This is a genomic window from Anaerobium acetethylicum, from assembly GCF_900096945.1.
GTDB lineage: Bacteria > Bacillota > Clostridia > Lachnospirales > Lachnospiraceae > Anaerobium > Anaerobium acetethylicum.
On the sequence record NZ_FMKA01000001.1, the window covers coordinates 115,344 to 230,686 of the forward strand.

General features: G+C 44.6%; 108 protein-coding genes and 1 tRNA gene (2 of these 109 cut by a window edge). 96 read left to right on the forward strand and 13 right to left on the reverse strand.

What is annotated here, in order from left to right:
* On the forward strand, positions 1 to 788 hold the 3' portion of the coding sequence (locus BJR36_RS00480) for a family 43 glycosylhydrolase (protein ID WP_091228601.1). The gene continues 292 nt to the left of window position 1, outside the view; 788 of the gene's 1,080 nt are visible here — the last part of the coding sequence; the start codon falls outside the window, past its left edge; it ends in the stop codon at positions 786 to 788.
* A gap of 198 nt (positions 789 to 986) precedes the next feature.
* Here the strand turns inward: BJR36_RS00480 and BJR36_RS00485 are convergent, their stop codons facing one another.
* From BJR36_RS00485 to BJR36_RS00495, 3 genes are read right to left on the reverse strand one after another with little or no spacing between them, the layout of a single operon-like run.
* Entirely contained in the window at positions 987 to 1,967 is a 981-nt protein-coding gene (locus BJR36_RS00485) for an NAD(P)H-dependent flavin oxidoreductase (RefSeq protein ID WP_091228604.1), read from the reverse strand.
* Between the two features lie 32 nt (positions 1,968 to 1,999).
* Positions 2,000 to 2,875: a radical SAM protein gene (locus BJR36_RS00490; RefSeq protein ID WP_091228606.1), complete on the reverse strand. Its 876-nt coding sequence runs from the start codon at positions 2,873 to 2,875 to the stop codon at positions 2,000 to 2,002.
* Between the two features lie 17 nt (positions 2,876 to 2,892).
* Positions 2,893 to 3,843: an NAD(P)H-dependent flavin oxidoreductase gene (locus BJR36_RS00495; protein WP_091228608.1), complete on the reverse strand. Its 951-nt coding sequence runs from the start codon at positions 3,841 to 3,843 to the stop codon at positions 2,893 to 2,895.
* A gap of 168 nt (positions 3,844 to 4,011) precedes the next feature.
* On the opposite strand from BJR36_RS00495, the gene BJR36_RS00500 reads away from it, so the two are divergent.
* From BJR36_RS00500 to BJR36_RS00520, 5 genes are all read left to right on the forward strand, one after another.
* Positions 4,012 to 4,347: a winged helix-turn-helix transcriptional regulator gene (locus tag BJR36_RS00500; protein WP_091228610.1), complete on the forward strand. Its 336-nt coding sequence runs from the start codon at positions 4,012 to 4,014 to the stop codon at positions 4,345 to 4,347.
* Between the two features lie 318 nt (positions 4,348 to 4,665).
* Positions 4,666 to 5,463, forward strand: a complete 798-nt coding sequence (locus BJR36_RS00505; protein ID WP_091228612.1) for an SDR family NAD(P)-dependent oxidoreductase — start codon at positions 4,666 to 4,668, stop codon at positions 5,461 to 5,463.
* A 24-nt stretch (positions 5,464 to 5,487) separates the two neighbouring features.
* On the forward strand, positions 5,488 to 6,315 hold the full coding sequence (locus BJR36_RS00510; RefSeq protein WP_091228615.1) for an SDR family oxidoreductase: 828 nt from the start codon (positions 5,488 to 5,490) through the stop codon (positions 6,313 to 6,315).
* Between the two features lie 133 nt (positions 6,316 to 6,448).
* A complete protein-coding gene (locus tag BJR36_RS00515; protein ID WP_091228616.1) occupies positions 6,449 to 7,123 on the forward strand; it encodes a response regulator transcription factor in 675 nt (224 codons plus the stop codon).
* A complete protein-coding gene (locus BJR36_RS00520) occupies positions 7,120 to 8,196 on the forward strand; it encodes a HAMP domain-containing sensor histidine kinase (protein ID WP_091228618.1) in 1,077 nt (358 codons plus the stop codon). Before BJR36_RS00515 ends, BJR36_RS00520 begins: the two co-directional genes overlap by 4 nt.
* Positions 8,197 to 8,497: 301 nt before the next feature.
* Here the strand turns inward: BJR36_RS00520 and BJR36_RS00525 are convergent.
* Positions 8,498 to 8,569: transfer RNA gene (locus BJR36_RS00525), tRNA-Glu, on the reverse strand.
* A gap of 279 nt (positions 8,570 to 8,848) precedes the next feature.
* Between BJR36_RS00525 and BJR36_RS00530 the strand changes: the two genes are divergently transcribed.
* From BJR36_RS00530 to BJR36_RS00680, 31 genes are all read left to right on the forward strand, one after another.
* A complete protein-coding gene (locus BJR36_RS00530) occupies positions 8,849 to 9,325 on the forward strand; it encodes a methylglyoxal synthase (protein ID WP_091229843.1) in 477 nt (158 codons plus the stop codon).
* Between the two features lie 253 nt (positions 9,326 to 9,578).
* Positions 9,579 to 9,821 (forward strand): heavy-metal-associated domain-containing protein, encoded by a 243-nt coding sequence (locus BJR36_RS00535; protein WP_091228619.1) that lies wholly within the window; start codon positions 9,579 to 9,581, stop codon positions 9,819 to 9,821.
* 2 nt (positions 9,822 to 9,823) lie between these two features.
* On the forward strand, positions 9,824 to 10,087 hold the full coding sequence (locus tag BJR36_RS00540; RefSeq protein WP_091228622.1) for a metal-sensing transcriptional repressor: 264 nt from the start codon (positions 9,824 to 9,826) through the stop codon (positions 10,085 to 10,087).
* Between the two features lie 106 nt (positions 10,088 to 10,193).
* On the forward strand, positions 10,194 to 12,116 hold the full coding sequence (locus BJR36_RS00545) for a DNA gyrase/topoisomerase IV subunit B (protein WP_091228624.1): 1,923 nt from the start codon (positions 10,194 to 10,196) through the stop codon (positions 12,114 to 12,116).
* Between the two features lie 84 nt (positions 12,117 to 12,200).
* A complete protein-coding gene (locus BJR36_RS00550) occupies positions 12,201 to 14,441 on the forward strand; it encodes a DNA gyrase/topoisomerase IV subunit A (protein WP_091228627.1) in 2,241 nt (746 codons plus the stop codon).
* 196 nt (positions 14,442 to 14,637) lie between these two features.
* On the forward strand, positions 14,638 to 16,026 hold the full coding sequence (locus BJR36_RS00555; protein WP_242875414.1) for a TrkH family potassium uptake protein: 1,389 nt from the start codon (positions 14,638 to 14,640) through the stop codon (positions 16,024 to 16,026).
* A gap of 124 nt (positions 16,027 to 16,150) precedes the next feature.
* Entirely contained in the window at positions 16,151 to 16,618 is a 468-nt protein-coding gene (gene rimP / locus BJR36_RS00560; protein WP_091228632.1) for a ribosome maturation factor RimP, read from the forward strand.
* Between the two features lie 19 nt (positions 16,619 to 16,637).
* Entirely contained in the window at positions 16,638 to 17,717 is a 1,080-nt protein-coding gene (gene nusA, locus BJR36_RS00565; RefSeq protein ID WP_091228635.1) for a transcription termination factor NusA, read from the forward strand.
* An 87-nt stretch (positions 17,718 to 17,804) separates the two neighbouring features.
* A complete protein-coding gene (rnpM, locus tag BJR36_RS00570) occupies positions 17,805 to 18,059 on the forward strand; it encodes an RNase P modulator RnpM (RefSeq protein WP_091229849.1) in 255 nt (84 codons plus the stop codon).
* Positions 18,040 to 18,375, forward strand: a complete 336-nt coding sequence (locus BJR36_RS00575) for a L7Ae/L30e/S12e/Gadd45 family ribosomal protein (RefSeq protein WP_091228638.1) — start codon at positions 18,040 to 18,042, stop codon at positions 18,373 to 18,375. Before rnpM ends, BJR36_RS00575 begins: the two co-directional genes overlap by 20 nt.
* A gap of 5 nt (positions 18,376 to 18,380) precedes the next feature.
* Entirely contained in the window at positions 18,381 to 21,008 is a 2,628-nt protein-coding gene (gene infB / locus BJR36_RS00580; protein ID WP_091228642.1) for a translation initiation factor IF-2, read from the forward strand.
* 179 nt (positions 21,009 to 21,187) lie between these two features.
* Entirely contained in the window at positions 21,188 to 21,619 is a 432-nt protein-coding gene (gene rbfA, locus BJR36_RS00585) for a 30S ribosome-binding factor RbfA (protein WP_091228645.1), read from the forward strand.
* 14 nt (positions 21,620 to 21,633) lie between these two features.
* A complete protein-coding gene (locus BJR36_RS00590) occupies positions 21,634 to 22,602 on the forward strand; it encodes a DHH family phosphoesterase (RefSeq protein WP_091228648.1) in 969 nt (322 codons plus the stop codon).
* The gene (gene truB, locus BJR36_RS00595) at positions 22,595 to 23,503 is read left to right on the forward strand and encodes a tRNA pseudouridine(55) synthase TruB (protein WP_091228651.1); all 909 of its coding nucleotides are present in this window, start codon (positions 22,595 to 22,597) and stop codon (positions 23,501 to 23,503) included. The genes BJR36_RS00590 and truB overlap by 8 nt, the downstream gene beginning before the upstream one ends.
* Entirely contained in the window at positions 23,504 to 24,454 is a 951-nt protein-coding gene (locus BJR36_RS00600; RefSeq protein ID WP_091228654.1) for a bifunctional riboflavin kinase/FAD synthetase, read from the forward strand.
* Between the two features lie 111 nt (positions 24,455 to 24,565).
* Positions 24,566 to 25,618 (forward strand): C40 family peptidase, encoded by a 1,053-nt coding sequence (locus tag BJR36_RS00605; protein WP_091228657.1) that lies wholly within the window; start codon positions 24,566 to 24,568, stop codon positions 25,616 to 25,618.
* Between the two features lie 171 nt (positions 25,619 to 25,789).
* Positions 25,790 to 26,056: a 30S ribosomal protein S15 gene (gene rpsO, locus BJR36_RS00610; protein WP_091228660.1), complete on the forward strand. Its 267-nt coding sequence runs from the start codon at positions 25,790 to 25,792 to the stop codon at positions 26,054 to 26,056.
* Positions 26,057 to 26,346: 290 nt separating this feature from the next.
* Positions 26,347 to 28,434, forward strand: coding sequence for a polyribonucleotide nucleotidyltransferase (locus BJR36_RS00615; protein WP_091228663.1), 2,088 nt, complete (start codon positions 26,347 to 26,349; stop codon positions 28,432 to 28,434).
* Between the two features lie 263 nt (positions 28,435 to 28,697).
* Positions 28,698 to 30,284 carry a peptide chain release factor 3 gene (locus tag BJR36_RS00620; RefSeq protein ID WP_091228666.1) on the forward strand — a complete coding sequence of 529 codons (1,587 nt, stop codon included), beginning with the start codon at positions 28,698 to 28,700 and terminating at the stop codon, positions 30,282 to 30,284.
* A gap of 73 nt (positions 30,285 to 30,357) precedes the next feature.
* The gene (locus BJR36_RS00625; RefSeq protein ID WP_091228667.1) at positions 30,358 to 30,744 is read left to right on the forward strand and encodes an Asp23/Gls24 family envelope stress response protein; all 387 of its coding nucleotides are present in this window, start codon (positions 30,358 to 30,360) and stop codon (positions 30,742 to 30,744) included.
* A gap of 137 nt (positions 30,745 to 30,881) precedes the next feature.
* A complete protein-coding gene (nusB, locus tag BJR36_RS00630; protein WP_091228670.1) occupies positions 30,882 to 31,289 on the forward strand; it encodes a transcription antitermination factor NusB in 408 nt (135 codons plus the stop codon).
* Positions 31,290 to 31,345: 56 nt separating this feature from the next.
* Positions 31,346 to 32,563, forward strand: coding sequence for an exodeoxyribonuclease VII large subunit (gene xseA, locus BJR36_RS00635; protein ID WP_091228671.1), 1,218 nt, complete (start codon positions 31,346 to 31,348; stop codon positions 32,561 to 32,563).
* Positions 32,556 to 32,762 carry an exodeoxyribonuclease VII small subunit gene (xseB, locus tag BJR36_RS00640; protein WP_091228674.1) on the forward strand — a complete coding sequence of 69 codons (207 nt, stop codon included), beginning with the start codon at positions 32,556 to 32,558 and terminating at the stop codon, positions 32,760 to 32,762. Before xseA ends, xseB begins: the two co-directional genes overlap by 8 nt.
* Complete coding sequence (locus tag BJR36_RS00645) at positions 32,752 to 33,639, forward strand: polyprenyl synthetase family protein (protein WP_091228677.1); 888 nt, start codon at positions 32,752 to 32,754, stop codon at positions 33,637 to 33,639. The genes xseB and BJR36_RS00645 overlap by 11 nt, the downstream gene beginning before the upstream one ends.
* Positions 33,640 to 33,704: 65 nt before the next feature.
* Positions 33,705 to 35,582, forward strand: coding sequence for a 1-deoxy-D-xylulose-5-phosphate synthase (gene dxs / locus BJR36_RS00650; RefSeq protein WP_091228679.1), 1,878 nt, complete (start codon positions 33,705 to 33,707; stop codon positions 35,580 to 35,582).
* 71 nt (positions 35,583 to 35,653) lie between these two features.
* Positions 35,654 to 36,523 carry a TlyA family RNA methyltransferase gene (locus BJR36_RS00655; RefSeq protein WP_091228682.1) on the forward strand — a complete coding sequence of 290 codons (870 nt, stop codon included), beginning with the start codon at positions 35,654 to 35,656 and terminating at the stop codon, positions 36,521 to 36,523.
* A gap of 56 nt (positions 36,524 to 36,579) precedes the next feature.
* Positions 36,580 to 37,443 carry an NAD(+)/NADH kinase gene (locus BJR36_RS00660; RefSeq protein ID WP_091229852.1) on the forward strand — a complete coding sequence of 288 codons (864 nt, stop codon included), beginning with the start codon at positions 36,580 to 36,582 and terminating at the stop codon, positions 37,441 to 37,443.
* A gap of 9 nt (positions 37,444 to 37,452) precedes the next feature.
* Positions 37,453 to 37,911 (forward strand): arginine repressor, encoded by a 459-nt coding sequence (argR, locus tag BJR36_RS00665; RefSeq protein WP_091228685.1) that lies wholly within the window; start codon positions 37,453 to 37,455, stop codon positions 37,909 to 37,911.
* A gap of 68 nt (positions 37,912 to 37,979) precedes the next feature.
* Complete coding sequence (gene recN, locus BJR36_RS00670) at positions 37,980 to 39,674, forward strand: DNA repair protein RecN (RefSeq protein WP_091228687.1); 1,695 nt, start codon at positions 37,980 to 37,982, stop codon at positions 39,672 to 39,674.
* Between the two features lie 49 nt (positions 39,675 to 39,723).
* Positions 39,724 to 41,160, forward strand: coding sequence for a glycogen synthase GlgA (gene glgA / locus BJR36_RS00675; RefSeq protein WP_091228690.1), 1,437 nt, complete (start codon positions 39,724 to 39,726; stop codon positions 41,158 to 41,160).
* Positions 41,161 to 41,678: 518 nt separating this feature from the next.
* Positions 41,679 to 43,478 carry a methyl-accepting chemotaxis protein gene (locus BJR36_RS00680; protein ID WP_091228692.1) on the forward strand — a complete coding sequence of 600 codons (1,800 nt, stop codon included), beginning with the start codon at positions 41,679 to 41,681 and terminating at the stop codon, positions 43,476 to 43,478.
* A gap of 136 nt (positions 43,479 to 43,614) precedes the next feature.
* Here the strand turns inward: BJR36_RS00680 and BJR36_RS00685 are convergent, their stop codons facing one another.
* Positions 43,615 to 45,348, reverse strand: coding sequence for an Rqc2 family fibronectin-binding protein (locus BJR36_RS00685; protein ID WP_091228695.1), 1,734 nt, complete (start codon positions 45,346 to 45,348; stop codon positions 43,615 to 43,617).
* Positions 45,349 to 45,607: 259 nt separating this feature from the next.
* Here BJR36_RS00685 and BJR36_RS00690 point away from each other — a divergent pair, with 259 nt between their 5' ends.
* The 4 genes from BJR36_RS00690 (at position 45,608) to rpoZ (ending at position 47,773) form a co-directional block, all read left to right on the forward strand.
* Positions 45,608 to 46,486: a YicC/YloC family endoribonuclease gene (locus tag BJR36_RS00690; RefSeq protein WP_091228697.1), complete on the forward strand. Its 879-nt coding sequence runs from the start codon at positions 45,608 to 45,610 to the stop codon at positions 46,484 to 46,486.
* Between the two features lie 90 nt (positions 46,487 to 46,576).
* The gene (locus BJR36_RS00695) at positions 46,577 to 46,849 is read left to right on the forward strand and encodes a DUF370 domain-containing protein (RefSeq protein WP_091228699.1); all 273 of its coding nucleotides are present in this window, start codon (positions 46,577 to 46,579) and stop codon (positions 46,847 to 46,849) included.
* Positions 46,842 to 47,474, forward strand: coding sequence for a guanylate kinase (gmk, locus tag BJR36_RS00700; RefSeq protein WP_091229855.1), 633 nt, complete (start codon positions 46,842 to 46,844; stop codon positions 47,472 to 47,474). The genes BJR36_RS00695 and gmk overlap by 8 nt, the downstream gene beginning before the upstream one ends.
* A 2-nt stretch (positions 47,475 to 47,476) precedes the next feature.
* A complete protein-coding gene (gene rpoZ, locus BJR36_RS00705; protein ID WP_091228702.1) occupies positions 47,477 to 47,773 on the forward strand; it encodes a DNA-directed RNA polymerase subunit omega in 297 nt (98 codons plus the stop codon).
* A 94-nt stretch (positions 47,774 to 47,867) separates the two neighbouring features.
* Here rpoZ and BJR36_RS00710 read toward each other — a convergent pair whose 3' ends face one another.
* A complete protein-coding gene (locus tag BJR36_RS00710; protein WP_091228705.1) occupies positions 47,868 to 49,424 on the reverse strand; it encodes an ABC-F family ATP-binding cassette domain-containing protein in 1,557 nt (518 codons plus the stop codon).
* Between the two features lie 268 nt (positions 49,425 to 49,692).
* Between BJR36_RS00710 and rimO the strand changes: the two genes are divergently transcribed.
* The 17 genes from rimO to BJR36_RS00795 all read left to right on the forward strand — a co-directional run bounded on the left by rimO (position 49,693) and on the right by BJR36_RS00795 (position 71,588).
* Positions 49,693 to 51,030, forward strand: a complete 1,338-nt coding sequence (gene rimO / locus BJR36_RS00715) for a 30S ribosomal protein S12 methylthiotransferase RimO (protein ID WP_091228707.1) — start codon at positions 49,693 to 49,695, stop codon at positions 51,028 to 51,030.
* Positions 51,014 to 51,559: a CDP-diacylglycerol--glycerol-3-phosphate 3-phosphatidyltransferase gene (gene pgsA, locus BJR36_RS00720; protein ID WP_091228709.1), complete on the forward strand. Its 546-nt coding sequence runs from the start codon at positions 51,014 to 51,016 to the stop codon at positions 51,557 to 51,559. The genes rimO and pgsA overlap by 17 nt, the downstream gene beginning before the upstream one ends.
* Positions 51,560 to 52,807, forward strand: a complete 1,248-nt coding sequence (locus tag BJR36_RS00725) for a competence/damage-inducible protein A (protein WP_091228713.1) — start codon at positions 51,560 to 51,562, stop codon at positions 52,805 to 52,807.
* A 236-nt stretch (positions 52,808 to 53,043) separates the two neighbouring features.
* The gene (locus tag BJR36_RS00730; RefSeq protein ID WP_091228717.1) at positions 53,044 to 53,973 is read left to right on the forward strand and encodes a CFI-box-CTERM domain-containing protein; all 930 of its coding nucleotides are present in this window, start codon (positions 53,044 to 53,046) and stop codon (positions 53,971 to 53,973) included.
* Between the two features lie 174 nt (positions 53,974 to 54,147).
* On the forward strand, positions 54,148 to 55,431 hold the full coding sequence (locus tag BJR36_RS00735) for an O-acetylhomoserine aminocarboxypropyltransferase/cysteine synthase family protein (RefSeq protein WP_091229858.1): 1,284 nt from the start codon (positions 54,148 to 54,150) through the stop codon (positions 55,429 to 55,431).
* Positions 55,432 to 55,730: 299 nt separating this feature from the next.
* Positions 55,731 to 58,433, forward strand: a complete 2,703-nt coding sequence (locus BJR36_RS00740; RefSeq protein WP_242875416.1) for an FtsK/SpoIIIE family DNA translocase — start codon at positions 55,731 to 55,733, stop codon at positions 58,431 to 58,433.
* Positions 58,434 to 58,549: 116 nt separating this feature from the next.
* Positions 58,550 to 60,220: a formate--tetrahydrofolate ligase gene (locus BJR36_RS00745; RefSeq protein WP_091228720.1), complete on the forward strand. Its 1,671-nt coding sequence runs from the start codon at positions 58,550 to 58,552 to the stop codon at positions 60,218 to 60,220.
* A gap of 67 nt (positions 60,221 to 60,287) precedes the next feature.
* Entirely contained in the window at positions 60,288 to 61,127 is an 840-nt protein-coding gene (gene folD / locus BJR36_RS00750; protein ID WP_091228722.1) for a bifunctional methylenetetrahydrofolate dehydrogenase/methenyltetrahydrofolate cyclohydrolase FolD, read from the forward strand.
* Positions 61,128 to 61,144: 17 nt separating this feature from the next.
* On the forward strand, positions 61,145 to 62,311 hold the full coding sequence (locus tag BJR36_RS00755) for a chitobiase/beta-hexosaminidase C-terminal domain-containing protein (RefSeq protein WP_091228725.1): 1,167 nt from the start codon (positions 61,145 to 61,147) through the stop codon (positions 62,309 to 62,311).
* A 168-nt stretch (positions 62,312 to 62,479) separates the two neighbouring features.
* Positions 62,480 to 63,628 carry a BMP family ABC transporter substrate-binding protein gene (locus tag BJR36_RS00760; RefSeq protein ID WP_091228728.1) on the forward strand — a complete coding sequence of 383 codons (1,149 nt, stop codon included), beginning with the start codon at positions 62,480 to 62,482 and terminating at the stop codon, positions 63,626 to 63,628.
* A 141-nt stretch (positions 63,629 to 63,769) separates the two neighbouring features.
* Positions 63,770 to 65,308, forward strand: coding sequence for an ABC transporter ATP-binding protein (locus BJR36_RS00765; RefSeq protein ID WP_091228730.1), 1,539 nt, complete (start codon positions 63,770 to 63,772; stop codon positions 65,306 to 65,308).
* Positions 65,301 to 66,407 (forward strand): ABC transporter permease, encoded by a 1,107-nt coding sequence (locus tag BJR36_RS00770; protein WP_091228732.1) that lies wholly within the window; start codon positions 65,301 to 65,303, stop codon positions 66,405 to 66,407. The genes BJR36_RS00765 and BJR36_RS00770 overlap by 8 nt, the downstream gene beginning before the upstream one ends.
* Complete coding sequence (locus BJR36_RS00775) at positions 66,397 to 67,347, forward strand: ABC transporter permease (RefSeq protein WP_091228735.1); 951 nt, start codon at positions 66,397 to 66,399, stop codon at positions 67,345 to 67,347. The genes BJR36_RS00770 and BJR36_RS00775 overlap by 11 nt, the downstream gene beginning before the upstream one ends.
* Before the next feature lie 627 nt (positions 67,348 to 67,974).
* On the forward strand, positions 67,975 to 68,865 hold the full coding sequence (locus BJR36_RS00780; protein WP_091228737.1) for a sulfide/dihydroorotate dehydrogenase-like FAD/NAD-binding protein: 891 nt from the start codon (positions 67,975 to 67,977) through the stop codon (positions 68,863 to 68,865).
* Positions 68,865 to 70,247, forward strand: coding sequence for an NADPH-dependent glutamate synthase (gene gltA / locus BJR36_RS00785; protein ID WP_207648799.1), 1,383 nt, complete (start codon positions 68,865 to 68,867; stop codon positions 70,245 to 70,247). The genes BJR36_RS00780 and gltA overlap by 1 nt, the downstream gene beginning before the upstream one ends.
* Before the next feature lie 164 nt (positions 70,248 to 70,411).
* Positions 70,412 to 70,711 (forward strand): Dabb family protein, encoded by a 300-nt coding sequence (locus tag BJR36_RS00790; RefSeq protein ID WP_091228742.1) that lies wholly within the window; start codon positions 70,412 to 70,414, stop codon positions 70,709 to 70,711.
* A gap of 70 nt (positions 70,712 to 70,781) precedes the next feature.
* A complete protein-coding gene (locus BJR36_RS00795; RefSeq protein ID WP_091228744.1) occupies positions 70,782 to 71,588 on the forward strand; it encodes an HAD family hydrolase in 807 nt (268 codons plus the stop codon).
* A 102-nt stretch (positions 71,589 to 71,690) separates the two neighbouring features.
* On the opposite strand, the gene BJR36_RS00800 is transcribed toward BJR36_RS00795, so the two are convergent.
* Positions 71,691 to 72,542 (reverse strand): hypothetical protein, encoded by an 852-nt coding sequence (locus tag BJR36_RS00800; RefSeq protein ID WP_091228747.1) that lies wholly within the window; start codon positions 72,540 to 72,542, stop codon positions 71,691 to 71,693.
* Between the two features lie 255 nt (positions 72,543 to 72,797).
* Between BJR36_RS00800 and rlmH the strand changes: the two genes are divergently transcribed.
* Both rlmH and BJR36_RS00810 read left to right on the forward strand, forming a co-directional pair.
* Positions 72,798 to 73,277 carry a 23S rRNA (pseudouridine(1915)-N(3))-methyltransferase RlmH gene (rlmH, locus tag BJR36_RS00805; protein ID WP_091228750.1) on the forward strand — a complete coding sequence of 160 codons (480 nt, stop codon included), beginning with the start codon at positions 72,798 to 72,800 and terminating at the stop codon, positions 73,275 to 73,277.
* Positions 73,278 to 73,307: 30 nt separating this feature from the next.
* Positions 73,308 to 74,258 carry an alpha/beta fold hydrolase gene (locus BJR36_RS00810; RefSeq protein ID WP_091228753.1) on the forward strand — a complete coding sequence of 317 codons (951 nt, stop codon included), beginning with the start codon at positions 73,308 to 73,310 and terminating at the stop codon, positions 74,256 to 74,258.
* Between the two features lie 14 nt (positions 74,259 to 74,272).
* Here the strand turns inward: BJR36_RS00810 and BJR36_RS00815 are convergent, their stop codons facing one another.
* Both BJR36_RS00815 and BJR36_RS00820 read right to left on the reverse strand, forming a co-directional pair.
* On the reverse strand, positions 74,273 to 75,538 hold the full coding sequence (locus BJR36_RS00815; RefSeq protein WP_242875417.1) for an MDR family MFS transporter: 1,266 nt from the start codon (positions 75,536 to 75,538) through the stop codon (positions 74,273 to 74,275).
* Positions 75,539 to 75,619: 81 nt separating this feature from the next.
* Positions 75,620 to 76,189 (reverse strand): TetR/AcrR family transcriptional regulator, encoded by a 570-nt coding sequence (locus BJR36_RS00820; protein ID WP_091228755.1) that lies wholly within the window; start codon positions 76,187 to 76,189, stop codon positions 75,620 to 75,622.
* A gap of 166 nt (positions 76,190 to 76,355) precedes the next feature.
* On the opposite strand from BJR36_RS00820, the gene BJR36_RS00825 reads away from it, so the two are divergent.
* From BJR36_RS00825 to BJR36_RS00855, 7 genes are all read left to right on the forward strand, one after another.
* The gene (locus BJR36_RS00825; RefSeq protein WP_091228757.1) at positions 76,356 to 78,224 is read left to right on the forward strand and encodes a heavy metal translocating P-type ATPase; all 1,869 of its coding nucleotides are present in this window, start codon (positions 76,356 to 76,358) and stop codon (positions 78,222 to 78,224) included.
* A 154-nt stretch (positions 78,225 to 78,378) separates the two neighbouring features.
* Positions 78,379 to 78,582, forward strand: coding sequence for a dodecin family protein (locus BJR36_RS00830; protein ID WP_091228760.1), 204 nt, complete (start codon positions 78,379 to 78,381; stop codon positions 78,580 to 78,582).
* A 312-nt stretch (positions 78,583 to 78,894) separates the two neighbouring features.
* Positions 78,895 to 79,098, forward strand: a complete 204-nt coding sequence (locus tag BJR36_RS00835; protein WP_091228763.1) for a cold-shock protein — start codon at positions 78,895 to 78,897, stop codon at positions 79,096 to 79,098.
* Between the two features lie 264 nt (positions 79,099 to 79,362).
* A complete protein-coding gene (locus tag BJR36_RS00840; protein WP_091228764.1) occupies positions 79,363 to 80,304 on the forward strand; it encodes a tRNA dihydrouridine synthase in 942 nt (313 codons plus the stop codon).
* A gap of 57 nt (positions 80,305 to 80,361) precedes the next feature.
* Complete coding sequence (locus tag BJR36_RS00845; RefSeq protein ID WP_091228767.1) at positions 80,362 to 80,748, forward strand: diacylglycerol kinase family protein; 387 nt, start codon at positions 80,362 to 80,364, stop codon at positions 80,746 to 80,748.
* 194 nt (positions 80,749 to 80,942) lie between these two features.
* On the forward strand, positions 80,943 to 82,703 hold the full coding sequence (locus tag BJR36_RS00850) for a glycoside hydrolase family 3 protein (RefSeq protein ID WP_091228770.1): 1,761 nt from the start codon (positions 80,943 to 80,945) through the stop codon (positions 82,701 to 82,703).
* 19 nt (positions 82,704 to 82,722) lie between these two features.
* Positions 82,723 to 83,568, forward strand: a complete 846-nt coding sequence (locus BJR36_RS00855; RefSeq protein WP_091228772.1) for an HAD family hydrolase — start codon at positions 82,723 to 82,725, stop codon at positions 83,566 to 83,568.
* A 90-nt stretch (positions 83,569 to 83,658) separates the two neighbouring features.
* On the opposite strand, the gene BJR36_RS00860 is transcribed toward BJR36_RS00855, so the two are convergent.
* Entirely contained in the window at positions 83,659 to 83,988 is a 330-nt protein-coding gene (locus BJR36_RS00860) for a Rieske (2Fe-2S) protein (RefSeq protein WP_169823552.1), read from the reverse strand.
* Between the two features lie 218 nt (positions 83,989 to 84,206).
* On the opposite strand from BJR36_RS00860, the gene BJR36_RS00865 reads away from it, so the two are divergent.
* Positions 84,207 to 86,210, forward strand: a complete 2,004-nt coding sequence (locus tag BJR36_RS00865) for a fructose-1,6-bisphosphatase (RefSeq protein WP_091228777.1) — start codon at positions 84,207 to 84,209, stop codon at positions 86,208 to 86,210.
* Between the two features lie 295 nt (positions 86,211 to 86,505).
* On the forward strand, positions 86,506 to 86,835 hold the full coding sequence (locus BJR36_RS00870; protein ID WP_091228779.1) for a rubredoxin-like domain-containing protein: 330 nt from the start codon (positions 86,506 to 86,508) through the stop codon (positions 86,833 to 86,835).
* A gap of 132 nt (positions 86,836 to 86,967) precedes the next feature.
* On the opposite strand, the gene BJR36_RS00875 is transcribed toward BJR36_RS00870, so the two are convergent.
* The gene (locus BJR36_RS00875; RefSeq protein ID WP_091228782.1) at positions 86,968 to 88,554 is read right to left on the reverse strand and encodes an ABC1 kinase family protein; all 1,587 of its coding nucleotides are present in this window, start codon (positions 88,552 to 88,554) and stop codon (positions 86,968 to 86,970) included.
* A gap of 9 nt (positions 88,555 to 88,563) precedes the next feature.
* On the reverse strand, positions 88,564 to 88,860 hold the full coding sequence (locus BJR36_RS00880; RefSeq protein WP_091228785.1) for a phasin family protein: 297 nt from the start codon (positions 88,858 to 88,860) through the stop codon (positions 88,564 to 88,566).
* Between the two features lie 273 nt (positions 88,861 to 89,133).
* On the opposite strand from BJR36_RS00880, the gene BJR36_RS00885 reads away from it, so the two are divergent.
* The 4 genes from BJR36_RS00885 to dhaM all read left to right on the forward strand — a co-directional run bounded on the left by BJR36_RS00885 (position 89,134) and on the right by dhaM (position 91,578).
* Complete coding sequence (locus tag BJR36_RS00885) at positions 89,134 to 89,439, forward strand: DUF898 family protein (RefSeq protein WP_091228788.1); 306 nt, start codon at positions 89,134 to 89,136, stop codon at positions 89,437 to 89,439.
* An 88-nt stretch (positions 89,440 to 89,527) separates the two neighbouring features.
* Entirely contained in the window at positions 89,528 to 90,526 is a 999-nt protein-coding gene (dhaK, locus tag BJR36_RS00890; RefSeq protein WP_091228791.1) for a dihydroxyacetone kinase subunit DhaK, read from the forward strand.
* Positions 90,527 to 90,544: 18 nt separating this feature from the next.
* Positions 90,545 to 91,189 carry a dihydroxyacetone kinase subunit DhaL gene (dhaL, locus tag BJR36_RS00895; protein WP_091228793.1) on the forward strand — a complete coding sequence of 215 codons (645 nt, stop codon included), beginning with the start codon at positions 90,545 to 90,547 and terminating at the stop codon, positions 91,187 to 91,189.
* Positions 91,189 to 91,578, forward strand: a complete 390-nt coding sequence (gene dhaM, locus BJR36_RS00900; protein WP_091228796.1) for a dihydroxyacetone kinase phosphoryl donor subunit DhaM — start codon at positions 91,189 to 91,191, stop codon at positions 91,576 to 91,578. Before dhaL ends, dhaM begins: the two co-directional genes overlap by 1 nt.
* Before the next feature lie 6 nt (positions 91,579 to 91,584).
* Here dhaM and BJR36_RS00905 read toward each other — a convergent pair whose 3' ends face one another.
* Positions 91,585 to 92,316, reverse strand: a complete 732-nt coding sequence (locus BJR36_RS00905) for a hypothetical protein (RefSeq protein WP_139133499.1) — start codon at positions 92,314 to 92,316, stop codon at positions 91,585 to 91,587.
* A 170-nt stretch (positions 92,317 to 92,486) separates the two neighbouring features.
* On the opposite strand from BJR36_RS00905, the gene BJR36_RS00910 reads away from it, so the two are divergent.
* The 23 genes from BJR36_RS00910 to BJR36_RS01020 form a co-directional block, all read left to right on the forward strand.
* Positions 92,487 to 93,164 carry a lysophospholipid acyltransferase family protein gene (locus BJR36_RS00910; protein WP_091228801.1) on the forward strand — a complete coding sequence of 226 codons (678 nt, stop codon included), beginning with the start codon at positions 92,487 to 92,489 and terminating at the stop codon, positions 93,162 to 93,164.
* A gap of 550 nt (positions 93,165 to 93,714) precedes the next feature.
* Positions 93,715 to 94,140 (forward strand): hypothetical protein, encoded by a 426-nt coding sequence (locus BJR36_RS00915; protein WP_091228804.1) that lies wholly within the window; start codon positions 93,715 to 93,717, stop codon positions 94,138 to 94,140.
* Between the two features lie 681 nt (positions 94,141 to 94,821).
* On the forward strand, positions 94,822 to 95,403 hold the full coding sequence (locus BJR36_RS00920; protein ID WP_091228806.1) for a GNAT family N-acetyltransferase: 582 nt from the start codon (positions 94,822 to 94,824) through the stop codon (positions 95,401 to 95,403).
* 92 nt (positions 95,404 to 95,495) lie between these two features.
* On the forward strand, positions 95,496 to 96,056 hold the full coding sequence (gene rsmD / locus BJR36_RS00925; protein ID WP_091228809.1) for a 16S rRNA (guanine(966)-N(2))-methyltransferase RsmD: 561 nt from the start codon (positions 95,496 to 95,498) through the stop codon (positions 96,054 to 96,056).
* Positions 96,057 to 96,154: 98 nt separating this feature from the next.
* The gene (coaD, locus tag BJR36_RS00930) at positions 96,155 to 96,640 is read left to right on the forward strand and encodes a pantetheine-phosphate adenylyltransferase (protein WP_091229869.1); all 486 of its coding nucleotides are present in this window, start codon (positions 96,155 to 96,157) and stop codon (positions 96,638 to 96,640) included.
* Positions 96,641 to 96,663: 23 nt separating this feature from the next.
* Positions 96,664 to 97,263, forward strand: coding sequence for an ATPase (locus tag BJR36_RS00935; RefSeq protein ID WP_091228811.1), 600 nt, complete (start codon positions 96,664 to 96,666; stop codon positions 97,261 to 97,263).
* A 176-nt stretch (positions 97,264 to 97,439) separates the two neighbouring features.
* Positions 97,440 to 98,888: an aminoacyl-histidine dipeptidase gene (locus BJR36_RS00940; RefSeq protein ID WP_091229872.1), complete on the forward strand. Its 1,449-nt coding sequence runs from the start codon at positions 97,440 to 97,442 to the stop codon at positions 98,886 to 98,888.
* Between the two features lie 76 nt (positions 98,889 to 98,964).
* Positions 98,965 to 99,777 carry a GTP pyrophosphokinase gene (locus BJR36_RS00945; RefSeq protein ID WP_091228814.1) on the forward strand — a complete coding sequence of 271 codons (813 nt, stop codon included), beginning with the start codon at positions 98,965 to 98,967 and terminating at the stop codon, positions 99,775 to 99,777.
* Positions 99,778 to 99,798: 21 nt separating this feature from the next.
* Positions 99,799 to 101,265, forward strand: a complete 1,467-nt coding sequence (locus BJR36_RS00950; RefSeq protein WP_091228817.1) for an RsmF rRNA methyltransferase first C-terminal domain-containing protein — start codon at positions 99,799 to 99,801, stop codon at positions 101,263 to 101,265.
* Entirely contained in the window at positions 101,262 to 102,011 is a 750-nt protein-coding gene (locus BJR36_RS00955; protein ID WP_169823553.1) for a pseudouridine synthase, read from the forward strand. Before BJR36_RS00950 ends, BJR36_RS00955 begins: the two co-directional genes overlap by 4 nt.
* A complete protein-coding gene (locus BJR36_RS00960) occupies positions 102,005 to 102,679 on the forward strand; it encodes an HAD family hydrolase (protein ID WP_091228822.1) in 675 nt (224 codons plus the stop codon). The genes BJR36_RS00955 and BJR36_RS00960 overlap by 7 nt, the downstream gene beginning before the upstream one ends.
* Entirely contained in the window at positions 102,672 to 104,567 is a 1,896-nt protein-coding gene (locus BJR36_RS00965) for a YgiQ family radical SAM protein (protein WP_091228824.1), read from the forward strand. Before BJR36_RS00960 ends, BJR36_RS00965 begins: the two co-directional genes overlap by 8 nt.
* Positions 104,568 to 104,589: 22 nt before the next feature.
* Positions 104,590 to 105,354 (forward strand): SDR family NAD(P)-dependent oxidoreductase, encoded by a 765-nt coding sequence (locus BJR36_RS00970; RefSeq protein WP_091228826.1) that lies wholly within the window; start codon positions 104,590 to 104,592, stop codon positions 105,352 to 105,354.
* Between the two features lie 70 nt (positions 105,355 to 105,424).
* A complete protein-coding gene (locus BJR36_RS00975) occupies positions 105,425 to 106,033 on the forward strand; it encodes a hypothetical protein (RefSeq protein ID WP_091228828.1) in 609 nt (202 codons plus the stop codon).
* Positions 106,034 to 106,045: 12 nt separating this feature from the next.
* Positions 106,046 to 107,002, forward strand: a complete 957-nt coding sequence (locus BJR36_RS00980; protein ID WP_091228831.1) for an RluA family pseudouridine synthase — start codon at positions 106,046 to 106,048, stop codon at positions 107,000 to 107,002.
* 140 nt (positions 107,003 to 107,142) lie between these two features.
* Positions 107,143 to 107,676, forward strand: coding sequence for a Holliday junction resolvase RecU (locus tag BJR36_RS00985; protein ID WP_091228833.1), 534 nt, complete (start codon positions 107,143 to 107,145; stop codon positions 107,674 to 107,676).
* Between the two features lie 97 nt (positions 107,677 to 107,773).
* Positions 107,774 to 109,039: an ATP phosphoribosyltransferase regulatory subunit gene (gene hisZ / locus BJR36_RS00990; protein WP_091228836.1), complete on the forward strand. Its 1,266-nt coding sequence runs from the start codon at positions 107,774 to 107,776 to the stop codon at positions 109,037 to 109,039.
* 3 nt (positions 109,040 to 109,042) lie between these two features.
* Complete coding sequence (hisG, locus tag BJR36_RS00995; protein WP_091228838.1) at positions 109,043 to 109,678, forward strand: ATP phosphoribosyltransferase; 636 nt, start codon at positions 109,043 to 109,045, stop codon at positions 109,676 to 109,678.
* Between the two features lie 68 nt (positions 109,679 to 109,746).
* Positions 109,747 to 111,039 carry a histidinol dehydrogenase gene (gene hisD, locus BJR36_RS01000; protein WP_091228842.1) on the forward strand — a complete coding sequence of 431 codons (1,293 nt, stop codon included), beginning with the start codon at positions 109,747 to 109,749 and terminating at the stop codon, positions 111,037 to 111,039.
* Between the two features lie 78 nt (positions 111,040 to 111,117).
* Positions 111,118 to 111,708: an imidazoleglycerol-phosphate dehydratase HisB gene (gene hisB, locus BJR36_RS01005; protein WP_091228847.1), complete on the forward strand. Its 591-nt coding sequence runs from the start codon at positions 111,118 to 111,120 to the stop codon at positions 111,706 to 111,708.
* Positions 111,709 to 111,756: 48 nt separating this feature from the next.
* Entirely contained in the window at positions 111,757 to 113,043 is a 1,287-nt protein-coding gene (gene hisIE / locus BJR36_RS01010) for a bifunctional phosphoribosyl-AMP cyclohydrolase/phosphoribosyl-ATP diphosphatase HisIE (RefSeq protein WP_091228851.1), read from the forward strand.
* Between the two features lie 135 nt (positions 113,044 to 113,178).
* Positions 113,179 to 115,038 (forward strand): TIGR03960 family B12-binding radical SAM protein, encoded by a 1,860-nt coding sequence (locus BJR36_RS01015; protein ID WP_091228854.1) that lies wholly within the window; start codon positions 113,179 to 113,181, stop codon positions 115,036 to 115,038.
* Positions 115,028 to 115,343, forward strand: partial view of a TIGR03936 family radical SAM-associated protein gene (locus tag BJR36_RS01020; protein WP_091228857.1) — the 5' portion only. Its footprint extends 395 nt past the window's final position; the window shows 316 of its 711 coding nt (coding positions 1-316); the start codon lies at positions 115,028 to 115,030; its stop codon lies beyond the right edge, outside the window. Before BJR36_RS01015 ends, BJR36_RS01020 begins: the two co-directional genes overlap by 11 nt.

Genomic DNA, 115,343 nt, shown 5'->3' on the forward strand with positions numbered 1-115,343 from the left:
ACATCATTTACTGTGAGAAGACGAAGAAGTATGTAGCATGGCTTAAAATTATGGCTGGGGAAGTAAGCCAGTTCATGACAATTATGCAGGCAGACTCTTTTATGGGACCATACGAATTTGTACATAAGATTTATAAACCACTAAAAATGGATGCTGGAGATTTTGCCCTTCATGTGGATAAGGAAACGAAGAAAGCCTATATCTTTTTCGAGCGGCCGCACTTTGAACTGATTACGGCGACCTTAAGTGATGATTATACAGAAGTGAACGGCGAGTTTTCGGAGCATTATGAGAATCTGCTTCCGCCGTACACAAGAGAAGCTCCGACTTTTTTTGAACATAATGGGAGAAAATACTTATTCACTTCCGGGACCAGTGGATATTTCCCAAATCCAAGCCAGGTGGCAGTGTTCGACGAATATCACGTAGAATACACAGATCTTGGGAATCCTCATGTTGGAGATGACACGAATACCTCATTCAATTCACAGATCACTTCTGTCATCAGGATTCCGGGAAAGGAGCTATATGTAGCTTGTGCAGACCGTTGGAAACCGGGGAAAATGGTAACCAAAATGGCACCACAAATTATCAACGGAATGAAGAAGCACTTCGCAGATTACAAGCCGAACCGGGAGCCGCTGGAAGCACAGCCACTTCCAGGAACGCTGCAGAAACATTCCGAGAATACAAAGAAATCGACTTATGTATGGCTCCCGATAGAGTGGGAGGGAGACAAACCTGTCATTCGCTGGAGGGATGAATGGCGAATGGAAGAGTTTGATTAATTGTGTTTGCATGTATTTCATTTAGAATAAAAACTTTGAAAAAATATATTTTTGTTCCAAAGGAAAAAGAATTAGTCTGACAGAAAATCAGAAAAAGGAAGTTAAATAATAAGTTTTCTTGGAATAAAAAACCTCCATTTGGCATATTTTTGCCGTCTGGAGGTTTTGTTTCAACTTTTTCAGAAGCGGAAGTCTAGTTTAATAAGCAACATCTCTCATTAATTCTTCAATAATCTCTTTGCAAGAGTTTATATCTTTAATAAGTTCTATTGCATTGGAAACACTGTTTATGCCGTTGTCAAGGTTGCCTTCCAACATTCCAGCTCTAATTCCTCCTATTGACCCCATTCTTTTATTTATTTCTTCACTTGAAGCTCCGTTTTGGTCCATGTTATACAGTTCTAATGAAAGTTTATGTGGTGTGGATCTCCATGCTGGCATCGCCTTAAATTCAACAAGATCTGTGGTTTTAGCATTTAGAATATCCTGCTTACTAATATCACTAGCTGGACATTCTTTTGAGGCAACAAAACGTGTCCCAATATAAACACCTTCTGCTCCTAAAATCATTGAAGCTTTTACACCTCTATTATCAACAATTCCACCTGCAGCGAGTACAGGTATATCGATTGCATCAGCAATCAATGGGACAATTGTCATGGTTCCAATCGCATGGACAGGCAATCCACCGCCCTCATCATAGCCGGTTGCAATGATAATATCTGCGCCAGCAGCTTCAATATTCATTGCTGATTCCACAGTAGGATTTAGATCTCGATAAATAATCGTAAATCCTTCATTCTTCAAATTTCTTACTTCTTCAGCTTCATTTCCTAAACTCATACCTAGTACAAGCAAATTCTTAATACCTTCTTCTCGTATAACTTGGAGAACTCTAGATGAAAAACCCTGAGTATCGCCCGGAAATGGTATAAAATACTGTACTGCAAAAGGCTTATCAGTAAGTTCTTTCGTCTTTCTGATTTCATGTCTCATGCGTTCAGCAGTTTCAACTGAATCTATTGTTAGGGTGGTCTGTCCTGCATTTGGACCTAATATTCCCATTCCACCTGCATTGGATACAGCCGCTGCTAATTCAGCAGAGGTAATCCAACTCATCGAAGCCTGAATGACAGGATATTTAATGTTTAGAATTTCTGTTACTCTGTTTTGATTCATTTTAATTCTCCTAATGTATATTTTTGTTAGCCTTAAAGGGTTCTCTTATTGTTGCGGATACTTGCAAGTTTCTTTTCATCCAGATTATCAATACCATTCTGAAGTGATTTCAATATCTTCTCCTTGTTTTCAAGAAAATTTCCACTTAAGTTCATCGCTATTGTGTGATGGGTAATCAGTCGGGCATCACATTCAAGATTCTCGAGGAAGACCTTTAGTTCCTCCATCATTTCTTTTTCTGAAAGCGGGTCGAATTCCCCACGTTTTGCTTCTTCTCCCAGTTCAGTACCAGGGAAAAGGGTAAGACCACCCGTACCCACAACTGTAGGATGGAGCTGATTAAAGATTTTGGCTGAATTTAATGCATGTTCATGGCTATGGGATCTGCCTGCCACACCATTTAAGAAGGTGAGCCAATAATCAATACCGGCTTCATCCAGTTTTTTTACCTGTTCTACGATGTCATTCGCATGATATCCTTTCTGAATGCGATCAAGAGTCCAGTCATCACCGCTCTCTACACCGATATTCACCTCTGTAATACCCATTTTCTTCAGTTCTTTCAGCTGTTCTACCGTTTTGTTTTTTATGTTTGTAACGCGGGCAGCCATCGTCATCACTTGCACGTTAGGAAGGTATTTGTGAATCACATCGCAAATTGCTTTGAGATGTTCAAAGCTAAGAACGAACGGATCAGCACCGACTAACTGAAGTCTTGTTGTATGCAAATCGTGCTGTGCAATCTCTTGAACATCTTCCTCAATCCATTCCATTGGTGACATACGAAATGGAACATCTACATACATCGTGCAGAACTTGCACTTGTTATGCGTGCAGCCTTGCGTAATTTCAAGAAGCGGAGAGGGGGGTTCATATGGGTTTCTATATAATGTTCCTGTATAATGCATAATTTTTTCTTCCTTTCTTACACGATAAACGCAGCAGCCAGTTCCTGAACAATTTCCTCACAGGAATCAATGCTCTTAATCAGACTGGATACATTGCTGACTGTATTGACGCTTGCATCCAGATCACCCTTGAACATTCCGTAGTAGAAGCTTCCTGGTGATGGATTCAGGTCTCCGTTCTTATTGGCAGCCAGTCCGTCTTTTCCAATTTTATGTGGTGTCGTCCTCCATTTTGAATATCCATTTGACTGAGTAAAAACGATATAGTCGTCTGGATGTGTGCTCAGGATATCTTGTTTCACCACATCTGCAGCACGGCATTCCTGGGATAGAATGAATCTGGTACCGACTAAAACACCTTCTGCACCGACTACCTGTGCTGCCCTTGCCATCTTTTCATTGACGATGCCGCCGGCTGCAAGCACCGGGATACGAACCGCATCAGACAAGAGTGCAGTCGCTGCAGTTGTGCCGGTTGATAAATATGGCATGCTGCCCCCCTCATCACATCCGGTTGCAACCAGAATATCAACGCCGGCTTTTTCTGCCTCAATTGCACCGCGTACAGTCGGATTTGCTTCCCTGAAGATAATGGTAAATCCTTCACTTTTCCATTTCCGTAATTCCTCTGTATCAACTACGCCGGCCACGACCATGATCATTACATTTTCTTCTTTCATCATTTCTATGACCGAAGCGCTGAATCCATATGGATCTACAACTTGTGGAAATACATTCACGCCAAACGGCTTGTCGGTAAGTTCTCTGGTTTTGCGGATCGCACTTCTCATTGCTTCTGTTGTTTCCTCAATTCCCTGTACAATCTCATCAGAACCGGCACTTGTACCAAGTACCCCAAGACCTCCGGCGTTTGAAACTGATGCTACCAGTTCGGGTGAAGTGATCCAAGCCATTGGTCCTTGAATGACTGGATCTTTAATGTTTAGTATTTCACATACTCTATTCATTTTATTACCTTCCTTTCAGCTAATTACTGGGGATTAATAACTCCATAATTGCCTTTGTTCAATTTATTTGATATACTGATTCTAACACGAACATTAAATTGTACAAGTACTGTAATATTTAATAGATACTATATAAAAGTATACTATTGTGTAAAGGATGGGCTTTCGATGAAAAATGAAACGATAATTGATAGTGAAGTTACATGTAGTTCCTCTTGTGGAATTAGTAAGATTCAGAAGATCTTTGCAGGGAAATGGAAAATCATGATTTTATGGACTCTTCATGAAAGAACCATGAGATTCGGAGAATTAAACAGAGCATTGGGCGATATTACCCAGTCGGCTCTTACAAAGCAGTTGCGAGAACTCGAGGCAGATGGCCTCGTAAAACGATATGTATATCGAGAGGTTCCACCAAGGGTAGAATACTCTCTTACAGAAACAGGTAATAATTTCGTTCCGCTTCTGGAGCAGATTAATACGTGGAGTCTGGAAAATCTATGATAATCGTACGGATTCAAATAGATCATGGCGACCATATGATTTTTGTGCAGAATCTGGCGGCGAAAATTGCGAAAGCGGAATATGGTCATTGTAGGACTTGTGTTTTCTGTTTTATGATGGCGTGGTTTGCGGACATGTTGGGCCATCTGGAAGCCAGAAAATAAAAAAACTCCATTTTAACAAAAGTTTAACACAATATTAACACTAAGGAACATTGGCAGCGTAAGATACGGTTATGAAAACAACAACAGCAACAAGAAAAGAAGCGAAAAAGCTTCTAATCAGCCAACTTAGTCGAAATATTGGAGGAGATAATAAATGAAGGCACAGGGAAAAAATATTGTAGTAACAGGTGGAGGAAATGGCGTTGGCAGGGAGCTGGCGCTGCTGCTTCTGTCAAAAGGGGCGAACGTATTTGCGGTAGACATCAGTGAGGAGGCACTGGAGGAGACTACTGAGATAGCAGGAAACAGCAGGCGGCTGTTTACCTATGTGGTCGATATTTCAAGCAAAGAAGAAGTATTCTCATTTGCTGAAAAAGTGCAAGCGGAGCATAAAAAAATTGATGGGATCATCAACAATGCAGGAATCATCCAGCCGTTTATTCCCCTGAATGAACTGAATATGGACCGTATAGACAGGGTCATGAATATCAATTTTTACGGAACCCTCTATATGATGAAAGCATTTCTGCCGCATCTGCTGAAGCGTCCGGAAGCCCATATCGTAAATGTCTCAAGCATGGGAGGATTCCTGCCGGTACCGGGACAGAGCGTATACGGAGCCTCCAAAGCCGCGGTAAAGCTGCTCTCAGAGGGCCTGTCGTCAGAGCTGGCAGATACGAATGTAGACGTATCCGTCGTAATTCCAGGGGGTATCGCTACGGCTATCAAAAAGAATTCGAATATCGCACATAATGTATCCGACGAAAGCAGCAGATCTCAAATGATTCTGACACCTGAGAAGGCTGCTGTGCTGATCATCAATGCAATGGAGAAAAAACGGCTTCGCACCTATATTGGAAAAGACTGCAATATTATGAACGCAATATACAAACTGAATCCCTTCTTTGCAATGCGCATGATCAATAAAGTCATGGCTGTCGGCGAGCATTAATCGGAAAGGGACGGTGGACTCAATATGAAAAAAATCTGTGTGATTACAGGCGGAGGCAGCGGTATGGGGCTTGCAACCGCCAGACTGATGGGAAAAGATCATTACATTATTATCTGCGGGAGAAGCGTAAAAAAGCTGGAAAATGCAGTACGCGAACTGCAGGAGGAAGGTATTGAAGCGGAAGCCTTTCCCTGCGATGTGTCAGATCATATAAGCGTGGAACGATTAGCAGATTATGCAAAGGGAAAAGGAAATGTGGCTGCTGTCGTTCATGCGGCAGGGATGTCGCCCCACATGGGAAATGCAGAGCAGATCATGGAGGTAAATGCATTAGGAACAATCCATGTCAACAATGCATTCTACCGGGTGATGGAAGAAGGCTCCTGCATGATCGATGTCTCCTCCATGTCGGCATATCTGACACCAAAACTCATTATGCCAAAAAGTTTATACAAATACAGTGTATCGGATCCGGAACTCTTTATGAAAAAGATTATGAAGCGGGTGGGGCTGTTCCCCAAAAAAGTCAGGGCAGGTGTTTCCTATGGAATTTCCAAACATTTTGTGATCTGGTTTGCGAAGCAGGATGCAGCAAGGTTCGGGGAAAAAGGGGTCAGGATCATTTCAGTATCACCGGGCAATTTCGAAACACCCATGGGCGAGCTGGAAAAGGAAGAGGCGGACGCATATACGAAATATTGCGCAATCAAGCGATTCGGCCACGTGGATGAAATAGCCGGCCTGTTCGCCTACTGCGCCGGTCCGGGTGCCGGCTATCTGACCGGCATTGACATCCTCTGTGACGGGGGGCTTGTGGCATCCGGAATAAATCCGCTGAAAAAACAGAGATAACGATATACCCATGTAGGTGAAAGGTATGTTAAAATGTAACTGTTCAGAAGCCCTGTTTCGCGAGGTGTTTTTATGCTGAGAAGGACGCAGAACTGAATAGCTGCAATTAGAAATATTCCTGGAGGCGAAGAAAATGATTACAATACTGGTAGTTGAAGACGATGAGAAGCTGAATTATATCGTATGCTCCTTTTTAAATGACAACGGATACCGTGCAATAAGCTGCAGAAATGCCATGGTGGCTTTTGACCGGATGCTTGAGGAGCCGGTCCAGATGATTATCTCCGATATTATGATGCCGGAAATGGACGGTTTCGCATTTGCCTCCGATATCAGGAAAAGTGATAAAAATATACCGATTCTATTCATGACGGCAAGGGACGATCTGTCCGCAAAGCAGAAGGGATACAGTATCGGAATCGATGATTATATGGTAAAACCAATCGAAATGGATGAACTGATTCTTCGGGTATCAGCGCTGCTGAGAAGGGCGAATATTGCGAATGAAAGAAAACTTACAGTGGGTTCCCTGGAATTGAACAAAGAGGAGACGACTGCTTATATTGATGGAGAGGAAGTTCCGCTTACAGTCAGGGAATTCAATGTTTTGTTTAAAATGCTGTCTTATCCGAAGAGAACATTTACCAGAATGCAGCTGATGAACGAGTTCTGGGGGTACGAAAGCGAAAGCAATCCACGCACGGTTGATGTTTCTATCACCAAGTTGAGAGATAAGATATCAGAATGCCCTTATGTGGAGATTGTGACAGTCCGCGGGCTTGGATATAAGGCGGTGATCAGGCAATGAGAATCCTGCATCGGGAACCTGAAGATCAAAGGATAACCCGGAAAAAATCTTTTTTGAAAGAATATCTGATTGTCCTGAGCGTCATGCTGGTGTCCTGCACAGGCGCTGTTCTGATGTTTAATGAATTTATGATTCGGAATGCGAGCCCATGGGTCATGGCTTTATGCATCAGCAGCTACGTATTGTTTATGGGGTTCATCGTCAGCCTCGCGACAAGATATATCATGCATACAGGATTTATAAAACCTGTGTCGGAAATCGGACGCGCGGCAAGAAAGGTGGCTGGGGGTGATTTTACAGTCAGAATCCGAAGCAAGCGCAGAGACGGGAAAAAAGATGAAATGGAAGTACTGATCGATGACTTCAACAAAATGGTAGAAGAAATTGCTACCATAGAAACACTGAAGGGAGATTTCATAGCGAATGTCTCCCATGAGATTAAGACTCCGCTGGCCATCATCCAGAGTTATGCGTCTGCCCTCAGGAAGGATGAACTTTCCAGACAGGAGAAAGATGAATACATTCAGACTATTATAGATGCTTCCAAAAGACTCTCAGGGCTCGTCAGTAACGTGCTACGGCTGAACAAGCTGGACAGCCAGGAAATTATAGAGATTGAACGTTTTTCATTGGATGAGCAGCTTCGGTGCTGCATTCTTGCCCTGGAAGAAAAGTTTGATGAGAAAATGATCGAGCTGGATGCGGAACTGGATGAAGTAGAGATTGCATCTGATTACAGCTTATTGGAAATCGTATGGAACAACCTGTTGACCAATGCAATCAAGTTTACGGAGCCTGGGGGAATGATAACGGTAGGATTGAAGCAGGAAGGAAATCTGGCTATTATAAAGATCAAAGACACAGGTTGCGGAATGGATGAAAATACTGCCAGGAGAGTATTCGACCGCTTTTACCAGGGTGACACTTCTCATTCCACAGAGGGGAACGGCTTAGGGCTTTCCCTTGTAAAAAGAGTGCTGGATCTTGTTGGGGGGAAGATTTCGGTTGTGAGTGAGGTTGGGGCAGGGACTACGTTTACAATAAGAATGGGCATATTTCAAAAAATGAAATGATTATGAATATCAAAAGCGAATTCATTTGGTTCAAAGGTATTAAGAAATGATATTGATAGTAAAGTTGTGCGTGAGTTTTTTGGACACGAAACATAAATATAACTTATAACAAGTATATATATATCATTAGGGAACAGAAGATTCAGGCGGTTGAGATGCTATTATACGATAAAAGATGATGTTATCTGGTATAATCAACAAAAAAACAGCGGCAAAAAAGACAAAGAAAAAACGTCTGAAAGCCAGTGATTATAAGGCTTTCAGACGTTTTATAAAATCTTATTAAAAACAATAATTTAAACAGCTCGTAGGGGAGTCGAACCCCTGTCTCAGCACTGAGAATGCCACATCTTGACCACTTGACCAACGAGCCATATTATAATAATTTGCTGTGCCGTTTTGAGCACTTGTTTATAATATTACTTTTCGTGAAAAATTGCAAGTGTTTTTTTGAAAAAATTTAAAAATAATTTTATATATGTAAAATTTGTGTTATAAATGGGTATTTGCATTGCCTTTTCGCCTTTCAGAAGCTATAATAATATTTGTGTACGGCACTACAGAAGCGTTTGCCGGTGTGCCAGCAGCCAACATCCGAAGGGTAAAGGCAGAATGACCGGTGGATAATCATGCAGAGAGAAAGGGAAATTTTATGATACAGGACGATTTCGTAACTTTAACCATTGGAAAACAGAAAAACATAGCATTGATTGCACATGACAGCAAAAAGCCGGAATTGATTGCATGGTGTGATGAAAATAAAGAGATTTTGAAACAGCATTTCTTATGTGGCACAGGCACTACAGCAAGAATGATTACCGATAAGACAGACCTTCCGGTAAAAGGATACAACAGCGGCCCTCTCGGCGGAGACCAGCAGATTGGTGCTAAAATCGTTGAGGGCAAAGTTGACTTTGTTATCTTCTTCTCGGATCCCCTTGCTGCGCAGCCGCATGATCCAGACGTCAAGGCGCTCCTTAGAATCGCACAGGTATATGATATCCCGATGGCGAACAACAAGGCGACTGCCGATTTCATGATTACTTCGAAGTATATGACAGAAGAGTATGATCATGAGATTATCAATTTCAACAAGAATATAGCAAACCGCGCAAAGGAAATGGCATAATACGATCTGAATTAAATACTGTAAAACCAGGCTGTCCCGGTCCGAAGACCAGGGGCAGCTTTCATTTGCCTAAGTGTCAATGTGTCAGCACACTAGCACTTGTTGACAAAAGGGCATTAACAAGTTTATATTAAAGTAAATATCTCACCCTACGGGGGTAGGGTTGTGAATTTTGAATACCGCTGTTCAGGGGCTGGAGATATGACCGGCTCAGTAACTGAAAATGAATATTTAAAACCAGGAGGGAATTTATATGGATAAGATTATGAACATAAACGGAATGACTTGCGGCCACTGCCAGGCCAGAGTAGAGAACGCTTTGAATGCAATCGACGGGGTAGAGGCAAAGGTGGATCTGAAAAAGAAGATTGCGAAGGTCAAAATGGACAGGGAGATTCCTGACGAAGTTCTGAAAGCAGCAGTTGAGGAAGCCGGTTACGAAGTTGTATCGATTTCAGAAAAGAAGGGACTTTTTTCCCGGAGAGGTAACGATTAGTCATGCAGGCAGATAATGCAAAGATAAGCCGTCTCCTGAAAACGGCACGGGGACAGATGGACGGCATTCTTAAGATGGTGGAAGAGGACAGGTACTGCGTTGATATTTCTAATCAGATCATGGCTACCGAAGCCATCCTTAAGAAGGTCAATAAGGAAGTGCTTAAATCCCATGTGAACTGCTGCCTGAGGGAAGCTGCCGTTAATGGAGACATAGACGGGAAACTGGCTGAAATTGAGAAGATCATGGACAGTCTGGGAAGATGACCGAGACGAGCAGGTCTGTCACTTTTATCCAAGAGTAGACGGACCTGCTAAAGTGAAATCATAGAAAAAATGTAAAATGAAAGACTAAGACAAAAGAGGAATGAAAATGACTAAAAAAGTTACTTACGATGCGGACAGTATTTCGGTATTGGAAGGATTAGAAGCGGTCCGTAAGAGACCGGGAATGTACATAGGAAGCGTATCCACCAAGGGCCTTAATCATCTCATTTATGAAATCGTGGACAACTCGGTAGATGAACATCTTGCCGGCTTCTGCGATACGGTCAGGGTCACGCTGGAAAAGAATGGCTCGGCGACTATAGAAGACAACGGCAGGGGTATCCCGGTCGGTATGCATAAGAAAGGCGTTTCAGCTGAGAGGGTGGTCTTCACGACCCTTCATGCCGGAGGAAAATTCGACTCTTCGGTCTATAAGACAAGCGGCGGGCTCCATGGAGTAGGCTCCTCTGTCGTAAATGCCCTTTCTGCATATCTTGACATACAGATCAGCAGGGATGGTGCTATCCATCATGACAGATACGAAAAGGGAAATCCGGTGTTAAAGCTTGAAGATGGCCTTCTTCCAATACTTGGGAAGACCAGGAAGACGGGAACAAAAATCAATTTTCTGCCGGACAACACTATTTTTGAAAAAATCAGGTTCAAATCAGAGGATATCAAGAGCAGGCTTCACGAGACGGCATATTTGAATCCCGGGCTTACGATCATTTTTGAGGATTTTCGTGGTGAAGAGCCGGAGATGATCACTTATCACGAGGAAGACGGGATCATTGGATTTATAAAGGACCTCAATAAGAATAAGGATAAAATGCATGAGCCAGTCTATTTCAAAGGCGAGAGCGAGGATATAACCGTGGAGGTGGCATTCCAGTACGTGAACGAATTCCACGAGAATGTTCTTGGATTCTGCAATAATATCTATAACGGAGAGGGCGGAACCCATCTTACAGGATTCAAGACTGCGTTTACTTCGGTAATGAATCAGTACGCAAGGGAACTTGGCATCATAAAAGAGAAAGATGCTAATTTTACCGGTGCCGATATCAGGAACGGAATGAATGCAATTGTTTCCATTAAGCATCCGGCGCCGCGTTTTGAGGGACAGACAAAGACGAAACTTGATAACCAGGATGCATCAAGGGCAGTTGGAAAAATTACAAGCGAGGAAATACAGAGGTATTTCGATAAAAATCTGGACGATCTTAGAAGCGTCATCTCATGCGCCGAAAAGGCTGCAAAAATCAGAAAAACAGAAGAGAAGGCCAAGACGAACCTCCTTTCAAAACCGAAATTTTCTTTCGATTCAAACGGGAAGCTTGCCAACTGTGAAAGCAGAAAACCTGAAGCATGTGAGATTTTTATTGTCGAAGGTGATTCTGCCGGAGGTTCCGCAAAAACAGCAAGGAACAGGCATTTTCAGGCCATCCTGCCAATCAGGGGAAAAATCCTTAACGTTGAGAAAGCCAGCATCGACAAGGTCCTTGCAAATGCTGAAATCAAGACCATGATCAACACATTCGGTTGTGGATTCTCTGAAGGCTATGGCAATGACTTTGACATCACAAAGCTGAAATACCACAAGATTATCATAATGGCCGATGCCGATGTTGACGGTTCCCATATCTGCACCCTTCTGCTGACTCTTTTCTACCGTTTTATGCCGGAACTTATTTACGAAGGTCATGTTTATATCGCGATGCCGCCGCTTTACAAGGCAATGCCTTCACGTGGGGAAGAGGAATATCTCTATGATGACAAGGCGCTGGAAAAATACAGGAAGAAACATAAGGGACCTTTTACACTGCAGCGATACAAAGGACTCGGAGAAATGGATGCGCAGCAGCTGTGGGAAACCACTCTGAATCCGGAAACAAGAATTTTGAAGCTGGTGGAAATAGAAGACGCCCGGATGGCTTCAGAGGTTACAGAGATGCTGATGGGAACGGAAGTGCCTCCGAGAAGGGCATTTATCTATGATCATGCCCAGGATGCAGAACTGGATATATAAGCTGAATACGGGTTTCTATAAAAGACCAGTAATCTGGCACATGCCAGATGATATGATATAAATCGAAAGGACCAATAACAGACAATGGAAGAACAGATAATAAAAACGGAATATTCCGACGTGATGCAGAAATCCTACATTGATTATGCGATGAGCGTCATTGTTGCAAGAGCGCTTCCGGATATACGTGACGGATTGAAACCGGTTCAGAGAAGAACCCTTTATGATATGTATGAGCTTGGCATCAAATATGACAGGCCATACCGAAAATGCGCCCGTATCGTAGGCGATACGATGGGTAAATACCACCCTCACGGCGACAGCTCGATCTATGATGCCCTCGTAGTCCTTGCACAGGATTTCAAGAAAGGCAGGACCCTTGTCGATGGCCATGGCAATTTCGGCTCCATCGAAGGCGACGGGGCAGCGGCAATGCGTTATACGGAAGCGAGGCTTGAAAAGATAACTCAGGAAGTCTACCTCGCAGACCTCGACAAGGATGTTGTGGATTTTGTTCCAAACTTCGATGAAACAGAAAAAGAGCCGGAAGTATTGCCGGTAAAAATACCAAATCTTCTTGTTAATGGTGCGGAAGGCATCGCCGTAGGCATGGCTACAAGCATACCGCCCCACAACCTTGCAGAAGTTGTGGATGCCGTCAAGGCGTACATGAATAATAATGATATTTCAACTGAAGAACTGATGGAATATATGCCGGGGCCTGATTTTCCTACGGGAGGCATCGTGGCAAACAAGGATGAACTCCTTGCCATATATGAAAACGGAACAGGAAAGATAAAAGTCCGCGGGAAAGTCGCGTTTGAAAAGGGGAAAAAAGGCAAGGATGAACTTGTGATTACTGAAATCCCTTATACCATGGTAGGTGCAAACATCGGGAAATTCCTGAATGATGTAGGCAGTCTGGTAGAAACCAAAAAGACCAGCGATATCGTCGATATCTCAAACCAGTCTTCAAAAGAGGGCATCCGCATTGTTCTTGAACTAAAAAAGAATGCAGACCCTGAAAAACTTCTGAACCTTCTTTACAAAAAGACAAAACTGGAAGATACCTTCGGCGTAAACATGCTGGCGGTATCTGATGGACGTCCTGAAATCATGGGCCTCAGGGAAATAATCAGGCATCATGTCGACTTCCAGTACGTAATTGCGGGAAGAAAATACAGAACCCTTCTGAAAAAAGAACTCGATAAAAAGGAAATACAGGAAGGCCTCATCAAAGCCTGCGACGTAATAGACCTTATCATCGAAATGCTCAGAGGCAGCAAGAACATCAAGGATGCAAAAGATTGTCTCGTGAACGGCAATACCGAAAAAATCAAGTTCAAAACAAAACAGTCAGAGAAAATGGCTTCCCAGCTCAGATTCACGGAACGCCAGGCAACGGCGATCCTTGAGATGCGCCTCTACAAGCTCATCGGCCTCGAAATAGAGGCTCTCATAAAAGAGCATAGCGAGACACTGAAAAATATCGAAAAATATGAGGATATCCTCAATAACAGAGTTTCCATGTCAAAGGTTATCACCAAAGAACTGGATGCTGTAAAGAAAGAATTTGGGAAACCCAGAAAAACGGCTATTGAAAATGCCAAAGAGGCTGTATATGAGGAAAATAAAATCGTAGAACAGGAAGTCGTGTTCCTTATGGACCGCTTCGGTTATGCGAAAACCATAGACAAATCGGTTTATGACAGGAACAAGGATGCGGCCGACAGCGAGAACCGGTATGTGATCCCCTGTATGAACACAGACAGGATCTGCGTATTCACAAGCACAGGCAGGCTGCATCTGATGAAGGTTCTCGATATCCCGTTCGGTAAGCTCAGGGACAAAGGCACTCCGATCGACAACCTTGGAAATTACGACAGCCGCGAGGAGAATGTCATATATATTGATTCCCTTGAGCGGGTAAAGGAATCCAGGATCCTTTATGCAACAAGGCAGGGAATGCTTAAGCGCGTCGAAGGAAACGAATTCGATGTTGCAAAACGAACGGTAGCAGCAACGAAACTCCAGGACGGAGATTCTGTCTTATTTGTAGGAATAACACTTGAAAATGAGGATATTGTCCTGCAGACGGAGAAAGGAATATTCCTGAGATATTCCGCCGAAGAAATCCCGTTTAAGAAAAAGACTGCTGTAGGTGTCAGGGGAATCAAGCTCGATGCCCTGGATTTTGTTGAAAATATTTATCTTATGGAACAGAGAACGGAAAAGGCTGTCATGTACGGGGATAAGGAAGTACTTCTTCACAGGCTGAAAGTCGGAAAGCGTGATACAAGGGGAGTCAAAGTAAGACTAACGTAGAAATAAGATATATGTAGCCGGGCAGGATGTGGTTTACATAAAAAACATCCCAAAAAACAGCTATAAAACAGTATTGACAAGTTGAAAGAATAGGCATATATTAACCCTTGCAAGTACTGATAGGAGGCCGTACCACGTCCTCCTATCATTTATAAAATTATTATGCGAATTTTTCGCAAAAATCCGGAGGAAGAAAGTGAAAGAAAAGATTACGGGGCTTCATAAATGCCTCACTGTACCGCAGATTATTGCGCTGGGATTTTTTTGTTTTGTATTTGCAGGAGGGTTAATCCTTATGCTCCCCATATGTAGTGCGGATGGAACTTATACCAATTTTGTTGATACATTATTTACGGCTACATCCGCCGTTTGTGTTACGGGTCTTGTTACAATACCGACTTATTCTCATTGGTCCTTATTGGGGAAAATAGTAATCATGGTATTGATTCAGCTGGGCGGACTTGGCTTCATGACATGTTTTACAAGCGTCCTGATTCTGTTGGGAAAAAGAATTACTTTGAAGGAAAGGATGATTATTCAGGATTCTTTGAATGAATCCAGACTTCAAGGACTGGTCAAACTGGTAATCAGGATTATAAAAGGGACTTTCCTGGTGGAGGGAATCGGAGCATTTCTGTATTGCTTTGAATTTGTACCAGCTTATGGTTTGATTAAAGGGATAGGCGTATCGATTTTCACAGCGGTTTCAGCGTTTTGCAATGCAGGCTTCGATGTTATAGGCGATTACAGCCTGATGCCTTTTAATACTGGTTTTTTTGTAAACTATGTTACAATGGCGCTGATTATTACCGGTGGTATCGGATTTACCGTATGGTGGGACTTATTCAGGGTCGTCAGGCTTCAAAAAGAAAACCGCCTGGGATTCAAGATGAATATCAGGAAACTGACATTGCACTCAAAAATAGCCCTGTCTATTACACTTTTTCTTATTTTCGGAGGGGCATTATGCTTTTTCCTTCTTGAATACAGAAATCAAGCAACGATGGGGCAGATGAATCTTTACGAAAAAATAACGGCTTCGCTGTTTCAGTCTGTAACTACGAGAACTGCCGGCTTTTTTTCGATACCGCAGGATAAAATGTCGCTGTCATCCCAGCTTCTTACGGTTGTGCTGATGTTTATAGGTGGTTCACCGGCAGGTACAGCAGGCGGTATCAAGACAGTAACATTTGGCGTTATTATGCTTTCAATCGTTTCTGTAATAAAGGGTAAGGAGAACACTGAAATCTACAGACGTACCATACCTGCGAATACAGTAAGGAAATCGCTTGCCATCATGATGATCAGTCTTTTTACTGTTATTATGGGCACGATGTTCCTTTCTATTACAGAAAGCTCCAGTTCCCTTATGAACGTGCTCTTTGAGGTTGCCTCTGCAATGGCGACTGTGGGGCTTACGATAGGCGTGACTCCGACCCTTACAGTACCGGGAAAACTTCTGATCATCTTCCTGATGTATATGGGAAGGATAGGGGTTCTGACGATGGCACTTGTTTTCGGCTTGAAACGAAGAAAAACGAACAACAGTATCAAACTGCCGGAAGAAAATATAATGGTGGGCTAAAAGACCTTGCAATTTTTGGAAGGAAGTGCTACAATACCAATAAGGTAATATATTTGACGGAGATAAGAGTGGGCGCAAGTCCACTCTTATTACGTGTATAGACATAAAAAGGAAGGTGTTTTAAATGTCAAAAAGAGAAAATTATGAAAAAAGAACAGAAGCGATTCTTCAGCCAATCGTGGATTCCATGAATTTTGAACTTGTGGATGTGGAATATGTTAAGGAAGCGGGATACTGGTATCTCAGGGTCTATATTGATAAGGAAGGCGGTATCGCCGTTGACGATTGCGAAGCTGTCAGCAGGCAGCTTGGAGAAATCCTTGATAAGGATGATTTTATAGATGATGCATACATACTTGAGGTAAGCTCACCGGGTCTTGGAAGACCGCTAAAGAAGGAAAAGGATTTTGTAAGGAGCATGGGGGAAGAAGTCGAAGTGAGGACATACCGCGCGATCGACCGCCAGAAAGAATTTACCGGAATCCTGAAAGAGTATGACAAAGAAAGCGTTACTTTGGAATTTGAAGATGGAACCGATATGAAAATAGCAAGAACTGACATTGCTTTGATCAGACTTGCTTTCGATTTTTAAAAACAGGAGGAATATAAAAATGAGTAACGAATTATTAGAAGCGCTTAATATACTTGAGAAGGAAAAGGATATCAGCAAGGAAACGCTTTTAGAAGCAATCGAAAATTCGCTGATCACAGCATGCAAGAATCACTTTGGAAAATCTGACAACATCAAGGTCATCATTGACAAGGATACATGCGAATTCAAAGTATTTGCAGAAAAGACCGTTGTAGAAGAAGTGGAAGATGATGTTATGGAAATCAGCCTTGCAAATGCGAAACTGAAAAACTCCAAATATGAAATTGGCGATATCGTGAACGTGGAGATCAAATCGAAGGAATTCGGCCGTATTGCAACACAGAATGCTAAAAATGTTATTCTTCAGAAAATCAGAGAAGAAGAACGTAAAGTGCTTTTCAACCAGTACTACGGAAAAGAAAAGGATGTTGTGACCGGAATCGTACAGCGATATGTCGGAAAGAATGTAAGCATCAACTTGGGAAAAGTTGACGCAATGCTTAACGAAAATGAACAGGTGAAAGGTGAAATCTTTAAACCTACAGAGAGAATCAAGCTTTATATTCTTGAAGTCAAGGACAGCCCGAAGGGACCTAAGATTATGGTTTCGAGGACACATCCAGAACTTGTCAAGAGACTGTTCGAAGCTGAAGTTACAGAAGTCAGGGACGGAACTGTTGAAATCAAGAGCATCTCAAGGGAAGCTGGTTCAAGAACGAAAATAGCAGTATGGTCAAACAATCCTGATGTTGATCCTGTTGGAGCATGTGTCGGAATTAACGGCGCAAGGGTAAATGCAATCGTGAACGAGCTTCGCGGAGAAAAAATCGACATCATCAACTGGAGCGATAATCCTGCCGTATTGATTGAAAATGCACTGAGTCCTGCAAAAGTCGTATCTGTAATTGCAGATGCTTCAGAAAAGAGCGCTAAAGTAGTAGTGCCTGATTATCAGCTTTCCCTTGCTATCGGCAAAGAAGGACAGAATGCCAGACTTGCTGCCAGACTTACAGGGTATAAGATTGATATCAAAAGCGAAACACAGGCAAGAGCTTTTGGGGATGATTTTGATGCAGAAATCGGCGAGATTGAAGAATAATGAAAGACATAATCCTGAATAACTGCAAACAGTCAAAATTATAAAAAACTAGGAAGTGATAATTTGAGCGTGAATAAAAAGGTTCCGATGCGTCAGTGCATTGGATGCTGCGAAATGAAAAACAAACGAGAGATGTTGCGGATTTTAAAGACAACTGAAGGCGAAATAACAATAGATGTGACTGGCAAAAAAAATGGCAGGGGTGCGTATATATGCGCTTCAAAGGAATGCTTTGAAAAAGCTGTGAAAAACAGAGGGCTGGAACGCTCTTTTAAGATGAGTATTCCAAAAGAAGTATACGAAAACCTGGAGAAGGAGCTGAATGATATTGAAACAAAATAAAGTCCTGTCTCTGATCGGCCTGGCAACGAAAGCTGGAAAAGTTGCGAGCGGCGAGTTTTCAACGGAAAAAGAAGTAAAATCAGGTAAAGCCAAGCTTGTAATTGTAGCAGAGGATGCATCTGATAATACCAAAAAAATGTTTAATAATATGTGTACTTACTATAAAGTGCCTTTATACTTTTTTGGTGCAAAAGCAGACCTGGGTCATGCAATGGGGAAAGAAATCAGAGCCTCTTTAGCATTGCTGGATGACGGATTCGCGAAGGCCATAGAAAAGCAACTGGATAACGGAACAACAACAGAATTACGGAGGTAGTAAGTATGTCAAAAATACGAATACATGAGTTAGCGAAGCAGATAGATAAGTCCAGCAAGGACATTATAAATATATTGAAGGATTCAAATGTGGAGGTTCTGAATCACATGAGCACACTGACCGATGAGAACGTGGATCTTGTGAAAAAGGCATTTACAAAAACGGAGACAAAACCAGTTCAGAGCACGGAAAGCAATGTACCTGAAGAAAAGAAGTCAAACATTTCACAGGTTTATCATCCACAGAACAGCAGGGCTGGAGTAAGACCACAGGGCGGACAGTCTCAGGGACAAAGACCGGCACGGGGCGGACAGACCCAGGGACAGAGACCGGCTCAGGGCGGACAGACCCAGGGACAGAGACCGGCTCAGGGCGGACAGACCCAGGGACAGAGACCGGCTCAGGGCGGACAGACTCAGGGACAGAGGCCGCAGGGCGGACAGACTCAGGGACAGAGACCTCAGGGCGGACAGACTCAGGGACAGAGACCTCAGGGCGGACAGACCCAGGGACAGAGACCTCAGGGCGGACAGACCCAGGGACAGAGACCTCAGGGCGGACAGACCCAGGGACAGAGACCGCAGGGCGGACAGACCCAGGGACAGAGGCCACAGGGCGGACAGACTCAGGGACAGAGACCGCAGGGCGGACAGACCCAGGGACAGAGGCCACAGGGCGGACAGACTCAGGGACAGAGACCGCAGGGCGGACAGACTCAGGGACAGAGGCCAGCACAGGGCGGACAGGCTCAGACAGGTGGCAACCGTCCAAACAGCAATCGTCCGAACAGCAAAAGACCAAACCAGGGCAGAAACAATTACAGAGGAAACAGGAATGCACAGCCACAGCAGCAAGCAGCACCAGTTGTAAAAGAAGAGGTGGTCAAGACAATCGCATTGCCTGAAATGCTTACAATAAGGGATCTTGCTGAAGCCATGAAAATGCCTGCAGCGGTTCTTGTCAAGAAGCTTTTCCTGCAGGGAACAATGGTAACTGTCAACCAGGATATTACTTATGAAACTGCAGAAGAAATCGCACTCGAATTCAACTTTATTGTTGAACCTGAAGTAAAGATAGATGTAATAGAAGAACTCCTGAAAGAGGAAGAAGAAGATGAAAGCAAAATGGTTTCAAGACCTCCTGTAATCTGTGTAATGGGCCATGTTGACCATGGAAAGACTTCCCTTCTTGATGCAATCAGAAAGACTCACGTTACAGACAAGGAAGCCGGCGGAATCACACAGCATATTGGTGCTTATGTAGTTAGCCGCGGCGGACAGAAGATCACCTTCCTTGATACGCCGGGACATGAAGCCTTCACTTCAATGCGAATGAGAGGTGCAAACTCAACAGATATCGCAATCCTTGTAGTCGCAGCAGATGATGGTGTCATGCCGCAGACAGTTGAAGCGATTAACCATGCAAAAGCGGCAGGAATCGAGATCATTGTTGCGGTAAACAAAATCGATAAACCAAGTGCAAATATTGAAAGAGTTAAACAGGAACTTACAGAATACGAATTGATTGCTGAAGACTGGGGCGGAAGCACGATTTTTGTACCGGTATCTGCACATACAGGTGAAGGAATCGAACAGCTTCTTGAAATGATCCTTCTGACCGCAGAAATGTGTGAACTGAAGGCTAATCCTAAGAGAACAGCAAGAGGTCTTGTAATCGAAGCTGAACTTGACAAAGGAAAAGGACCTGTTGCAACCATACTTGTGCAGAAAGGTACCCTGAGAGTCGGAGATCCTATAGCTGTCGGACCATGCCACGGCAAAGTCCGCGCGATGGTTGATGACAAGGGAAGAAGAATCAAAGAAGCAGGACCTTCAACGCCAGTTGAAATTTTAGGGCTTAATGATGTGCCTAATGCAGGCGAAATATTCGTAGTAACAGAAAATGACAAAGAAGCAAGAAACTTTGCAGAGACATTTATTTCTGAAGGCAGAGAAAAACTTCTTGATGATACAAAAGCAAAACTTTCATTAGATGGCTTATTCTCACAGATCCAGGCTGGAAATGTGAAGGAATTAGGAATTATTGTTAAAGCAGACGTTCAGGGTTCGGTTGAAGCCGTAAAACAGAGTCTTGTAAAACTTTCTAATGAAGAAGTCATTGTTAAGGTAATCCACGGCGGCGTTGGCGCAATCAATGAATCAGACGTTATGCTTGCATCAGCATCTAACGCAATCATAATCGGTTTCAATGTTCGTCCGGATCCTATGGCAAAGAGCTTCGCAGACCGTGAAAAAGTTGACTTGAGGTTATACAAAGTAATCTATAACGCAATCGAAGATGTGGAATCAGCCATGAAGGGTATGCTTGAACCGATATTTGAAGAGAAAGTACTCGGACATGCAGAAATCAGACAGACATTTAAAGCTTCCGGAATTGGAACGATTGCAGGTTCTTATGTACTCGATGGCCTTTTCCAGAGAGGCTGCAGCGTAAGAGTTACCAGAGACAAGGAACTTATTTTCGAAGGACCTCTTGCTTCATTAAAGAGATTCAAGGATGACGTTAAAGAAGTAAAAGCAGGATATGAATGTGGTCTTGTATTTGAAAAATTCAATGACGTTAAAGAACTTGATATGGTGGAAGCTTATACAATGGTAGAAGTGCCAAGATAGAGGACGGGATTTTATTCTGTCGCTGACTAATCAGGTGAGGACAAGTGACGGCTAAGCCGGCATTTGTTCTCCTTTTGACAATTATTTGTGCGTATCATCCAACTATATGAAGAAAGATAAATGCTAAGGCAGGGACGAGAAACAGACGGTTCCTGACGGAAAGAAGCATGGTGGGAATAATGAGAAAAAATAGTATAAAAAATACCAGGATTAACGGAGAAGTCCAGAAGGAACTCAGCAATATCATACGCGGTGAAATCAAGGATCCGAGAATCAATCCTATGACTTCGGTGGTTGCCGTGGAAGTGGCTCCGGACCTGAAGAGCTGCAAGGCTTACATCAGTGTTCTTGGCGATACTGATTCACAGAAATCAACATTAGAAGGCTTAAGAAGTGCTGAAGGGTATATCCGATCAAAGCTGGCAAGGACGATTAATTTAAGGAATACTCCGGTTATTAAATTCATCCTTGACCAGTCTATCGAATATGGCGTCAATATGTCTAAATTAATTGATGATGTTACAAGGAAACCAGATGATTCAAAAGAAGCTGACGCAGCTGACGGCTTCGATGAATCCGTGGAATCCGAAGAAACAGAATCAGAAGACTAAAAGGATGATGAAATATGAATAAACTAGCACCGGAATTAAAGGGAGTTAAGTCTGTGGCAATAGCAGGACACATAAGGCCCGACGGCGACTGTGTCGGCTCCTGCATGGCCATATATAATTATATTTGTGATAATTTCCCAAACATTGAGGCCGATGTTTATTTAGAGGAAATCCAGAACGTATTTTCATTTATCAAAAATACGGACAACATTATTTCGGTTTTTGACAGCGATGAAGAATACGATCTCTGCATCGTGGTTGATTGCAGCGATCTGAACAGGCTTGGAGATGCGAAAAAATATTTTGAAACGGCGAAGAAAACGATCTGCATCGACCACCATATCAGCAATCAGAGTTATGCCGATATTAACTATATCATTCCAGATGCCAGTTCGACATGTGAACTTGTATATGGGCTTTTAGAGGAATCGTGTATAGACAAAGCCATCGCCGAGGCAATCTATACCGGAATGGTACATGATACGGGCGTTTTCCAGTACACGAATACATCTGAAAAAACCATGAATATAGCAGGAAAGCTTATGAGCAAGGGGATTGAGTTTTCGAAAATCATCGATGACACCTTCAATAAGAAAAGCTATGTGCAGAACCAGATTCTTGGAAGAGCGCTGCTCGAAAGCATTCTCCTCCTTGACGGGAAATGTATCGTGTCAGGGCTCACGCGGAAGGAAATGGTATTCTACGGAGTGACCCATCAGGATTTCGACGGAATCGTAAGCCAGCTCAGGGTGACCGAGGGCGTGGAATGTGCCATTTTCCTATATGAGACAGGTAACCATGAATTTAAGGTGAGCCTTAGGTCCAGCGACAAGGTGGATGTAAGCAGGATCGCCTACTATTTCGGAGGTGGAGGCCATGTAAGGGCGGCAGGGTGTACGATGGCGGGTACAATGCATGATGTCATCAACAACCTTACTTCCCAGATTGAACTTCAGCTTTTACAGGAGAAGATTTGTGATTAACGGAATAATTAACGTATACAAGGAGAAAGGCTTCACATCCCACGATGTGGTTGCAAAACTTAGAGGTATACTGAGACAGAAGAAAATCGGCCATACAGGAACACTGGATCCTGATGCAGAAGGCGTGCTTCCGGTCTGCCTTGGCAAAGGAACGAAACTCTGCGATATGCTGACTGACAAAGACAAAATCTATGAGGCGACCCTCCTGCTTGGAATTACAACAGATACCCAGGATACTTCAGGGAAAATCCTGCAGGAATCAGCGGTTTCTGTATCAGAAGACCAGGTAAGGGAAGCCATTATGGGCTTTGTCGGAGACTATGACCAGATTCCGCCGATGTATTCAGCATTAAAGGTAAATGGTAAAAAACTGTATGAGCTGGCAAGGGAAGGCGTGGAAATCGAACGCCAGCCAAGACGCCTTCATATATATGATATCACAATCGAAGAGATCAGCCTGCCGAGAGTAAGGATGAGCGTATCATGTTCAAAAGGCACCTACATCAGGACGCTCTGCCACGATATCGGGCATAAGCTTGGAACCGGCGGGTGCATGGAGAAGCTTCTCCGTACAAAAGTGGGACGTTTTTTGATAGTGGACAGCCTGAAGCTTAATGAAATTGAAGAACTGAGAGACCAGGACGGGCTGGAGGGATGCATCATACCAATTGACGAGATGTTCACGGACTATCCTGCCGTGACTGTTTCAGAGGAATTCAATAAATTGCTTTACAATGGAAATGCGTTCCTCGAGGAACATATCCTGAAAAGGGAAGGGACAGAAGGCGCGGACAGGACCATCAGGGTATACGATGAAGAAGCCAGTTTCATCGGCGTCTATAAGTTTGATGAAGAAAAGAGCCAGTACAGGCCGGTGAAGATGTTTTTTGGGAGTAATTAGATGAATTATATTGCGGACACCACGAATTTTAAAATTGAAGAAAAGACAGCAGTAACACTTGGAAAATTTGATGGGCTCCATAAGGGCCATCTGAAGCTGATCAAGAAGATTCTGACAAAACGCGAACAGATGAAGACTGTGATTTTCACGTTTTCTATCGCTCCTGCCGAACTCCTGAATCATAAGTCTGCCGAACTGCTTTTAACAAATGAGGAGCGCAGGACATTTGTGGAACAGTTAGGGCTGGATTATCTTGTCGAATATCCTTTCGACATGAAGATAGCGTCCATGGAGCCTGAAACCTTCATTAAGGAAATCCTTGTGGATAAGCTCAATGCCGGATATATTGCGGTTGGAACTGATTTCAGATTCGGCCATAAAAGAAAAGGCGACTACAGACTTCTTGAAAAACTAAGCAAAAAGTATGGATTTATTCTTGAAGTGGTCGATAAGGAGATGTTTGAAGGTGAGGAGATCAGCAGCACTCTTGTCAGGAAGGAAGTCAGCCTTGGAAATATGGAAAAGGTTAACTGCCTTCTGGGGCATCCTTTTTCCGTAATCGGAGAAGTTCTCCATGGCCGTAAAATCGGCAGGACTATTGGAATGCCGACAACAAATCTTGTTCCGCCCTGCCGCAAGCTTCTCCCGCCTAACGGTGTCTATGCGTCGAAAACAGTTATCGATGGCAGAAGCTACATCGGCGTTACGAACATAGGCCACAAACCTACCGTAGGCAGGGAAATTGAAAAAGGCGTCGAGACATATATTTTTGATTTTGAGGGAAACCTTTATGAAAAAATAATAGAGGTTCAGCTGTTCCGGTTTGAACGTCCGGAGGAAAAATTCGAATCGCTGGATGCCCTGAAAGAACAGCTGGAGCGTGATATCCAGTTCAGCAGGGACTATTTCGTTACTGCTCACAGCACGAACAGTAACCCTGTTTCCAGATAAAAAAGGTTAACATAATTATTAATGGTTGACAATAATACTCCTGATTGTTATAATAACTTGGTAATATATTTAACAATTTCGTAACATTTAAAGAACAATCAGGAGTAAAAAATGAAGAAAAGAATTATGAAAGCCTGTGGAGCATTGCTAATAGCAGGCGCTTTAACATCTGGGATGGGCATGAATGCAAAGGCAGATTTGATAGATAAACTGAGTGTTGTTCCATATGCCGGTGTGGCAGCTACGTTGAACGAATACTATGGTTCGGCAGCGCTGAAATCAGCGGTAAATCTGGATGCAGTCACTGCAGCACCTGTTATTTCAATCGTCAGCGGCTATACAAACCTTGGCGTATCCAAGGCTGATGAGGTCAACGTCAGAGAGGCGGCATCCGAAGCAGCTGCCATTGTCGGCAGACTGAGCGTGAATGACGGCTGTGAAATCCTTCAGGTAACAGGAGAATGGTCCTGGATCCAGTCTGGAAAAGTAACGGGATTTGTAAAGAATGAATTTCTGTATACCGGAGCCGAAGCCAATGTGGCAGCAGCAGGGGCGCTTGTTTCAAAAGCGACTGTAAACACCGCTACGCTTAAGGTGAGAGAGCAGGCCAACGTTGAGTCCGGCGTTCTCAGCCTTGTTGCGGCAGGCCAGGAACTGCAGGTTTTAGAAGACCAGGGCGAATGGATCAAGATTTCGATAAACGGCGGCGAAGGATATGTTTCGAAGCAATATGTGACCATGTCAAGCTCGCTATCAACAGCAGCGACTATGACCGAGCTACAGTACGGCGAAGGCGTTTCTGATGTGAGAGCATCGATGGTCGAATATGCAAAGCAGTTTCTCGGAAACAGATATGTATGGGGCGGAACAAGCCTTACAAATGGAACGGACTGTTCCGGATTCACCATGTCAATCTACAAGCATTTTGGGATTTCGATCAACAGGACATCGCGTGAGCAGGTAAAAAATGGAACGAGGATTGATGTGGCAGATGTTAAGCCGGGAGATCTTATTTTCTACGCCAGAGGCGGTACCATCGAACATGTTGTTATGTACATAGGGAATGGACAGGTAATACATGCAAGTTCTGCAAAGACAGGAATCAAGATTTCTGAAACGTATTACAGGACACCTGTAGCTGCTGTCAGAATCATTAACGATTAATAAGTATAAAATGGTGCCAGAATCATTAATGATCAAATAGGAATAAAATGGTTTACATGGCAACGCCCTTATGATATACTAATCAAGTATGAGAAATCAGCTGATATTCAGAAATTGGACACTCCGACCTTTTTCTTAGTATACGGCGGTTAAAAACAAGGAGGAAATACAATGATAGCAAAAGACAAAAAAACAGCCATTATGGCAGAATTCGCAAGAACACCTGGCGACACTGGTTCACCAGAAGTTCAGATCGCTGTTTTAACAGCAAGGATCACAGAATTAACTGAGCATTTAAAAGTGCATCAGAAAGATCATCATTCAAGAAGAGGTCTTCTCAAAATGGTAGGACAGAGAAGAGGATTACTTGCTTATTTAAAGAAAACTGATATTGAAAGATACCGTACTTTAATCGAACGTCTTGGAATCAGAAAGTAATTCTTAGCTATATGAAAGAAAGAGGCGGAGTAATCCGCCTCTTTCTCTTCATGTATCAAAGGCGTTGAAGTGGCGAATCCACTTTATTTGGCATCGATTGATTTATCTGGCAGAGGACTATTTCCGAGACCACTGAAAAGCTTATTTTACACAAAGGCCAAGTAGGCTTTTCAGTAGTTTCGGCATCTTCTGCCAGCAGATTCACTATAGGGATTGTTTCGGCAATCCGGACATTATGAACGGCGAATACCTGATGGTAAGTGCCGTGGAAAATTAAAGGAGATAAGACTATGTTTAAGAGTTTTTCAATGGATTTAGCCGGAAGACCGCTTGTTGTTGAAATCGGCAGAGTGGCAGCGCAGGCAAACGGAGCAGCATTAATGCATTATGGGGACACTGTTGTATTATCAACTGCAACTGCATCAGAAAAGCCAAGGGAAGGTATCGATTTTTTCCCATTAAGCGTTGAATACGAAGAAAAATTATATTCAGTAGGAAGAATCCCAGGAGGATTCAATAAAAGAGAAGGTAAAGCTTCCGAAAATTCTGTTCTTACATCAAGGGTTATCGACAGACCGATGAGGCCTTTATTCCCAAAAGACTACAGAAATGACGTTACATTAAACAACCTCGTAATGAGCGTTGACCAGGACTGCAGCCCTGAGCTTACAGCTATGTTAGGTTCTGCAATCGCAACCGTAGTTTCAGACATCCCATTCGACGGACCTACAGCTGCAACAATGGTAGGTATGATTGATGGAGAAATGATCTTCAACCCTACAAATGCGCAGAAGGCAGTTTCAGACCTTGCCCTTACAGTTGCATCAACAAGGGATAAAGTAATCATGATCGAAGCAGGCGCTAATGAAATTGATGAAGATAAGATGATTGAAGCTATCTTTGCTGCACATGAACTCAACCAGAAGGTTATCGCTTTCATTGACACGATCGTAGCTGAATGCGGAAAGCCAAAACATGCATATACAAGCTGTGAAGTTCCTGCAGATCTTTATGATGCCATGGTTGCATTCATCACTCCTGAAGCAATGGAAACTGCTGTTTTCACAGATGAAAAGCAGGTAAGAGAAGAAAATATCAGAGTAATCAAAAACAGCCTGGAAGAACATTTTGCAGAAGTTAATCCGGAATGGATTCCGTTTATCGAAGAAGCTGTTTATAAATTTCAGAAGAAGACTGTACGTAAAATGATCTTAAAGGATCAGAAACGTCCAGACGGAAGAGCAGTAACTGAAATCAGAAAATTAGCTGCAGAAGTGGACCTTCTTCCAAGAGTTCATGGATCAGGCATGTTCACAAGAGGACAGACTCAGGTCATGACAATCACAACACTTGGCACATTAACTGATGCACAGAGACTGGACAGTCTTGATGAAAATGAAAAGTCAAAGAGATACATGCACCATTACAACTTCCCTTCATACTCGGTAGGTGAAACAAAACCTTCAAGAGGACCGGGAAGACGTGAAATCGGACACGGAGCCTTAGCAGAAAAAGCACTCGTTCCTGTTCTTCCATCAGAAGAAGAATTCCCATATGCAATCCGTACTGTTTCGGAAATCATGGAATCAAACGGATCTACTTCACAGGGAAGCATCTGTGCATCTTCATTATCATTGATGGCTGCCGGCGTTCCAATCAAGGCTGCTGTTGCAGGTATTTCAGTAGGGCTTGTAACTGGAGATACTGATGACGATTACATCGTACTTACAGATATCCAGGGGCTTGAAGACTTCTTTGGAGACATGGACTTCAAGGTTGCCGGCACCCATAAGGGAATCACAGCAATCCAGATGGATATCAAGATCCACGGCCTTACAAGAAAGATTGTTGAAGAAGCAATCAGGAAAACCAAGACTGCAAGAACATACATCTTAGATGGAGTAATGAATCCTGTTATCGCGGAGGCAAGGCCGGAAGTTGGAACATATGCTCCGAAGATCATCCAGATTCAGGTTGATCCTGCGAAAATCAGCGAAATCATCGGACAGAAGGGCAAGACAATCAATAAGATTATTGATGAGACAGGCGTTAAGATCGACATCACTGATGACGGAAAAGTATCCGTTTGTGGCGTTGAAGCTGAAGGAATCAACAGGGCTCTTGAAATCATCAAGACAATTACCCAGGACATTGAAGAGGGACAGATATTCACGGGCAAGGTCGTAAGAATCATGCAGTTCGGCGCTTTCGTAGAACTCGCGCCAAACAAGGACGGACTTGTTCATATATCAAAGCTCGCGAAAAACAGAGTCGAAAAAGTTGAAGATGTTGTCAATATCGGCGATATTGTTACCGTAAAAGTTATTGAAGTCGACAAGATGGGCAGAATCAACTTAAGCATCAAGGACGTGGAATAGTTTTCGCTTCCATGAATGGAGACTGCTTATAAATTTCATTGCCGCCGCGGGGTGTCCTGCGGCGGTTTTTTAATCTCACAGGTAACTGCGTTACTGTTCACTCCGTGAACAGTAACGCAGTTTCGTCCTATGAGATAAAAAAATCTCCCTTCCCTTGACAATAACCATGTGGATATTATACAATTACATGGTTTGTGGCAATAGAAAGGTTCGAGATGATTTTTATTGCATTTTAGCCCTCGGGGCAATTAGGAGGATTCACTTTGTTAAAACTGAGTAAAGAAATAAAGAAAAGAAGAACGTTCGCGATTATATCCCATCCCGATGCTGGAAAGACCACGCTTACAGAGAAGTTCCTGCTTTATGGAGGAGCGATCAACATGGCCGGTTCTGTAAAAGGAAAGGCAACTGCAAAGCATGCTGTTTCCGACTGGATGGAAATTGAAAAAGAAAGAGGTATTTCCGTAACTTCTTCCGTGCTTCAGTTTAATTACGACGATTTCTGCATAAATATACTGGATACACCAGGACATGATGATTTCTCGGAAGATACATACAGGACCCTTATGGCGGCTGATTCAGCCGTAATGGTTATCGATGCATCGAAAGGTGTTGAGAAGCAGACAAGAAAGCTGTTCAAAGTATGCCTTTTAAGGAATATTCCGGTTTTTACCTTCATCAATAAAATGGACAGGGAGGCAAACGACCCGTTTGAATTGCTTGATGAAATAGAAAAGGAACTTGGTATTAAAACATGCCCTGTGAACTGGCCAATTGGCTGCGGTAAGGATTTCAAAGGGGTCTATGACAGAAAAACGAAGATAGTAACTACTTTTTCAGGTACTTCCAGAGGACAGAAAGAAGGCGCTTCCAGCGAGGTGTCAGTAAACGATCCCGATCTAATCAGAATCATCGGCCAGGACTACAGGGATGAGCTCATGGACAATATCGAACTTCTTGACGGAGCAAGTGATGAATTTGACATGGAGCTTGTCAGCAGCGGGAAACTATCACCAGTTTTCTTCGGATCTGCGCTTACAAACTTCGGTGTTGAGATATTCCTCCGAAACTTCCTCAAGATGACGAGTCCGCCACTTCCAAGGATGTCAAACAAGGGTCTGATTGATCCGGTCAACGAGAAATTTTCAGCTTTCGTATTCAAGATCCAGGCGAACATGAACAAAGCCCACAGGGACAGAATCGCATTCATGAGAATATGTTCGGGAAAATTCGAAGCAGGAATGGAAGTATACCATGTACAGGGCAACAAGAAAATCCGCCTTTCCCAGCCTCAGCAGCTCATGGCCCAGGAAAGAAAAATCATAGAAGAGGCTTACGCAGGTGATATAATTGGCGTATTCGATCCGGGTATTTTTTCTATAGGCGACACACTCTGTGTTTCTGCAGAGAAATTTGAATATGAAGGAATCCCTACCTTTGCGCCTGAACATTTCGCCCGTGTACGCCAGGTCGATACCATGAAGCGCAAGCAGTTCATCAAAGGCATCAGCCAGATTGCACAGGAAGGTGCAATCCAGATATTCCAGGAATTCAACACAGGAATGGAAGAAATCATCGTGGGTGTTGTCGGCGTCCTTCAGTTTGAAGTACTCCAGTACCGTCTTGAAAACGAGTATAACGTTGAAATCCGTATGGAAAGGCTCCCTTATGAGCATATCCGCTGGATTGAGAATAAGGATACTGATATGAACAAACTGATGGGAACTTCAGATATGAAAAAAATCAAAGATCTGAAGGGAAATCCGCTGCTTCTATTTGTAAACAGCTGGAGCATCGGCATGACAATTGACAGGAATCCAGGGCTGAAACTATCTGAATTCGGCCGCTAAAGCAAAAATTAATTGCAATAATTGCCAGCTTTGCTATAATAGTAATAGGAAACATTCTTAGGAGGTTGTGAAAATGTCAAAAGAAGAGAACAGAAACACACATATGATTCACGCAGACGGAAAAATCGGGGAAGTACAGATTGCTGATGAAGTGGTTGCTATAATTGCCGGACTTGCCGCAACAGAAGTTGAAGGTGTAGGTTCAATGGCCGGAAATATTACAAATGAGCTTGTAGCTAAGCTCGGCATGAAGAACCTTTCAAAAGGTGTCAGAGTTGAAGTCTTAGACGGCAGTGTAAATGTCGACCTTGCTCTTAACCTGGAGTATGGTTACAATATACCTGCGACATCTGCAAAAGTACAGGAGAAGGTCAAGACAGCTATAGAGAATATGACAGGACTGGAAGTTGCTGATGTGAATATCAGGGTTGCAGGCGTAAATATGGAAAAAAACAAATAATCTTTATAACTTGTCAAATTGTATTATAATGCGGGGTGTCTGACGGAAAGACATCCCTTTTCTTTAAGATTAAAAAATGCAATTTCCAGCCTGGTCGGCTGAACATTGCAAAAAATCCATTCCGGGAGGAAATAGAAATGACCAGAAGAGAATTAAGAGAAAATGTATTCAAATTATTGTTCCGATTAGAGTTTAATAGTCTGGACGAAATGCCGGAACAGGTGAAACTGTATTTTGACTGGCATGAGGAGCTTGATGAAAAAGAACATAAATATATCGAGGACAAATATAATGCAATCCTCAGCAAACTTGATGAAATAGACAAAGATATCGAGGCTGCGTCCGAAGGATGGAAATTATCCCGTATGGGAAAAGTCGATCTGACGCTTATCCGTCTTGCGGTGTATGAAATGAAATATGACCCTTCAGTGCCGACCGGCGTTGCAATCAATGAGGCGGTAGAGATTTCAAAGATTTTCGGCGGAGACGAATCGCCGGCTTTCATTAACGGAATTCTTGCCAAACTGGTGCCTGCTGAAGCATAGAAGAAGGCACTGAGGCTGAAAACTGTCGGCTTCGATAAAAACCAGGGAGGATGGACATGCAGAATATATATACAGTAGGACAGGTGAACGCCTATATCAAGAATATGTTCGCCCAGGATTTTATGCTGGGCCGTATATATATAAAAGGCGAGGTATCAAACTGTAAGTATCATACCTCCGGCCATATTTATTTCACGCTGAAAGATGAGACCGGAACCATTGCCTGCGTCATGTTTGCAGGGCAACGGAGCGGGCTTGCTTTTTCGATGAAGGAAGGGCAGAAAGTCATCGTTCTGGGGAGCGTCAGCATCTATGAAAGAGATGGCCGCTACCAGCTTTATGCGAAAGAGATTTTGTTAGAAGGTTCAGGGCTTCTCTATCAGAAGCTGGAAGAACTCAAGAAAAAGCTTGAAGAAATGGGGATGTTTTCTCAGGAATACAAACAGCCCATTCCAAGATATATAGAAAAGCTGGGAATTGTTACCGCTTCGACTGGAGCGGCAGTAAGAGACATTATAAATATTGCAAAAAGACGAAATCCCTATCTCCAGATTATCCTGTACCCTGCCCTTGTGCAGGGAGAAGGAGCCGCAGAGAGCATTGTGAAGGGAATCGAGACCCTTGACAGATATAGGGTCGATACGATCATTATTGGCCGTGGTGGAGGCTCCATAGAGGATCTTTGGGCATTTAATGAGGAAATAGTAGCAAGAGCAGTTTTTCAATGCAGTACACCCATCATTTCAGCCGTCGGACATGAGACTGATACGACCATATCGGATTATGTGGCTGATTTAAGGGCACCGACCCCTTCGGCAGCGGCAGAACTTGCAGTATTCGATTACGGAGCGCTGCAGGAAAAGCTGTGGGACTATCAGCGCAGGATGGGAAGCCTGCTAAAAAACAAACTCATCTATATAAGAAGCATCGCAGAGAACTACAGTCTGAAGCTGAATTATTTAAGTCCTGTGAGCCAGATACGGGAAAAACGCCAGTATGCGGCAGATCTTGAAAACAGGCTTCAGGAAAACATGAAAAAATTAATATTGAATAAAAGATATCAGCTTGATATTTACATAGAGAAAATGAATGGACTTTCTCCGCTTCAAAAGCTTAACCAGGGTTATTCTTTCGTGGCAGATGAGCGGGGCATGGCAGTGACTGATGTGGAGCAGGTTAAAAAAGACGACCTGCTCAGGATTCATGTTGCGAACGGCGAGATCAGTGCAAAAGTTCTTGATAAAGTGAAGATGAGGAGAAATCATAATGGATAAAGAAATGACCTTAGAGGAAGCTTTTGTAGAATTGGATGAAATGATTAAGAAACTCGAAGACAGAAGCATCACGCTTGAGGATTCTTTTCAGGAATATGACAAGGGAATGAAGCTTTTAAAATATTGCAATGATAAAATCGACAAGGTCGAAAAGAAAATACTTATCATAAATGAAGATGGTGAAACACATGAATTTTAATGAAGAAATATCAGCAAAGACTTCAGAAATCGAAACTATCATAAGGAAATATCTCCCTGCTGAGGAAGGGTATCAGAAGACGGTAATCGAGGCTATGAACTACAGCATACTGGCTGGAGGAAAAAGGCTTCGTCCGATGCTGATGCAGGAAACTTACAGGCTGTTCGGAGGCCAAAGCGAGGTCATTGAACCTTTTATGGCTGCTATGGAGATGATACACACCTATTCCCTTGTCCATGACGATCTTCCGGCAATGGATAATGACGAGTACAGAAGAGGCAGGAAGACGACCCATGTCGTATTCGGGGAAGCGATGGGAATCCTGGCGGGCGATGCCCTTCTGAACTATGCATTTGAAACGGCAGTGCTTGCATTCGACAAGGAACCGGATAACAGGAATATCGGCAAGGCCCTTGCAATCCTTGCAAAGAAGTCTGGCATATACGGCATGATAGGAGGGCAGACTGTGGATATCGAAGCAGTTGCCACATCAATCGAAAAAGATCAGCTGGATTTCATATACAAACTAAAGACCGGTGCGCTAATTGAAGCAGCCATGATGATAGGGGCTATTCTGGCCGGAGCCACTGACGAGGAAGTGGCGAAAATGGAAGGCGTGGCAGCTGATGTCGGGCTTGCGTTCCAGATACAGGATGACATTCTGGATGTAACGAGCACTGTTGAGGTGCTTGGCAAACCGATAAGAAGCGACGAAAAGAACCAGAAGACAACATATGTGACTTTGAACGGCATAGACAAAGCAAGGGACTATGTGGCTGAGATTTCCGCAAGGGCTATAGCGAGCCTGGAAGACCTGCAGCCTGAAAAAGGATTTTTATCTGAGTTAATCTTCCGGTTAATCGGCCGCGAAAAATAAAGAAATTTCTTTGCACATTTATTTGTGTCTTTTTCCAAGAGGCAGGAAAGGTCATGGTATAAAGTATGATATTGGAAAAAATAGATCAGCCCAATGACATTAAAAAACTGAATAATGAGGAACTGCACCAGCTGGCGGAAGAAATCCGCAGGTTCCTGATTGAGAAGATCAGTATAAGCGGCGGTCATCTGGCTTCCAATCTGGGCGTTGTCGAGCTTACTATGGCAATGCACCTTGCATTCAGCCTTCCTGAAGATAAAATGATCTGGGACGTGGGCCATCAGGCCTATACCCATAAGCTTCTGACTGGAAGAAAAGCAGGTTTTGACGAACTCCGGAAATTCGGTGGTATGAGCGGATTCCCTAAACGAAAGGAAAGTGATTGCGATTCTTTTGATACAGGGCATAGTTCGACTTCTATCTCTGCAGGTCTTGGGTATGTGATGGCAAGGGATATACTCGGATGTACGAATAAAGTCGTTTCTGTAATAGGCGATGGGGCCCTTACCGGAGGCATGGCTTATGAGGCGCTTAACAATGCAGGGCAGATAAAAACCAATTTTGTCATTGTTCTCAATGACAACGAGATGTCGATTTCCCAGAATGTAGGGGCAATTTCCAAGATGCTTGGCAATATCAGGACTGCATCAGCATATAACGAGCTAAAAAATGATGTCACCGCAACACTTGCAAAAATCCCAGTCTATGGAGACAGGATGATACAAAAGATCAAGCAGACCAAAAGCAGCCTGAAGCAGCTTGTGATTCCGGGCATGTTTTTCGAAAATATGGGGATCACCTATCTGGGACCTGTTGACGGCCACAATATCCAGCAGATGGTCCGGGTATTCAGGGAAGCAAAAAAAGTAAATGGCGCAGTTCTGGTACATGTACTTACTAAAAAAGGGAGAGGTTACCTCCCTGCAGAAAGGCATCCTGCAAGATTTCACGGGGCAGAACCCTTCCAGATAGAAACAGGCCTGCCCAAAAGCCGAAGGACAACACCAAATTATACGGATGTGTTCTCGACAATCATGAGAAAACTGGGCGACCGCGACGACAAGGTTGTAGCAATAACGGCTGCAATGGCTGAAGGAACGGGGCTTAAAAGATTTGCAAATATGTTCCCGGAAAGATTTTTTGATGTGGGCATAGCGGAGGAGCATGCAGTTACTTTTGCGGCGGGTATGGCAGCTGCAGGGCTGAAGCCGGTCGTGGCGGTTTATTCCTCTTTTCTGCAGAGGGCATATGACCAGGTCCTTCATGATGTGTGCATACAGAACCTGCATGTCGTGTTCGCAATCGACAGGGCAGGACTTGTGGGAAGCGACGGGGAGACCCATCAGGGGCTGTTTGATCTGTCATTCCTTACAAGTATACCGAACATGACTATCCTGGCACCAAAGAATATGTGGGAATTATCGGATATGATGAAATTTGCCGTTAACTTTGAAGGACCAATCGCAGTCAGATATCCGAGGGGCACAGCTTATCAGGGCCTCCATGACTTCAGACCTCCAGTTGAGTACGGAAAAAGTGAAATCATTTATGATGAAGACGGCATTGTCCTTCTTGCCGCAGGAAGCATGGTAAAGGTTGCCGAACAGGTCCGACAGACACTTAAGGAGATCGGGTATAACTGCAGTCTTGTAAATGCAAGATTCCTGAAGCCGATTGATGAAAAGACGATTTCGGAAATTGCGAAGGACCATAAGCTCATCGTGACGCTTGAGGAGAATGTCATCAACGGCGGTTTCGGCGAGCACGTGCTCAGATATGTAAACGAGACAGGGCTTGACGTGGCTGTACGGATCATAGCGATTCCGGATGAATACATTGAGCATGGAAATGTGGATCTGCTGAAAAAGGAAGTCGGAATCGATGCGGAATCCATTACCAAAAGAATTATAGCAGATTACATTTTGCTTGGAGAAAATACATAGGGATTTCTAAACCTGCCAAAGGCTTTCAGCGGATTTAAAACAGGGAAACTTATAGAAAAAGAGGATAGAACATGAAAGAGCGTTTGGATGTGCTCCTGGTAAACAGGCAGCTTGCAGAATCAAGAGAAAAGGCAAAGGCCATCATAATGTCAGGAAACGTATTCGTTAACGGAGAACGGGAAGACAAAGCAGGGTCTGCTTTTGACGACAAATCGGAAATTATAATAAAAGGCAATACATTGAAATATGTCAGCCGTGGAGGTCTTAAGCTTGAGAAGGCCATGGCTAATTTTGGCGTGGAAATCGAAGGAAAAGTCTGCATGGATGTAGGTTCTTCAACCGGCGGATTTACGGACTGCATGCTTCAGAACGGTGCAGTAAAGGTTTATTCCGTGGACGTAGGGCATGGTCAGCTGGCATGGAAGCTCCGTCAGGACCCAAGAGTCGTATGCATGGAAAAAACAAATATCCGCTATGTGCTGCCGGAGCATATTGAAGACAGGATCGCATTTGCTTCGATTGACGTTTCCTTTATTTCACTGACAAAAGTGCTGGGACCGGTTAAGAACCTTCTGATGCCGGATGGGCAGATTGTATGCCTGATCAAGCCGCAGTTCGAAGCGGGCAGAGAAAAGGTAGGCAAAAAAGGAGTAGTAAGAGACAAGGCGGTGCACGTAGAGGTGATCGAAAAGGTGATCGGTTTTGCGGAAAGCATTGGATTTGAAATTTTGAATCTTGATTTTTCACCAATCAAAGGACCTGAAGGAAATATTGAATATCTTCTATATCTGCAGAACCATGGTGAAAGAGAAGACGGCACTCCTGCAGTCAGCAGTTCAGAAGAAGCGGAGAACAAGGCATTCGAAGCGGACAAATCAGCCGGAATCAGGACGACAATAGACATAAAAGCAATTGCAAATAGAGCACACGAGACCCTCTGATTCTGACAGGGAGATTGTATTTCCAGCTTATGTGTGCGAAAGGACGGTATTCCGGGATGAATAAATTTTATATAATCACGAACAGCCAGAAAGACCAGAATCTTGAAACCACAAAAAAAATCCGGGATTATCTGGTGGCTCAAGGCAAGGAGTGCACCATACAGGATGATATCGGAGCCGGCGAGGTTCTTGATTACAAATATACGAATGCAGACCTTATTCCGGATGATATCGAATGCGTGCTTGTGCTCGGCGGAGACGGAACGATGATTCTGGCTGCAAGAGACATCGTTGATAAAGACATTCCCTTGCTAGGTGTAAATCTCGGGACTTTGGGATATCTTGCGGAGATCGACAAACAGGCAATTATACCTGCACTCGACAGCCTCATTAAGGATGAGTACCAGGTTGAAGAGCGCATGATGCTTGAAGGGATCGCCTACCATCATCAGAAGGTGATTATGGAGAATATTGCCCTGAACGACATCGTGATCGGCAGATATGGATCGCTCCATGTGATAAACTTCAATCTCTATGTCAATGAACAGTACCTGAATTCCTATATCGCTGATGGTATCATTATTTCGACAGCCACAGGTTCTACCGGATACAATATGTCAGCCGGAGGGCCGATCGTGGCGCCGAATGCTTCTACAATCATTATAACGCCTATCTGCCCCCACACTCTGAATACAAGAAGCATCGTATTGTCAGCAGATGACAAGGTCATAATCGAAATCGGCAAGAAGCGTAAAACCTATACAGATGAAGCGGTGGCTGTTTTTGATGGCAGCCAGTCAATCAGGCTGACATCCGGTGACAGGATAGAGATATTCAGATCGTCAAAGAAGACCAGGATATTGAAAATAAGCAAAATCAGCTTTTTAGAAAATCTTCGAAAAAAAATGGGTAATAATTAGGAGGATGCAATGAAGATAGCGAGGCATACAAAAATTGTTGAACTAATAAATAAATACCATATCGAAACGCAGGAAGAACTGGCGGATAAACTGAACGAAAGCGGCTTCAATGTTACACAGGCAACTGTTTCAAGGGATATCAGGGAACTTAAACTGACAAAGGTTGCTGTCGATGGCGGCCGGCAGAAATACGTCGTTCTTCAGGGGCAGGAAAGCTGGATGAGCGACAAATACATCCGAGTACTCAAGGATGGTTTCGTATCCATGAATATGGCGCAGAATATTCTTGTAATTAAGACGATTTCAGGAATGGCAATGGCAGTGGCTGCGGCCCTTGATGCAATGCAGTGGAGTGAAATCGTAGGGTGTATAGCAGGAGATGACACGATAATGTGCGCAATCAGAAGCGTAGAAGATACCCTTACAATAATGGACAAAATCAGTAAAATAATGGCAAACAGGCTGTAACTACCGGCTCTGAAAGAGAATATCATTGGGGAATGATTGAGAGTGCTGCATGCATAAGGAGTGGGATCATGTTATTAAATCTACATGTAAAAAATTTAGCGCTGATTGATGAGGCCGATGTATATTTCAACGAAGGGCTTAATATCCTTACAGGTGAAACAGGAGCCGGAAAATCCATCATAATCGGTTCAATTAACCTCGCTCTGGGCGGCAAGGTTTCAAAGGACATCATACGCGAATCAGCGGAATATGCTCTTGTTGAGCTTGTTTTCCAGCTGGAAGACGGCGCCCTGATTGATAAGATCAAGGCTCTGGATGTAATGGTGGAGGAAGACAGACAGATTATATTATCCAGAAAAATAATGAAGGGGAAAAGCGTCAGCAAAGTTAACGGAGAAACCGTAACGGCATCAGCGCTTAAATCGATAGGAGAACTCCTGATCGATATCCATGGACAGCATGAACACCAGTCCCTTCTGAATAAGAAAAAGCATCTGGAGATATTAGATGAATTTGCAAAAAAAGAACTCGGGCAATTAAAAGACCAGCTTTCTAAAAGCTACAGGTCTTATCTGGAGATCAGGGAAGAATACGAAAACTCAATTCTTGATGAAGACCAGAGGGCAAGAGAACTGGCTTTTGCAGAATTTGAAACAGGGGAGATAGCGGCTGCATGCCTTGTTCCCGGTGAAGATAAGGACCTCGAGGCTAAGCACAGACGGCTTCTCAATGGCAAGAAAATCATGGATGCAGTCAAAGAGGCCTACAACCTCTCTATCAACGATGAGTCCGATTCAGCCATGATCCGCATTGGCAGGTCCGTTCGTGAAATAGGAAGTGTCGTTGAATACGACAGCAGTCTTGAAGGAATACTTTCCCAGCTTGAAGAAATTGATGCCCTTCTGAATGATTTCAGCAGGGATCTGACTGATTATGCCAGCCAGATCGACGTTGACAGCGACAGCTTTTTTGAGACAGAGGAAAGGCTTAATACCATTCATCATTTGAAATCAAAGTATGGGGATACCATCGAAAAAGTACTTGCATATCAGGCTGAAAAGGAAAAACGGCTGGAGCAGCTCAGGGATTACGAAGCTTATATAGAAAAACTTTCGAACCGTCTGAAAAAGGAAGAAGAGAACCTGCTTCAGCTGTCAGACAGAATATCGGAAATCAGGAAAGGGTATGCACTGAACCTGGTTGAAAGCGTCAGGGAAGCGCTGGTTGAGCTGAATTTCCTGGAGGTCAGGTTCGAAATGAAGTTTACCAGGCTTGACCATTTTACGGCGAACGGCACGGATGAAGCCGAATTCATGATTTCTACGAATCCGGGGGAGAAGCTCAGACCACTTGGAAGTGTTGCTTCAGGCGGAGAATTATCAAGAATCATGCTTGCCGTCAAGACAGTGCTTGCAGATAAGGATGCTACTGACACCCTGATTTTCGACGAGATCGATACGGGAATCAGCGGAAGGACTGCGCAGATGGTTTCGGAGAAACTTGCAGTCATAGGGAGGGCGCACCAGGTAATCTGCATCACCCATCTTCCTCAGATTGCGGCAATGGCGGACAGCCATTATGCCATAGAGAAGAATATAAAGAATAATGGTACGATCACTTCAATCAGAAAACTGAATGATGAAGAGATTATCGCTGAACTTTCGAGAATACTTGGAGGCGCATCCATTACAGATAAAGTTACTCAAAGCGCAAGGGAAATGAAAGAACTTGCAGCACAAAAAAAGGCAGCCATGGGAATCTGATTATTACAATATATGATATGAGGTTGAATAAGTAAGGGAGGAATATTTTATGAAAAAAGTACTATTTGTAGCATCGGAGGCAGTTCCGTTTATAAAGACCGGAGGGCTTGCAGATGTTGTCGGCTCACTGCCAAAATGTTTCAATAAAGAAGAATACGATGTGAGGGTCATAATTCCAAAATACACCTGTATTTCTGAAGAATATAAGAACATGATGGAATACAAAGCGCATTTCTACATGGATCTTGCATGGAGAAGACAGTACGTGGGAATCCTTGGACTGGAATATGAAGGAATCCAGTTCTATTTTATTGATAATGAGTATTATCTGGGAGGTGTAAAACCTTACGGAAATGCTTATGAGGACATTGAAAAATTTGCTTTCTTTTCAAAAGCGGCACTTTCAGCATTGCCTGTTATTGGCTTCCAGCCGGATATTGTTCACTGCCACGACTGGCAGACAGGTCTTATTCCGGTATTCCTCAAGGACAGGTTCCACGAGGGAGAATTCTTTTCTAATATGAAATCGATCATGACCATACACAATCTGAAATTCCAGGGAAAATGGGATTATGAGACTGTAATGGATATAACAGGACTTCCTGAATATTATTTTGCGCCGGATAAGCTGGAAGCCTACGGAGATGCCAATTTCCTGAAAGGCGGCATCGTGTATGCGGATGCAGTAACGACTGTGAGCAGCAGCTATGCTGAAGAAATCAAATCTCCGTTTTATGGAGAAAGCCTTGACGGCCTCATGCGTGCGCGAAGCAATGTGCTCTCTGGAATCGTGAACGGCATCGATTATGAAGAGTATGATCCGGCGACGGATACATACATCACCCAGAATTACAATGCCATTAATTTCCGCAAGGAAAAAATCAAAAACAAGAGAGCTCTCCAGCAGGAACTTGGACTTGAAGTCAATGATAAGAAATTCATGGTAGGAATCGTTTCAAGGCTTACAGACCAGAAAGGGCTCGATCTCATCGAGTGCGTTATGGATGATCTCTGCGCTCTTGACCTTCAGCTTGTGGTTCTGGGAACGGGCGATGAAAAATACGAGAATATGTTCAGGCATTATGACTGGAAATACAATGACAAGGTATCTGCCAACATCTTTTACTCAGAGGCCATGTCACATAAAATCTATGCGTCATGTGATGCATTTCTGATGCCATCGCTGTTCGAGCCATGCGGACTCAGCCAGCTTATGAGCCTGCGTTATGGAACCGTGCCGATTGTCCGTGAAACCGGGGGACTGAAGGATACCGTTGAACCTTACGATCAGCACAATAATTCGGGAACGGGATTTTCTTTCACAAACTACAATGCTCATGAAATGCTTGATATCATAAAGTATGCACTCCATGTATATACAAACCGTAAGAGGGAATGGAATAAAATCATCGACAGAGGAATGGCAGCAGATTTCTCCTGGAATACCTCAGCTAGAAAATACGAAGAATTATATAACAGATTATAAATCAATGAAAGGCGCCCCGAATCCGCCAGGATCAGGGTGTCTTTTTTTGCTTTATATGGGTGGAGTGTCAAAAGCCCCTTTACAGAATAGAATTCGTCAATTTGCACAGTTTTCGACAATGCGGACGCGATGCAAAACATGTTCATTCGCAGCGCGCTCTCGCTTAGATGAAGACGTAGTGGTACATAGGGCCGCAGAATACGCGGCCCAAATACCAACGTCTTCATAAAGCTGCTCATTGAACCATGTTTTCCATCGCTGTGCTGCAGCTGGTGAGTGTGCAAATTGACGAAGCCGAGGTTTACGAAGGGCTTTTGACACTCTAAGCTTAATAGAAAATTTCTCGAATTTCCAATTAAGCAAATGCTCTTGGAATTGCGGTTAAGTTTTTATGGGAAATTACCGATAAGAGAATTGAAGATATTCAAATGCTCCTATTGGGGGGATTTTGAGCACTTATTTTATCGGCCATGCAGATTTCATAACAATTTGGCTAAAGAGTATGGAGGATTGACAACATGTTGGAATTACTAGGAAAAAAAATCAAAGTAAGGCTGGAGGGTTTAAAGAAAATCAAGGTACCTGGGAAATTTAATTTTCGGATCATCAGATTGTACACAAATCTGAAGATAAAAAACAAATTGCTGAGTTCATTTTTTCTTGTCACGATACTGGTGTTTGTGGCAGGCTCGTCAGGAATACAGGGAATGATGAAGATTCAAAATAATGCACGCAGGATGAACGATGAAATGCTGACTTCAATCAGCCTGTTAAAAGAAATTCAGGTTAATGAAACTATGAACAGGGCCAATTTGATTTCTGTTTCATATACAACGGCAAAACCGAAAATTGAGACCCTGGCAGAAGCACTGACCGAAAAGCAGAACTCTATAAGTGAACTTATTGCAGAATTCCAGAAAATGGACATGACAAAAAAAGAACAGGAATTGTTTGACGAATTTAAAATTTTGAACGATTCATTTGTTGAATCGACTAAAAAGGTATGCGATTTTTCTTTGAATGGCAAGAAGGACGAAGCAACAAATGAGATGTTCAATGGAAGCACGATCGTTTCAAATATGAATGGCATACTGAATCTTTTAGTTACGTATAATGAAAAGCAGGCTGTAGAGCTGAATGATGAAAATGAGGCTTTGTTTTCTTCCATTTCTTTGCGGTTATATCTGACTATGGCCTTTTCGATTCTGGTTTCCATAATACTTGCTGTAATAACGGCAAGGTATATAAGTGGAAAATTGAATAAGATACGTATTCTGGCAGATGCCATGGGAAATGGAGATCTGACACAGAAAATCGACATCCAGTCAAAGGATGAAATAGGACAGATCTGTACCTCTATGAATGCATCCATGGAAAAAATGAAAGAGACCATCATCCTCGTCATGGATGAGATTCAGACATTAAGCGCATCGGGAGAAGAACTTTCAGCTACATCTGAAGAACTGCTGGCTACCATGGAAAACATAAAAGCAAATACCGAGGAAATGGTCCTGGAGACAGATGAACTTGGAAGCGCGGCAGCAAAAATCAATTCCTCAAAAGATGAAATTACCATCACAACAGATGAGCTTTCAGAAAAAGCAATCGAGCAGGATAAATCTGCTGGCGAAATCGGTAAAAGAGCATTGGAAATCAGGGAAAACGGGGTAGAGTCAGCAAAAAGCGCAAGCGCAATGTATGAGAAAAATTCCAAAAACCTGAAGAACTCCATAAGTGCAGGAAGCGTTGTAAATGAAATTAAGGTAATGGCAGATACCATCGGGGATATCGCAAGCCAGACAAATCTGCTTTCTCTGAACGCTTCAATCGAAGCTGCGAGAGCAGGAGAAGCAGGCAGGGGATTTGCTGTGGTTGCCAATGAAATCAGAAAGCTTGCAGAGCAGAGCGGTGTCGCAGTAACCCATATCAGGAGCGTTACTGCTCAGGTGCAGGAAGCTTTTCAGGATATATCGAAGAGCTCAAATGAAGTTCTGGCATTCCTGATTGATAAGGTAAATCCTGATTATGAACAGATGGTTACAATAGGAGAGACCTATAGCTCTGATGCCCAGTTCTTTGAAAAAATGGCTGGAGAGCTGATGCAGTCAACACAGACTATGATAAAATCGGTAGCCAATGTATCCGTAGCTGTCCAGGGGGTTACAGATACCAGCCAGCAGACTGTGGAGCGGACAAATGATATCCTTTCAAGCATCACACAGGCAACTGTTGCCGTAGAAGAGGTTACAAAAACAACCCAGGAACAGGCTGAGCTGGCAGAAAGAATCAGCAGCCTTGTCCAAAAATTCAGAGTATGATCATTCAATAGAGCAAAAACATAAACAAGCGGCAAAATCCAGAGTCAGTGGATTTTGCCGCTTGTCTTATATCAGAAGGAAGCATATTGCATTTGCTGTGCACAGGAGCTGGGTTGAAGCACATCGTCCCGAATAGCTAAACCTGCTGAATGCCTGAGATATCAGGATCTATCATGAGTGAATAATTTGTATAGTAGACAACGAAGCCTGGTTTTCCGCCGCCTGGCTTCTTGACGTTTTTCTTTTCCGTATAATCGATCTCTACTTTCTGTCCGTTTCGGCCGCTTGAATAATATGCGGCGAGCCTTCCAGCTTCTTCGAAGGTTCTGTCGGGAAGCTTGTCGCCGTTTGTTTTGACAATCACATGGGAGCCGGGGATGCCCTTTGCGTGGAACCACCAGTCTTCCCCTATGGCAAACTTGAAGGTAAGTTCATCATTCTGAAAGTTATTCTTGCCGACATACATATGATATCCGTCACTTGAAATATAATGGAAAGGCTTGCTTGTTATCTTAGTCTTCTTTGCTGTGTGCTTTCTCCTGATATAGCCGTAATCCATCAGTTCTTCCTTAAGCTGGACGAGATCCTCTTCAGCCAGGGCGATATCGAGAGCCGTGCTGATAGACTCCAGATGCCTGATTTCTTCCTCTGTTTCCTGAATCAGCTTTGAAAGTGCCTCGTAGGTCCTCTTGAGCTTGTTATATCTGTCGAAATACTTTTTTGCATTTTCAAGAGGGGTCAGATCGGGATCCAAAGGGATGTTTATAGTCTCGCCGTCATAATAATTTACGGCTTCAAGAGATTTTGCGTTGTCCTGAAGGCTGTAGCCATAGGTATTTATGAGTTCGCCGTATATCCTGTATTTGTCTTTTTTTTCAGTGTCCTTCATCTGCTTCAGCTGAAGTTCGAGCTTTTTGCGGTTACGCTCCAGCGCAGTCTGTACAATCTTACGAAGGTCTACGGATTTCTGGCGTATCCTGGTCAGGGTATTCTTTTCGGAGTAGTAGGTTTCCAGAACCTCTGAAATACTGCTGAATGTCACCGTTTTCAGGTCGGCATACTGGGAAAGTCTGATGCTTGAAAACTCTACAGGATCTTTGCCGTTATAAATGATTGCCGGCTCAAATTCTCCGTTTCTGACATCGTCCATGAATCTGACAAAGGTATGGCTAAGGTGAAGCATTTCGTCAGGGGTAAGAGCCGATGCCGGAAGCCCGGAATCCAGCGAAGCACGGAAGCAGATTTCTTCAGCAGCCAAAGGGCTTATCCCGGTGTACGATGTATAGATGGCTTTTGAAAGAGGAACAGGTTTTGATAGCACGTTCTTTTCAAAATCCTCTGGACCGGCAGAAAGAGGATCCGATTTCTGCTGGGTTTCAGGGATGAAATAAGTGCGTCCAGGAAGGACCTCCCTTACCGAACTTACCTGCCCGGAAATATGTTTAATGCTGTCTATGATCATATCCTCATCATTGCAGAAGATGATGTTGCTGTGTTTGCCCATGATCTCAACGATAAGGGTCTTGCGGCAGAGGTCGCCAAGCTCATTCAGGTGTTCAATCTGGAAATTAATGATACGTTCCAGTCCTGGCTGTGTGATAGAGACAATCCTTCCGTTGCTCAGATGCTTGCGCAGAAGCATGCAGAAGTTCGGAGCCGTCATTGGGCTCGGCTTGTTTTCACTGGTGAGATAGACCAATGGAAGGCTGGCGCTCGCTGATAGCAGAAGCCTGTATTGCTCCCTGTTGTTTTTGATTGTCAGAAGCAGCTCATCGTTTTCAGGCTGCGCGATTTTGTATATTCTCCCGTTTAATAAATAATCATTGAGATCCTTAACTATATTTGCAATTACAATTCCGTCTAATGCCATGTATTATCTCCTTATAAATGAATTCAAGTGCCTGGACTATATCCTTCATAGTCACAAATGATGCACACAAACTAATCATATAGAAAAGCCAAAATATTGTCAAGGGAAGCAAAAGTCAGCTGATCGCTCAGTGCTCTGAACAAGCAGCAGGCCTGTCTGTTTGACGAAACAAAGAATTGTGTTTTCCTTGACGACAATTTTCAAATGAATTATAATGTAATATAGCTATGACCAATAACAGCAAAGAGAGTGAACTATTATGATTAGAAGTATGACCGGTTTCGGCAGGAACGAGGCCTCCGACGGTTTAAAGAAGATAACCGTGGAGATGAAGGCTGTCAACCACAGGTATTTGGACATAAACATCAAGATTCCTAAGAAACTTAGTTTTTTTGAGTCATCCATACGAAATCTGTTGAAGAAGTACCTTGAAAGAGGTAAGGTGGATATATTCATTTCTTATGAAGATCTTACCGAAAGCAAACTGTCATTAAAGTATAATTCGGGGCTTGCAAAGGAATATCTCGGTTATCTTAACCAGATGTCAGAAGAACTGGGGCTGAGAAACGATGTCAGTGTATCTGTTTTATCCCGTTATCCTGAAGTTTTCGTTATGGAAGAGCAGGAACTTGACGAGGAAGAATTCTGGAAGCTTTTAGAGAAGGCCATATCAGGGGCTGTCCAGCAGCTGGCAGGCACCAGGGAAAAAGAAGGTGAAAGCCTGAAAACAGACCTGATGAAGAAACTTGACGAGATGTCTGAACAGGTTCAGTATATTGAAGAGCGTTCGCCGGACATGCTCAAAGAGTACCGTGCAAAGCTCGAAGAAAAAGTCAGAGCCCTTCTGGAAGATACCCAGATCGACGAAAACAGGATGGCCGCTGAAGTGGTCCTCTATGCAGATAAGATATGCGTAGACGAAGAAATTGTGAGGCTCAAAAGCCATGTCGACCACATGAGGGAGACGCTCAATGAAGGCGTAAGCGTAGGAAGAAAGATGGATTTCATAGCCCAGGAAATGAACAGAGAAGCAAACACCATTCTTTCCAAGGCCAATGACCTGACGATTTCGAACAAGGCAATAGACCTTAAGACTGAAATTGAAAAAGTAAGGGAACAGATTCAGAATATCGAATAGGATGTCCCGTAAAATAAGGGCTTCAGCCATGAACAAATGCATTCTCGGCTCTGAAGCAGAACGAATAAAAAACAGCAAGGTGGGTTAAATTTGGCGAGACTGATCAATGCCGGATTCGGCAATATGGTAAACACCAGCAAGATTGTTGCTGTCGTAAGTCCCGAGTCTGCACCCGTCAAAAGGCTGGTGCAGAGTGCGAAGGATGAGGGACGCGTGGTAGATGCCACCCAGGGCAGAAGAACAAAGGCCGTCATATTCGTAGACGGCGGGCAGATTATCTTATCGGCGCTTCAGCCTGAAACCATTGCAAACCGGTTTAATCCGGGAAGAGAAACTGAGATAAAGGGTGATGGAAATGAATAAAAAAGGAATTCTGACAGTGGTTTCCGGATTTTCAGGTGCCGGAAAAGGCACTCTTATGAAGGAACTGCTGAAGAAGTATGACGGCTATATGCTGTCAATATCAGCAACCACAAGAAAACCGCGTGAGGGCGAAGTCGACGGAAGGGAATATTTTTTCAAACAGACTGAAGAATTTGAAAAGATGATTCAGGATGGGCAGTTCATAGAATATGCGAATTACGTCGGCAATTATTATGGAACGCCGAAGGCTTACGTCGATGAGCAGCTTGCAAAAGGCAAAGACGTAATTCTTGAAATTGAGATACAGGGAGCCTTGAAGGTGAAGGAAAGATTCCCAGACACGCTTCTGCTTTTTGTAACTCCTCCTGCAGCTGATGAGCTTGAGAGGAGGCTTGCAGGACGCGGAACCGAGGATGAGAAGACGATCCGGAACAGGCTCTGCAGGGCATATGAGGAAGCGGAAGGCGTCGAAGAATATGACTACCTTCTGATCAATGATAAGCTCGAGGAGTGCGTGGATATGATGCATAACATCATACAAAGCGAGCATTACAGAACATCAAGAAATATAGAACTCATAAAAAACATACGAGAAGAACTTAAATGTTTTTCGGAAGGAGAATAAATATGTTACATCCATCATACACAGATTTAATGAATGTAGTAAACAGCGAAGTGGAAATAGGAGAACAGCCTGTTGTAAACAGCAGGTATTCAATTGTCATAGCTACATCAAAACGTGCAAGACAGATTATTGGAGGCGAAGAGCCGCTGGTAAATGGTGCTGGTAAAAAGCCGCTTTCAATAGCAATCGAAGAACTTTACAAATCAAAAGTAAAGATCGTCGGAGATGAAGAAGACGAAGAAGCAAATGAGAACAGAACGTTCTCTTCAGAAGAAGTTTCATTAAACGTAGAAGAATAATTTCCATTTAAAAAGAGACGGCCCGCAGCTCAGGTTCCAATACCTGAATTGCGGGCCGTTTGTTATCTCAAAGGAATATTCGTGCTGTTCTCTCTTAGAAAATTTTAGTAGTCCACTTTGTACAGTCCCAGACATCCGTTACCCAGCCTTCAAAGAATTCAGGCTCGTGGCAGATCAGAAGGATGCTTCCCTTGTAAGCCTTCAGGGCCCTCTGCAGCTCCTCCTTCGCATCCACGTCAAGGTGGTTAGTAGGCTCGTCAAGAAGCAGTATATTGGATTCCCGGTTGATAAGCTTGCAAAGCCTTACTTTCGCCTGCTCGCCACCGCTGAGTACCCGAACCTGGCTTTCTATGTGCTTTGTGGTAAGACCGCATTTTGCAAGGGCGGAACGTACCTGGTACTGGGAATAAGAAGGGAACTCTTTCCATATTTCCTCTATACAGGTAGTCGTGTTTCCCGGCGCCATTTCCTGTTCGAAATATCCGATGTGGAGATAGTCGCCGAGGACGGCTTCGCCGCTCAGAGGCTTGATCAGGCCAAGGATGCTCTTTAAAAGGGTGGTCTTTCCGATACCATTTGCGCCTGTAAGGGCAATTTTCTGTCCCCTCTCCATGGAAAGGTTGAGTGGTATGGAAAGTGGTTCGTCATATCCGATTACCAGTTCATTGGTCTGGAAAATGTATTTTCCGGCAGCCCTTGCTTCTTTAAAGTTGAATTCCGGCTTCGGTTTTTCTGCAGCAAGTTCAATGACATCCATCTTGTCCAGCTTCTTCTGTCTTGACATAGCCATGTTTCTGGTGGAAACCCTTGCCTTGTTGCGGGCAACGAAATCCTCAAGTTCGCTGATTTCCTGCTGCTGCCTTTTGTATGCGGATTCAAGCTGTGATTTCCTCATTTCATGGACTTCGACGAATTTATCATAATCACCGACATACCTGTTCAGTTCCTGGTTTTCCATATGGTAGATCAGGTTGATGACGCTGTTGAGGAAGGGAATATCATGTGAAATCAGGATGAAGGCGTTTTCATATTCGTTGAGATAACGCTTCAGCCATTCGATATGCTGTACATCAAGGTAGTTTGTAGGCTCGTCGAGAAGAAGAATGTCAGGCTTTTCAAGAAGAAGCTTTCCAAGAAGAACCTTTGTCCTCTGTCCGCCGCTCAGATCGGTCACGTCCTTGTCAAGGCCGATGTCATCAAGACCGAGAGCCCTTCCGACTTCTTCGACTTTTGAATCTATTATATAGAAATCATGCATTGTCAGAAGATCCTGGATTGTACCGAGTTCCTCCATCATGGCATTGAGCCCGTCTTCGTCGGCCTCCCCCATCTGGTCGCAGATCTGGTTCATTTTCTCTTCCATTTCAAAGAGATATGAGAATGCAGACTTCAGGACGTCGCGGATCGTCATTCCCTTTTCGAGGGCCGTATGCTGGTCGAGATAGCCGACTCTCACATTTTTTGACCATTCCACCTTGCCGTCGTCCGGCTGCAGCTTTCCAGTCACGATGTTCATGAACGTAGATTTTCCTTCTCCATTGGCACCGATCAGGCCGATGTGTTCGCCTTTTAAGAGGCGGAAGGATACATTGTTAAATATGGCACGGTCACCAAAACCGTGGCTTAAATTGGAAACAGTTAATATGCTCATTGCAGACTCCTTAATTTTTTTACATGTGTGATCAGGGATGGGACAAATCACCCGTTACCCCGCAGTTCGAAATATCCAAACAGTTTTCATTTTACAATAATTCCGTCTATTTTCCTAGTAGTTTTGTAAATTTTCTTCGTGGTTGACCTTTTTGGCCTAAAAGGTTAGAATGTCTTAAGAAGGTTAAATGGGGCTTATAACCATATGCGAGAAGTTTTCGCACATTTGATTGGGAAACAGCTCATGAGATTATTTAAGGAGATTATTTATGAAATTATTTTTTGTATCCCTCGGATGCGATAAGAACCTCGTTGACACAGAGGTAATGCTAGGGCTTTTAGCCGAAAATGGTTTTTCGTTTACAGATGATGAAACGGATGCGGACGTTATAGTCGTCAACACCTGCTGTTTTATCAATGATGCGAAAGAAGAGAGCGTTAATACAATTCTGGAAATGGCGGAGCACAAAAAGTCCGGCAAATGCAAGGCCCTTATCGTGGCCGGCTGTCTCGCACAGCGGTATAAGGACGAAATCCAGCAGGAAATCACAGAAGTCGATGCCATATTGGGAACCAGCACCTATGATGAAATCGTTGCAATCGTGAAGGAAGTTCTTGAAGGAAAGCATATCAGCATGTTCCACGACCTTGCTGCGCTTCCTGATACAGAAGGAAAGAGAATCATTACCACAGGCGGACACTATGCGCATCTGAAGATTGCAGAGGGCTGTGACAAGCACTGCACTTACTGCATCATCCCTTCTATCAGGGGCAGCTATAGAAGCGTGCCGATAGAAAGGCTTGTCAGGGATGCTGAAAAGCTGGCAGCCCAGGGCGTAAAGGAACTGATCCTTGTCGCACAGGAGACAACCCTTTATGGAATGGATATTTACGGTGAAAAGAGCCTTCCGAAACTATTAAGGGCGCTCTGTAAAATCAGCGGACTCAGATGGATCAGGATTCTTTACTGCTATCCTGAGGAAATCACGGATGAACTCATTCAGGTAATGAAGGAAGAATCAAAAATCTGCCATTATCTGGATCTTCCTATACAGCATGCTGCGGATGAAATACTGAAAAGAATGGGCCGCCGGACAAACCAGGCACAGCTCAGGGATATAGTCGGCAAGCTCAGGAAGGAGATTCCTGACATTGCAATCAGGACAACGCTGATTACCGGATTTCCGGGCGAGACGCAGGAGCATCACGAGGAACTTCTAGACTTTGTGGATGAGATGGAATTCGACCGCCTTGGCGTATTCAAGTATTCGCCAGAAGAAGACACGCCGGCTGCATCTTTTGAAAATCAGGTGGATGAAGAGACGAAGGACGCGCGCCGTGAGGAAATCATGGAACTGCAGCAGGAAATCGCCTTTGAAAAGTCTGAGGCAATGGTCGGCCGTGAACTGGTTGTCATGATCGAAGGCAAACTGGCAGATGAGAATGCTTATATAGCCAGAACTTACAGGGATGCACCCGACATCGACGGATATATTTTTATCCATACGGGAGAACAGTTAATGTCCGGAGATTTTGCAAAAGCGAAAGTTACCGGCGCAGTGGAATATGATTTAATAGGAGAGCTTGCAGATGAATTTACCAAATAAACTTACAATACTCAGAGTGTGCATGATACCGTTTTTCCTTGTGTTCATGCTTACAGACATAGCCGGAGACGCTGGAAGATATATAGCCGCTGCGATCTTCATCGTTGCCAGCATGACAGACTGGTTTGACGGATATCTTGCAAGAAAGCATAACCTTGTGACAAACTTCGGAAAATTCATGGATCCCCTTGCTGATAAGCTTCTCGTCTGTGCTGCAATGATATGCCTGATTGAAACGGGCAATCTTCCTGCATGGATCGTAGTGGTCATCATCAGCCGCGAATTCATCATCAGCGGATTCCGTCTGATTGCTTCAGACAACGGAATTGTAATCGCAGCCAGCTACTGGGGAAAATTCAAGACCGTTTCCCAGATGGTCATGATCATACTTCTGATCATCAACCTTGCAAGTCCTGTATTTGATGTTCTTGAAACTGCTTTCGTTTATATTGCACTTGCGCTTACAATCATATCACTGGTTGATTACGTTGTTAAAAACAAGACCGTACTGAGCGAAGGAGGAAAATAGATGAAAGCCGAACTGATTTCAGTTGGGACGGAACTGCTGCTAGGGAATATCGTAAATACCAATGCAAGCTTTCTGGCGGAACAATGTGCCCGTCTGGGCATCTCGGTCTATTACCAGAGCGTCGTAGGCGACAATAAGGAAAGGCTTTCGGAAACTCTGAAAACCGCCCTTTCCCGTTCGGATGTTGTCATTCTTACAGGCGGATTAGGCCCTACAAAGGACGATCTGACAAAAGAAACGGTCGCAGAAGTGCTTGGCAGGCAACTGGTAGAAGATGCACACAGCCGAAAGAGGATCGAAGCCTATTTTGCAGGTTCCCGTCACAGGATTATTCCTGATAATAACTGGAAGCAGGCACAGATTCCGGAAGGTGCGATTGCTGTCGACAATGAAAACGGCACCGCGCCTGGCATAATTGCAGAACATAATGGGAAGACGGTCATTATGCTGCCTGGCCCGCCAAACGAGATGATTCCTATGTTCACCATCTCCATTGCGCCATTTCTGAACAGGCTGCAGCCGGAAGTCATATATTCGCAGACAGTTAAGATTTGCGGGCTTGGAGAAAGCCTTGTGGAGACCATGATTGGAGACCTTATTGACGGACAGAGCAACCCTACTGTTGCACCCTATGCGAAGACCGGAGAGGTACATCTTCGGATTACGGCAAAGGCACCGGATAAAGAGAGTGCCTTCAGGCTTATTGAGCCTGTTTCAGCTGAACTTGCAAAGCGGTTTGGGAACCACATCTATTCAACAGATGACAAGGAAACTCTGGAGGAGTCCATTGCCAGTCTGCTGAAAAAAAAGAATCTCACGATTGCGACTGCAGAGTCATGCACGGGTGGACTGGTCTCAGGCAGGCTGGTAAACGTTCCAGGCGTATCAGATGTGTTTAAGGCAGGATTCGTTACTTATGCCAACGAAGCAAAGACCGAATTTCTTGGAGTAAGCGAAGAGACGCTCCGTGCATACGGCGCCGTCAGCGAACAGACAGCAGAAGAGATGGCACGTGGAGGCGCTTCAAAGGCTGGATGCGATCTCTGCATATCTGTTACCGGAATTGCAGGACCTGACGGGGGCACTGACGATAAGCCAGTGGGGCTTGTGTATATGGGCTGCTTCCTGAATGGAAAGGTTACTGTCAGAAAGTTCATTTTCAAGGGGAACCGGTCAAAAATCCGCGAAAATGCAGTGGTAAATGCCCTGATATTTGTGAGAGACTGTATCCTGGAAGATATAGAATAGTAAAAATACGGACCCTGTTTCCGGTATCCCCGGGCTTCATCTGAGCCCCCTGGATGCCTGAGACAGGGTTCTATAATTTCTTGATTTTGGATAATTACTGTGATAAACTAATAGACAGCTATGGAATGGAACGCCGATGTGCGCCTTTTTGCCAAAACATGATGAGGTTTTGAGCTGGATACCGGCGATATGATTGTGATAAATTTACCAAAACTACAGTAATTGGAGGAAATAGAATGACTTTTAAAGAAGCAAAATGTCCTGAGTGCGGAGGTGCCCTTCAGATTCCGGATAATCTGGAGAAGGTTATCTGCATGTACTGCGGCAGCGAGATCACAGCGGCAATGGCTGTAAGGGCTGCAGAACTACAGGCAGAAGAGGACAGTGCGGATCCGGATAAATTTGACGATTATTTGAGGATTGCAACGGACAGGCTGCCTGGCATGCTCCTTAATACGGAACATGCATTCGAAAATTTCAAAAAGGATAAATATCCTGGAGCTTTCAGGGATTTTTGTGAGCGAAATGATTATGTCATGGAGGCAATTGATAAGGGTTATCAATTGTCAAAGGACAAACCGGAGTATCTGAGAGGGATTTCCAGTGACTTCGTAAAAAAAGTGGATGAAAATCTTCAGCAGATTGGCAGAAAAAAGGCCATAGAAAGCAAACTGGTTGACTATAATTTTATTATGGCAACCTATGTGACTCCAAGCCTTCTTGAATACGGCACATCATCAACTGCGGCACTTGCAGATGAAATACTTGCAAGCTGGAAGATCCAATTCCCAAAAACAAATCTTGGGAAAGCAGGGTTTGAGGAGATCAACAACGGATTCAGGAAGAAGTTGTGCTATATAACAACAGCTGTATGCGAAAGCTTTGGAAAACCTGATGACTGTTATGAACTTACCCTTCTGAGAAGCTACCGCGATACATATCTGCAGAACCAGTCCGAGGGCGAACTTCTTATAAAGCAGTATTATGACATTGCGCCGACCATTGTCAAACGCATCAATAAGCTGCCTGATCACAAAGAAGTCTACCTTGGCATATGGAAGGCTTATATAGAACCCTGCATCAGGCTTATTGAAGAAAACAAAAATGCGAAATGCCAGGAAGTGTATACAAAAATGGTAATGGAGCTTAAAGAAAAATATAAGTAACTATTCAGGACTACGTCCTTCATAGTCACATATGATGCACACAAATTGCAAAATCAGCAATTTGGGGCACGAATGTCTCAGGTTTTTATGCAACATCAGCATAAAAACACCTCGCGAGACAGGGGGTCTGAACATTTAAAAAATATACCCGATAGCGAAAGGACACACATTATGATGAATAAAAATTACAGGCCAGAAACAAAATGCATACAGTCCGGATGGCAGCCGAAAAATGGGGAACCAAGAGTGCTCCCGATTTATCAGAGCACGACTTTTAAATATGAGACAAGCGATCAGATGGGTCGCCTTTTTGACCTGGAGGATGAGGGCTATTTCTATTCACGTCTTCAGAATCCTACAAATGATGCTGTTGCGTCCAAGATTGCAGATCTTGAAGGCGGTGTCGCAGCAATGCTCACTTCATCGGGACAGGCTGCCAACTTCTTTGCCATATTCAACATCTGCTCGGCAGGCGACCATGTCGTAAGCTCTTCGACAATCTACGGCGGAACACACAATCTTCTTGCAGTTACCCTGAAGAAGCTTGGAATCTCCTCCACCTTTATTAATCCTGATGCTTCAGAGGAGGAGATTGCAGCTGCTTTTCAGCCAAACACCAAAATACTGTTTGCAGAAACGATTGCAAATCCAGCACTTGTCGTTCTTGACATTGAAAAATTCGCAAAGATTGCCCACAGCCAGGGAGTACCGCTGATCGTAGACAATACCTTTGCAACTCCAATAAACTGCAGGCCTTTTGAGTGGGGTGCTGACATCGTAACGCACTCTACCACGAAATACATGGATGGCCATGCGGTAAGCCTTGGCGGATGCATTGTTGACAGCGGCAATTTCGACTGGGATGCCCATGCTGACAAGTTCCCAGGCCTGACTGAGCCTGACGATTCCTACCATGGAATTACCTATACCGAAAAATTCGGAAAAGCAGCCTACATCACAAAGGCAACTGTTCAGCTTATGAGAGACCTGGGTTCAGTCCAGTCTCCCAACAATGCCTTTCTTCTGAATATTGGTCTGGAAACCCTTCATCTCAGGGTCCCGAGACATTGTGAGAATGCCCAGGCGGTAGCTGAATTCCTGGAAAGCAACGATAAGGTTGCCTGGGTCAATTATCCCGGATTAAAGAGCAACAAGTATTATGACCTGGCAAAGAAATACATGCCGACAGGAACCTGCGGCGTCATTTCATTTGGCTTAAAAGGTGGAAGGGAAGTGACGCCCGGGTTCATGGACAGCCTTGAACTTGCTGCCATCGTGACTCATGTTGCAGATGCGCGTACATCTGTACTGCATCCGGCGAGCCATACGCACAGACAGATGAACGATGAACAGCTTGCAGAAGCAGGCGTCGATCCTGCCCTGATCAGGCTTTCTGTAGGGATTGAGAATGTTCAGGATATCATTGCTGATTTACAGCAGGCTCTTGATAAAATCTGATAAGCTGAAAGAAGAGAATCACTGCAAGGTGGTTCTTTTGTAACTATTCAGGACTACGCCCTTCATAGTCACCGATGATGCACACAAATTGCAAAATCAGCAATTTGGCGCACGCATGTCTCGTGTTTTTATGCAAATTCAGCATAAAAACACCTTGCGAGGCAGGGATTTTGAATAGTTACGTTCTTTTTATCTCATGGGACAGTTTGTCGATGAGATAAAGAATGCTCGGTGTGGAGCCACCCGCGCAATGGAATTGGGTCGTAAAGGCACCGCGCTAAGCAGGAGAGGAACAATGGATGACTACTAATACAAAAAACATAAACAAAACCAGGAACGCTGGTCCGAAATCCCAGGCTAAAAAGACAGCAGCAAAGAAGACACAGGCAAAAAAAACACAGACAAACAGAACACAGACAAAGAGAACCGCAGCCCGCAGGATAACGGCTCCGGAGCCGGCAGGCGCACCTGGACATGGCTTAAAGGACGAAGTGGTGCTCCTTGGAGTACTGGCAGTATCCATTCTCCTTGCCATCAGCAGTTTCGGAGCCGGCGGCCTTTTTGGAAGGTACATAAGCGGGTTTCTGTTCGGAATGTTCGGAATCATGGCATATCTGTTTCCGTTCCTGCTTTTCCTTGGAGCTGCGTTTGCTGTTTCCAATAGAAACAACCGCATCGCCCATATAAAAATCGCGGCAGAAATTCTGCTTTTCATAGTCATGTGCACCTTTATGCAGCTGATATCCACTGGTCGAGACGGCCTGCCTGGATTATCAGAATATTACAGAGTTTCTTCGCTTGAAAAAAAGGGTGGCGGCTTGATCGGCGGCCTCCTGGCGGATCTGTTGACGCCTGCATTCGGTCTGGCAGGAGCCTATGTCGTAATCATCATAGGAATCATTATCTGCGTAGTGATGATTACTGAAAAGTCCTTTTTCAGAGGCGTTAAAAAAGGAAGCTCAAAAGTATATGTCTCAGCCAGGGATGACGTCGCAAAGAGAAAAGAGAGGCATAAAGCCAGCCAGGAAGCCAGGGCACTCAGAAAAGAGCTCAGGATGGAGAAGAAGGTTTCGGGTGTCGCAATTGACACGAAAATCACGGCGGAGGCACCGGAAGCGGATGAGATCCATGAGATTTCTGAAGCATTCCCAGAAACAGCATTTGACACTCCTGCAATAGAACTGGCTGCACTGCCGGAAGAACAGCTGCTGGCCTATGGAGAAGACATGTATGATTTCGAGGCTGTCTTTGCGTACGACCATGAGATGGCCGGCCAGGAACAGACAGCGTTTTTTGGAATCGATGCAGTTCCTGAGCAGGACGGTACCCAGGGCAACCCATGTTTTGCGCCTGAAACAGGTGCATCATCCGGTCAGGACGGCGAAGAGGAGGAGGAAATCCCCTTCCAGGAAGCTGATCCTATGGATAACAGGGCTGATCAGGAGCCGCCTGCGGCAGAAGCGGCAGTTAAACAACCAGCTGCTTCAGACCAGCAGGAGGAATCCGGAATTCTTCAGGAACCTGCTGATTCACCTGTCAAATATGAATTCCCGCCAATTGACCTCCTGCATAAAGGGTCAAAAAAATCGGCTGCAGGAAATGAGAAGCATCTCAGGGAGACAGCAATAAAGCTTCAGAAAACCCTTGAGAACTTCGGTGTCGGAGTTGCTGTCACAAATGTAAGCTGCGGTCCATCCGTAACAAGATATGAGCTTCAGCCGGAACAAGGCGTAAAGGTAAGTAAAATTGTGAGCCTTGCCGATGATATTAAACTGAATCTTGCTGCTGCTGACATCAGGATAGAAGCTCCAATCCCTGGAAAGGCAGCCGTTGGCATAGAAGTGCCGAATAAGGAAAACAGCGCAGTTATGCTGAGGGATCTTCTGGAGTCGGATGAATTCAGAAAACATCCGTCAAACATAGCCTTTGCAGCTGGAAAAGACATATCGGGGCAGGTAGTGGTAACGGACATTGCAAAGATGCCCCACCTTCTGATAGCGGGTGCGACCGGCTCTGGTAAATCGGTATGTATCAACACGATCATCATGAGCATTCTGTATAAGGCAGATCCGGCGGATGTCAAGCTCATCATGATTGATCCCAAGGTTGTCGAGCTCAGCGTCTACAACGGAATCCCTCATCTTTTCATTCCGGTCGTTACAGACCCTAAAAAAGCAGCCGGAGCCCTTAATTGGGCTGTTGCAGAAATGACGGAGCGATACAAAAAATTCGCTGACCTGAATGTAAGGGATCTGAAGGGATATAATGAAAAAATCGAAACGATTAAGGATATCGAAGAAGATGGCAAACCGGAAAAGCTTCCGCAGATCGTCATTATCGTAGATGAGCTTGCAGACCTGATGATGGTTGCTCCGGGCGAGGTAGAGGATGCCATCTGCAGGCTGGCGCAGCTTGCCAGAGCAGCCGGGATCCATCTTGTCATTGCGACACAGAGACCTTCTGTCAATGTCATCACCGGTCTGATCAAGGCGAACATGCCTTCGAGGATTGCATTCTCCGTATCGTCAGGAGTCGATTCCAGGACAATCATAGACATGAACGGTGCTGAAAAGCTTCTCGGCAAGGGCGATATGCTTTTCTACCCTTCCGGTTACCAGAAACCAGCCAGGGTGCAGGGCGCCTTCGTTTCAGACGGAGAGGTTGGGGATGTCGTTAATTTTCTGACAAGCAAGCACTCTGCTGTCGTATATAACAGCGATATCGAGACGAAAATCAACAGTGCCCAGGCATCCGCAGAGAGCGGCTCAGCATCTGCAGAACGGGATGCCTATTTTACAGATGCCGGGAAATTCATAATTGAAAAAGATAAGGCATCTATCGGCATGCTTCAGCGCGTTTTCAAAATTGGGTTCAACAGGGCCGCCAGAATCATGGACCAGCTTTCTGAAGCCGGCGTCGTAGGTGATGAGGAAGGAACGAAGCCCAGGAAGGTTCTCATGTCAATAGAAGAATTCGAAGAATATATTGACGAATATATTTAAAGTGTGTTAAACATATATTGGATAAAATTTAGAACCATTCAGGACAATGGCACTGAATAGTTGCCAAAATCTAATAATTAAAAATATTATTTGCTATAGAAAGGCGTGGCGCAGGAATGAAAACAGATATACAGATAGCTCAGGAAGCAAAAATGGTCCATATCAATGAAGTGGCAGCTAAACTTCAGGTGGATGCAGATGATTTGGAATTATACGGGAAACATAAGGCTAAACTTTCCAATGAATTATGGGAAAAGGTCAAAGACAGAAAAGATGGAAAACTCATCCTGGTAACAGCAATCAATCCGACTCCGGCTGGAGAAGGGAAGACTACAATAACAGTTGGCCTCGGGCAGGCCTTTGGAAAACTTGATAAGAAGGCTGTAATAGCCCTCAGAGAGCCTTCCTTAGGACCATGCTTCGGAATCAAGGGCGGAGCCGCAGGCGGCGGTTACTCCCAGGTAGTTCCGATGGAGGATCTGAATCTGCATTTTACGGGAGATTTCCATGCGATCACTTCGGCCAACAATCTTCTTGCGGCTTTGCTTGACAATCATATTCATCAGGGCAATGCGCTCAGAATAGACACCAGACAGGTTGTATGGAAAAGATGTGTGGATATAAACGACCGTGTGCTCAGGAATGTTGTCGTCGGTCTTGGAAACAAGATGGATGGCGTCGTTCGTGAAGACCATTTTGTCATAACCGTGGCATCTGAAATCATGGCAGTTCTCTGCCTTGCAGATGATATGGATGATCTGAAGAAGCGTCTGGGCGAAATCATCGTGGCTTATAACTTTGACGGCGAGCCTGTAACGGCTGCTGATCTGAATGCGACTGGTGCTATGGCAGCGCTGCTTAAGGATGCAATGAAGCCGAACCTGGTGCAGACCCTGGAACATACACCTGCCATCATTCACGGCGGACCTTTTGCAAATATCGCTCACGGCTGCAACAGCGTACGTGCTACGAAATTAGGATTAAAACTCGCAGATATCGTTGTTACTGAGGCGGGATTCGGAGCCGATCTCGGAGCCGAAAAATTCCTCAATATCAAATGCAGGAAAGCCGGCCTTAAGCCCGATGCCGTTGTTCTTGTAGCAACTGTACGTGCCCTTAAATATAATGGCGGAGTTCCAAAGGCAGAGCTTGGGGAAGAGAACCTCGAAGCGCTCAGCAAGGGAATCGTCAACCTCGAAAAGCACATTGAAAACCTGCAGAAGTTTGGAGTGCCGATTGTCGTTACGCTGAACTCCTTCATTACAGATACTGCAGCAGAAAATGAGTTCATAAGAAAATTCTGTGAAGACAGAGGTTGTGATTTCGCGCTTGCAGAAGTATGGGAAAAAGGAGGAAATGGCGGAATTGCCCTTGCGGAAAAAGTACTTGAAACTCTTGCAAACAAAGAAAGCCATTTCAAGCCTCTCTACGAAGACAGCCTTCCATTAAAAAAGAAAATCGAAATGATTGCAAAAGAAATCTACGGCGCAGACGGCGTCGATTTCGATCCGGCAGCTGCAAAATCGTTGAAAAAGATGGAAGAGATGGGATTCGGAAAATTCCCTGTGTGCATGGCAAAAAACCAGTACTCCTTATCCGACAATGCCTCTTTGTTAGGACGTCCTCAGGGATTCAGGGTTCATGTGCGTGAAGCCTATGTATCAGCCGGTGCAGGATTTGTAGTAGCCCTCACAGGTGCTGTCATGACAATGCCAGGACTGCCGAAAAACCCGGCAGCAAACTGCATCGACATAAACGACGAAGGAATGATCACAGGGCTCTTTTAACACTGCCTGTTTTTCAATCATTAAAAAATATCAGACGAAACTGTTTTCAAAGACAAAGGAGAATATTATGGCATTTATTATCGATGGCAAGGCAATATCAGCAAAAATCAAAGATGAATTAAAAGAAGAAGTAGCTGCATTGAAAGCGGCCGGCAGGGAAATCGCCCTGGCCGTTATCCAGGTCGGAAGTGATCCTGCATCTTCAGTATATGTGAACAACAAGAAGAAGGCATGTGCGTATATCGGCATTGAATCCTTATCCTATGAATTTGCAGAAGACATCACCCAGGAAGAGCTGCTTGAACTGATCGCGGAGCTCAACGGCAGGGAAGATGTAAACGGGATCCTTGTACAGCTTCCTCTTCCTAAGCACATCAATGAAGAACTGGTAATCAATGCAATCTCTCCTGAAAAGGATGTTGACGGATTCCATCCTGCAAGCGTCGGCGCTATGTGTATCGGTCAGCCGGGATTTCTTTCCTGTACTCCGGCAGGTATCATCCAGCTTTTGAAACGGTCGAATATCGAAATAGAAGGTAAAAACTGTGTTGTAATCGGCAGAAGCAACATCGTAGGAAAACCTATGGCACTTCTTCTTCTGAGAGAGAACGGCACTGTGACCATCGCTCATTCAAGGACAAAGGATCTGAAAGCAGTGGCAAAAGCTGCCGATATCCTGATAGTAGCCATTGGAAAACCAAAATTCATCAATAGCGAATATGTGAAGGATGGTGCAGTGGTAATCGATGTAGGAATCCACCGTGATGAAAACAACAAATTGTGCGGCGACGTGGATTATGACGACGTTATCGAAAAAGTCAGTGCCATCACACCTGTCCCGGGAGGCGTAGGTCCTATGACCATAGCAATGCTCATGAACAACTGCGTGGAGTCGGCCAGGGGATAAGACCAGGAGGGTAACATATGTTTTGTGCGAAATGCGGAACTGAGCTGGAAGAGGGAAAACTTTTTTGTCCCAATTGCGGCAGGGGAGTTCAGATTGTGCCGGACTATAACCCAATGGAAGAAGTATATAAGAAAAAAGTCGCTGAAACGGTCGGTATCATGACCGATGAGACAAAAACGGAAAAACCTGCAGCTGCAGACGTCCATACTGGCGGAAGAAAGACTACAGCAAAAAAAGGAAGGGAAGAATTCAGCCAGATTGCTGTGTTCGTACTCCTGATTTTTGCTGGAATTGCAGTCTGGATCGTAATTGCATCCGTCCGAAAGGGCGTGGAAACGGAAAACTCCTACCAGTACAACCTTGCTAAGGCGCAGGAGCATGCAGAGGGCGGAAGATACGACATGGCAATACGCTATGCGGTGAAAGCCTCCGGGCTTTTAAAAAGCTCAGAAGACACGGCTGCCTATGCCGAAGCCATGGAGTTTTGCGGCTGGCTGTATCATCAGAACGGCGATATGAAAAATGCAGTTTTATCTTATAAATATGCAATCAATGCTGATTCCGGCTGTACGAAAGCCTGCTATCAGCTGATCGATATTTATGAAACGGAAAAGGATTATGAAAGCCTTTCGAAAATGGCAGCCTCAGCAGAAGACCCTGAAGTGAAGGAAATACTGGAAAAATATGAGGCTGTCGTGCCTGTTTTCAGCATGGAGGAGGGGCTTTACCAGGAACCTGTGGAACTCACCATGGCTGCAGGCCGGGGTGAAAAGATTTACTATACTCTGGATGGAACAGTTCCTGGCGAAACCAGCCCCCGGTACGAAGCTGCCATAAGCCTGCCGGAAGGTACGACGATCGTAAGGGCTGTACTGCAGAACAGCTTTGGTATAGTTGGAGGAGAGACAGCAAAGACCTATACAGTGGCAATTCCCTCCCCGGAATCTCCGGATGTGGTTCCCGTTAGCGGGATCTACGGTCCGGGTACCTTGATTGAAATCGAAGTGCCGGAAGGCTGCAGGGCATACTATACGCTGGATGGCAGCGAGCCCACAGCAGCCTCAGCTGAATATGAAGGACCAATTCCGATTCCTGAAGGGAATCACATATTTTCTGCTATATTAGTGAATAAATATGAGAAAATAAGCATGGTCGCAAAAAGAAGCTATGTACGCAGACCATAGCTTCTTTTTCTTTTATTAATAAACTATATAAATATTCATTAAAAATGATAACAAGCAAAAAGCAGAAATCATGCAAAAGACCGTTGCACTTGATTGGCATTTAAGATAAACTGAACAACATGAGCAGTTTTATGAACAATAATAATGTGCAAAATTGGAGGAACCAAAATGAAGAAAAAACTTTTATCCCTTATTTTAACAGCAGTGATGGCAGCGTCAGTATTGACAGCATGCGGCACAGCAGATAGCAAGGATTCATCAACGGCAACCGAATCGACTGAAAAAGAAGCAATCGCGCTTGAAGATTTCAAGGTCGGCGTAATCCATATCGGTGACCCTGCAGACGGATCAGGTTATTCCTTTACCCATGATCAGGGTATTGTTGAAATGCAGGAAGAATTAGGACTTGAAGACAGCCAGGTGATTCGCAAGAACAATATTGCTGACGGAGATGCCGTTGCTACCAGAACTGCAATCGAAGAATGCATCGAAGAAGGCTGCCAGCTTATCTTTGGCACAAGCTGGGGATATATGGATACAATGGAAGAACTTGCAGAAGAATACCCTGAAGTTATGTTCTCCCATGCAACAGGATATAAGAGCAATGGAACAAACTTCAACAACTATTTCGGAAGAATCTACCAGGCTCGTTTCCTTTCAGGTATTGCCGCAGGCATGAAGACAGAAACCGACAAGATCGGTTATGTGGCTGCAATGGACAACCAGAATTCAGAAGTAACAGGCGGAATCAATGCCTTCGCTATGGGTGTTGAATCAGTGAATCCTGATGCGGTCATCTATGTAAAGGTAACAAATACATGGTTCGACCCTACTTTAGAAGGACAGGCGGCAGAAGCGCTCCTCGACATGGGCTGTGATGTAATCGCACAGCACCAGGATACAACTGCTCCACAGCTTGCAGCACAGAACAGAGGCGCTTGGAGCTGCGGATACAATTCAGACATGACAAAAGATGCACCGAAAGCTCACCTTACAGCACCTATCTGGAACTGGGGCGTATACTACACCCTGACAGCAAAAGCTGTAATGGAAGGAACATGGGATGCAGCAAATTACTACGGCGGAATGGATGACGGTCTGGTCGACATTTCACCTTTGTCAGAAAACTGTGCTGAAGGAACTGCTGAAAAAATCGAAGAAGCAAGGGCAAAAATCCTTGACGGATCTTTAAAGATCTTTGAAGGTTCATTATTCGATAATGAAGGAAACGAAGTCTGTAAAGAAGGCGAAACGATTTCAGATGCCGACATTACAGGAAACATGACATGGTACTATAAGAATGTCGAAGTAAAATAGTTTGTAACTATTCAGGACTATGTGCAATACCCCCAGCTTTCGCTTCTGTTGGAAGCAGGGGGTATTCTTGCATGTAACAGACACTTGACTGCCAGCCATCGGGTACCGGCAGTTGCCAACTACTTTCTAACAGGTGAAATTATGCAAAAAGAAAAAACACATGCAACAGCCATAGAACTCAAAGGCATCACAAAGACCTTCGGTTCTGTAGTTGCCAACAATCAAATAGACCTGTCCGTCCGGAAGGGTGAAATTCTTGCACTTCTCGGAGAAAACGGTTCAGGCAAAACGACTCTGATGAACATGCTTTCAGGCATATACCGTCCTGACAGCGGTTCTGTTTTATTGAACGGCGAAGCCGTAACCATCAATTCCCCTGAGGATGCCATAGAATTCGGAATCGGGATGATCCATCAGCACTTCAAACTTGTTGACGTCCTCTCTGCAACAGACAACATCATGCTTGGTGTTAAAGGCGGGAGCAGATGGCTTAAGAAGACCCGGTCAGACAAAATCCAGGAAATCAGCAGACATTTCGGCCTGGACATCAGCCCTGAGAAAAAAATATACCAGATGTCAGTCGGTGAAAAGCAGACTGTAGAAATTCTGAAGGTCATGTACAGGAACGCAAATATTCTGATCCTGGATGAGCCTACAGCAGTTCTAACCCCTCAGGAGACAAAGAAACTGTTTGACATCCTGCGCAGGATGAAAGCTGAAGGCTGCGCGATTATCATCATCACCCATAAGCTGAATGAGGTAATGGAAATCAGCGACAGGGTCACCATTTTAAGAAAAGGCGAGAGCATTGCGACTGTCGAGACAGCGGAAACGAATGCCCATGAGCTTACAGAGCTTATGGTGGGACGTCCTGTCGAACTTTCTATCGATCGTCCGGAAAACGGATTCGAAGAGACGCTGCTTGAGGTCCACCACCTGACAGTTGCAAACGAAGAAGGGTTTGAAGCAATCCAGGACATCAAATTCGAATTGAAACGCGGTGAAATCCTTGGTGTTGCCGGCATAGCCGGAAGCGGACAGAAGGAGCTTTGTGAAGCCATGGCAGGACTTCTGCCTGTTAGTAAGGGCGCGATCCTTTACAACAAGGAAAATATCATCGGAAAATCGCCTGAAGAAATCATAAAAATGGGCATCAGCATGAGCTTCATACCTGAAGACCGTCTGGGCATGGGGCTTGCAGCTTCCATGGGAATGGTAGACAACATGATGCTTAAGACCTACAAAAAGAACAAAGGACCTTTTGTCAGCAGAAAAGAAGCAAGGGAACTTTCAAAAAGACTGATCAAGCAGCTTGGAATCGTTACTCCGGGCGTTGACACCCCTGTAAGACGTCTGTCCGGCGGTAATGTCCAGAAAGTGCTTTTAGGAAGGGAAATAGAATCGAATCCGAATGTCCTTATTACAGCTTATGCTGTCCGTGGATTGGACATCAATTCCTCTTATACCATATATGATTCCCTTAACGAGCAGAAACAGAAGGGTGTCGGTATTCTGTTTATCGGCGAGGACCTTGACGTCATGCTGGAACTGTGCGACCGCATCATGGTCTTATGTCATGGCAAAGTTACCGGAATTGTAGAGGCAAAAACATCGACCAAAGAGGAGATCGGTCTTTTAATGACCGGAGGATCAGGAAAGGAGGGCAGCGCAGATGCGTGAGTCTAGTTCTAAACGACATTATAACGAACCATTGGCAAGAATAGTAAAGAAAGACGCAATGTCGAACCAGCGCATGGCTGCCTATTCTGTGTTTGCACTAATCCTGGCCATAGCCGCTGGCGGTGTATTCATATTTTCCCTTGGCTATAATCCTTTCAAGGTATATGCAACTATCGTAAGCGGGGCATTCAGAAGTTCCATTTCAACACAGGGTACAATCAAAATCGCCATTCCCCTGCTGATTGCATCTCTCGGAATCACGCATGCCTTTAAAATGCAGTTCTGGAATATCGGTGCCGAAGGGCAGATCATCATGGGCGGGATTTTTGCAACCTATTTTGCCCTGTTCCATAGCGACTGGCCTCACTGGCTGCTTATGCTGGTAATGTGTGCTGCGGGCATGCTGGGCGGCGGCTTATGGGCCCTGATACCGGCTTTCTTCAAAACAAAATATGGAACCAACGAGACCCTGTTCACGCTTATGCTGAACTACATTGCCCTCTATATGATAAAGTATCTGGCAGAAGGTCCCTGGCTTGATCCCAAAGCATCTGGTTTTCCAAAGATTGCATCCTTTGAAAAGAATGCAAGGCTTGACGAGGTATTTGGGGTACATGCAGGATGGATCATCGGGCTGGTGCTTGTAGGTGTAGTCTATTTCTATCTGAAATATTCCAAGCAGGGTTATGAGATTGCTATTGTCGGTGAGAGCGAGAATACGGCCAGGTATGCAGGTATGAACGTTAAGAAGATCATCATGAGGACGATGTTCTTAAGCGGTGCAATCTGCGGTATTGCCGGGATGACTCAGGTCAGCGGCGCTGCATATACTCTTAGTGAAGGAGTTGCAGGCGGTGTTGGCTTCACGGCAATCATAGTCGCATGGCTTGCAAAGCTCAATCCGTTCGTCATTCTGTTAGTAACCATTGGATTCAGTGTTCTGGAAAAAGGTTCCAGCGTTATGCAGAGCTCCTTCGGACTGCCGACTTCGGTTTCTGATATCCTGCAGGGAATCATCCTGTTCTTCATATTAGGCTGTGACTTCTTTACGCGCTATAAACTGATTTTCCGAAAGGGAGGGCAGAAAAATGATAATTAATTTCTTATTCGCCGCTATCAAGGCGGGCACCCCGCTGCTGTTCGGAACAACCGGCGAAATCATGACCCAGAAGACCGGGAACCTGAACCTTGGTGTTGAAGGCATGATGTTCATGGGTGCTTTCGTAGGCTTCTTTACCGGATACAAGACAGGAAGTATTACACTTGCGCTGCTGGCTGCATTCGCAGTCGGTGTGTTTGCGGCATTGATTTATGCATTCCTCACTGTATCTTTAAGAGCCAATCAGAATGTAACCGGTCTTACGCTTACCATCTTTGGAACCGGTTTCGCACAGTTCTTTGGAGAGAGGATGATTGCAGCTGCGCCTGACAAATCTCCTAAGCTTCCAGCGGAACTTGTGGCTGCTCTTTCAGAGAAGGCAATCCCGCTCCTGGGTGATATCCCTTATATTGGAAAACTTCTGTTTTCACACAATATAATCGTATACCTGGGTGTATGTATCGCTTTCATTTGCGGAATTTATATAAACAGAACAAAAGCCGGACTTAACATGCGTGCAGTCGGCGAAAATCCTGCTGCAGCTGATGCTGCGGGAATCAATGTCACTGCAGTGAAATACATCCATATCCTTGCTGGCGGCGGTATCTGCGGCATCGGCGGGGCGTACCTGTCACTGATCAATGGCGGCGGTGTATGGAACAACAGCTGCGTAAACGGACAGGGATGGATTGCGGTTGCGCTCGTTATATTCGCAAGCTGGAGCCCCGTCAAGGCAATCCTCGGTTCCCTTATTTTCGGCGCATTCAGCGTACTGCAGTTTTATGTCCCTAAGGATATTATTGAACTACCGAATGCATTTTACATTGCGCTTCCGTTCCTAATTACCATCATCGTGCTGGTGTTCACTTCCATGAAGAAGTCAAAGGAAGGCGCACAGCCGGCCGGATGCGGAATCAATTACTTCAGAGAAGACAGATAGGTTAGCAGCTCCCGCATTGCGGGGGCTGTTTTCCATATAGGTATTTAGTGTCTGAAGCCCTTTTGCTAGAGGACGTGATGCAAAACATGTTCATTCGCAGCGCGCTCTCGCTTAGATGAAGACGTAGTGGTACGTAAGGACGCAGAGTACGCGTCCTAAGTACCAACGTCTTCATAAAGCTGCTCATTGAATCATGTTTTGTATCACTGCATGGTAGCTGGCGAATGTATAAATTGATGAAGCGGTACGTTACAGGAAGGCTTTAGACACGCTAACTATATTGGACATTCTTCAAACTTGCCATATATTAGAAACACTTCGTATGGACACAGAGTTCCATGCATCCCGTTATGCAGTTTGCATGGAAAAGGGCTATTTTTGTTTGTGTGGTGCGGACATAAGTTTGACAGATGAAGAATTTTCGGGGAAAATACACAAAAAAACGGCGCTTTGCATTTATATAAATACACTATAGTGCATAAACTTTTGCGCCCCACCCACAAACAGTTGATATTTCAACTTTTTTGCTTTATTATATTAAAGATAGTTTTTTTTTACGATAGGATATCCGGCAAGGCGAGAAAAGACAGCCTGCTGCCATATTAATATTTATTTAGGAGGATACATATGTATAAGATTACGAAAGCAGAGATGCTTGCAGACAAGATATTCCTGATGGATGTCGAAGCTCCCCGCGTTGCAAAAAATTGCGAACCTGGGCAGTTCATCATAGTAAAAGCCGGCGAAAAAGGAGAGCGAATTCCTTTGACAATCTGCGATTATGACAGAGAAGCAGGAACAATTACAATTGTATTCCAGACAGTCGGTGCATCAACAGAGAAGATGGCATCCTTAAAAGCAGGAGATTATTTCGATGATTTCGTAGGCCCACTCGGACTGCCTTCAGAATTCATCCATGAAGATATAGAAGAACTCAAAAAGAAAAAAATCCTTTTCGTTGCAGGCGGAGTTGGAACAGCTCCTGTATATCCGCAGGTAAAATGGATGCATGAACACGGAATCGATGTTGATGTTATCGTAGGTGCAAAGACGAAAGATATGCTGATTCTTGAAGAAGAAATGAAAGCAGTCGCAGGAAACCTCTATGTAACGACAGATGACGGTTCTTATGCAAGAAAAGGCATGGTAACGGAAGTGATCAAGGATCTCGTAAACAATCAGGGCAAGACCTATGACGTATGCGTTGCAATCGGTCCATTGATCATGATGAAATTCGTTGCCCTCCTTACAAAAGAGCTTAACATCCCAACAGTAGTAAGCCTTAACCCGATCATGGTTGACGGAACCGGAATGTGCGGAGCATGCCGCGTTACAGTGGGTTCAGAAGTCAAATTCGCATGTGTTGACGGTCCTGAATTCGACGGACACCTTGTAAACTTTGATGAAGCCATGAAGAGACAGCAGACCTATAAGACAGCAGAAGGAAGAGCGATGCTTAAGGCTGTTGAAGGAGACACACATCACGGCGGATGTGGAAACTGCGGAGGTGACGAATAATGGATATTTTAAAGAAGGTTCCTGTAAGGGAACAGGATGCAAAAGTAAGAGCAAAAAACTTCGAAGAAGTCTGCTTAGGATATAATCTGGAAGAAGCAATGGAAGAGGCAAAAAGATGCCTCAACTGCAAGAATGCAAAATGCATCAAGGGATGCCCTGTATCAATCGATATCCCAGCCTTCATCCAGGAGGTTGCTGCTGGAAACATCGAAGAAGCGGCAAAAATAATCGCAGAATCATCATGCCTCCCAGCTGTATGCGGACGTGTATGTCCTCAGGAAAGCCAGTGTGAAGGCGTCTGCATCAGAGGCATCAAGGGCGAACCTGTATCAATTGGAAAGCTTGAAAGATTCGTTGCAGACTGGTCAAGGGAACACAACATCGTTCCTGAAAAACCGGAAAAGACAAACGGAATCAAAGTTGCCGTAATCGGTTCAGGTCCTTCCGGCTTGGCATGTGCAGGAGACCTTGCAAAGAAAGGCTATGAAGTTACGATCTTTGAAGCCCTTCATGAAGCAGGCGGCGTTCTCGTATACGGAATTCCTGAATTCCGTCTTCCAAAAGAAACAGTTGTAAAGACTGAAATCGACAACGTCATAAAGCTGGGCGTAAAGATCGAGACAAATGTAATCATTGGAAAATCGATCACCATAGACGAGCTTTTCGAAGAAGGCTTCAAGGCTGTATTCATCGGTTCAGGCGCAGGCCTTCCTAAGTTCATGGGAATCCCTGGTGAAAACGCAAACGGCGTATTCTCTGCAAACGAATACCTGACAAGAAACAACCTGATGAAGGCATTCGAAACCGACTCTGACACTCCGATCTACAGAGGAAAGAAAGTCGCTGTCGTAGGCGGCGGAAACGTTGCAATGGATGCGGCAAGGACAGCATTAAGGCTTGGAGCTGAAGTGCACATCGTATACAGAAGAAGCCAGGACGAGCTTCCTGCAAGGGTTGAAGAAGTCCATCACGCAATCCAGGAAGGAGTCATTTTCGATCTCCTTACAAATCCTGTTGAAATCCTCGTAAGCGAAGACGGATGGGTAAAAGGAATGAAATGCGTGAAGATGGGTCTTGGAGAACCTGATGCATCTGGAAGAAGAAGACCTATGGAAATACCGGGTTCAGAATTCGAAATGGAACTTGACGCAGTGATCATGTCACTGGGAACATCACCAAATCCACTCATCTCTTCTACAACAGAAGGACTTGAAGTAAACAAATGGAAATGCATCGTAGCTGACGAGGAATTCGGAAAGACTTCCAAGGAAGGTGTATTCGCAGGCGGAGATGCAGTTACAGGAGCCGCAACAGTAATTCTTGCCATGGGCGCCGGAAGAGCCGGAGCAAAAGGCATAGACGAATACTTATCAAAAAAGTAAGAAACGGGTTTTCAGACAGTAACGATGCAGGCGGCCAGCCTGCCGGAACTGTTCTCACCGGAGACCCGGACAACGTCTTTTACAGATGGAAGTAGCGTTCAGAAGGTGGCTGCCTGCCAATGCGGCAGAACGGCTGCTTCACCGGAATCAGAAGGAGGAACAGCATGGTAAATCATTTCGTTTTTTGGAATTTTCAGGAGCAGTTAAGCAGTGAAGAGAAAAGGGAAGCCGCTCTGAAGATCAAGGAATCTCTTGAAGGCCTTAAAAATAAGATCGACGGCATAATCAATGTACAGGTTGTAATCGATCCTCTCGATTCAAGCAACAGGGATATTGCACTGATCAGTACTTTTGACAGCAGGGAAAGCCTCCGTGCCTACCAGGAACATCCAGACCATAAGGAAGCAGGCGCTTTCATCAAGTCTGTTACATGTGACAGGACCTGCGTTGATTTTGAAGAATAAATGCAACTGCGACGAAGGGGCTGCCTGCTATTGTACGGCAGCTCCTTTTTTTGAAAAGTGAGTGGGAAAAATGAAAAGAAAAATTATATTTTTTGATATTGACGGAACCATATTGACAGAAGATACACGCATAATTCCAGACAGCGCTGTAAATGCTATCAGGGAGGCCAGGAAAAACGGTCATCTGGCTTTCATCAATACAGGAAGAACCTTTGTGAATATCGAGGAACGAATCAAAGAGATCGGTTTCGACGGCTATGTGTGCGGATGCGGAACCTATATCAATATCGACGGAAAAGTGCTCCTCGAGAAACCGATTCCAAAGGATACCTGCCGGGATATCATAAATAAACTCAGGGAATGCAAAATAGAAGCGCTCCTGGAAGGCCTGGAAGATATTTATTTCGACAATGCTGAATTTACAGACAAAGAAATGTTCAAGATGAAGCAGCGTTTTGAAAAGAAGGGCCTGGGAATCAGCAAAAACTGGAACAGCGAAGGAATTCAATTCGATAAAATTTTCGCTGTTGAAGATGAACAATGCAATATGCAGGGATTCAGATCGTATTTTGAGAAAGAGTTTGATTTCATCGACCGCGGACAGAATCGCTGGGAGATCATACAGAAGGGATATTCGAAGGCAACAGGAATCGAATATCTATTGAATTACTATAACATCCCCCGTGAAAATTCCTATGCCGTTGGCGACAGCTCGAATGATTTGTCGATGCTGGAATATGTAGAAAATGCCATCGCGATGGGGAAGAGCGATAAGTGTGTATTTAAAATCGCTTCATTCATAACCAAAGACATAAATGATCATGGAATCTGGCATGCGCTGAAGCATTACCGGATCATTATGCCAGGCACTGTATAAAAAATATTCTGCATCCTTTGCAACATGGATGCACAGTATAAAAAATACCCTGCATCCTTTGTAACATGGATGCAGGGTATTTTCATACTGAAAGCAGGAAGCTTATTCAAAAATTTTCTGATAGAGGTCTTCCGTAATCTTGTCAAGATAAGATTCATCCAGGTTTTCGTAGGTGGTGCTGATGATCTCTTTGATCTTTTCACAGCGTCTGAAATATCTTACTTCATCAGATATCTTTTCATCATTGGCAGTATCTGCCGAGACTTCGAAGGCTTCCTTTGAAAAACCCTTTATAAACCAATCCATGATCGCTTCGGTCAGTTCCTTTTCTTCGACTGCTTCTTTCGCAAGGACTTTGGCACTCTTGAAGGAATAGACTGATATCACGAGGAAGATGACGAACATTGCTCCCATTACGATATAGATCAGGTATTTAGACCCGCCGGCCAGGTTGAGGGGGATCACGTTGGTGGCAACGAGAAACAGTGCAATCAGCCCGATCACGCCCACGAGCAAAAATGTATAAGCAGAGGAAATGACCTCATCATAACGGTCTGCTTTTTTCACATAGGCGAACGCTGGCTTTTCCTTAGCTTTTTCAGGCAGAGCAGGAGATTCTTCCGTATCTTCAGCCACCATTGCGCCTTCGCTTTCCGCCAGCATTTTTTCCTTTGTGTTCTTGAAGACGTTCGTATATTTCATGGCTTCCCGGTCATATTTCTCGGGTGCAAGGACTTCATACATGGCATACTCTTCGTTGTATGCAACCTGTACGCCTGTTATATTTGAATATGCAAGGAATTCAGCCAGCTCCTTGGCCAGCTCTTCTTCAGCAAAAAGAAGGGTCGACATTTTCTCTTCCAGAGGCAGTTCCTCAACAAGTTCAACATGGCAGTCGGCACATTCAGTGATGCCTTCTACATATTCGTTTTTACAATTTGGACACCAGGGCATTATTTTAATCTCCTTTATGTTATGTATTCTAAACCATTCAGTTTTTCGTTCTTTCTGGGGCGCCGGACTGATACTTTCGTATGAAAGGCCGCATTTCAGACGGTTCCAGAAAGCACTATACTTGTAAAATTATATAACAAATCGGCAAAGTAAACAACAAAAAACGGGATTTCATGTTATAATCTCAATGGATTGAAATTCACAATCGGAAACTTCCTTGATATATTTAAAATATATAATGAATGGAGACAGGAAATGAAACTTACACTGATTACTGTTGGAAAGATAAAAGAGAAATATTTCACCGGTGCAATAGATGAATATGCAAAAAGGCTGAGCCGGTACTGCAGCCTGGAAATCCTTGAGACCCCGGACGAAAAGACGCCGGACAATGCAAGCGCCGCCCAGGAACTCCAGATCAAGGAGAAGGAGGGAGACCGGATCCTGAAGCTGATCAAGGACGGAAGCTATGTGATAGCCCTCGCCATTAACGGAAAGATGCTGGATTCCGAAGAACTTGCCGATAAAATCGACAAGCTCGGCGTGAACGGCTGCAGCCACATCACATTCGTCATAGGAGGTTCGCTGGGTCTTGACGAAAGGGTGCTGAAGCGCGCGGATTTCCTGCTGAGTTTTTCGAAAATGACGTTCCCGCACCAGCTTATGAGGGTGATACTGCTTGAGCAGATTTACCGCAGTTACAGGATAACGAATCATGAACCGTACCATAAGTAGTTACAAATCCCCCGAAAGAAAGGACCAGACATGAGTAGAAAAAAGTACAAAGCGGCAGCAGTAACCCTCATCATTGTCTGCATTCTCCTCCTGCTTCCTTACCTAATACCGGACCGGCCAGGAACCACGACTCCGGACAAGCCATTCCCAGAGAGCCACTCCGTTCTTATAGAAGGAGTACTTATTCATTACCGCAGCTTCGATGCCGTTGGAGAGGAACAGGGGAAAATCCTCCTCGTCCACGGAATGGGCGGCTCCACCTTCTCCTGGCACAATAACATTCAGGCTCTTGTCGACGCCGGTTACCGGGTCTTGGCGGTGGATCTTCCGGGATTCGGCTACAGCAGCCGGATAGCCGGACTGGACCACAGCCAGCAACAAAGAAGCAGGCTTTTATGGAACCTTCTGGAGATGGAGGGAGAGACCGGAGCTCCCTGGGTTCTGGCAGGCCATTCCATGGGCGGAGGCACTATCGCAGCCATGGCTCTTGATCATCCTGAACGGACAGCCGGCCTGCTTTTTGTCGACGGAGTCCTGGAAAACAACAACCGGACCGTTGTGCCGTCCCTGTTGCGTTTCCCGCCTATAAGACGCTGGGCGGATGTGCTGCTCCAGTATATGATTGACAAGGATGACTTATCGAAAATCCTGGAGTCAGCTTATGGCAGGGTCCCCTTACCGGAAGAAGTCGAAGGCTATGCCACGCCCCTTCTGCAAAAAGGCACTGCAAGAGCGCTGCTGGATATGACAAGCACCGCATCCGGCGTGGAACCGAGTAGACTTGCAGGGTCGGATTTCCCCATCCAGTACATCCGTGGCGAACAGGATGACTGGGTGCCGCCGGACACGGCTGAGGAGCTTAAGGAAATTCTGCCGTCCATGGATGTGGAGACTATCCCCGGAGCTTCACATTGCCCCATGGAAACCCATCCCGAGGAATTTAACCGGCTTCTGCTGAAATTCATTGCGGAAATCAAATGAGACACTGTATCCTCTTACTGATGCCTTGGAAGTACATCTGTAAGGTCGTCAATAACTCTTTTCTTCCTTCTTTCGATCATGAAAATGCAGAACATACCTATGCTTCCAAGGATGGAAATCAAAAAAGTCAGCGGCCATATGTAATTCAGACCAATCTCGTGAATGAATTTTCCAGCAATGGAAGTGCCTAAAGCGGCTCCAAAAGACCAGCTCAGGGAACCTGCAGAATTGAATCTTGCTCTGAAGTTGCTTGGGCTATTATTTGCTAAATATACGCCAAAATTCGTAACTGCAAGAATTTCTCCCAGGGTCCAGATCACTGTTGACAGTATGAACATGTAATAGCTGTGAACCACGCCAAGCATTCCGAAGCCGACTGCATAGAGCAGGCCAACTATGATCATGTTGGCCAGCGGCTTCAGATGCTTCGTCAGTGAAGTGACAGGCACGGTACAAAAAAGGACCGTGCAGGCGTTTATACTCATTAATAGTCCGAACCTGCCAGGGCCTGCACTGCCAAAAACCGCAGCTGCTGTCAGCGGCAGCGAGAAGCTGTTCTGGGAATAAACAAAGCTGTAAAGTATATATATGACCAGGAACATTGCGATTTGAGGCCTTTTCATCAAGGCATTTATTGTGTTTCCTTTTTCTTCCTTTTCCATTTTTGAATAAGCAGTTTCCTTTAAATGTTCAGGCTTTATTTCGTCAATGTTTTTCCATACCAGATAACATGCTATAAAAGAAGTAATGGCATCGCCTATAAAAAGCATTGGCAGGAAATGATTAAATAGAAACCCTGCAACGATGGGTCCCAAAGCTACTCCTGCATTAATGCCTAAATATTGGAGCGAAAAGCCCTGCTGCCTTTGATGGGGCGGCAGTATATCCGTTACGATCGCATTCATGGGAGGTCTTACTGCGCCAGTGAAAAACGTAGATATTAAAAGAAAGACTACGATTAGTACTGGATTCTTCAAAAAGGCGCAGGGCAGCAAGGACAATGCGGCACCTCCCTGCGCAATCAGGTATGTCTTTTTTCTCCCGAACTCATCAGCAAGTTTGCCGCCAAGGAGGGAAGAGGGAATGCATATCAGGGCTGTTATCGTGACAATAATTCCTGAAATTTCGGAGGAAAGACCTATTTTCGCGGTGAGATACATCGCTAAAAAAGGCATGACAAAATCTCCAAATCTGTTAATTACAGTAGCTCCGAACAGTATATACATGTTTCTTGGAAGCCCCCTGTAAGTGTCTATCATTCTTAATCTGATTATAATCATCTCTTTTCTGTTTTTATCCTATATGGTTTTAATGCCGATTTAAAAAAAGCAATCCGGCTTTACACGTCATTTTGAAAAAGGCTATTCATCGGTTCCTGTAATTCCTGCAATACAGCTAACCTCCATATAATACCTGGCTGTCTCTTCGGGTGTGCATTTCATTTTGTGATCAATCCACCATTTGACTGTTTCGGCAAAGCTGCCTGAAAGATGATACAAGATGAAATCAGCAGGGGCATTTACTTTGATCTCGCTTAAATATCTGGAAAACATCTCTGAAAGGTACTCCTTAAAATACTTCATAAAGAGTTCGCCGCTTTCGCAGGACAAAATTCCCACCATGTCTTTTTCACTGTCTTTCAGATGATGTAGAATATGCGAGAGCCTTGCTTCAAGCCCGTTGTTAGTGCCCGAAAAATCATGGGTCTTTTCTGATATAAGTTCATCAGAAAACACATGGCTGAACAGATTGGTACACATTGCCTTAAGCAACTCGTCTTTTGTATCGAAATGAGCGTAAAAGGTGCTTCGGCCAATATTCGCCTCATCAATGATTTCCTGTACGGTTATATTCCCGTACCGCTTTGTTTCAAGGAGTGAGCTGAATGCCCTGAAAATAGCGTCCCTTGTTTTCTGTTGTCTTCTGTCCATCGCAATCCTTTCCATACAAATGTTATAAAATGTTCCGTAACATACAGTCTGCCCGATTTGATTGTTGCACAGGGCATACTGCAGCTATATAATGATAATGAACAATATGTTCGGTAAATGTAAATTATACTATTCTTTAATCAGCGATGCAACAGGAGGTTTCAAAATGACGAAAAGACTAAATGAATTTTTAGCCGGAGTACCAATGACAATCGTTGGCGGCGTATTTCTGGCTGTGAGCCTCATTCTTATGATGATGAAACTAGAAGTTCCCGTCGACCCAGCGTGGATTTCGGTCATCATCTCAGGAATTCCGCTTCTATATCTGGCAATATGGAGAATCATCAACAACAAGGGTATGAGCAAGATCTCGTCGGCACTCTTGATTTCCATAGCCATGATTGCAGCCATTGCCATCGGAGATATTTTTGCAGCCGGCGAAGTTGCATTTATTATGGCAACTGGGGCGATTCTGGAGGAGAAAACAGCTGAACGATCCAAAAAGGGGCTTAAGAAACTGATCAGCCTTGCGCCGCAGCAAGGACGCAGAATCATGAACGGAAAAGAAGAAATGATAAGGGCAGAGGAAATCAAAGCGGGATATATGCTTCGCGTTCTTCCCGGCGAAACCATTCCCGTTGATGGGAGAATCACCATTGGAAATTCATCTGTCGATCAGGCTGTCATCACCGGAGAATCGCTGCCTGTGGACAAGGAAGCAGGTGACAGCGTTTACTGTGGGACCATCAACCGGTTTGGAGCAATCGACATGGAAGCAACGGAAGTCGGCGAGGACAGCTCATTGCAGAAGTTGATTCGTATGGTTCAGGATGCTGAAAACAAACAGGCGCCAATACAGCGTATCGCAGATAAATGGGCGACCTGGCTTGTGCCGGCGGCATTGCTGATTGCCATTGCAGCATATGTATTTACGCAGGACATCATCCGCGGTGTCACGGTGCTGGTGGTATTTTGCCCCTGTGCACTGGTGTTGGCTACTCCTACCGCAATCATGGCGGCTATCGGACAGGCTGCCAAACATGGGATCATCATCAAATCCGGCGAAGCCCTCGAAAAGATGGGCAAAGTGGATACCATCGTTTTTGATAAGACCGGAACCCTTACATTTGGAAGACCTGAGGTCAGCGACATTATCACTTTCCTTGGAGAACCTGATGAAAACGAGCTTCTTGCTTTGGCTGCTTCGGCAGAATCCCGCAGCGAACACCCTTTAGGAAAGGCAATCGTCGCACACGCCATAGAAAAAAAGCTTGTTTTGAAAGATGCTGAAGGATTCAGAATGGAGGCCGGCAAAGGAATCTACGCCAACGTCTCTGGACGGGATCTGTTCTGCGGCAATGAAAACTACCTGAAAGAGAATGGCATTGGCATCCCGCAGCAGGCTATTGATACTCTGAATCTTTTGCGCAATCAAGGTAAAGCTTCGGTTCTGGCAGCTGCAGACGGGCTTTGTGTGGGTGTCATTGGTCTTTCTGATGTATTGCGCCCTGCGGCTGTTGAGATGGTAGCTGAACTGCATGAGATGGGTACGCAGACAGTATTGCTCACTGGGGACAACCATAGGACGGCTGCTTATTTTGCAGAACAGGCAGGCATTACCGATGTGAAGGCAGAATTATTGCCTGAGGAAAAGGTGCAGAACATTCTGCAGCTGCAGCAGGAAGGCAAGGCTGTTTGTATGATCGGTGACGGCGTGAATGACGCACCCGCCCTCAAAACGGCATCTGTAGGGGTAGCGATGGGAGCCATGGGAAGCGATATTGCTGTGGAAGCCGCGGATATTGCCCTTATGAGTGATGATATTTCAAAAATTCCTTATCTGAAACGGCTTTCCAATGCGACTGTAAGTACCATAAAATTCAGTCTCTTTTTATCTCTGTTAATTAATTTTGTGGCTATTTTAATGTCATTTATGGGATGGCTGACCCCTACAACAGGTGCATTGGTCCATAATGCAGGATCGATCGTTGTTGTGCTGATTGCCGCGCTGCTATATGACAGGAAATTCGATTAGTTCAGGAAAAGATTGAAAGGCGTTCAGATTAGGTATATACTTTGTGTGTAATTAGATACATGCAGGCACTGGAACAATCGGGGCGCAGTATTTATTTTGATTCCCTGATTCGGGCTGTCGGCGCAACCTATCAGTTGAGAAAGGGGTCAGTAATATGTCAGTTGTAAAAGTAATCGAACTTATCGGAGAATCCACTGAAAGCTGGGAGGCCGCTACAAAAGATACTGTAGCAGAGGCGGCAAAAACTATTGATAATATCAAAACTGTTAACATTGAAAACCTGCAGGCACTTGTGGAAGACGGCAAAATAACAAAATATCGCGCAAACGTTAAAATCACATTCGTAGTAAAAGACTAAGAAATCATATAATGCAGGATGAAATTTCCTGATCAAAGAAGGGTTCTCCTGAAAATAGAAGGGGAACCCTTCTTTGATTAGTGGCACGAGCAGTCAAACCTGCAAAAAACTGAATCCGAATGAGCGATTGGCGATTTCTTTAAAAACATATTGACATATCGTTTCACCAGTGGTATTATTAAGAAGTATTTTAGGTGTTAGTTTTGATTCACATATTTTTGTAAATCATTAATCTATTTAATGACTTACAAAAATATGTGATTTTTTATTTTCAGTGTAAAGTATAAAAAATTATATTAGGAGGTATCTTTCATGAATAAAGGTACAGTAAAGTGGTTTAACTCACAAAAAGGATTTGGATTTATCACAAACAGCGAAAATGGAGAAGATTTATTCGTTCATTTTTCAGGAATCGCGACTGAAGGCTTCAAGAGCCTTGAAGACGGACAGAACGTTAGTTTTGATATTACAAATGGCGCTCGTGGCTTACAGGCTACAAACGTTTTAGCAATTTAACCTTATCAGGCAGGTCGCTTTAGCGGATTGTGAATATCCGCTTTGACTCAGTCCATCCCTAAAAAGCCGGTTTTATACCGGCTTTTTTTGTGTTGAAAAAATATATCCTCTGATATAATTGATATAGAAGCTGATGAGTTAGTCAATGCATGAAAATATGTGGTATAATTCTTAAACGAAGGAAAAGAACCGGCAATGCGGCGATTTCCTGAACAGCCACAAAGAATTTCTACTATTATTTAAACTAAAGGAGCAATTATAATAATGAATTTTTATTTCGCACCCATGGAAGGCCTGACAGGATACATCTATAGAAATGCCTACCACGATTTTTTCAATCAGATCGATAAATACTTTTCACCGTTTATTGCCGCAACTCAGAACTATACATTTAAAAGCCGCGACTGGAATGATATTTTGCCCGAAAACAACCAGGGGCTTATTCTGGTTCCCCAGCTGCTGACCAATAATGCAACGGATTTCATCAATGCTTCTAAAAAAATAAAAACACTGGGTTATAACGAAATCAATCTGAATCTGGGTTGTCCTTCGGGAACTGTGGTGTCGAAAAACAAGGGATCCGGATTCCTTGCTAAAAAAGCTGAACTGGATGCTTTTTTGGATGAAATCTTCACACATTCGATCACGAAAATTTCCATAAAGACCAGATTGGGGAAAGACCAGCATGATGAGTTTTATGAACTGATTGAAATATTCAACAAATATCCCATGGAAGAGCTTATCATCCACCCCAGGATCCAGAAGGATTTTTATAAAAACACGCCAAATCTGGAGATTTTCAGGGATGCACTGAGCCTGAGCAAAAATCCTGTCTGCTATAACGGTGATATTTTTTCGGTTGAAGACTACAGGAAGTTTACTGAGGATTTTCCGGATGTGGGCACCCTGATGCTTGGCAGGGGATTGCTTGCGAATCCAGGATTGATACCGGAAATCACAGGTGGCCGGCAACTCGAAAAGGCATTGCTGAAAGAATTCCATGACAGAATTTATGAAGATTATCAGAAAATACTCTTCGGAGACAGGAATGTCCTGTTTAAAATGAAAGAATTATGGTTCTATATGATTCCGCTTTTTGCTGATAGCGCAAAGCATGCAAAAAAAATCAAAAAAGCAGAGCGGCTGTATGATTATGAGGCAGCAGTTTCAAGCCTGTTCAGAGAAAGGGAAATCCTTTCAGTTTGAGCGGTTTGCAAATATACCCTTTAACCGGCATTCAGACATATAAGGAGAATCACGACTATGAGTTTTCACAAGAAAATCAGAAGAGACAGTGAAAAGACCTTGAAAAGCTTTAAATATGGGTTTGACGGAATTGCCTCTGCCGTCCGATCAGAAAGAAATATGAAGATACATATCATGATCATGATCCTCGTCATAATAGCAGGATTCCTGCTGAAGATCACCATGGGAGAGTGGATCGCCTGCATCATCCTGTTCGGAATGGTCATTGCCGGAGAACTGATGAACACGGCAATCGAACTGGTGGTCGATATCATTATGCCCTATCAGCATGAAAAAGCAAGACGGGTGAAGGATATTGCAGCAGGATCCGTCCTTGTTTCCGCCATAGCAGCCGCAGTTGCCGGATTCATAATATTCGTTCCCAAAATCATGGCCCTGATCTGATGATTCATACATAAACGTGGCATTATTTTGTACTTTAGCAGCCAAAATTAAAATCCACCCAAAAATCGTCATGTTTTCCCCGAAATCGTTATTGCCGGTATTTGTGATGTTTCGTATAATAATTTCAGGAAAACAGACGGCATAGTTTACAGACATGCCGCTAATCAAGACTGAAAGAAAAGGGAGTATTGTATATGGTGAATTTAAAAGCGATGCCTTATAATCTTGACGATGAAGGCGTAAAATGGGTTCAGGAAACGATTGCCGGCATGACACTAGAAGAAAAAATAGGACAGCTGTTCGTCAATATGGGGTCAAGCCGTGACGAGGATTATTTGAAGCATGTAGTAGAAACCTATCACATTGCAGGCGTTCGATATAATCCGGGCACAGCTTCAGAAGTATATGACCAGAACAAAATCCTTCAGGAAAACAGTAAAATTCCGCTTCTGATCGCTGCCAATACCGAATCAGGCGGAAATGGCGCCTGCACCGACGGAACGTACATCGGCCACGAGGTAAAGGTTGCCGCTGCGAACGATGTGAAATACGCATATGAACTGGGACGTGTTTCCGGTGTTGAGGCTTCCGGAATCGGATGCAACTGGAGTTTTGCGCCAATCGTAGACATCAACAGGAACTGGCGCAATCCGATCATTTCGACACGTACCTGGTCCGGTGATGTTGAAAAGACTCTGGAATTGTCTCTGGCCTACATGAAAGGCATCCAGGAAAGCGGAATAATTGTTCCTGCAGCGAAACACTTCCCTGGCGATGGCATCGACGAACGCGACCAGCATCTGTCGTTCAGCGTGAATTCCCTCTCGACGGACGAATGGGACAGCACCTTCGGCAAGGTATACGGCGGCTTATTTGAAGCAGGGCTTCCATCCATCATGGCAGGGCATATTTCGCTTCCGGGCTATGTGCGTCACTTCCATCCGGAAGCGACTGTTGAAGAACTGGTTATGCCTGCAACATTAAACAAATATATATTGACTGACTTATTACGCGGTAAAATGGGCTTTAACGGTCTGGTCGTATCCGATGCCAGCCATATGGTTGCGCTGACATCTGCGATGAAACGTAAAGATATGCTTCCGGCCTCTATTGCTGCAGGCGTTGACCTGTTCTTATTTTTCAATGACCCTGATGAAGATTTCCAGTGGATGATGGAAGGCTATCATAACGGCGTGATTACGGAAGAACGCCTTACGGAGGCCTTAACACGCACATTAGGCATAAAGGCTTCCCTGAACCTTCACAAAAAGGCAAAGACGGAGATACTGCCGGCGAAAGAAGAATCTATGGCCAAAATCGGTCTGCCGGAAAACAAAGCAATTGCTTTAGAAGTTGCTGATAAAGCAATCACCCTGGTAAAAAACAAGGCAAACATCTTCCCTATTTCCGCTGACAGGGAGAAAAGGGTACTCCTGGTAGAAGTAAAAGGGTTCGAAGGAGGCTTTGGCAGAATGCTTGGCGGCAATGAAAGAACAGTTGATCTGTTAAAAACCATGCTGGAAAAGGAAGGATTTACTGTTGAGATATGGGAACCTTTAATAGATAAAATTTTCAAAATGCCGAAAGAAGAACAGACAGACGCGCTCAGGAACATCTATGCCCAGAAACGCCCGATTTCCGAATTGACGGATAACTATGATCTTGTCATAAACGTGGCAAGTGTATCCGCAAGCGTGGATCAGCGTGTCCAGTGGCCGCCTGCAAAAGGTACGCCGGACATCCCGTTCTACGTAAATGAAGTGCCTACTATCTTTGTGTCGCTACAGTGCCCGTTCCATCTGGCGGATGTGCCGCAGGTGCAGACATACATCAATTGCTACGATAACAAGGAGATGACATTGAAGGCCTTAGTTGAAAAAATGATGGGCCGTTCTGAATTTACAGGCGTAAGCCCGGTTGATGCATACTGCGGTCTGCTTGACACCCAGTATTAATTGAGGAGGAACTTTTTCGATGAGTGAATTGCTGTCTGGTTTCAAAAAAACAAAACCCTTTTTGATCTGTGTGGATTCTGACGGGTGTGCAATGGATACGATGGACATTAAACACAAGAAATGCTTCGGGCCATGCCTGGTAGATGTATGGAGCCTTGATGCCTTCAGGGATGAAATACTTAAGAGGTGGAACGACATAAATCTGTATACCATGACAAGGGGAATCAACCGGTTCAAAGGATTGCTGCTGATGCTTGAAGAGGTCAATGAGCGTATGCAGCCCATTGATGGTCTGGAAGAATACAGAAAATGGGTAGAAAGCACATCTGAACTTTCAAACGCCAGCCTGAAAGAGAAAATCGGAAGCAGGGATGGCATCTGTCTTAAAAATGCCCTGGAATGGTCAATCGTCCTGAACGAAAAGATTGCACAGCTTGACGAATCTGAAAAGCTGCCCTTCCCAGGTGCCCTGGAAGGCCTGAAAGCCGCACATGAAGCTGCGGATGTGGCAATCGTTTCTTCCGCAAATCTTCAGGCTATTCTGGATGAATGGAAACAGCATGGCCTGCTGGAACACACAGACATCGTACTTTCCCAGGATGTCGGCACGAAAGCATACTGTATTGCTGAACTTTTAAAAACCGGCTATGAAAAGGATCATGTACTGATGGTGGGCGATGCGCCAGGAGATTATGACGCAGCCAGAAAGAACGGAGTGCTCTATTATCCGATTCTTGTAAGCCATGAGAAAAATTCCTGGGATAGACTGAAGGAAGAGGCTTTAAGCCATTTTACTTCAGGGACTTACAAAGGCGCTTATGAAGATGCTTTCATAAAAAAATTTTTAGATAATCTGCAGGCATAAAAGCAGCCTCGCCTGCAATATGGCTGCCAGCGCTTGCAAAAAAGCCCTGAATCCTTGATATGATAAGGAACAGGGCCTTTTTAGAATTGGCTATTCGATTCCGATCAATATATCCTCGCCCTCTGTTTTGACAGGATAGCTCATGACTGAATGGGCGCTGAATTTCACAAACAGGAGTTTGCCTTTTCCGACAGTTTTTCCCGTCTTGATATCAAATACAGAGCCGTGCCTGGGGCAGACTATATTGCTGCCTTCCAGCCTTCCATCATAAAGGGAACCTCCCATATGAGGGCATTTATTGGCGATTGCATAATAGTCGCCTTCGAATTTTGCCAACAGTATATCGTTGCCCTTTAAAGTTATCCTGATCTTACTGACTGCTGAAAAGTCAGCTGTCCTGGCAGCTTTTACATATTCCATAACCATATTCCTCCCATGTTTTCAGATGATTGATCTGGTTGACTGGTTTCCGGCTGAATAACTATCAATGATTGCTTTGCATTCATCATACCATAGCAGGATTTGTTAGTAAATAATACCGTAAGAAAGTGATAAGAAATAAAACTAGGCGTATTGTATGGCGTGTCGGCTCAATTTTTGGTATAATGCATTCAGAATGAAAAAGGGGAGAAACATTTATGACTTATAACAATGACGATGCGATTCGCAATTTTACCAGCAATGAAATGAAGCATGCACAGCTTCTTTCCAGGCAATATCCGACAATTGCTGCTGCATGTACGGAAATCGTAAACCTGAAGGCAATATTGAACCTGCCAAAAGGTACGGAACATTTCCTTTCCGATATTCATGGGGAATATGAGTCATTCAATCATGTGCTGAAAAACGGATCCGGCAGTATAAAACGGAAAATCGAAGAGATTTTCGGTGATTCGCTAAGGGAAAAGGAAATAAAGAGCCTGGCAACCCTCATCTATTATCCGGAACAGAAGCTGGACATTATTCATAGCACGGAAGACGATATAGAGGAATGGTATGCCGTGACAATATACCGGCTTGTAGAGGTCTGCCGGAAGACGGCCTTCAAATACACGCGCATGAAGGTCAGAAAGGCAATGCCGGAGGACTTTGCCTATATATTGGACGAGCTTATGCATCAGGGCCCGAGAGAGTCAGACAAGAAGGAATATTACAATGAGATCATAGCAACCATCATTAAGATCGGCAGGGCGGACGAGTTTATCATCGCAATGTCAAAACTGATACAGAGGCTGGTAATCGACAGGCTCCATATAGTAGGCGATATATTCGACAGGGGACCGGGAGCGGATATCGTAATGGATACCCTCATGGACTATCATGCAGTTGATATCCAATGGGGCAACCATGACGTCCTATGGATGGGCGCCGCTGCAGGTAGCGAGGCCTGTATAGCGACCGTCATCAGGATATGTGCCCGGTATGTCAATCTGGCAACCATTGAGGATGGATACGGGATCAATCTGCTGCCTCTGGCAACATTCGCCCTGGAATTCTACAGAGATGATAACTGTACTGAATTCAAACCCAAGATCGAAAGTGACAGGGTCCATTACGAAAATGACCTGAAGCTTATAGCGAAGATGCACAAGGCCATTTCCATCATACAGTTCAAGCTTGAGGGTGAGATCATCAAGAGACGTCCATATTTCAGTATGGAGGACAGGCTTGTATTGGAAAAAATAGATTATGAAAAGGGAACGATCAGCCTGGAGGGTAAGACTTATAAACTCAGGGACTGCCATTTACCTACCATAGATCCTGCAGATCCATATGTCCTGACCGCCGAGGAAAGAAAACTGATTGAGAAGCTCAAGTCGTCATTCCTGAAAAGCGAAAAGCTCCAGAGGCATGTCAGGTTTCTTTTCGCTAAGGGCAGCATGTATCTGAAGTCGAATTCGAATCTGATGTATCATGGCTGCATCCCTCTCAATGAAGACGGCAGCTTTAAAAAAGTCAGAATAGGCTCGTCCGGAAAATCCTACAGCGGAAAGGCATTTTTCGACAGACTTGAGATTCTGGTCCGCGAAGGGTACTTCTACAAGAATAATCCCGAAGCGCAGCTTTATGGAATGGACCTGACCTGGTATTTGTGGAATGGTACGGATTCGCCCCTTTTTGGAAAGGACAGGATGACTACCTTTGAACGTTACTTTGTCAGCGAAAAAGAAACGCATGTCGAAAAGAAAAATCCTTACTTCAACCTTGAAGATACCGAAACTCTGACTAAAATGATATTTGAGGAATTTGACCTTGATCCGGAAGTTTCTCATATAATCAACGGACATGTGCCGGTCAAACTGAAAAAGGGAGAAAGCCCGATAAAGGCAAACGGCAAGCTTCTGGTTATCGATGGCGGTTTTTCCAAAGCTTACCAGAGCACCACCGGAATCGCCGGTTATACCCTTATCTACAATTCCTACGGCCTTTTGCTGGCAGCCCATGATCCTTTTGAATCGACTCAGAAGGCAATCGAGGAGGAAATAGACATTCATTCGACTTCAATGGTACTGGAGCAGGAAGTTGATCGTAAGAGGGTGCGCGACACGGACATAGGAGACGAACTGATCATCCAGATAAGGGATCTGGAGAATCTTTTGGATGCCTACAGGCTTGGATTTATTAAAGAGCAGCGCTATTAGTTCTGAATATTCATATAATTTTGTTTAAAATAACTGAAAGCTGTGGTAGAATATAGTCAAATGAGCGGATACTCACATGTCATATGCGAATATAAGGTGACGGATATAAATAAAGAGCTTGAGATAAAGCCGCCACTGTGACGCATGCTACATGTTGATGAGTATAAATTGGTAACTGGTCAGTCTATACGGCTGAACGTTACTGAATTTTTTCAAAAGCAGCAGGTAACCGAGTATTGAAATTGCATTGGACGAGATCAGCAATGCAGCAGGTAGAAGAAAGGAGACGGAAATTATGTTATGGAAATGTTCAGTTTGCGGATTTATTCATGAGGGAGATGATGCTCCCGAAGTATGCCCGAAATGCGGTGCACCAAAAGAAAAATTCACAGCCCTGTCTGATGAAGAAGCTCAGAAAATTTATACATCAGACCGTACCAATGATATCCATATGGAAATCATAAAACTGGCTATGGAAATCAAGGATTTGGCAAAAGAGGGCATGGAAATCAACCTTGATCCTCCATGTTTCAGCGTATTCCAGAAGGCCCATGACGAAGCATGGGTGATGAAACAGAGAAGCAAAGCCGAAATTGCCGGCCATGTAAGCAGAGGAAAATGGTAGGTTATATGAAAATATACTGCAGCTGTGCAGATGGCTCGATCAGGGATACAATACTGAATCGTTCAGGAATAATATGTTCTCTGTAGGAGACAACCAATCAGGACATTATCCAGACGGATAATGTCCTGATTTTTACATTCCTGATTTTATGATCAGTATGATGAGCCATAATCCCATTAACAGTGCACCGACATAGCCGACCACTGCTATTGCAGAAATTCCATAGAACTGGGGGCCGGTCTCAGTACTTACAATCATGGAGGAGCCTATGATAACAGCAGCAATGATAATGCTGAATACGACCCTGTTCACCATATGGTTGAGCCGGTCTGCAGGACCTTCCAGATTTGTATGCTCCATCTGGATTTTAAACTTACCGGAAGAAGCATTCTTGAGAAGACGGCCTGTTTCTTTTATGATTTCCGGCCCTGACTTGGACAGCAGATACAGAGACAGCAGATTTTCCGCTATTTCTTTTTTTGGATCTATGGTTTTGAATATCCTGCCTTTTACGTACGGCATCAGCATATCCATAATCCTGATGCCGGGAGAGAGCTTCTCAAGAACGCCTTCTATCGTCAGCATGCCCTTGAGGAGCATCGTGATCTCCTTTGGCATTGAAAGCTGGTTGTTCCTGCAAATTTCAAGCAGATCGCCTATAAGCTGGCCAAGGTCGAGCTCTGAAAGCGAGGTATCGATATATTTTGTATAGATGGATTCTATTTCGGAACGGAAAGACTGCATATCGATGGGACCTTTTTTTATGGCGATTTTGAAGACGGCCTGTGCCATGTCATCCGCATCTCCGGCTATGAGCCCATATAGCAGTAAATTGAACCGTTCCTTTAATTGACCGCTTAAAGTACCCATCATTCCGAAATCGATATAGGCTATCTGGTTTTTGTTGATCATAACGTTTCCTGGATGAGGATCCGCGTGAAAAAAACCGTCTTCAAAAATCTGTTTGAAGTAATTAAAGGCCAGCTTCCGGCATATCTCATCAATATCGTAACCTTCGTTCACCAGCTTATCAGTGTCAGATATTTTTATCCCGTCTATAAAGTCCATGACCAGTACGTTATGTGTCGTGTATTCCGTATATACCGAGGGGCAGGTTATAAACCTGACGTCACTATTATTCTTTGAAAACTCCCTGATATTGTCAGCCTCATACAGAAAATCCAGCTCCTTTGCCGCTGAGGCCTCCAATTCTCCAAGTATCTCCTCAAAGTTCATGATCTTGTTCTGAGGCGTATACCGGACATATCTGGAGAGCCGTTTGAGGATTCTCAGATCGTTCATCATAGTTTCCCTGACTCTGGGACGCAGGACCTTGACCACAACCTTGCGTCCATCCCTCAGGCAGGCTGCATGTACCTGAGCTATTGAGGCGCTTGCAATAGGTACTGGGTCGAGGCACGAAAAGATATCGGACACAGGTCTTCTCAAATCTGCTTCTATTACAGCCTTAACAGCTTCAAACGTTTCAGGTCTTGCATTATCCTGGAACTTCTGGAATTCAGCAATGTAAGCCTGAGGAAGCAGGTCCGAGCGCATGGACAGCATCTGGCCGATTTTAACAAAGGTCGATCCAAGCTCATCAAAAGATTCCCTCAGGCTGACCGGCATATTTTTGCTTTTAAATCCCCTCAGTATGCCGTGGTTCAGAAATACAGAGACGATTTCATGCATCCGTTCCTTTTCAGTGTGTTTTTCCATAATCTCACATCATCTGTCTTCAATATTTTTGATTCGTTCCTCGAGGTTTCTGATATCATCTCTTGTTGCAAGATTCAGGTCCAGGAGCATCTTTTTCAAATCGTCAGGCGTAATGCCACCGGATGCATTCTCCGTTTCTTGTTCATGTACTTTTTTTCGTTTCAGCTCTTCATTCAGTTCTTTTCCCTGTTCTACAGTAAGTTCCCCTTTTTTGATCAGGCTGTCGATCAGTTCCGAGCTTTTTTCGAATGAATATGCCATTGAACCGATTCCCGCAAGTACAATTTTTTTGAATGAAATATCCATAAAACGCACCTCTTTCTAAATCCGTATGCTTTAGAAGGTCTGCCGGCTAACATGCCTGAAGCGCAAGGCAGCCTTCTGGCTGTTTGTTTACTCCCTAATTATACCACATTTAAGCAAATTGACATACAACTAGCTTTAAAAGATATATTTGACGTGCTATTATTATACATTTTTCTCTTTGTATAGTATAATATACTATAACAGATTGCTCTTCATTGTTGTTTTGATTTGAAGCAATTTTATATTTCAATCTGTAAGAGAGGAGGGGGTAAAATGAACGACTCTTACTTTGACGGCGGACTTCTGCAACTGATCGGCTGGAAGCTTCTTGGAGGGCTCATCACCTTATGTACGCTTGGAATATGCTATCCATGGGCACTTTGCATGGTATACGGCTGGAGAATCAACCATACAGTGATTGAAGGAAGACGGCTTGTATTCACAGGCACTGCAATCCAGCTTTTTGGAAGTTGGATCAAATGGCTTTTGCTGACAATCATCACTTGTGGAATCTATGGATTCTGGCTGGAGATTACCCTTGAGAAATGGAAAGTAAAGCATACTGAGTTTGCCAGATAGCAATTCATTCGTCTTTATACGGCTGTTTAAGAATATGCTGTAGCGCTCAAGAACCGCATAACTTATGGGAAGGATTGGAGGAATGGCTATGAAAAAATTCATCAATAACCCGGAACGGGTAGTCGACGAAATGCTCGAAGGCATGGTTGCGGCACATCCGGAATATATACGAAAACTCGAGGGTTTTAACGTTCTTGCAAGGAAGAATGCTCCAGTGATAGGAAAAGTAGCCCTCGTCAGCGGAGGAGGCAGTGGCCACGAGCCTGCACATGGCGGCTATGTGGGGAAAGGGATGCTGGATGCAGCTGTGTGCGGCAACGTATTTACTTCACCGACGCCTGATCCGATTCTTGAGGCTATAAAAGCGGTTAATGGAGGCGCAGGCGTTCTTCTCATTGTCAAGAACTATACAGGCGATGTCATGAATTTTGAAATGGCAAGGGACATAGCCGAAATGGAAGGCATCAACGTGGATTATGTCATAGTAAACGACGACGTGGCCGTAGAGAACAGCACCTATACTGCCGGAAGGCGGGGAATAGCAGGAACCGTTTTTGTACACAAGATAGCAGGGGCAAAAGCCGAAACAGGGGCAGGCATCAAGGAAATAAAGGCAACCGCATTGAAAGTCATCAGCAATGTCAGAAGCATGGGGATGGCTCTGAGTCCCTGCATTATTCCTGCTGCCGGCAAACCGAATTTTACACTGCTGGAGAGCGAAATGGAAATCGGCATGGGCATACACGGTGAACCTGGGACCCATAGGGAGAAAATAAGGACTGCCGATGAACTTGCAGCTCAGCTGATGGATAAAATTTTAGAGGACATGTCCCTGCATGCAGGAGATGAAGTTGCCGTCATGATTAACGGCCTTGCCGCAACTCCCCTTATGGAGCTCTATATCATCAATAGAAGGGTACATGATATTCTGAAACAGAATGAGATCAAAATCTATAAGACTTTTGTAGGCGAATTCATGACTTCCCTGGAGATGGCTGGCTGCTCAGTCAGTATACTGAAACTGGATGATGAACTGAAGCTGCTCCTGGATGCGGAAGCAGATACGCCTGCCTTTAAGGTGATATAGGGAACTGGGGTGATTTCAATGGTCGTAAACGGAAAAAAACTAATCGAAATACTGGACAGAATAGCCGATGTAATCGAAGAAAATAAGCTCATGCTGACCGAGCTTGATGCAGCAATCGGGGACGGAGACCATGGGATCAATATGAGCAGGGGATTCCATGCAGTACGGGAAAAGCTGAAGGATGATGACGGGAGCGATATCGGCATAATCTTAAAAAAGGCCGGGATGGCATTGGTATCGAATGTCGGCGGTGCAGCAGGCCCGCTTTACGGAACGGCTTTTTTAAAAGCAGGTGCCGTGGTGGAAGGAAAGCAGACTGTTGATGTCGCTGATCTGGAAAACATGCTGAAATCTGCTCTTGAAGGGATTAAAATGAGAGGTCATGCAGAACCTAAAGATAAGACCATGGTAGATGCGGCAGAAGAGGCGCTGAATGCGCTGAATTCCTCCAATGCAGCAGGCGAATCGCCCCAACAAGCCATAAAGGCAGCAGTTGATGCTGCATACCTGGGGTTGGAGAACACAAAAGACATGATTGCCAGGAAGGGAAGGGCAAGCTACCTGGCGGAACGCAGCATAGGCCATAAAGACGCAGGAGCAGCATCCTTCGCACTTATACTGAAAACTATATTTGATGAATTATATGGACAGGAGAGTAGCTGATGGTTGGTATTGTAATCGTATCCCACAGCCGGAATGCAGCTGAGGGAGCCAGAGAAATAGCCGCTCAGATGGCACCGGAAGTTTCCATAGCTGCTGCCGGCGGCACTGCGGACGGAAGACTTGGAACAGATATAAACAGCATTCTGAAGGCTATCAGGGAAGTCTATACGGATGATGGCGTTCTGATCATTTTCGATCTTGGAAGCGCCTATATGAATGCGGAAATGGCAGTGGAAATGCTTGATGAGGACATGCGGAAAAGGGTTGAAATTTCTGATGCTGCAATGGTCGAGGGAGCAGCCATTGCAGCTGTAAACAGTGGCTTGTCCAAACCCCTTTCCGAGATAATGAAGGAGCTGAAGCACTGCCGTATCTCAAAGATGCCTTGATGCCGCTTATCGCCACACCGTTTCTGGAACTTCAATTGCAATTGGATCGGATCCGGCATCCAGAGACGATATTTCGAATGCAGAAGAAGGTTTCGATTCGTCAAATCTGTGCCTGAGGTCGATTCTGGCCCAATCATGAGGAGGTATCATGATGTGCCATTCGACATGCATCTCCCATTCGTCAGAGAAAAAAAGATAGTGTGAAACAACCAGCCATTGTGGACTTACCATGGTTCCTGCCCATTCCATCCCGTACGTAATCCCTAATTCAGGATGGTTCGCTTCGAGCCATACGGCAAACTTGTCCCTGAGCTCTGATGCATATTTCTGCCTGTCATCCTCGCCGTCAATGACCTGGAACGTGACCGATTTCTGATCGGTAAAACCGTTCCGACTGCCTGAGACCGTTAATTTTACGGTTTCACCGACAGAGGATTTTCGCGGTATAGCAACAATCTCGGCGACCTGTTCTTCTGTTATTGCATGTTTATATATTATAATGTCGGCATTCGAAGCTTCAGCAGAAAGCTCAACCGGATTTTCACCTGTCGGGCTTTCGTCCGTAATTGTAACCAGGAACACGCAGCGCTGTCCAGGTATAGAATCTCCGTTCAGCTGCTCAGGCATCATTTCGAGGCTGAACGGACTTCCTTCTTCTGTCGGTTTTGAACACCCTGAGGTCAGAAACAAGATTGATGTAAGGAGCATGAATGTCATAAATAAACGTAGTTTATGCATATGAACCCTCCTTATGTGCGATACTTTTTCTGTCATTCCGATACTATAAGAATCTATCTACATTATACATCCTGGCGGTTAAATTGCATAGCATATTCAACTTGTTTTCTGACAACACGACTGTGTTCCATACGTTTCAAAACAATATAAAACGACTGGAAGTGAAGCGCATGAATAATATGAAACACCATCCGGCTGCATGGCTGATACGAAAAATAATGAAAAAGCCGGAAATAACGGGATTGGATAACATAGCGTCCGGAGTCCCCGCTTTTTTCGTCTCAAATCACGTCGGCTATTATGCTCCCGTGAAACTGCTTGTGTTCACCGATTTAAAATTGATTCCCTGGGTAGCCCATGAGCTTACAGAACGGAAATACTGCAGAAGATATCTGAAAACAGCCTTTTTTGAAACAGCTCTTAACCTTAAGTCACCGCTCAGCACGATTGCAGCTGCATTGATCAGCCCAGCTTGTGTTGCAATCATGCGATATATCGGGGCAATTCCTGTTTTCAGAAAAAGCCGGAGCATAATCCTGACAATTGACATGACCGTTAAAAATCTCGAAAAGGGTAACAATATCCTTGTTTTTCCGGAAATTTCAGGGCAGCCTTTAAATGATGTAATTTGCAGATTCGATAGCGGATTTATAAATCTCGCAAGGGTGTACTATGAACAAACCAATAAAAATATGGTTTTTTATCCAGTGTGCGTGAATAGAACGACCAACAGGATCAGCATTGGCAGCAGGATAACCTTTGACCCCGACAAAAAGTTTCATTCTGAAAAGCAACGTATTATCGAAGGCCTTACAGGCAGCATAACTGCAATGTATGACAGTAAGTAAGGGATATTTCTGATATTTTGTCATACTGCAGCTGTTGTTACGGAAAAGTTAAAAATGTATTGCAAATACAATAATTGTGAGTTAAAGGCATTGAAATTGTTTACATAATAGATAAAAAGTAGTATTATTAGATTGTAAAAAAGAACTGAATCGATATTTTGGGAAGGTAGCAGCATATGGCTATAATTAGATACTTATCCTAATTCGAGACCGTATTGCAGCCGACCAGAGATGGCCGGTTTTTGTTTTATTATAAACGAAACCGCTTCTCAGAAAATCAGCTTTACTCACAATAGAGACATTCTTATATCCAATCTTATATGCAATATAATTACATATTTTTTACCTGAACTGCAGAGATTACAAATTCTGTTACCGGACTTTTTATTTTAATTCGCGACTTGGTAAGAACTGTCCAACCCTGTGATGGCAGCACGACTGCCCGTAAATTTACGGAGGTGTTGAGATATCAAGAGAGCTGATTTATTTTGAAAAAGTTTGAAAATCTGTTTGTAACGATGTTTACAACAACAGTAAGGAGGTAATTAATATGAAAAAAAGGTATGCTATAATAGCTTTGGCTATGGTTATGATGTTAGCTGTATCATTACCGGTATCCGCATGCGGCATATTATATACCCAGGGATATTGGAAGAATCATACAGAAGTATGGGATGAGCGCTGTGAATCAACACTTTTACCAAGTGATACATTTTTTGGTTCTGGTATGACCTGGATACAGATGCTGAAAGTTCCGACAAAGGGAGATGCATATATTATACTTGCACATCAGTATATTGCTGCAAAACTGAATTTGTGGACATCCAATGCAGTTCCGACTGAAGCAGTTCTCAATGCATTGTACCGGGCTGAAATTCTTTTCAATGCTTACGACCCTGGAATGATTCCAGAAGGTCTTCGCGAACAGGCAATCCATGATGCTGGAATTCTGGATGCATGGAACAATGGCATTTAGCGGAATTCAGATGAAAATTTTTGTTAGTTCCAGTAATCTTAACAAAGTTGCGAATGCAAAATGATATAAACGTTACTGTTCACTAAATCTGCCCTGCCAGAATGAACTGGCAGGGTTTTTTTTCTTTACTTACAAGCAGAAGATGGAATATAATATGATACCAAGGGTCCAAAGGTCATGTGTTTCATGCTTGCATGAAAAAACATGACTTTGGGACCCGCAAAACATGAGAAAGGAGCCCTAACAGGGCGGATTTCTCATGTTTTAGGATTGTGAGAGCACAAAGTGCGGAACAATCCGTTGGTATCCAAGGGTCCAAAGGTCATGTGTCTCTTGCTTGCATGAAAAAACATGACTTTGGGACCCGCAAAACATGAGAAAGGAGCCCTAACAGGGCGGATTTCTCATGTTTTAGGATTGTGGGAGCACAAAGTGCGGAACAATCCGTTGGTATCCAGGGTCCAAAGGTCATGTGTTTCATGCTTGCATGAAAAAACATGACTTTGGGACCCGCAAAACATGAGAAAGGAGCCCGAACAGGGCGGATTTCTCATGTTTCTAGGATTGTGGGAGCACAAAGTGCGGAACAATCCGTTGGTATCCAGGGTCCAAAGGTCATATGCTTCATGCTTGCATGAAAAAACATGACTTTGGGACCCGTTGATCAAGGAGGATAAAATTATGGAACTATCGATACGTCCAGCTACACTTGAAGATGCAGAAGCTATACTTGCCATATACAGGCCCTATATAGAATCGACCTCAATAACGTTCGAGTATGAAGTCCCGTCAGAGGAAGAATTCAGACTTCGCATGAAAACAATTTGCGAGAAATTCCCGTGGCTTGTATGCATGGTGGATGGAAAAACAGCGGGGTATGCCTATGCTTCCCCACATCATGAAAGGGCTGCTTACCAGTGGAACGCAGATCTTTCTGTATACGTAAGCAACGAATGCCAGGGGATGGGAATAGGCACGATTCTTTATGCGGCACTTATTAATCTTTTAAAGGCCCAGGGCTTCTACAATCTATATGTCCTGATTGCCTATCCAAACAAAAAAAGCGAATCCCTGCACAGGCATTTCGGCTTCACTGATGTCGGCCTCTATAAAAATACGGGCTACAAGTTCGGCGAGTGGCATGATGTACTGTGCATGGTAAAGACATTAAGAGATTTTGGAGGCAGTCCCACCGCGTCTGTTCCGTTTTCAGCACTGGGAACCGATCTGATTGCGGATATTCTGAGAAAAAGCCTGCTTTGACGGCTCATTATGAAAAGATTTGACATATAAAAGGGATAAACATATAATTGTTTTTAGATAATACCAAATTTGAAATAAGGAAGTAATGATATATGAGAGTAATTTCCGGCACGGCAAGGCGCCTGCAGCTGAAGACGATAGATGGACTTGATACAAGACCAACCACGGACAGGATTAAGGAAACCCTGTTCAACATGATACATAATGAAATCGCGGACTGCCGTTTTCTCGACCTTTACAGCGGAAGCGGTGGAATTGGGATAGAAGCACTCAGCCGCGGTGCTGAAGAAGCGGTTTTCGTGGAAAAAAATCCAAGAGCAGTACAATGCATCAAGGAAAATCTGGCTTTTACAAAGCTTCAGGATAAGGCGCGCGTAATGACAGATGAAGTTGTGACAGCAATCCGGAAACTTGATGGCGAAAAGCCTTTTGATATCATATTTCTTGATCCGCCATATCATATGCTTGAAGAGAAGAGGGTCCTTGAGGCACTGCATACTACGACCCTTGTGGATGCCCATACGCTGATTATCGTGGAGGCTTCACTGGATACCGGGTTTGATTATGTTGGCAGCATGGGATTTGAAATTAAAAAAGAAAAGAACTACAAGACAAATAAACATGTATTTATAATACTGAAGGAAGAGGCATAAAAGATTTTATTGTTTCTTGAGACAAGAAGCTGCACAGACCTTTTCTGAGGGGAAGCTGTGTCGTTTCCATGGAGCCGAGAAAGGGCATGGTGGTTAATTTGGTTAGAGCTGTATATCCCGGAAGTTTTGATCCGGTGACTTTTGGACACATAGATATTATTACCCGTTCTGCCTATATGGTAGACGAACTGGTGATTGGTGTTTTGAAAAACAAATCGAAAACTCCGTTGTTTTCAACTGAAGAACGTGTTAATATGTTAAAAGAAGTGACAAAAGATTTGAAGAATGTAACAGTTAAGGAGTTTGGAGGACTGCTTGTGGATTTTGCTTCACAATGTGATGCTAAAATCATAATAAGAGGACTACGGGCCATTACTGATTTCGAATATGAGCTTCAGATGTCACAGACAAATCGCATAATAGCTCCGCACATAGATACAGTATTTTTGACGACCAGCCTTCAATATGCATATCTAAGTTCAACGACGGTTAAGGAAGTAGCAGGATTTGGAGGGGACATTTCTGCTTTCGTACCACCATTGGCAGCTAAAAAAATATATGAAAAATACGGCATTTCTAATTAAGGGAAGATTAAGGAGAGATAGACATGAGCAGCAGAATTGAACAGATTATTGACGAGATGGAACAGTACATCGGCGGGTGCAGGCAGCAGCCATTATCAAAAGTAAACATTATCGTAAACAGAGATGAAATCAGCGAACTGCTGACTGAACTCAGGTTAAAGACTCCGGATGAAATCAAACGGTATCAGAAGATCATCAACAACAAAGATGCGATACTGGCGGATGCTCAGGCTAAGGCAGATTCGATACTGGCAGCGGCAACGATACATACGAACGAGCTGATCAATGAGCACGAGATTATGCAGAAAGCCTACGAACAGGCAAATGAAATTGTAATGATGGCTACGAACCAGGCGCAGGAGATACTTGACAATGCCACAAATGATGCAAATAACATCCGCATGGCATCCATTCAGTATACCGATGAAATGCTTGCCAGCCTACAGAATATTGTTTCTCATTCAATGAATAATTTCAGTTCAAAGTATGAAGGACTCATGAGTGCGATGCAGAATTCAATGGATGTCGTGGCGGCGAACAGGGCTGAGTTGAATCAGTCAGAAGAGACTGCTTCTGCATCAGACGCAGGAAATGAAGCAGACGAAGATTTTGAATTAGATTAATTCTGGTGCAGCGTTCAGATATCAACGTGCGCAAGCTGTTTATATAAGGCATCTGGCATTTCAAATCAATGTTGAAATTCAGATGTCTTTTTTGGCGGACATTTACAGCGGGCGTAAATATTGATTTTTTTCTGGCATTATGCAACAATGAACATAGAGAATGGAAGGTTGAAGAAATGAAAAAATTATCACAATTAGAGCCTGTTAAGGTATTTGAATATTTTGAAGAAATTTCCGGGATTCCGAGAGGATCAGGGGATACAAAAAGGATAAGCGATTATTGCGTTGAATTTGCGAAAAACCGCAGGCTTGAATATCATCAGGATGGCCTTAATAATATAATTATAATAAAAGAGGCCTCTAAAGGCTATGACAATGTTCCGCCGGTCATTATTCAGGGACATCTTGACATGGTCTGTGAAAAGAAGCCGGGAAGCACTCACGATTTCAGTAAAGATGGACTTGAACTCGTTATGGACGGAGACTTTGTTTCAGCAAAGGATACTACCCTCGGTGCAGATGACGGGATTGCCATTGCATACGCCCTCGCCCTCCTTGACGATGAAGAAATCAGCCATCCAAGGCTGGAAGTGATCTTCAGCGTTGATGAAGAAACAGGAATGGACGGAGCCCATGGACTCGACATGACACCGATCAAAGGAAAAAGACTGCTGAACATCGATTCGGAAGAAGAGAACATACTTCTTACCAGCTGTGCAGGAGGGCTCAAAGGACATTGCTGCCTTCCGGTGGAATATGTGGAAGAAACCAGGGTAAAATACCAGGTTTCCATCAGCGGGCTGATCGGAGGCCACTCGGGTACGGAAATCGACAAATGCAGGGCAAATTCCAACAAGCTTATGGGAAGGCTGCTCCATTATATAGACAGTGAACTGTGCTTTGGCATAATCAGTCTTGCCGGCGGGCAAAAGGACAATGCCATACCAAGGGAGACATCAGCCGAGCTTTTCATAGACGAAAGCGATACGGAAATCTTTGAGGAAATCATTGCAGAATTCGACGATATACTCAGGAACGAATACAAAACTGCTGATCCCGGAATCAGGGTTGCATGCAAAAATATGGGACTCCAGACCGGCAGGATGCTTTCACCGCGCAGCCGTGAAATTGTCATTTTCATGATCATGAATGCACCGAATGGCATCCAGTCTATGAGCGCAGATATTCCGGGACTGGTTGAAACATCTCTCAATATGGGGGTTCTGAAACTCGAAGAGTCAGACCTTAGAATGATATTTGCAGTCAGAAGCTCAATCCGTTCTGCGAAAGAAGCCCTTAGCAGCCAGCTGAAATATCTGACGGAATTCCTGGGCGGAGAATACACGATTTCCGGAGATTATCCCGGGTGGGAATTTAAAAAGGATTCGGAATTCAGGAAACTTATGGTAGATATCTATAGAAAGCAGTACGGTGCAGAGCCTCAGATACAGGCGATACATGCGGGGCTTGAATGCGGAATACTATGCTCGAAGAAGGAAGATCTTGATATCGTGTCTGCAGGACCGGATATTTTTGATATCCATACTACTGAAGAAAGGCTCAGCATATCATCCGTTCAGAGATTCTGGGATTACCTTTTAGAGATCCTTAAGGCCGGCGTATAATATCATATGTGACTATGAAGGACATAGCCCTGAATAGTTACATATTTTCACAATTTGATGTAAGGAGAGGGTTTTTATGGAAATACAATTATGGAGGGAAATACTCAATCCCTATGAACTGGCGGTAGAGGAGCTGACTGTAAAATTCGATCATCTGGTCAGGGAGCATAAAGCCAGCGGTCTTTATTCTCCGATCGAACAGGTTGACGGGAGGGTCAAAGCAATCTCAAGTATTCTTGAAAAAGCCCAGAAGAAGCATATCCCGCTGGATGAAATAGAGGAAAAGATAGAGGACATTGCCGGAATCCGAATCATATGCCAGTTCGTAGAGGATATCAATAAAGTGGTCGAACTCATAAAACAGCGGAATGACATGGAGGTCAAAAGCGAAAAGGACTACATTACAAACATGAAGTCCAGCGGATACCGAAGCTACCACATGATTGTCTACTACCAGATCCAGACGCTGAAAGGCCCAAAAAAACTGCAGGTAGAGATCCAGATCAGGACTCTGGCAATGAATTTCTGGGCTACCATCGAGCATTCGCTTCAGTACAAATACAAGAAGAACATGCCTGAACATATCAGAAGCAGGCTGACAGGAGCGGCTGACGCCATTATCCTTCTCGACAAGGAAATGTCCCTGGTGAGAAACGAAATTATGGATGCCCAGAACTCCTTCCAGATAAAAGCCAATATTGTGGCCGATATCCTGAACAACATACAGAACCTCTACAAGGTAGCTAACAAAAGAGAGGTCCTGAAGATACAGGACGAATTCTACAGAATATACGAATATGACGATATAGAGCAGCTGGAGCGCTTCAACAAGCAGCTTGATATCATTGCTGAAGGCTACAGGGCACAGAATCTGTCGGATATACACTAAAACGAAATGGAGTTATGAAACATGGAATTACCGGTTCAATTTGCGGAATTAATGAAAAACCTTCTTGGGAATGAGTATGAGGATTATCTGGCCAGTTATGCCAATCCAAGACTCTACGGCTTAAGGGTTAATACGAATAAAATAAGCTGTGAGGAGTTTGAAAAGATTTCTCCCTTCCATCTGAAGAAAATTCCATGGATACCGAACGGCTATTATTATGGCGAGGAGGAATCCCCTGCCAAACATCCATATTATTTTGCCGGGCTTTATTACCTTCAGGAACCGAGTGCGATGACGCCAGCCAGCCTGCTGCCCATAGAGGAAGGGGACAGAGTCCTTGATCTCTGCGCCGCACCTGGTGGAAAGAGCACCGAGCTTGGCGCAAAGCTGAAAGGAACCGGAGTCCTAGTGGCAAATGACATCAGCGTTTCAAGGGCGAAAGGGCTCCTGAAAAACATTGAGCTGTTCGGGATCAGCAATTCCCTCATCGTAAGCGAGACACCTGAAAAGCTTGAGCAATATTTCACGGGATATTTCGACAAGATTCTGATTGATGCTCCCTGTTCCGGGGAAGGGATGTTCAGGAAGGATCCGGCCATGATCAAGAGCTGGATAGAAAAAGGCCCTGAGTTCTATGCGGAAATACAGAAGGGAATCATTCTTTCGGCTGCAAGGATGCTTAAGCCCGGCGGCATGATGCTTTTTTCCACCTGCACGTTCTCTCCTGTTGAAAATGAAGGGACCATCGCATATCTCCTCGAGAACTGCAGCGGCTTTTCTATCATGGAGCTTCCACAATATGAAGGCTTCTCCCATGGATTAGGAGGAGGAGAGTTTGAAAAATGTGTCCGTATCTGGCCCCACAAAGCGCAGGGCGAAGGGCATTTCATCGCACTTCTAAAGAAAGCAGAAGATGATGGCGTTACCGCTTCGCATATTCGTGAAAACAGGGATGATAAGGTTCTGTACACGGAAACAAAGCCTGCTAAAAACAAAAAGGACAGACCGGATAAGAATCAGAAAAAGCGGGGCAGATCTGTATCCGTAGAAGAAGATCCAGATAGCGGATTACGAGAGCTAGAGAACTTCATCGCAGATGCAGGGATAAACAGGGAAGGCAGGATCCTCAAAGTACACGAAGGGAATGCCTACCTGGTCCCGGAAGGCACAGAAGGCATCAGGGGGTTCAGATTCCTGCGTACGGGCCTTTTCCTCGGTGAACTCAAGAAGAACCGTTTTGAGCCCAGCCAGGCCCTTGCAATGAGTTTTATGAAAGAAGGATATCCGAATACCGTAAACCTTCCTGTTTCTGATCAAAGGGTGATCCGATACCTGAAGGGCGAGACCATAGAGCTGGAGGATATAACGGACCAGAAAGCGTCGGGATGGCGTCTTGTGTGTGTCGACGGTTATCCTCTTGGATGGGGGAAACTCACATCCTGTTCGCTAAAGAACAAATATTATCCGGGATGGAGATGGCAGATATGAAACCTATCAGATTAGATAAATACCTGGCAGATATGGGTGCCGGGACCAGAAGCGAGGTCAAGAACTTTGTAAGAAAAGGGCTTATCAGGGTGAACGGCGAAACCGTAAAATCACCTGAGCTGAAAGTCGATGCCGACAGGGACATCGTCGAGTACAATGGAAGATGTGTCGGTTATGCCGATTTTGAATACTACATGCTTAACAAACCGGCTGGATGCGTCTCGGCAACACGTGACAACGTTTCTGAAACGGTCCTTGAACTTATCGTTGATAAAAAGCGGAAGGACCTCTTCCCGGCAGGACGACTCGATAAAGATACGGAAGGGCTCCTTTTTATAACAAATGACGGGGATCTTGCCCACAGGCTTCTTTCACCGAGACACCATGTAGAGAAGACGTATTTTGCTTTGATTGACGGAATAGTAACAGAGGAAGACAGGGCGCTTTTCAAAGAAGGCGTGGATATAGGCGAAAAGGAGCTGACCCTGCCTGCCGATCTTAAGATACTCACAAGCGGGATCCAGTCCGAAATTGAGCTTACGATTACCGAAGGGAAATTCCATCAGGTAAAAAGGATGTTTGAAGCTGTCGGGAAAACGGTAACCTACTTAAAGCGGGTTTCAATGGGCGGAATTGCCCTTGATCCAGGACTCAGACCAGGTGAATACAGAAAGCTGACGGAAGAAGAACTTGAAATACTGCGCAGCCAGGATTCAGCTGATATCCAGAGGAGAATAGAATGTTAAAAAATGTTAAAACAGCCATTTTTGATTTGGACGGCACACTTGTCGATTCCATGTGGATGTGGAAAACGATCGATATCGAGTTTCTGGGCAGGTACGGTATCAGTCTGCCGGATGACCTCCAGAAGGAAATCGAAGGAATGGGATTTTCCGAAACAGCTGTCTATTTCAAGGACAGGTTCGGCCTAAAGGAGTCCCTTGATGAAATAAAGCACGAATGGAACAGGATGGCGTTCGATAAATATCAGAACCACGTTCCGATGAAAAAAGGAGCAGTCCACTTTCTGCAGCAGCTCAAGGATAACGGCATCAGCCTTGGAATTGCCACAAGCAACTCCAGGGAGCTGGCTGAGACTGTGGCAAAGGTCCACGGACTTGACCGCATGTTTGACACGATTATAACAGCCTGCGACGTAAGGGCCGGGAAGCCTGCTCCGGACATCTATCTGAAGGCAGCAGGAGACTTGGGAGCCCATCCGGACCACTGCCTTGTTTTCGAGGACGTGCCGATGGGAATCCTTGCAGGAAAAAATGCAAGAATGCGTGTATGCACCATTTACGACGAGTTCTCGGCTGACCAGGAAGAAGAAAAACGCTCACTCGCTGATTACTATATAAAGGATTATGAAGATATAAAATTCGGAACATATGAGGTATTAAAAAATGATTAAAGATTTTCTCCCAATCAGCAGAGCTGATATGGAAAAACGAAACATAGAAACTCTGGACTTCGTCTATGTGACAGGCGATGCATATGTCGACCATCCGTCCTTCGGACCTGCAATCATAAGCAGGATTCTCGAAGTGAACGGATATACAGTCGGCATAATAGCGCAGCCTGACTGGAAAGACAGGAATAGTATCAACATCCTTGGAACGCCGAGGCTCGGCTTTCTCGTAAGCGGCGGAAATATGGATTCCATGGTAAACCACTATTCGGTTTCCAAGAAAAGACGTACTACGGATTCCTATACCCCGGGCGGTGTAATGGGAAAAAGGCCTGATTATGCAGCGACTGTATACTGCAATCTGATCAGGCAGACCCATAAGGAAACACCGGTCATTGTCGGCGGAATAGAAGCCAGCCTGAGAAGGCTGGCCCATTATGACTACTGGTCAGATGGCATCAAACGCTCGATGCTGCTGGATTCCGGAGCAGATATTATCTCCTATGGCATGGGCGAACGCTCAATCGTAGAAATTGCGGATGCACTGAACAGCGGCATCGCCATCCAGGACATCACCTTCATCGAGGGGACCGTCTACAAGACGAAAGACCCGTCATCCGTATATGGAGGCATTTTCCTTCCGGAATTCAGGGAGATCAAGGAATCAAAAGAAGCCTATGCAAGGAGTTTCGCCATACAGGACCGCAACACGGACCCTTTTTCCGGCAAGCCTCTTATTGAAAAGTACGCTGATAACCTCTATGTGGTGCAGAACACTGCTTCAAAGCCTCTTTCCATGTCTGAAATGGACAGGGTATATGCCCTGCCGTACATGAGGGATTACCATCCTTCTTACAAGGAGGCAGGCGGGATTCCGGCGATCCAGGAAGTCAGATTCAGCATCATCAGCAACAGGGGATGCTTCGGCGGATGCAGCTTCTGTGCCCTTACATTCCATCAGGGCAGAATCATACAGGCAAGAAGCCATGAATCCATCCTTTCTGAAGCTGAACAGATGACCTGGGAGGATGACTTCAAAGGGTACATCCACGATGTCGGTGGACCAACTGCAAATTTCAGGGCTCCTGCCTGCGACAAGCAGCTTACAAAGGGTGCCTGTGTCAATAAGCAGTGCCTCTTCCCGAAACCGTGCAGCAATCTCAACGCGGACCACAGCGATTACCTTGGTCTCCTCAGGAAACTGAGGGAGCTTCCAAGAGTAAAAAAAGTGTTTATCCGTTCGGGGATCCGTTTCGACTACATGCTCGCAGACAAGGATGAGACTTTCTTCAGGGAGCTTTGCGAGCATCATGTAAGCGGACAGCTGAAGGTTGCGCCTGAGCATGTGTCGGATAAAGTACTTCAGAAAATGGGAAAACCGGAGAACAGCGTATTCAAAAAATTTTCAAAGCGCTTCAAAGAAATAAATGAAGAAATCGGCAAGAAACAGTTTATGGTTCCATACCTGATGTCTTCCCATCCGGGTTCGACACTGAAGGAAGCCGTGGTTCTGGCTGAATACCTGAGAGACCTGGGATATATGCCGGAGCAGGTGCAGGATTTCTATCCGACCCCATCGACAGTTTCAACATGCATGTATTACACAGGCCTCGATCCAAGGACAATGGAAAGCGTATACGTACCGACAAATCCTCATGAAAAAGCCATGCAGAGGGCGCTGATCCAGTACAGGAATCCGAAAAATTACGATCTTGTAGTAGAAGCACTGACACTGGCCCACCGCACAGACCTCATCGGCTTTGACAAGAAATGCCTGATACGTCCCCGCCAGGGAGACAGGCGATTTGCCCCGGGCGTGCAGAAACAGAAGCAGCAGGAGAAGAAGCCTGTTAAGAAAAAAACAATAAGAAACGTACATAAGAAAAAATAAAGGAATGACAGGGGGAAGCATTATGCAGATAGCGATCGTCACAGGCGCATCTTCAGGTATTGGAAAGGAATTTGTATTTCAGCTGACAAAGGCATACAGGAATCTTGATGAAATATGGGTAATTGCAAGGCGTGAGGAACGCCTTGTTGAACTGCAGAAAAAACTGCCGCTAAAACTCCGGATCCTGACCTATGACCTCACTGAGGAAGGAAGCATCACAGCCCTTAAGGAACTGCTGGCTGAAGAAAAGCCGCAGATCAAGGTGCTTGTCAATTCCTCCGGGTTTGGAAAAAGAGGGTATTTTGAGGAGAATTCCTACGAGGATATCAAGGGGATGATCGACCTGAACTGCAGGTCCCTTACCGAAATCACCTATGTGTGCATACCATACATGTCGAAAGGAAGCCGCATCATACAGCTCGCCTCTTCAGCTGCATTTATGCCGCAGCCGAACTTTGCTGTCTATTCTGCCAGCAAATCCTTTGTCTTCAGCTTTTCAAGAGCCCTCAGAAGGGAACTGTCCGGCAAAGGCATCTACGTAACCACGGTATGCCCTGGGCCCGTAAGAACGGAGTTTTTCGGAATAGCGGACAGCGAATGTCCAAGGCCCATGTTTAAAGATGCCTTTATGGCAGATCCAGTCAAAGTGGTCAGCAAGGCGATCAGAGATTCCCATAAAAAGAAGGAGTATTCCATCTATGGCGGAGTCATGAAAGCATTTTATGTCCTGTCCAAAGCAGCGCCCCACAGGGTCCTCATTTTTTTCGCAGATAAATTTTTTTCATAAATATTTTTATTCAGCGGCGGCCTAAACCGCTTCTGTTATTTGACAATGAACATGGAAAGGTAATACGGGAATGAAAGCGGTAAAAGGAACATTTGGCTATTTGGAGACGCATAAAAGAAGGATGATCAGGAACACGCTGCTGACTTTCGGCCTGGTTTTGGCAATTTTTCTGGCGGGTATCCTGACCCAGAAAACGAAACTGAATGGCTTTACGATTTTTGCCATATTATGGTGTCTGCCTGCCAGCAGGCTTGCAGTCAACCTGATCGCCCTATTTCCAAGAAAAGGGATTGCGGAAGACAGATACCGTGAGCTGGAAAGCAGATACGGAGACAGGCGGCTGCTCTATGAAGTCGTAATCACATCCTATGACAGCGTCATGCCCTTTGACTGCATTGCCCTTGATGGCGGCAGCATCTTCGGACTCATAAAAGATGAGAATTCTGATACCTATGCAGCAGCAAAGTTTATCCGGGAAACGCTGGGTAAAAGCGGCCATGAAACAAATGTGAAGATATTTACAGATTACAAAAAATTCACAGAAACTCTGGATGGAATCCAGGCGCAGCCAGAAGAGGCGGAAACTGCAGAATCTGCAGAGACAGAAGAAGGCGGGAAACTGACAAAGAAAGAGCAGGAAGACAGGATCATCAAAACTCTTCTTTCGATTTCCCTATAGGAGAAACAATAAATGAAACAGATACAGGTAAGCAAGAACGAGGCGGGGCAGCGTCTGGATAAACTGCTGGCGAAATACCTGAACAAGGCGCCAAAAAGCTTTATCTATAAAATGCTCAGGAAAAAGAACATCACACTCAATGGAAAGAAAGCTGCAGGCAACGAGATGCTTACGTTAAACGATGAAATCAAGATGTTTCTCGCAGATGAGACGATTGAAAATTTCTCTGAACTGAAAGTAGACAGGATCAAGCCGAATCTTAAAATACTCTATGAAGATACAAACATCATGATCATCAACAAGCCGGCCGGAATCCTTTCTCAGAAGGCAGAAACATCGGATGTCTCCATGGTTGAACATGTGATTTCCTATCTGCTTGACAAAGGCGAAATCACAATGGACAGCCTGCAGAGCTTTAAACCTTCGGTATGCAACAGGCTTGACAGGAACACGAGCGGCATCATAGTCGCAGGGAAATCCCTTGCAGGGCTGCAGACCATGTCCGAAATATTCAAGGAGCGTAGCCTCCATAAATACTACAGGTGCATCGTCAACGGAAGGCTTGAAGGCAGGCAGCTGATCGACGGATATCTTGTAAAGGATGAAAAGACCAATAAGGTGAGGATCCTGAAAGAAGAGACTCCTGATTCCAAATATATCAGAACGGAATACGAACCGCTCTTTTCAGATGAAAGGATAACCTATCTCGAAGTTAAACTGATAACGGGAAGGTCCCATCAGATCAGAGCCCATCTGGCTTCCATAGGCCATCCCATCATTGGGGATGTCAAATACGGCAACCGGACAATCAACGAAGAGTTCAGGAAAAAATGCGGAATCAGCCGCCAGCTCCTGCACTCGTACCGCCTGGAAATGCCACAGATCAAAGGGCCGCTGAAATACCTTTCAGGACGGGTTTTTGAGGCAGAGGTGCCACAGGATTTCAAAAAAGTTTTAAAAGGCTTCTAAACTATACACAGGTTACTCAACATCCAAAATGAAAGCGGATTAGGGTATCAGCTTTCACTACGGATGCATGGCGCGCTGTTTCAGCATGCCTGCATCTGTTTTTATCTCATAGGAAATCAGGAAAGCAGGTTTTAGAATATATGGCAGCATGGACATCAAGAGGATTAAGGGGATCGACCTTAGAGGAACTACTAAACAGGACGAATGAAAAGTACCGCCAGGCGGGGCTTGCCTTGATTCAAAAAGTACCCACCCCCATAACCCCTATCAAGATAGATAAGGAGAAAAGGCATATAACCCTTGCCTATTTTGAACAAAAGAGTACAGTGGACTATATAGGAGCGATACAGGGCATTCCAATCTGCTTCGATGCAAAGGAGTGCAACTACGATACCTTTGCGCTTCAGAACATACACCGGCATCAGGTGGAATTTATGGGTGAGTTTGAAAAGCAGAACGGTGTCTCTTTCCTTATCATATACTTTTCGGCCAGGCAGGTTTTCTATTATCTGACCTATGCAAAGATGAAGGAATTTGTCGACAGGGCAGACAGCGGCGGCCGCAAAAGCTTCACCTATGACGAACTGGATCCTGCCTTTCAAATACCGTCAGGAAACGGGGTGTTCGTCAATTACCTGGAGGTGCTCCAGAAAGATTTGGATTTAAGGGATTGACAATTTTATAACTGTACAATATAATTTTACTTGATTTACCTTGCTAACCAATTATCACACTACCAATTTACCATGATAAAGTAAAGGAGTTAATTATATGAAAAACAGACTGCTTCATACCCCTGACGGTGTTAGAGATATTTATAACGGAGAATGCCAAAAAAAGATTGTTCTGCAGGAAAAGCTGCAGGATGTCCTCAAACTGTACGGATACAGGAACATCCAGACGCCTACTTTTGAATTTTTTGACATATTCAGCAGCGAGAGAGGCACCATCCCGTCGAAGGATATGTATAAATTCTTTGACACGGAAGGAAACACCCTCGTCCTCAGGCCTGACTTCACGCCTTCCATAGCGCGCTCGGCAGCAAAATACTATATGGAGGACGACATGCCGATCCGCCTCTGCTACATGGGCAATACCTTCATCAATAATTCAAGCTACCAGGGAAGGCTGAAGGAAACCACCCAGCTCGGCGCAGAACTCATCGGCGACGACACAGTGGAAGCAGATGCTGAGATGATCGCGCTTGTGGTCGATATCCTGAAAAAATCAGGACTCACCGAGTTCCAGGTTGAAATAGGCCAGGTTGATTTCTTCAAAGGCCTTCTTGAAGAGGCAGGGATTGACGAGGACACGGAAGAGACCCTCAGAGAGCTTATTTCAAACAAGAACTTCTTCGGCGTAGAGGAGCTGGTTTCAGAGCAGGACATGAGCGACCAGCTGAAGAAGACATTCCTGAAGCTGCCTGAGCTTTTCGGATCCCTGGAAAAGCTTGCCGAGGCAAAGACCCTTACAACAAACGAAAGAGCCCTCCGGGCAATAGACAGGCTTGAAGAACTCTATGGGGTCCTGAAGGATTACGGAATGGAAAAATACATCTCCTTTGATCTCGGAATGCTCAGCAAATACAAATACTACACAGGCATAATCCTGAAAGCATATACCTACGGAACGGGAGAAGCCCTGGTTACAGGCGGAAGGTATGACAACCTGCTGAAGCAGTTCGGTAAAAAGGCGGCTTCCATCGGTTTTGCTGTCGTAATCGACCAGCTGATGCTTGCCCTTTCAGGACAGAAGATTGCAATCCCGGTTGCATGCAGCAAAACTCTCGTTTTATACAGAAAGCCTGAACAGAAGCAGGCAATCGAACTTACGAACCATCTCCGTTCAAAGGGAACCAATGTTGAGCTGATGAAGATCGACGAAAACAGGACACTCGACGACTATAAGGATTTTGCCGGAAGAAACGACCTGTCTGAGATTCTTTCCTTCGAAGATGAGGAACGGATCCAGGTCATCAGTCTGGAAACAGACAGCGTACAGACAGCATCATTATCAGATTATGTGGAGGGGATATAAGCCATGAGATATTTAACATTCGCACTTGCAAAAGGACGTCTTGCAAAGAAGACGCTGGAGATATTTGAAAAAATCGGAATCACATGTGAAGAGATCAAGGATCCGACCTCCCGAAAACTGATTTTCGTAAATGAAGAGCTGAAACTCAAGTTCTTCCTTTCAAAAGCTACCGATGTGCCTACCTACGTCGAATACGGGGCAGCCGACATCGGAATCGTAGGAAAGGACACCATCCTGGAAGAAGGCAGGAAGATGTACGAGGTGGTCGACCTTGGAATCGGCAAATGCAGGATGTGCGTAGCCGGACCGGAATCAGCAAGGGAACTCCTTCAGCACCATGAACAGATCAGGGTGGCATCAAAATACCCGAATATCGCAAAAGACTATTTCTACAACAAGAAGCACCAGACTGTTGAGATCATCAAGCTGAACGGATCCGTTGAACTTGCGCCTATAGTCGGCCTTGCGGAAGTCATCGTGGATATCGTCGAAACGGGAGCAACATTAAGGGAGAACGGCCTCGACGTGCTGGAAGAAATCTGCCCGTTATCAGCAAGGATGGTTGTAAACCAGGTGAGTATGAAAATGGAAAATGAGAGGATCACGAAGCTGATCAACGACCTGAAATCAGTTCTGTAATCAGGTCTGCTGAGCAGGAAATGACCGTATGACATATAAGCGTGCATGAGGCACAGACAGGAGAGCATATGAAGACAATCAGATTAGATGAAAATACAAAGAAAAACCTTCTTGAGGATCTGCTTAAAAGAAGCCCGAACAACTACGATGAATACACCGACCGTGTAAACGGCATCATAACTGCTGTAAGGAAAGACGGTGACAAAGCCCTATTTGATTTCACGAAGAAGTTTGACGGCGCTGATATATCTGCAGACAATATCAGGGTAACAAAGGAAGAAATCAAGGAGGCATATTCTCTGGTGGCACCAGCACTCATTGACATCATCAGGAAAGCCCTTGTGAACATCGAAAACTACCACAGCAAGCAGAAACAGTACAGCTGGTTTGACAGCACGGAGGATGGCACCATCCTCGGACAGAAAGTAACTCCTATGTCCTGTGTGGGCGTATATGTTCCGGGCGGAAAGGCTGCTTATCCTTCATCAGTGCTGATGAACATCATGCCTGCCAAGGTTGCAGGCGTCGGCAAGATCGTAATGGTCACGCCTCCTGGAAAAGACGGAAAGGTCAATCCCGGAACCCTGGTAGCAGCCAACGAGGCCGGAGCCGACGAAATCTATAAGGTGGGCGGAGCACAGGCAATCGCTGCACTCGCCTACGGAACTGAAAGCATACCGAAGGTGGATAAAATCGTAGGACCTGGAAACATCTACGTAGCCCTTGCGAAAAAAGCCGTTTACGGCCACGTCAGCATCGACTCCATTGCAGGACCAAGCGAAATCCTTGTGCTTGCAGATGAAACGGCAAATCCAAGATTCGTTGCAGCCGACCTGCTTTCACAGGCAGAACATGATGAGCTCGCATCCGCAATCCTTGTGACTACTTCTGAAGAGCTTGCAGCAAAAGTATCTGTAGAAGTGGACAAATTCGTGGCGGAACTTTCAAGAAGTGAAATCATGCAGAAATCGCTGGATAACTACGGATATATCCTGATAGCGGACAGCATGAAGGAAGCTATTGAAACTGCCAACGACATTGCTTCCGAGCATCTTGAGATCGTGACCAGAGATCCATTTATGGTTATGACAAAAATCAGGAATGCAGGTGCCATCTTTATCGGGGAATACAGTTCGGAACCTCTCGGCGATTATTTTGCAGGACCGAACCATGTGCTTCCGACTAACGGTACGGCAAAATTCTTCTCTCCTTTAAGCGTTGACGATTTCATCAAGAAATCAAGCATTATCGCATATTCAAGGGAAGCCCTTGAGCCGATCCACAAGGACATCATTAAATTCGCTGAAGCCGAAAGACTTACAGCCCATGCAAATTCAATCAAGGTACGATTCGAAGACTAGCCGGTTCCATTGAAACCTGTAGTCAGTCAGCCGGACATTACAGACCGTAACCATTTATGCAGAAAGGCAGGTAGGAATATGACAGAAAGAAAAGCGGAAGTACAACGCAAGACTAGCGAAACGGACATCAGACTCAAACTTGATTTAGACGGAAGAGGCACGGCAAAAATTGATACCGGCATCGGTTTTTTCGATCATATGCTCAACGGCTTCACAAGGCATGGCCTCTTCGATATGGAGCTTGAGGCAATCGGCGATCTTTTTGTCGACTGCCATCATACGATCGAAGATACAGGAATCGTCCTTGGGCAGGCAGTCAAAGAAGCACTGGGAGACAAAAAGGGGATCAGGAGATACGGCAGCTCCATACTTCCTATGGACGAGGCGCTCGTTCTCTGCGCAATTGACCTTTCCGGAAGACCATACCTTGTTTTTGATGTCGATTTCACGGCAGAGAAATCAGGAGACATGGATTCGGAGATGGTGAAGGAATTTTTTTATGCAGTATCCTATGCAGCAGGAATGAATCTTCATATCAAGCTCCTGGCTGGCGCCAACAACCATCACATTATCGAAGCCGTCTTCAAGGCATTTGCAAAAGCGCTTGACGAGGCTGTACAGTACGACCCGCGTATTACAGACGTGTTATCGACAAAAGGGACTCTTTAGGATGCAGGGCATCCTGACAGTCTGAAGGCAGGAAAGGACGTAATTTATATGGAAAATAAAAAGCTTATACCATGCATCTATATTTCAAAAGGAAAGGCTGTAAAGGGGTTTGGGAAAACAGGCGCTCTCGAGAACGATGATATCCTGATGCTTGCCAAGACCTATAGCGACGGCGGGGCTGATGAGCTCCTGATCTTCGATTTCTCTGACGGAGACGAGGAACACGAACAGTCAATCGGCATCATAAAGGAAATTTCAAGAGTAATCGACATGCCAATGATCGTCGGCGGCAACGTCAAACGCCTTGAGGACATTAAGAAACTGCTCTATGCAGGCGCCGGGAAGGTAATGCTCAACTACTCCAAGCAGGAGAACATAGACCTGACAGAAGAAGTTTCAAAACGTTTCGGAAGGGATAAGATTGCAGCATGCGTCAATTCGGCTGAATCCGTGGAATCCAACCGCGAACTCATCAAAGAAATGACCGGTACGATCGTCCTTATGGAAGAAGATCTAGTCGATGAAGTTTCTGAACTCTGTGATAATCCGATCATAGTGGTTTCAGATGCGAGGACAGAAAATACGGTCGTCAGACATCTGAAGAAGCCGTCTGTAGCAGGCGTTGCAGGAAAGCTGATCAGCAATATGGATACGGATATCATGAAGCTGAAATATCTATGTTCACAGGAAGATATCCCGATGAACACATTCAAAAGCGCCCTTGCATTCCATAAGTTCAAGCTTAACAACGACGGGCTGATTCCTGTAATCGTACAGGATTATAAGACCGACGAAGTGCTCATGCTTGCCTATATGAATGAGGAGGCCTTTGATCATACAATAAAGACAGGAAAGATGACCTATTATAGCCGAAGCCGCAAGGAACTCTGGCTGAAAGGGGAAACATCCGGACATTTCCAATATGTGAAAACGCTCATGCTTGACTGCGATAACGACACAATCCTGGCGAAGGTAGCCCAGGTAGGTGTTGCCTGCCATACCGGCCGCCATTCATGCTTCTTCCAGACGCTGGTCATGAAGGAATATCAGAGCACCAATCCGCTGAAAGTATTTGAAAATGTATATGACGTGATCGCGGACCGCAAGGCCAATCCGAAGGAAGGTTCCTATACGAATTATCTGTTCGACAAGGGGATTGATAAGATTTTGAAGAAGGTCGGCGAGGAAGCCACAGAGATCGTAATTGCTGCAAAGAACCCTGATTCAGAAGAAATCAAATATGAAATTTCAGACTTTTTATACCACGCCATGGTGCTTATGGTTGAAAAAGGTGTTACCTGGGAAGATATTACAAAGGAACTTGCGCAGAGATAGCATTTGTTCAGAAGATAAAAGACATGCCGTCGTGAATTCGACGGCATGTCTTTTACCATGTTGTAAATATGATTTCCGTATGTTATTATATTTTCTATATGACTTTTTGAGAACATTAAGTCACGGAGGTTGATTATGAATAAATTAGCGTTATCAGATGAAATATTATTAAGCATTGAAAAGCCGGCGCGCTATATCGGCAATGAGGTCAACAGCGTCAGAAAAGACCTGTCGGAAATAGATGTACGTTTTGCCATGTGCTTTCCGGATGTTTATGAAATAGGCATGTCCCATCTGGGAATCCAGATCCTTTACGACATGTTCAACAGGCGTGAAGACGTATGGTGCGAAAGGGTGTATTCACCCTGGGTAGATCTTGACCGGATTATGAGAGAGCGGAATATCCCGCTTTTTGCCCTGGAGTCCCAGGACCCAATTAAAGAGTTCGATTTTCTTGGCATTACGATCCAGTACGAAATGTGCTACACGAACATCCTGCAGATTCTCGAACTGAGCCAGGTTCCGATTTTTGCAAAAGACAGAAGCGAGTCTGACCCCATCGTAATAGGAGGCGGTCCATGTACGTACAATCCGGAGCCCCTGGCGGAGTTCTTCGACCTCTTTTACATAGGAGAAGGCGAAACCGTTTACTTTGAACTTTTAGATGCTTACAAGGAAAATAAAAAGAACGGCGGCAGCAGGCGTGATTTCCTTGAAAAGGCGGCACACATACCTGGAATCTACGTGCCTTCCTTCTACGACGTGGAGTATGATGCGGATGGCATGATTGTGAAGTTTGCACCGAACAATGCAAACGCACCGGAGAAGATCAAAAAGGAAATCGTGATGGATATCACGGACACCTATTACCCGAAGAAACCGGTAGTTCCTTTCATTAAGGCGACTCAGGACAGGGTTGTGCTGGAAATACAGCGCGGATGCATCCGCGGATGCCGTTTTTGCCAGGCCGGCATGGTATACCGTCCTACCAGGGAACGGAACCTTGAGATGCTCAAGGAATATGCATACGATATGCTGAAAAATACAGGGCATGAGGAAATCTCCCTGAGCTCCTTAAGCTCCAGCGATTATTCCCAGCTGGAAAAACTTGTGAGCTTCCTCATCGATGAATTCAGGTCAAAGGGTGTCAACATCTCCCTGCCTTCCCTGAGGATCGATGCCTTTTCTCTTGACGTCATGAGCAAGGTCCAGGATGTGAAAAGGAGCAGCCTTACCTTTGCTCCTGAAGCGGGTTCACAGAGGCTCAGAGACGTCATCAACAAAGGCCTCACGGAAGAAAACATACTCGAAGGCGCAGGCCAGGCATTCGAAGGCGGCTGGAACAGGGTGAAGCTCTATTTCATGCTAGGCCTTCCTACGGAGACCCAGGAGGATATGGAAGGCATCGCTGTCTTATCCGACAAGATCGCACGGAGATACTACGAAATCCCAAAAGAACAACGAAACGGAAAGGTGCAGATCACTGCCAGCACCTCATTCTTTGTCCCGAAGCCATTTACCCCGTTCCAGTGGTCGAGGATGAACACCAGGGAAGAATTCCTTGGAAAAGCCAGGATTGTAAATGCTGCTATGAAGGAGCAGCTCAACAGGAAGAGCCTCAAGTACAACTGGCATGAAGCAGACCTCACGGTCCTTGAAGGCGTCCTTGCAAGGGGCGACAGACGGGTCGGAGCGGTCATCTATGATGCCTACAGACGGGGTTCGCTGTACGATTCATGGAGCGAATTCTTTGACAACAGGAAATGGATGGCGGCTTTTGAAGCAACGGGAGTCAGCATTGATTTCTATAATACAAGGGAGCGAAGCCTTGACGAAATCCTGCCATGGGACTTCATCGACACAGGCGTAACAAAAGAATTCCTGAAACAGGAATGGCAGAAGGCTGTCGGTGAAAGCGTGACTCCTAACTGCAGGATGTCCTGCTCAGGCTGCGGAGCCGCAATATTTGGAGGAGGTGTCTGCTTTGAAAATTAGGATAAAATTCGAAAAAACAGGCGTAATGAAATTCATCGGGCATTTAGATATCATGAGATACTTCCAGAAGGCCATGAGAAGGGCTGAAATCGACATCGCCTATTCAGAAGGCTTCAGCCCCCACCAGGTCATGTCCTTTGCCGCGCCTCTTGGCGTCGGCCTTACCAGCGAAGGCGAATACCTGGACATAGAGGTGGGTATGTGCCTGTCATCTGCCGATGCCATCAACAGGCTCAATGCGGTAATGGTTGACGGCATGAAAGTCCTTACTTTCAAGAAGCTTCCTGACGACAGTGGAAATGCCA

Excerpts from the sequence above, each read along its gene's own strand:
- hisB (WP_091228847.1), top strand. The coding sequence starts at position 111,118 with ATGACAGAAAGAAAAGCGGAAGTACAACGCAAGACTAGCGAAACGGAC.
- xseA (WP_091228671.1), top strand. The coding sequence starts at position 31,346 with ATGCAGAATATATATACAGTAGGACAGGTGAACGCCTATATCAAGAAT.
- BJR36_RS00850 (WP_091228770.1), top strand. The coding sequence starts at position 80,943 with ATGGTGAATTTAAAAGCGATGCCTTATAATCTTGACGATGAAGGCGTA.
- BJR36_RS00820 (WP_091228755.1), bottom strand. The coding sequence starts at position 76,189 with ATGGACAGAAGACAACAGAAAACAAGGGACGCTATTTTCAGGGCATTC.
- BJR36_RS00710 (WP_091228705.1), bottom strand. The coding sequence starts at position 49,424 with ATGAGCATATTAACTGTTTCCAATTTAAGCCACGGTTTTGGTGACCGT.
- hisIE (WP_091228851.1), top strand. The coding sequence starts at position 111,757 with ATGGAAAATAAAAAGCTTATACCATGCATCTATATTTCAAAAGGAAAG.
- argR (WP_091228685.1), top strand. The coding sequence starts at position 37,453 with ATGAAGATAGCGAGGCATACAAAAATTGTTGAACTAATAAATAAATAC.
- BJR36_RS00535 (WP_091228619.1), top strand. The coding sequence starts at position 9,579 with ATGGATAAGATTATGAACATAAACGGAATGACTTGCGGCCACTGCCAG.
- dhaK (WP_091228791.1), top strand. The coding sequence starts at position 89,528 with ATGAAAAAATTCATCAATAACCCGGAACGGGTAGTCGACGAAATGCTC.
- BJR36_RS00655 (WP_091228682.1), top strand. The coding sequence starts at position 35,654 with ATGAAAGAGCGTTTGGATGTGCTCCTGGTAAACAGGCAGCTTGCAGAA.
- xseB (WP_091228674.1), top strand. The coding sequence starts at position 32,556 with ATGGATAAAGAAATGACCTTAGAGGAAGCTTTTGTAGAATTGGATGAA.
- BJR36_RS00830 (WP_091228760.1), top strand. The coding sequence starts at position 78,379 with ATGTCAGTTGTAAAAGTAATCGAACTTATCGGAGAATCCACTGAAAGC.
- glgA (WP_091228690.1), top strand. The coding sequence starts at position 39,724 with ATGAAAAAAGTACTATTTGTAGCATCGGAGGCAGTTCCGTTTATAAAG.
- BJR36_RS00905 (WP_139133499.1), bottom strand. The coding sequence starts at position 92,316 with ATGCATAAACTACGTTTATTTATGACATTCATGCTCCTTACATCAATC.
- BJR36_RS00605 (WP_091228657.1), top strand. The coding sequence starts at position 24,566 with ATGAAGAAAAGAATTATGAAAGCCTGTGGAGCATTGCTAATAGCAGGC.
- BJR36_RS00910 (WP_091228801.1), top strand. The coding sequence starts at position 92,487 with ATGAATAATATGAAACACCATCCGGCTGCATGGCTGATACGAAAAATA.
- BJR36_RS00780 (WP_091228737.1), top strand. The coding sequence starts at position 67,975 with ATGTATAAGATTACGAAAGCAGAGATGCTTGCAGACAAGATATTCCTG.
- BJR36_RS00800 (WP_091228747.1), bottom strand. The coding sequence starts at position 72,542 with ATGCCCTGGTGTCCAAATTGTAAAAACGAATATGTAGAAGGCATCACT.
- BJR36_RS00735 (WP_091229858.1), top strand. The coding sequence starts at position 54,148 with ATGAATAAAAATTACAGGCCAGAAACAAAATGCATACAGTCCGGATGG.
- BJR36_RS00740 (WP_242875416.1), top strand. The coding sequence starts at position 55,731 with ATGACTACTAATACAAAAAACATAAACAAAACCAGGAACGCTGGTCCG.
- nusB (WP_091228670.1), top strand. The coding sequence starts at position 30,882 with ATGACCAGAAGAGAATTAAGAGAAAATGTATTCAAATTATTGTTCCGA.
- nusA (WP_091228635.1), top strand. The coding sequence starts at position 16,638 with ATGAGTAACGAATTATTAGAAGCGCTTAATATACTTGAGAAGGAAAAG.
- hisZ (WP_091228836.1), top strand. The coding sequence starts at position 107,774 with ATGAAAAACAGACTGCTTCATACCCCTGACGGTGTTAGAGATATTTAT.
- BJR36_RS00575 (WP_091228638.1), top strand. The coding sequence starts at position 18,040 with ATGATATTGAAACAAAATAAAGTCCTGTCTCTGATCGGCCTGGCAACG.
- dxs (WP_091228679.1), top strand. The coding sequence starts at position 33,705 with ATGATATTGGAAAAAATAGATCAGCCCAATGACATTAAAAAACTGAAT.
- BJR36_RS00550 (WP_091228627.1), top strand. The coding sequence starts at position 12,201 with ATGGAAGAACAGATAATAAAAACGGAATATTCCGACGTGATGCAGAAA.
- BJR36_RS00875 (WP_091228782.1), bottom strand. The coding sequence starts at position 88,554 with ATGGAAAAACACACTGAAAAGGAACGGATGCATGAAATCGTCTCTGTA.
- BJR36_RS00985 (WP_091228833.1), top strand. The coding sequence starts at position 107,143 with ATGGCAGCATGGACATCAAGAGGATTAAGGGGATCGACCTTAGAGGAA.
- BJR36_RS00790 (WP_091228742.1), top strand. The coding sequence starts at position 70,412 with ATGGTAAATCATTTCGTTTTTTGGAATTTTCAGGAGCAGTTAAGCAGT.
- BJR36_RS00825 (WP_091228757.1), top strand. The coding sequence starts at position 76,356 with ATGACGAAAAGACTAAATGAATTTTTAGCCGGAGTACCAATGACAATC.
- BJR36_RS00880 (WP_091228785.1), bottom strand. The coding sequence starts at position 88,860 with ATGGATATTTCATTCAAAAAAATTGTACTTGCGGGAATCGGTTCAATG.
- BJR36_RS00770 (WP_091228732.1), top strand. The coding sequence starts at position 65,301 with ATGCGTGAGTCTAGTTCTAAACGACATTATAACGAACCATTGGCAAGA.
- BJR36_RS00755 (WP_091228725.1), top strand. The coding sequence starts at position 61,145 with ATGTTTTGTGCGAAATGCGGAACTGAGCTGGAAGAGGGAAAACTTTTT.
- BJR36_RS00545 (WP_091228624.1), top strand. The coding sequence starts at position 10,194 with ATGACTAAAAAAGTTACTTACGATGCGGACAGTATTTCGGTATTGGAA.
- BJR36_RS00730 (WP_091228717.1), top strand. The coding sequence starts at position 53,044 with ATGACTTTTAAAGAAGCAAAATGTCCTGAGTGCGGAGGTGCCCTTCAG.
- BJR36_RS00945 (WP_091228814.1), top strand. The coding sequence starts at position 98,965 with ATGGAAATACAATTATGGAGGGAAATACTCAATCCCTATGAACTGGCG.
- BJR36_RS00980 (WP_091228831.1), top strand. The coding sequence starts at position 106,046 with ATGAAACAGATACAGGTAAGCAAGAACGAGGCGGGGCAGCGTCTGGAT.
- BJR36_RS00950 (WP_091228817.1), top strand. The coding sequence starts at position 99,799 with ATGGAATTACCGGTTCAATTTGCGGAATTAATGAAAAACCTTCTTGGG.
- BJR36_RS00935 (WP_091228811.1), top strand. The coding sequence starts at position 96,664 with ATGAGCAGCAGAATTGAACAGATTATTGACGAGATGGAACAGTACATC.
- BJR36_RS00680 (WP_091228692.1), top strand. The coding sequence starts at position 41,679 with ATGTTGGAATTACTAGGAAAAAAAATCAAAGTAAGGCTGGAGGGTTTA.
- BJR36_RS00960 (WP_091228822.1), top strand. The coding sequence starts at position 102,005 with ATGTTAAAAAATGTTAAAACAGCCATTTTTGATTTGGACGGCACACTT.
- BJR36_RS00645 (WP_091228677.1), top strand. The coding sequence starts at position 32,752 with ATGAATTTTAATGAAGAAATATCAGCAAAGACTTCAGAAATCGAAACT.
- BJR36_RS00490 (WP_091228606.1), bottom strand. The coding sequence starts at position 2,875 with ATGCATTATACAGGAACATTATATAGAAACCCATATGAACCCCCCTCT.
- BJR36_RS01015 (WP_091228854.1), top strand. The coding sequence starts at position 113,179 with ATGAATAAATTAGCGTTATCAGATGAAATATTATTAAGCATTGAAAAG.
- BJR36_RS00590 (WP_091228648.1), top strand. The coding sequence starts at position 21,634 with ATGAATAAACTAGCACCGGAATTAAAGGGAGTTAAGTCTGTGGCAATA.
- BJR36_RS00915 (WP_091228804.1), top strand. The coding sequence starts at position 93,715 with ATGAAAAAAAGGTATGCTATAATAGCTTTGGCTATGGTTATGATGTTA.
- BJR36_RS00505 (WP_091228612.1), top strand. The coding sequence starts at position 4,666 with ATGAAGGCACAGGGAAAAAATATTGTAGTAACAGGTGGAGGAAATGGC.
- infB (WP_091228642.1), top strand. The coding sequence starts at position 18,381 with ATGTCAAAAATACGAATACATGAGTTAGCGAAGCAGATAGATAAGTCC.
- BJR36_RS00500 (WP_091228610.1), top strand. The coding sequence starts at position 4,012 with ATGAAAAATGAAACGATAATTGATAGTGAAGTTACATGTAGTTCCTCT.
- BJR36_RS00975 (WP_091228828.1), top strand. The coding sequence starts at position 105,425 with ATGAAAGCGGTAAAAGGAACATTTGGCTATTTGGAGACGCATAAAAGA.
- BJR36_RS00725 (WP_091228713.1), top strand. The coding sequence starts at position 51,560 with ATGAAAGCCGAACTGATTTCAGTTGGGACGGAACTGCTGCTAGGGAAT.
- BJR36_RS00955 (WP_169823553.1), top strand. The coding sequence starts at position 101,262 with ATGAAACCTATCAGATTAGATAAATACCTGGCAGATATGGGTGCCGGG.
- rpsO (WP_091228660.1), top strand. The coding sequence starts at position 25,790 with ATGATAGCAAAAGACAAAAAAACAGCCATTATGGCAGAATTCGCAAGA.
- gmk (WP_091229855.1), top strand. The coding sequence starts at position 46,842 with ATGAATAAAAAAGGAATTCTGACAGTGGTTTCCGGATTTTCAGGTGCC.
- rimO (WP_091228707.1), top strand. The coding sequence starts at position 49,693 with ATGAAATTATTTTTTGTATCCCTCGGATGCGATAAGAACCTCGTTGAC.
- rlmH (WP_091228750.1), top strand. The coding sequence starts at position 72,798 with ATGAAACTTACACTGATTACTGTTGGAAAGATAAAAGAGAAATATTTC.
- BJR36_RS00765 (WP_091228730.1), top strand. The coding sequence starts at position 63,770 with ATGCAAAAAGAAAAAACACATGCAACAGCCATAGAACTCAAAGGCATC.
- rimP (WP_091228632.1), top strand. The coding sequence starts at position 16,151 with ATGTCAAAAAGAGAAAATTATGAAAAAAGAACAGAAGCGATTCTTCAG.
- dhaL (WP_091228793.1), top strand. The coding sequence starts at position 90,545 with ATGGTCGTAAACGGAAAAAAACTAATCGAAATACTGGACAGAATAGCC.
- hisG (WP_091228838.1), top strand. The coding sequence starts at position 109,043 with ATGAGATATTTAACATTCGCACTTGCAAAAGGACGTCTTGCAAAGAAG.
- BJR36_RS00940 (WP_091229872.1), top strand. The coding sequence starts at position 97,440 with ATGAAAAAATTATCACAATTAGAGCCTGTTAAGGTATTTGAATATTTT.
- BJR36_RS00685 (WP_091228695.1), bottom strand. The coding sequence starts at position 45,348 with ATGGCATTAGACGGAATTGTAATTGCAAATATAGTTAAGGATCTCAAT.
- BJR36_RS00775 (WP_091228735.1), top strand. The coding sequence starts at position 66,397 with ATGATAATTAATTTCTTATTCGCCGCTATCAAGGCGGGCACCCCGCTG.
- rbfA (WP_091228645.1), top strand. The coding sequence starts at position 21,188 with ATGAGAAAAAATAGTATAAAAAATACCAGGATTAACGGAGAAGTCCAG.
- BJR36_RS00840 (WP_091228764.1), top strand. The coding sequence starts at position 79,363 with ATGAATTTTTATTTCGCACCCATGGAAGGCCTGACAGGATACATCTAT.
- BJR36_RS00520 (WP_091228618.1), top strand. The coding sequence starts at position 7,120 with ATGAGAATCCTGCATCGGGAACCTGAAGATCAAAGGATAACCCGGAAA.
- BJR36_RS00760 (WP_091228728.1), top strand. The coding sequence starts at position 62,480 with ATGAAGAAAAAACTTTTATCCCTTATTTTAACAGCAGTGATGGCAGCG.
- BJR36_RS00615 (WP_091228663.1), top strand. The coding sequence starts at position 26,347 with ATGTTTAAGAGTTTTTCAATGGATTTAGCCGGAAGACCGCTTGTTGTT.
- BJR36_RS00745 (WP_091228720.1), top strand. The coding sequence starts at position 58,550 with ATGAAAACAGATATACAGATAGCTCAGGAAGCAAAAATGGTCCATATC.
- BJR36_RS00600 (WP_091228654.1), top strand. The coding sequence starts at position 23,504 with ATGAATTATATTGCGGACACCACGAATTTTAAAATTGAAGAAAAGACA.
- folD (WP_091228722.1), top strand. The coding sequence starts at position 60,288 with ATGGCATTTATTATCGATGGCAAGGCAATATCAGCAAAAATCAAAGAT.
- BJR36_RS00530 (WP_091229843.1), top strand. The coding sequence starts at position 8,849 with ATGATACAGGACGATTTCGTAACTTTAACCATTGGAAAACAGAAAAAC.
- pgsA (WP_091228709.1), top strand. The coding sequence starts at position 51,014 with ATGAATTTACCAAATAAACTTACAATACTCAGAGTGTGCATGATACCG.
- BJR36_RS00870 (WP_091228779.1), top strand. The coding sequence starts at position 86,506 with ATGTTATGGAAATGTTCAGTTTGCGGATTTATTCATGAGGGAGATGAT.
- BJR36_RS00835 (WP_091228763.1), top strand. The coding sequence starts at position 78,895 with ATGAATAAAGGTACAGTAAAGTGGTTTAACTCACAAAAAGGATTTGGA.
- recN (WP_091228687.1), top strand. The coding sequence starts at position 37,980 with ATGTTATTAAATCTACATGTAAAAAATTTAGCGCTGATTGATGAGGCC.
- BJR36_RS00860 (WP_169823552.1), bottom strand. The coding sequence starts at position 83,988 with ATGGAATATGTAAAAGCTGCCAGGACAGCTGACTTTTCAGCAGTCAGT.
- BJR36_RS00815 (WP_242875417.1), bottom strand. The coding sequence starts at position 75,538 with ATGATTATAATCAGATTAAGAATGATAGACACTTACAGGGGGCTTCCA.
- BJR36_RS00495 (WP_091228608.1), bottom strand. The coding sequence starts at position 3,843 with ATGAATAGAGTATGTGAAATACTAAACATTAAAGATCCAGTCATTCAA.
- BJR36_RS00485 (WP_091228604.1), bottom strand. The coding sequence starts at position 1,967 with ATGAATCAAAACAGAGTAACAGAAATTCTAAACATTAAATATCCTGTC.
- BJR36_RS00810 (WP_091228753.1), top strand. The coding sequence starts at position 73,308 with ATGAGTAGAAAAAAGTACAAAGCGGCAGCAGTAACCCTCATCATTGTC.
- BJR36_RS00885 (WP_091228788.1), top strand. The coding sequence starts at position 89,134 with ATGAACGACTCTTACTTTGACGGCGGACTTCTGCAACTGATCGGCTGG.
- BJR36_RS00965 (WP_091228824.1), top strand. The coding sequence starts at position 102,672 with ATGATTAAAGATTTTCTCCCAATCAGCAGAGCTGATATGGAAAAACGA.
- BJR36_RS00855 (WP_091228772.1), top strand. The coding sequence starts at position 82,723 with ATGAGTGAATTGCTGTCTGGTTTCAAAAAAACAAAACCCTTTTTGATC.
- BJR36_RS00690 (WP_091228697.1), top strand. The coding sequence starts at position 45,608 with ATGATTAGAAGTATGACCGGTTTCGGCAGGAACGAGGCCTCCGACGGT.
- BJR36_RS00865 (WP_091228777.1), top strand. The coding sequence starts at position 84,207 with ATGACTTATAACAATGACGATGCGATTCGCAATTTTACCAGCAATGAA.
- BJR36_RS00510 (WP_091228615.1), top strand. The coding sequence starts at position 5,488 with ATGAAAAAAATCTGTGTGATTACAGGCGGAGGCAGCGGTATGGGGCTT.
- rsmD (WP_091228809.1), top strand. The coding sequence starts at position 95,496 with ATGAGAGTAATTTCCGGCACGGCAAGGCGCCTGCAGCTGAAGACGATA.
- dhaM (WP_091228796.1), top strand. The coding sequence starts at position 91,189 with ATGGTTGGTATTGTAATCGTATCCCACAGCCGGAATGCAGCTGAGGGA.
- BJR36_RS00845 (WP_091228767.1), top strand. The coding sequence starts at position 80,362 with ATGAGTTTTCACAAGAAAATCAGAAGAGACAGTGAAAAGACCTTGAAA.
- BJR36_RS00970 (WP_091228826.1), top strand. The coding sequence starts at position 104,590 with ATGCAGATAGCGATCGTCACAGGCGCATCTTCAGGTATTGGAAAGGAA.
- BJR36_RS00795 (WP_091228744.1), top strand. The coding sequence starts at position 70,782 with ATGAAAAGAAAAATTATATTTTTTGATATTGACGGAACCATATTGACA.
- BJR36_RS00660 (WP_091229852.1), top strand. The coding sequence starts at position 36,580 with ATGAATAAATTTTATATAATCACGAACAGCCAGAAAGACCAGAATCTT.
- rpoZ (WP_091228702.1), top strand. The coding sequence starts at position 47,477 with ATGTTACATCCATCATACACAGATTTAATGAATGTAGTAAACAGCGAA.
- gltA (WP_207648799.1), top strand. The coding sequence starts at position 68,865 with ATGGATATTTTAAAGAAGGTTCCTGTAAGGGAACAGGATGCAAAAGTA.
- BJR36_RS00625 (WP_091228667.1), top strand. The coding sequence starts at position 30,358 with ATGTCAAAAGAAGAGAACAGAAACACACATATGATTCACGCAGACGGA.
- hisD (WP_091228842.1), top strand. The coding sequence starts at position 109,747 with ATGAAGACAATCAGATTAGATGAAAATACAAAGAAAAACCTTCTTGAG.
- BJR36_RS00515 (WP_091228616.1), top strand. The coding sequence starts at position 6,449 with ATGATTACAATACTGGTAGTTGAAGACGATGAGAAGCTGAATTATATC.
- BJR36_RS00920 (WP_091228806.1), top strand. The coding sequence starts at position 94,822 with ATGGAACTATCGATACGTCCAGCTACACTTGAAGATGCAGAAGCTATA.
- BJR36_RS00540 (WP_091228622.1), top strand. The coding sequence starts at position 9,824 with ATGCAGGCAGATAATGCAAAGATAAGCCGTCTCCTGAAAACGGCACGG.
- rnpM (WP_091229849.1), top strand. The coding sequence starts at position 17,805 with ATGCGTCAGTGCATTGGATGCTGCGAAATGAAAAACAAACGAGAGATG.